Origin of the sequence: Capnocytophaga sp. CM59 (assembly GCF_000293175.1) — a bacterium.
Classification (GTDB): domain Bacteria; phylum Bacteroidota; class Bacteroidia; order Flavobacteriales; family Flavobacteriaceae; genus Capnocytophaga; species Capnocytophaga granulosa.
Window position 1 is genome coordinate 1 of record NZ_ALNN01000005.1, and the last position, 115,343, is coordinate 115,343.

Below are 115,343 nucleotides of genomic sequence, written 5' to 3' on the forward strand. Positions count from 1 at the left end.
GGATATTGCTGTCGCAAATTACGAGGTATATATTCTTGGGTATCAGAATTTAATATAGACCGATATTTAGCGGAATACAGTTTTAGAATCAATCGCTCACAAATAAAGATACTTTCTTTAACAAATTGATGAAAAGAATTGTAGAACGTTCTCCCGTTTCCCAAAGTCAATTAGTATGTAGCTAAATAGACATCTCAAAAATATAATTTTGCTTACGTCGAACTCATGTTGTATTATTAACAATTTACAATTGATAATTAACAACTAATATTTGGTTGGAAGTATCAAAAAAATGCGTATCTTTGCCCAATGAATCTAAAAGGAAAAGTACTGGCTGTTGTCTGTGCTATCTCATGGGGTTTTTCCTCCTGCGGGGAGTACCAAAAAGCCATGAAATCAGACAATTACGAATACAAATACCAAGTAGCTAAAGCCCTCTATGAGAAGGGTGACTACACTCGTGGGTTACGCCTATGGGAGAAGGTAGTAGGCTATTATATAGGCCGCCCACAGGGGGAAGAGGCCTTGTATATGTATGCTGATAGCTTCTATAAGCGGAAGAAATACGTGCTGGCGGCCTATCAGTATGAGCGATTTTTGCGCAATTACCCTCGTAGTGAGAAGGCCGAAGAGGCGCTCTTTCTCAAGGGGGAATGCCACTTTTGGGAGTCGCCTAAGTATAGCCTAGACCAGAGCGAGACGGCTAAGGCCTTGGATGAACTACAGGAGTATATAGATCGCTACCCCAATGGCACACACCTAAGGGAGGCTAACAATATGGTCTTGGAGCTACTGAACAAGCTCCAGCAGAAGAGTTTTGAAATAGCCAAGGGCTATGACAAGATTCGCGACTATCAGGCTGCTATCAAGTCCTTTGAGAACTTTTTGATAGACAACCCTGGCTCTACTTTCCGCGAAGAGGCGATGTACTACCGCCTACACTCGGCTTATGAGTTGGCAAAAAATAGTGTCAAAAGCAAAGAAAAACAACGCTTTGAAGAGGCCAAGGGCTATTACGAATCCTTTGTTCGCTCCTACCCAGAGACCTCTTTCAAGGGGAAGGCAGATAAGATGTACCAAGATATTCTAAAGAAAATAAGTGAATTATGATAAATTTGAAACGCATAGATGCGCCGCAAACTACCGTTACCTATGACAAGAACAAAATAGATGCCCAGACAGGCAACATCTATGAAGCAATTTCTATCATAGCCAAACGGGCTTCGCAGATCAATGCAGAAATTAAGCGCGAATTGGAAGAAAAACTAGAAGAGTTTGCTATCAATAATGATAGTTTGGAAGAAGTTTTTGAGAACAAAGAGCAAATAGAAGTTTCTAAATTCTACGAAAAACTTCCTAAACCACAAGCTATTGCTGTAAAGGAATGGCTAGATGGGGATATAGAATATCGTTATATTGATGAAAAACAAAACCATGAGTATTCCTTCGCTTAAGGGGAAACATATACTAATCGGAGTAACGGCTGGAATAGCCGCTTATAAGATACCACACCTTGTACGCTTGCTTGTCAAAGAACAAGCAAGCGTTAAGGTTATTATGACTGAAGATGCTGAGGCTTTCGTAACCCCGCTTACCCTTTCGGTACTCTCCAAGGAGAAGGTATATACCGCATTCGCATCTGAGGAACATGAGTGGCACAGCCATGTGGCACTTGCCCAGTGGGCAGATGTCTTTGTCATAGCTCCAGCTACGGCCAACACCTTGGCCAAGATGTCGCATGGAATATGCGATAACCTGCTATTGGCTACCTATCTTTCGGCTAAGTGCCCTGTGTTCTTTGCTCCTGCTATGGACTTGGATATGTATGCTCACCCGACAACTAAGAACAATATCGCTCTTTTACAATCTTTTGGCAACCATCTTATTCCCTGCGAGTTTGGCGAGTTGGCCAGTGGTTTGGTAGGTGAGGGACGTATGGCGGAGCCTGAGAGGATTGTAGCCCAATTAGCCCAGTTTTTCTTTTCTAAGAAAGCGCTACTTAAGGGCAAAAAGCTCCTCATCACCGCAGGGCCTACCTACGAGATGATAGACCCTGTACGGTTTGTAGGCAATTTCTCTTCTGGTAAGATGGGGGTTGCGCTATCTAATATGGCGGCTCGGATGGGGGGAGAGGTTACCCTTATCCTTGGCCCTACTGCCCCTCACGCTATAGAAAATAGTGTAAAGGTGTGCCCTGTGGTAAGTGCTCAACAGATGTATGAGGCCGCTCAAGAGGCCTTTGTCGATACCGATATAGCGATATTGGCCGCTGCCGTTGCCGATTATAAGCCTATGGTGCAAGCTCCCCAAAAGATTAAAAAGAAAACCGATCTGCTGACGCTGGAGCTGACCAAGACTCAAGATATTTTAGCGTCCTTGGGTGCTCAAAAGGACAAACAGCTACTTATTGGTTTTGCCTTAGAAACAGAAAACGAATTGGAGAATGCCAAGGGGAAACTCACCCGTAAGCACTTAGATGCCATAGTGCTCAACTCGCTCAATGACAAGGGTGCCGGCTTCTCGGTGGATACCAACCAAGTTACTTTTATCACCCGTGAGGATAAGGTCGTGCCTATACCGCTGAAAACTAAAACAGAAATTGCGGCTGATATCCTTACCCTTATTCACGACGAATTGTTATAAATCAAAAGGCAAATTGCCATTATAACTAGGGCAAATTGCCATTTGCCCCTACATACACAACGATAACATTATGAAAAAACAACTTCTTATTATTCTTTCGCTGCTGAGTTGGGGTATTTTCGCCCAAGAACTCTCTTGCAAGGTTACGATCAACACCCAACGGGTCAACCAGACCAACCAACGGGTATTTGCTACCCTACAGCGCTCCCTACAAGAGTTTATCAACCGCAAGGCTTGGACAGACCTCAAGACAAGGGAGAACGAACGTATAGACTGTTCTTTCGTCTTTACCGTCTCTTCCTATGAGAACAATATGCTCACTACCGATGTACAGATACAGGCTTTCCGCCCTGTGTATGGGAGTGGCTACCAAACACCGCTGATGAACTACCAAGAGAAAGGGGTTACTTTTTCCTACTTGGAGAACGAACCTATCTACTTCAACCCCAGCAACTTTACTTCTAACCTTTCCTCCTTTATCGCCTACTATGCACTGATTATCATAGGAGTAGACGCTGATACTTTCTCCCCTGATGGAGGCAAACCCTACTTTGAGAAAGCCCTGACTGTGGTACTCAATGCCCAAGGAAGTGGAGACAATGCTTGGCTACAGAATGGCTCTAACAACCGCTGGCAGATGATTACCGACCTGCTTTCCGATGACTTCGCTTCTCTACACAAGGTGCTCTATGCTTATCACCGCAAGGGCTTAGACCTGATGAGCCAAGACACCCAGAAAGCTAAAAATGGTATAGCCGAGGCGCTTATAGAACTTGACAAGATGGACAATAGCCGTATCAACCGCTTCCTCGCTCAGCTCTTCTTTGATGCCAAGGCAGATGAGCTCGTCCAGATCCTCTCGGAGGGCAAGCCCTTAGAGAAACGACAAGAGGTACAGAAAGTACTGATGAAATTGGCGCCTACTCATGCACAACAGTGGGGACAGATTAAGTGAAAAGTGAAAAGTAAAAAGTGAAGGGCTATGAGGATAGTTTTGTTTTATTTGGGGCTGTTGCTGACTGTAGGAGGGTTTGCTCAGGATAAGAAAGCCTATGTTTTCTTTGATAAAAACGGTAGGCGCACTTCCTACAAGAAACTTCTTAGAAAGAGTGAAAAAGCCGATATAGTACTCTTTGGCGAGTATCACAACAACCCTATTGCCCATTGGTTAGAACTTGAACTTCTTAAAGACCTACAACCCAAGCGTCCGCTTGTCTTAGGGGCGGAGATGCTGGAGCGGGATAACCAAGAAGCCCTTGATCGCTACTTGCAAGGGACTATTGACCAAAAGGGATTAGACACCTTAGCCCGCTTATGGAAGAACTACAAGACGGATTATAAGCCCTTGGTGGATTTTGCCAAGAAGCACCAACTACCTTTTGTAGCGACCAATATGCCTCGCCAATATGCCACCCTTGTATATAAGAAGGGAATCCAAGCCTTTGATACACTTACTTCCACTGAGAAGCAATGGATCGTACGCTTACCTTTCGCCTATGACGGCAGCCTCTCCCAATACGAAAAGATGAAAAAGATGTCGGGACACAACACGGAGAACCTCCCTATGGCACAGGCGATTAAGGACGCTACCATGGCCGAATCCATATTAGCACACTTAAAACCCAACAGCCTTTTTGTCCATTTCAATGGGAGCTACCACTCTGACTATTACCAAGGCATTGGGTGGTATCTCAGGCGAGAACGCCCCGATCTACGCATCTTGACCATCGCCACTACCTCGCAAGCAGCGCTTAAAAAACTGGAAAAAGAGAGCTATGAACAAGCCGATTTTATCTTGGTTGTTGATGAAGACCTATAGTCAATCATATTTAGAATGCGAAAAAAATACGAATAAATAAGGCAAGGGATTTATTCTTAATTTGCTCTCTTTCAAGGGCTAATTGCCATTAGCCCCTACACCTGCTCTTGCTAATTTTCCGCAAACCATTTCTGTTTGGCTATAAGCAATTAGTCAGTTTGATGATTTGTCAATTAAGTAAGATAGTTTGTCTTACAATGGTTTTTGATAGCTACTACGGAAATATTGTATCTCAATAATAGCTTCTTTTTCCTTTATTTCATAATAGATAAGAAACCGTCCTTTTAGAATTGTTCTTCTATATAGATTAAGTTTTTCATCATACTTCGCTAAAAAGTAAGGATTTTCCATAAGTTCCTGTGCTAAGGTGTCTATTGCCTTTATTATTTTATTTGAATAGACATCACTACCATTATGTTCGTCCCAATAATCAAGTGTCTCATAATAGCTTGTTTGCGCCTGAGTTGTCCAAACTATATTCATTTTCTATTGAGTTTTCTCTCCATTGCTCTTTTTTGTACCTCTGAGTGCTGAGTAACTAACCCTAGTTTTGATTGTTCTTTAGAGCAATAAATTCTTTCCAAGTCCTCTGAGGTTAGTTCAGAAAAAGTTGTCTGTTCAGGTTCTATGATCTCCACGCCTATATCATTCAAAAATTTCATTAATGACTGATACTTATGAAAAGGTAGCGCTTCTTTGAAAGTAATTGTATTGGTTTGCATATTGTTTTATTATTTATACTCTCCGCAAAAGTACGAAATAAAAGTAAGAAACAAAAAAAAGTTAGGCAAAAAGTTTTTTGCCTGATTTTTCTCTTCTATTAGAAAGAACCTCTATCTTTAAACAAAAGAGCTACAAGCTCTCTCTGTATAAGGCACGAGCTAAAGTCGCTGAATACTTGGAAGCGAGTATGTGACTCGCGCCAGCACATAACTACAATACAAGAACTATAAAATTTAACGGGACACTATTGTAAGTACAATATAAGTAAGCCCTGCTACAATATAAATTAAGCATACAAAAAACAAATAAAATATTGCATTTTATTCAACAAAAGCACTACTTTTTAAATTTTATTCAATCTTCATATTTTAGTTTCTTTATAGATAACCTCCAAAAGGTCTGTTTTTAAGCAACTTAATGAAAATAAGACTCTTATTCAAATTAAAAACTTTTCATTTCTCTATGTAATACATTACTGTTTATTGAAAAAATATTTAATTTATTTGTTTTATTTTCAAAAAAATGATGTATATTTGCAGCTTTCTATTAAAAAACTTTCTGATATGAAGCAAAACAAACATTGGAGGTTATTGTATTTCCTCTTTACCCTTTGCCCCTTATGGCTTGTAGCCCAACAACTCACTGTAAAAGGAGTGGTGAAAGACACTGATGGAATGGAAATGCTCGGTGTCTCTATTATTGTCAAAGGCACCCAAAAAGGGGTCGCTACTGATGGCAATGGTCGTTATCAAATCAAAGTACAACCTCATGACGTTCTTGTTTTCTCAAGCGTGGGATATCTCTCCCAAGAGAAAACGGTAGAAAAGAGTGGTGTTATTGACATCACCTTGGAGGCTGAAGTGGTCGCACTCACAGGTACCGAAGTGGTCGCTGTTGCCTATGGAGCTACCGACAAGAAATCATTTACAGGTTCGATGACAACAGTCAAAGAGGAAACCATCAAAGGAGCACAGACCAACAATGTTGTAAAAGCCTTGGAAGGTTCCGTTGCGGGGGTGCAGATCTCCTCTGGTTCAGGGCAACCAGGTTCGGGTGCCTCTGTGCGCATACGAGGTATAGGCTCTATCAATGCCTCCAGCAACCCCTTAGTCATCTTGGACGGTGTGCCTTACGAGGGGAGTCTCAATGCTATCAACAACAGTGATGTGGAGAGTATCAATATCCTCAAGGACGCATCGGCAGCAGCGCTCTATGGGGCACGAGGTGCCAATGGGGTGATTATCATCACTACCAAGAGTGGCGCACGAGGCCAGCTCTCCGTTCAGTACGACAGCCGTATAGGGTTCAACTATCGCGGGGTACCTGAGTATGACCTTATGAGTTCCCCTTCCGAATACTACGAAACCCTATGGCATTCCCTCTATAACCAAAGCCGATTTGGACAAAACCAACCCGAAGCTGTGGCACGCTCTTGGGCAAGCCAGCAGCTAATCCCCAATGTGGGAAGCGGGTACAATATATACAATGTACCTGACCAAGAGGTTGTTTTAGCCAACGGAAAGCTCAACCCCAATGCTCAGATAAAGTACTCCGATGCGGCCACTTTTAACCAATGGGAAAAGGCACTTTTCAAACCAGGTGTACGCAAGGAACACAACCTTAGCCTGACCAAAGGTTCTGAAATCAACAACTTCTATTTCTCTTTGGGTTACCTAAGCGATGAGGGGTATAACCTCAACTCTTATTTCAACCGATATTCATCTCGTTTTTCCTACAGAGGAGAAATCACTCCATGGCTAAAGATACATACCAACTCCATGCTTACCTATACCGAGAAGCAGGGAGCTACTTCCATTAGCTATTCCAATCCTTTTTCTTGGACGCGTAACATAGCCCCTATCTACCCTATCTACGAACATGATGATTCGGGTCAGGTGCTTAGCAGCTATGACTATGGTGCTACTCGTAAGTATAATGACAATGCCAATCCCCTTGGCACTCAGAAAGAAAACATAGACCTGACGAGGGATTATTACCTTAACCAATCCGTATCCCTTGACGCTACCCTCTTGAAAAACTTACAATTCTCCAGCACAGGGAATGTATATGGCAATTTCTACGAATCCAATAACTTCACCACTCCCTTGGCTGGTGAAGGGAAAGTATATGGGGGGAATGCCACTAAATCCCGCTCCGATGTTGTGGTGATGACCTTCAACCAGTTGCTCCGATACCAAAACACTTGGAAGGACTACCATCTTGAAGCCCTTTTGGGGCATGAGTCCCACAAGGCACGTTCGGGCGCTATGACAGGTGCCAAGCGCAATTTTGTAGATCCTCGCAACAGTGAGTTCTCCAACGCTGCGGTTTTGGCCGCTTTGGACTCCTATACGAGCCACTATTTCATAGAAGGATACTTTGGGCAGATAAATGCCAACTACAAACAAAAATACTTCTTCTCCAGCAGCCTACGTCGTGATGCTTCTTCGGTATTTGCGCCTGAACATCGTTGGGGTACGTTCTGGTCAGTGGGAGGCTCTTGGCTAATGAGTCAAGAAGATTTTATGAAAAAAGCCACTTTTGTCAATAGCCTAAAGCTAAAAGCCAGCTATGGAATCCAAGGGAATGATGAACTCTATCTGCCCGATGGAGGTCGCTCCTTGGTACCCTACATGACCCTATATGAGGTTACCTCCGATGGTAGCACTGCCGGACTACAAGCACGCTACAAAGGCAATCGCAACATCACTTGGGAAGAGAGTGGCAACTTCAACACTGGAATTGAGGCTACCCTATGGGATCACCTTCTTACCATAGAGGCGGATTACTTTGTCAAGAAAACCAAGAACTTGCTCTTCAATATGCCCCTCCCCTCCTCCACAGGCTTTAGCTCCGAACCGAGAAATGTAGCCGACATGGAAAACAAAGGGATTGACTTTGTCATCAACCTAAATCCAATAAAGCGCGAGCACTTCTCTTGGTCTGTGTCTTTCAACGGACTATACTATAAAAACACCATCACCAAACTGCCTGAGGAACTCAGAGAAAAAGGCGTCTCCAGAGGCGGTTCGCAAATCCTAAAAGAAGGCGGCAGCATCTATGACTTCTATATGGTACGCTGGGCGGGAGTCAACCCTGACAATGGAGATGCCCAATTCTATATCAAGAACCCAGCCACAGGTGCTTATGAGGTGAAAGGTAGTGCCGCCTACGAAATGGAAAACAGTCGCAGCTTCGTCGGTTCTTCCATTCCTGACCTACAAGGAGGCTTCGGTAGCAATTTTAGGCTGTACAACTTCGACCTCTCCCTACAGTTTGCCTACCAGCTTGGCGGCAAGTTCTACGACTATCAGTATGCAGGGCTTATGCACTCAGGACAGTTGGGTAGAGGATGGCATACCGACATGCGCGCACGCTGGAGCCCTGAAAACCCACATACCGATGTGCCCCGCTTGGAGTTTGCCAACCAAAAGTTACTGAGCTCCTCCGATCGTTTCCTGATAGATGCTTCCTATCTGTCGCTAAGAAACATCAGTGTAGGGTATAGTCTGCCTGAAGAGGTTTGCCAAAAGCTACACCTGAACAAGCTCCGCTATTATATCACCGCTGAGAACGTATATCTCTGGAGCAAACGCAAGGGGTTAGACCCTCGTTCGAGCCTCGCAGGGGTGAATAGCTCCGCTGTATATAGTCCTATACGTACTGTTTCTATGGGACTTACCCTTAACTTTTAATCCGATGTATCATGAAGAAAAATAATATATACCTCCCATTATTCCTTTTAGGGCTGCTTATCAGTGCCTGTTCTAAAAGCGAATTTGACCCTAAAGTAGATGGCTTCCTTACCGATGAGCGCAAAAAGGAGCTTATGGAAAATGTAGAGACCAAGGCCAACCTCCTGCAAGTAGAACTCAATGGTATCTATAACAACAATATACGCTCTCAATCCAATAGTGGAGAGACCTTTGGGCTGAAGGCCATTCACCTGGCTACAGACCTTTCGGGGCTGGATATGGTACAACAATCCTATAGCTGGTTTGGTTTTGACTACAACTTTGATATGTGGCGTGCCGAATATGCCCGTACGGCCTTTTTATGGAATTTTCTCTACAAGCAAATCAGCTCTATCAATGCTGTACTTACGGAATATTTCCCAGAAGCACCTTCCCAAGCGGTACTATATCAGAAATATGCGGAATTGAAATCCCTTAGAGGCATCTACTATTACTACCTGATCAATCTCTACCAACACTCCTACAAGGGACATGAGAATGACTTAGGCGTCCCCTTAGTACTACGCCCTACCGATGCCAAACTGCCTCGTGCTACGGTAGCGGCTGTATATGAGCAGCTTTTGGCTGATTTTTCGGTAGTAGATGATGCCCGCTATGTAGTTACTGAAACCAAAACCGATGTAGATAAGGCGGTAGCCGCGGCCTACTTGGCCAAAGTATATGCCCATCTTGAGCAATGGGACAAGGTGATTGCCTATACCCGTATGGTGCTCAATAGCCCTTATTTTACCTTTACCTCCATGGGAGAGGTACAAGCAGCTAAGTGGGATATCTCCTCCGCCTCTTGGCTTTGGGGGTATGACATTACCCAAGAGACTACCACTCACTGGAATTCCTTCTATTCCAATATAGACAATACCAACCCTATAAGCTATGCAGGAGGGGGTGCCTTCAAGAGCATCTATAGTCTGCTCTATGCCCATATAGCCCCTACCGATGTGCGTCGTAACCTCTATATAAACCGTACGGAAGCCCCTGCAATCGCCTATAGATACCCACAGCTACCCGATTATGCCAACCTAAAGTATGTTACAGATACCCGCTTCTTAGGAGATTATTGTTTCCTACGTTTGGAAGACCCACTACTACTCTATATAGAGGCCTTAGTGGAGAAAAACGAACTCACCCGTGCTCAAAACACCTTGACCTATTTCATGCAGAACTTCCGCGATCCTTACTATACTCCTACAGCTACAGACCAAGCCTCCATGCGTGAGGAGGTACGTTGGCAACGCCGTATAGAGCTTTGGGGAGAGGGCACCTCTTTCTTTGACTTCAAGCGATGGGGATTAGGCGCCAACAGAACTCAAGCAGGCAGCAACCATGTCTATGCCATAGATATTCCTGCAGGAGACAGGCGTTGGGTGTATCAGATTCCTATTAGCGAAATAGAAGCCAATCCGAATATGGTACAGAATTAATAATCTAATGAATTGATAAGCAATGGGTCAATGAGCTTTAAGGTTCATTGACCCATCGGTTTATTTTATAACCTACTACGTTCGCTCTCTATACCGCTACCTCTGACGTCCTCCTCTACCTCTTTGCCTTTGGCAAACTGGAAAATGAGGGAGAGACCAAAGAATCGTGTGTTGGCCTTGTTGTAGCTATAACTATACACTTGGTTGAAGTCATATTCACTCTTGGATCTGGAGGTATTGAATAGATCACTTACAAAAGCATTGAGCTTGAAGGCATCTGAAATCGGATAGAACAAATCCACACCAAAGGTATTGCTCTGGTAGTTCTTGAAATACATATTCTTGTGATCGGATGTATAAGTGTAGTTCACACCCAACTCCATATCCCAAGGGAGATAAAAACGCTGAGACAAAAACACTTCTGCATATAGGGAATGGTACTGCTCATTGGGGTGTCTGAAATGGAGACTTCCCCCTACAAATTTGGCATTCATCTCGCACCAATCGGTTAGTTTTTGGAAAGAAGATATATGCAAAAAGAAATCATTCTTATAGCCCGCATTCTCAGGACGGGTAACCCGTATACCTGCCACATCACTAGGCATATATACAATATTATTTTGGGTATAGCGATAAGTTAGACTCAGATTAAGCCTACCTGTATGTCCCCATTGAACTTGGTAAGTGTTGGCTGGTTTCAACTCCTTATTCCCCACGCCTGCCGTAGTAGGGCTATATCTTATATAAGTAGGATTAAAAGCATTAAAATACGGCCTACTGAGTCGCTCAGCCGCAGAGATATAAAAGCTATACCCCCATAACTGACCCTTGTATTGGGCATTGAATAACCATTGCCAATCATCGTTATAATAATACGCTGATCTATTGTTGAAATCATTATAATTATACTCAGAGCGAGCCCCCAAGGATACTGAAGCACTTTCCCCCATAGGGAAGTTATAAGAGGCATAAAGAGCAAGTATATATTCCTTTAGAAAAAAATCCTTTGAATAATCGGTATCTTTGATATACTGCTGATTGACAAGATAAAAACGATTCTGGTAAAGGCGGTTATCTACCAGAGAAAGACGAGTACCTAGGGAAAATGCCTGCTTATCTGCCCATTTCTTATTCCAAGCCGCCTTAAGAGCATAGACAAAGACCTTATCATCATTTGCTTCTTCAAAAACCTTAGTTGTTATAAGTGCTTTGTGCAGTGCTTCCTCTTCCCAAGAGGGATTCTCATATTTCCTATTCATGAAATCAAGATTCACTTGTAGGTTGGAGTTGAGTGTATCTAAGGTTTCCTTAAGTGCTAAAGAAAAAGTATGATCGGTAGAATGCTGGCTAAAAAGCTTATGATTGGCAATCCAATGGTCATAGGTATTATGATCATAGACCTCTGTACGTGTATTTCGGTCATGATCCTTATCCTCGTCATAATTGAGCATATAAAGGAAACTCAGACTTGTATTCTCATGTGGTGTATAGTCTGTTCCAAAGAGAACATTATTACCTATTCTCCTTAGCTTGGCTTCAGTGGTGCTATTATAGGAACGTTGCACATTCTTGAGTGTTAGCTCATTTGCCTCCTCTAAGACGGTTTTGGAGCGAAAGTGATAGAGATTGCCATAGATACGATATTTCTCGGTAGCATAAAAGAGATCTACACCACTATCATAGCCAAATTGAGGTTTGAAGTATATTCTCTGGCGCAACTCCCCTACCCAACCTTGTTTTTGGATTGTATTTATCTTGATTATTCCAAACTTAGAGGCTTCGGTAGAGGCGTCCATTCTATCGACTACCTCTATACTCTCAATGGTATTGGTAGGAATAGTACTTAGAAACTTCAGGATCTTATCCTTGGGCAAATGAAGCTCCTTACCGTCCAGAACAAGCTGAATATCATCACTACCGAGAATATTTAGTCCATTAACAGTGGAGATACTGGGAGCATAGTCAAGTATCTCAAGTATATTATCTCTGTTTTTCAGGCGAGAGTCAGCCACTGCTATCACCACTCCTGTATCGGTATAGGTGATAGGGCTTTTGGTACGAGCGATAGAGACACCTGAGAGTTCTTGCACTTTTTCAGCAAGGGAGATCTCCCCCAAGGAAGTATCTGATTGTAAGGAAAGTACTTTAGAAAACCCTTCGTAGAAGACAGAACTGACCGTAAGGGTATAAGTACCTGCCGCTGCTTGTAGGCTAAAACTACCGTCCTGCTTGGACAAAGTTGCCTCGACCACTTTTTCCTCCTGTAATAACTTCACAGTACAATAAGCGATAGGGGCATTGCTCTTATCCCTTAGCACTCCCTCGACCTTAAATTGTCCCCAACAGCAGAAAGGAACAAAACAACATAGAAGAAAGAACGATTTCATAGCGTAAGAAAAATTGTTTGACAAATATTAAATTATTTTACCTTGATAATCAATCAAGTAACTTTCGTAATTAAAATCTATTAGCTCTATTCCTTTGGGTGTAAGGGTAAAAGAGGGTATACACTCTGTGGGCGAGACAAAAATATCCTTACCACTGAACTGCCAAAGGATTTCGCCCTGCCTATTAAGGCGTGATATCTCTACCTCTCCATGGGTAATGTAATCATCTTGGTAAGGAACAATCTCAAAACAAGTAGCCATATCCACCTGCGTATGCCAGCACACCTCGATTGTAGGCAACAGCAAGCAATATACTTCATTACCACAAGTGATAAGGAGTCTATCACCGTCTAACAGTGCGCTTTTCTCCCACAGACTGCTCACGCTACCTCCTGCTGTGAGGACTATGCTTTTTATCTCCTCTTCTGCCTTATAGAGATAAACCGCTACTTGTGGCGGGTGTGCTCCCTTTTCTCTTATCTCTATCTGATAAGAATCTTTATAGAGCCAAAGGGTGTTTTTCATGGTGTTTTAAGGTCGTATAATTGTTTCTTCTACTTTGCCTTTGATCATATTCTCAATAGCAGTATAGAGGTCGCCCCCATAGAGATGGTAATAGGTCTTTCTTGGCGTCCAAGAGGTAAGGTCAAGCACGCCCCATACACTGCCTACACTATCTATACAGAGAACTTCATCGGCATTGACATCACCAAAGGGAATAAGCTCGGTAATACCTGCATCTGATTCGTAGTATAGCATTTCTTGGCGAGTGGGAAGATTTTGCGAATATATAAAAACCATATAGCCATCGCGGCGTTTGATATCCTTGTCGTCAAATATGGTAAGGAAAGTGACGAGTTCGTGAGGCAAATCGTCATAACCTGCCTCGCGATAGCGCGCTTTGATAGTTTCCGTACGAGCTCGTCGCTCTTCTTTAGAGAGGGTATTGAGTAAGGTGACACCTTGCTTTGCTAAAAGGTTTTCTAATGATTTTTTCATTTTTTAAACAAATTTGCCACCTCAAAAACGGGTACTAACAACAATAGTATAGGCGATAAAACGAGAAAGATCACCCCCGTCAACAAGCAGCCTAAGTACTGGTTATAAGCAAAGGCTCTATCCAACAGTTCTATGGTCTTATTAACTATCCATAGTTTTTCTATTTTCTTCTTGAGGTTCATGGGTTTCTCTTTTCATTCTTCACTTCCCACTCCCTCCAATTCCAACAAAAACTTCTTTCGCCACAATCCACCACCATAGCCTGTGAGGGTACCATTGGAGCCAATGACCCGATGACAGGGGATTAGGATAGAGATGCGGTTCATACCATTGGCATTGGCTACGGCACGTACGCTTTGGGGCGATCCCAAGGCAATGGCTTGCTCTTTGTAACTCCACGTCTGCCCATAGGGAATGGTGCGTAAGAGCTGCCAGACACGCTGTTGGAAATCTGTTCCCATGGGGTGGAGCGGTATGGAAAACACCTGACGTTTGCCCGCAAAATATTCGCTAAGTTCTTCTTCCAAAAGGGCAAAGTAGGGACTTTCACCTTGTACAACCGTGGTTTTCTCTCGTTGGGCAATATTTTTCAGTTCTGCTTCCAACATTTTGCTATCGGAAAACTCCAACACACAAATACCCTTATCGGTAGCACAAGCCACCATGGTACCTATGGGCGTTTCTATATGCTTGAGCAGGATTCCCCCGATCCCTCGAAGAGGGACAAAAGGAAGGCTTTCTTTAGTTCGTCTGCTTATATTTTCCATGCTTCACTTTTCATTTCTCACTTTCTTGCTTCCTCTATGGTAAGACCAAAAGGCTCTAATGCCCATTTGAGATTGGAAAGAATATAATCCTCGTCTTTAGAAAAACGCTTGGCTATCTCTTTGTAATAGGGCAGCAAGCGCTTGTCTTTTACCTTAGATAGTGCTTGTATAACTGTGTGTAACACCTTGTTATCACTCTCTTGTAGCCCTTTGATAAAAGTGTCAAGATATTGCTCTCTTTTCTTGCTTTTGCCCAGTGTATAATAGGCTGTTATACGGATTCGAGGATTTGCATCATCAGTAAAAGGAAGGATTACTTCCTCGAAATTGTCATCGCCTTCGGTGAGGAGGTAGGTAGCGAAATCAAACGTTTCCTCATCGGTAATAGAGGGCAAGAGTTCTTTTACGACAGGCACCCAGTCGGCACAGTGGTCTTGAGCATACCACCATATATACTGAAATACTTCCTTGGGCTTCTCGGTTACTAAGGTATCCAAATAAGGTTTGGCGCGCTTGTAGGAGGACAAGGTGAGTATTTCAATGAGAAAATCTCTATCCTCATTGTTTAAAGCAATGAGCTTTTCTACTTTGTCTAATACGGTATCAGACAAAGGCGGTCTTTTGTGATACACCCCATCGAGACAGTCGGTTTGGGTTTTGCGATCGTTGGTCTGCTCATATTCGGTGAGAAGCACCTCAGCAGCTTCGCCCCTGTGGTAGCCAAACCATGTAGGTCGGTCGTCCAAGAGTTGGCCAGAGATCACCTCATCAAGATAGCGTTCGTACCAATCCAAGAAATTGGTTTCAAAAGCAAATGTAGGTTGTATTAAATCCCAATTGACATTGACTACGCGTCCTGCATAAGGCCCTGTAAGCACCAAAGCGTGATAATAGGCACAGCCCTGACTTCCCAAGGGGAGCAGTCCGCCAAAGACTTTTCCACACTGTTGGGTATAGTCCTCCTCTGTTTGCGTTTCGTCCTCCTCTCGCTCATAATTTTCAAAACCTTCATCTTCTTCGTCATCTTCAAAATCCTCATCTTCTTCGTCATTCATTAATAGCGGACTGGAGAGGGCTTCCCATTCTTCTTTGGTCATATCGGGTGAGAGTGCACAAGGGGCTTTGAGGTAGGTTTCCGTTTGGTCATAAACAAGGTCATTCACTTGAGTACCGAAAGCATACAAGCCGTAATAAGGCCCTGCCATAGTGTCCAACTTCTGGGCTTTGGCATCGCCTATGGTTTGTACAAAGGCTCGGTAATCCTCAGGTAGGGATACGCCATATTTTTTTTCAAAGGCAAGGACTTCCGCCTCGCTTACGGGAGGGTTGAGGTGGTACTCATGTGTCTCGGCGCCAAATACTTCTAAGTCTTTATCGGCAGCTTTGGCTTGGGAGAGCTTTTGCTGAATGCGGTGGAGTTGTTCTTGATACATAAGGGTTAGGTTTTAGGGGATCATATAGGGGATTTTGATTCTGTTTTCTATTCGGAGGGTATAGCCTGTTTCTTGTTGAAATCGTTTCATCCTTGCTACATAACTACAATGTATTTTATTTTTATTCGCTATATAAGCTGCTTTAATATTATAATCTGCAATATTACAGTTCTTTTTAAAGTGATTTATTGTCGCTACAAGTTGCAAAGCCGCTTCTTTTATAAAATCACTTGCATTTTTTAGCTTTCTATCTTTTAATTCTACAAAAATAAGGTTATTCCCATCATACCCAAGCATACCATCACAACGTTTCTCCATTTTTGTAGGGTCATCGTCCCGCCAAATTTCAATACAGTTATCAATAGCTATGAAATAAACTTCTTTTTGGTCTTCATTCTCTATCTCTGCAATCCAATTATCCTGATTACTTATATCAATATAAGCAGGTTTCTGTGTTCCCTCTTCATCACATAACCCAAAAATCTTTTCAGAAGTAGCTTGCTGACATCGGTTATTAAAAAAATCTATTGCCATTATTGTTTTAAATCTAAAAGGTCTGCAAAAAGGTTATTGGTTTCATCTATTTGGAGATTTAACATATTCTCATCAGAAGGTATTCCATTATAATTGCCTAACAACTTCACAGTATTTCCTTCTTCATCAAATCCTTTTTCATCAAGTTCATAAATAGCTAAATCATCACTTTTTACAAGTGCTGAAATTGGTATAATCTTTCCTATCTGTTCTTTGTTTGCCTCGTTTTGTATGTTTCCTGCTTCCACAGCTACCGATATGTAATTGACCAAATAAGGGCTATGGGTGGTAATTATCAATTTGTTAGCAGGTATTTCATTATTGATTTTCAGCAAACTATAGAGCATATCGCGTTGCGAGGTTGGAAAGAGGTTTTGCTCAGGCTCTTCAACGATATTGACAAAAGAGGTTTTGTTAAATTTTTCAGATAAAGCGTTGGCTGCGCTACGTCGTTGCTCTTCTGTAAAATGAGGATTGGCATAGATTTCCTTGATTTGCTTTTCAAATCGTTTACGTTCCTCTATACTCATTGGTTCTGTCTTATCCTTTACACTATTTACTAAATAGTCAGACACTAAGAACAAAGGCACTAATGATTGGAACCCACTTGAGGCCTCTGAGAGTTGTACCCTATAGTCATCACCTTTTACATAGAGTGTATCTCTATTTTTATCGTATAACAAATAAGAGTCGTTGATGGGGAGCGGCATTTCGGTTACCTTTTCTTTAGCATAAGTATAGGCTGCCAAGAAATCATTCAAGGCAGCTGAAGCTACTTTTAGTTCCCTCATACTCTTCATATATGAAATAAAGTTCCGCTCAGAAGGCACATACATTAGCTGTGGAAGAGCATACGCCATCTCCTTCTTTTCAAAAGACAACTGTCCTTCCGTATAGGTAATTGAAAAAGCACTTCCTGTATATTGAATATAAGTATTTTCTTTCAAATAGTTCTCAAGGCGGTGATAACTTAGAAACAAGTCCCTAAAAGTATTATTTTTTTCAAACCATTGAGGATTATAACTTTCTTTAAACAAAGCCTTTTCTATCCACATAAAAGTAGCTATCAGTTTGGCAACGGTACTCTTCCCGCTGCCCTGATTACCTATGAAGAGGGTTACTTTTTTAATCTCTATAGGAGTTCTATGTTCTTTGATCGCTCCAAAGTTTCGTATGGTAATATTGCTCATTTTGTCAATGCCTTATTCTAAAGAACAAAAATACAACTTTTCAATCCAAAAGTCAAGAGATAATTGTTTTTTTACTTTCTCGCCTCTCCTATAGTCAGCCCAAAAGAAGCTAAACGGCGTTCTAAGTTACTAAGAATATAGTCTTTCTCTTTGGGGAAACGCTTGGCTATTTGTTTGTAATAGGGTAACAAACGTTCGTCGGTTATACCTGAAAGAGCTTGGATAGCTGCTCTGAGTACATTATTATCAGTATCTTGTAGTCCGCTAATAAAAACCTCCAAAAAGGCTTCCTTATTAGGACTTTTGGAGAGAGTATAATAAGCATACTCACGCATTTGGGCAATAGGATGATGCGTAAATGGAACGATAACAGGCTCAAAATTGCTGTTAGGACAGTCAGATATTATGGAACTTGCGCGCTTAAACACATCTAAATCCTCAATAGTAGGCATTTGTGCTTTTACTACTTCTACCCAGTCGGCATAATGTTTTTTTGCATAGAAACATATCATTTCCACTGCTTTTTTAAAATCCTCCTTTATCAAAGTGTTTAGATAGGGCTTGGCATGCTCATAAGAAGAGCGCAAAAGAAGATTGATAAAGAAGTGCTTATCTTCCTTATTCCAACTGATAATTCTTTCAATAGTGGGGAACGTTTCTGCTGGAAAAGGAAATTTCTTATGCCAAAGAGCATCCCTACAATTCCTTTGCTCTTGCAAATCGGTAGTTTGCTGATAGTCATTTAGAAGAATTTCAATAGTACCACGACGGTTATAACCAAAACGGGCTAAGGTGTTTCCTATCAAATCGCCAGAGATCACCTCATCCAAATAGCGTTCGTACCAATCCAAGAAGGTAGTTTCAAAAGCAAACTTAGGTTTTCTCAAATCAACATCTATATTCACCACACGCCCTGCATATTTGCCGTTGAGCACCAAAGCGTGGTACATAGAGCAGCCCTGAGAGCCTAGGGGTAAGAGACCACTATATACCTTTCCGTGAAGTGCTTCGTAAGTGGCATCGTCTAACAGAAATTCTGTATTGTTTACCTCGGCTTCTTGTTCGGCTATTTCAGCTTCCAAAAGTTCTCTGCTAAAAGCATCCCATTCTTCATCTGTCATATCAGGAGAGAGGGCACAAGGAGCTTTTAGGTAAGGAGTGCCTTCGCCAAGAAGAAATTGTTCTTGTGCTCTATCAAAATCAAAAAGTCCATAGTAAGGACCTGCTATCCTCTCTAACCTTTCAGCATTTTTGTCGCCTATAGTAAGTAGAAAATCGCGATAGCCCTCAGGCAAGGTAAGTTCGTACTTTTGCTCAAAGGCAAGGATTTCTGCCTCACTTACGGGAGGGTTGAGATGGTATTTGTGTGAGCTGGCACCGAATACTTCCAAGTCTTTATCAGCGGCTTTGGCTTGAACTAATTTTTGTTGGATACGGATAAGTTGTTCTTTCATTTGTTTTAAGTGTTAGAGGGCTGGCAAGTCAGACGAATTTTATTTTTTAATATTATTTCATTTTGGGGCGGAAAGAGCGTTTTTTGTCGAAGCCTTTGCTGTCTATTTTTAGCTCATTGGGCAGTTCGGGCGATTGCTCGGCTTGGGTTTTGAGGTCGGAAAGGTACTGCACGATGTGTTGCCATACAAAATCGGGATCAATATAGATACCGAGTTCCTGCAAACTAGGGTTTATATATACTTTTTGATTTTTCGTTCTATAATCACTCGTAATGAGTAGTAACGGTATTTTTGAGAGTTCTTCCCAAGACAAATGAGTTTCTTCCCTGATATGAAAACCATTATTCTCACGAATGAAATCAGCTGTATCTGAGAAATAACCTAAGCAGAGATTACTTTTATACTTATATTGTTTTCCATCTCGGAATTTTAGACAGTATCCGTCAAAAAAATAATACCTCCTTTTTTTTTCTTCTATATCTACTAAATCAAAATGGGTATAGATTTTATTTTGGGTAATAAAAAGATGTACCACTTCACTTCCTACATATAGTGTTGAATACAAGGCAAGGTTAGATTCTTCTGGAGAAATACGCTGTCTATCTACAATCGTTCCATTACGCCGGTCATAGACAAGGTTTTCGTCTATGCCGTACTCAGCGACTTTATAGTCGTAGTAATCTTTGAATTTAGAGATGATTTTCATTTTGTAATTTTATAGGAGCAGTATAAGAAATTCTCTTGTAAAGGTTACTTTATAACACTATCTATCTCCCAATGTTTTTCTTTCAAACAGCTAATAGCAAGGCAAGCCCCAATGGCATTCCATACCGAATAGTCAAAGGTAGCTTTTAGCCCTACGGAGGTGAGCATCGCCAAACCAAAACGATCGGCTACTGCTGAAAGCATAGCGGTACTTACTGCCAATCTCAAGAAAAGTTTGATGTATTTTGTCGCCATTAAAATATTTTTAGCACTTGTAATTCACTTTCCCCAAGGCGATAGGCTGAGGATTCTGCACGACCCAAGCGGTCGCTAATTCACATAAGCGTTGGGTGCCAGTACCATCGTCTTCCAAAATATGCTTTTGAATATCGGCTACTTCGGTAAGTTCATTTTCTGAAAGCGAATTGCCTTGTTGCAGATAACCACTAATGGCAGTGAGCATCTTGCGGTATTCCTTATCCCAGTTGCCCATAGCATTGCGCAAAAGTTCGTCATTCACCCTGCCTGCAATACGCACTACCTCTCCCTGCATGGTAGTTGCGCTACCACTACTGGGCACCAAAAGTGTCCATGCCTGCTCAAAACGTTCTTCCCATGTATCGCCAGTAAGTACAATAGGTGACTTGCCATCGTACTGGATACGGCGGGGTACGGGAGGCACATCAAAGAGTTTGTATAATCGTTGCAATCCTGCATCGGTTTCCTCCAAATACTCTGGGTTGAAATCGTTGCGGTGAAACTCAAAATCTTCTCCTATGCGGGTGATTTGTTCTTTGGCAAATTTGGTAGGCTTCGATCCTGCTTTGAGGTAAAGCTCAGCTGTTTTAGCAGCCTTCTCTATATAAGCATTTCTTAATCTGAAAAGCATACGCTCCAATGGCGTATTTCCTCTATCATCTTTTGCGTTAATATTGGCACCTTTTTCAATGAGTAATTGGGCTGCTTCGGCATTGTATTCAGCGAAGTGCAAAGGAGTATTCTTGTATTTATCCTGCGCCTCTATATCAGCACCTCTTTCCAAAAGAAGAGCTACTCTTTCTACATTATTCACCTGAACGTGATAGTGCAGCGGCGTACGGTCATACTCATCTTTTACATTAATGTCTGCTCCTTGGGCAATGAGCCAATCCATTAGCTCTAAAGGTATATCATAGAAAGAAAGGGCTGGTTTTTTGAATGAATAACGGTCGTACGCATTTAGCTCACATTCGTTGAACACCGCTTTAAGTGCATCTAAATCTTTGGCTTCTAACAATTCGTCGAAGTTTGCTGGTAGGGTTTTCTTTTTCTTGGCCATCTTCTTAAGTGAAAAATGAATAGTGAATAGTGAAAAATTATGGGACAAAGATAGTAAAAAATAGTGACAAGTGACGAGTGACAAATGACTAATTCTACTGTGCTATTAGTCACTTGTCACTTGTTGTTAGTCACTAACTATCTGTCCATACGTACAATTCTCGGTTGGAAAGTACCGATGATAGCTACCAAATCACTTTGAGAAGCCATGATGGTTTCTATGTTTTTATACGCCATAGGAGCTTCTTCGGCATTGCCTCCGATGAGGGTAATATCCTTGGCTTTGAGGGCTTTTTTGATATCAGAACTGGTAAAGCGGCTGCGGCTCTCATTGCGAGAGAAAGCACGCCCTGCACCGTGTGAAGCCGAATCAAAACTATCGGCATTGCCCTTACCGCGTACGATATAGCCTGCCTCGGTCATGGAAGCGGGGATAATACCCAATACGCCCTCCCCTGCTGGGGTCGCTCCTTTGCGGTGTACAATCACCTCCTTACCATCGTGAATTTCCTTCCATGCAAAATTGTGGTGGTTCTCAATACGTGCTCTCAAGCGACCGCCTACCGCACGAATAAGTCGGCGGTGAATGTCCTCATGACAAGCCGAAGCGTAATCACCCGCAAGGTTCATAGCTGTCCAATACTCTAACCCTAAGTGGGTAGAGAGGTCGAGCCATGCAAACTGTTGGGCTTCCTTCGGGAGCGGACATTGTTCGGCAGCTACGCGTACGTAATACTGAGCGATTTCCGCACCAAAACCACGTGACCCGCTATGCGAAAGTATACCGAGATATTTCCCTTTGGGCAAACCTATCTGCGGATCGTCGGCTAAAAGTTCTACCTCGCCAAACTCCACAAAGTGGTTACCACTACCCGAAGTACCCATCTGCTTGATGGCCTTATCCTTCAATCGTTTGAGGATAGGAATCAGTGAAAAAGTATCACGGTCGAAAATCTCGTGCTCTACATGCGACTTATGATGTTCGTACATACCAAACTTGGTATGTTCCATGAGGGCTTTCTCGTACTTATCTCGCGCCCCTGAGAGGTAGGACACAGGGATATCCAAGATACTAAGGCACATACGACAACCAATGTCCAAGCCTACTCCATAAGGAATCACAGCATTCTCCACGGCCAGTACGCCCCCTATGGGCAACCCATAGCCGCTATGGGCATCGGGCATGAGCGCACCCCCTACCGAAATAGGGAGTTTGAGAGCCGTGTAGAGTTGCGTTTTAGCCTCTTCGGTAATGTCGTCACCAAAGATATGATAAGGTGCTCGTGAGGCGTTGAGCTGTCTTTTTTCGGTTTTGGTAGATGAAAGCAGCGCTTCGGCTATCTGACCAAAAGTAAGATGCCCTTCGTACTGCACAGGATTTTTTAAAATGTCTTCAAGTACCGATTTTACATAAGCGGTATTCTTAGTAGCGAAATTGCGCTTCATCACTTCTAACGCTACATTAATAGATTGATTATTCGGGAAACCTAACTTGAGGAGGTCTTTCCCTTTGAGTTTTAAATTTGCCATAATAATTTGTTGATTTGTCAATGCCCCCGTTCCCCCGAAGGGGGACAATCTGGAGTCATTGGTTAATTAGATAGATAAGGAAGCACGATTTGCTGAATATCATTCAAAAAGGCTTCTCTATTCTCTTTAAATTTTTGTTTTCGTTTAAAAATATCGACGATAGTGCCAGAAAACTCATAACTTACTCCTTCCCGCGCTACGAGTTCGGGAGTAATGGTAGTAAGTTGGGTACAAAAAGGACTGATTTTGGAATGTGTAGGCTTTACCAAAATACCTCTGTTATCACTAATCTCACCTGTAAGGGTATCGAGCAGGCAAATGCCTATTTCTATAATTTCACTGACTTCTCCTTGGGGAGGTATTCCCTCCCAACAAGTCGCTTCTAAGTCTATAATAATGATTTTGTTTGTCATTGTTTTAATTTTTAATAAAATAGCTCTTATCTTTTGTGGGGCAATAGTAGAGCCTGAGCTTTTCTCCTTCTTCCAAAAGAATAGTAATCTCACTATTTCCAGCTACTTCTTCGGCAAAAATAGCGCTAATGTGTTTGCCTTTGAGTTGCCAAACCTCCGTAAGGTCATCAAAGCGATAGTCATCATCGTCCTCATCTACTTCATACTCATTCCAACACTCACAAAAAGCAATACCCACATCTAAAAAGAAATGAAAAATAGGTTGTCCTTCCGCTTTCAGATAGACGATTAAAACACCTCTATCATCAGGATTTACACATACCTTGAGTTGCTCTATGGGCAAACCATTGAGCACCGTAAGGTTGAAATGGGTATCTTGGTACATTCTTCCTGGTGCCCAAAAAATATGTTCATCTTCAGGGTTATATCCACTGAAAAAATGCTCAAAATAGCCCTTTGTTCTTCCCTCAGCATATAGTTGTATTAATGCTTTATCCCCCCTCTTCTACTGCCCACGCAGAGAGTAATTTAGCAGCAGATAGCTGTATAAAGGCATCTTCGTGAGTAAGTAACTTGCGTAAGCCGTCGATGCGCTCTTGTGAAATATCCTCTGGTTCGAGTTCTTCAGGAAAGGTAGTATAAGTAACCTCCTGAGGGATACTATATAAGAGTTCTTGTATGTATTTTTCCATAAGCTAACGACTAATGACTAACGACTAACGACTAATTTAATTTCCCTCTTTGCCTCTGCACGTTCTTTCTTATAGCTCTTTTCTACATAAGTACTTTTGAAATCGGTGCCTTTAAAAGTACGTACAGGGTTACCGCGTTGCACTTGGGTATGATTGCTCCAATGACTCTGCGATTGTTCAGCGAGTTGCTGAAGCTCCATTTCGGCAAGTTTTTCTTTAAGTCGGGCAAGGGCGAGTTTCTTATTGTCCAGTTGCGAACGCGAATCCTGTGCAAATACACTGATACCTGTGGGCAGATGGGTGGCGCGTACGGCCGAATTAACCTTGTTCACATTCTGTCCGCCATTGCCTTGTGAGCGAGTGGTTTGGAACTGTACATCGCGCTCTGAGAAAGTCTGACGTTGCAATTGGTCAAGTTCAAAAATGCCTATATACCAATTGCTGCGCTGGTGGAATTTGCGAAAGGTACTCTTGCCTACCCAACAGACCGTACCGAGCCAACTTTTCAAAAACGATGCTAACCCCTTGCCTTTGAGTTGCAGGGTAACCGATTTTACGGTGAGATTGGCATCGCCTTCCTCACGGCTAAGAATGGTATAGCTGATGCCTGCTTGAGTAGCTTCTTGTAAAAATATTTTCAGCACTTTGGCTACTACCCATTGGCATTCTAAAGGACCGCGTCCTGCGGTGATTTGTATGATTTTTTCTTCCATTTTTCTTTTTGTTTATAATTGCACATACGGCTTGCACTCTAAAAGCATCTCCCCTATTTCCATTGCTGAGGTGTGATACTTAAGAGCTGCGATTTCTTTCAGTGGGGTGTGCTTGTACTTTTCCTTAGGGTCATAACGCTTTTGGTATTGCCTCCATGAATAACTCCCTCCATAGATTTTGCTATGGATAATCCCCCAGTTCTTATGGTTACTTATGATCTTATCAAGCTCGGCAAGTTCTCGCTCTATGGCTACATCTACAGGGAGGTAGTGGGTGATCATATTAGGCTTTACACGCAGTTCAAAACGCCACGCTTCGGTAAACTCGTAATACGTTTCAAAACGGTCTTTTTGGCGATTGAAACACTCTATTCTTGCAAAATAGGCACGTTCCTTTTCAGTGAACTTCCCTCTTTCAAGGGCTCTTTGCCATTCCCATTGATTAAAAGCGTACAATTCCTGCTTACGAGCTATGTAAACACGTTTGCCTCGGCGCTTTTTCTTCTTCTGGAACTTGCGTGTATCGGCGTATTGATAGGTGTTGATTTTCTCTAAAAGTGTCGCGAAAAAGTCGGCTTGCTTGCCTTGTCGCACATCTTCTCTCAACACAAAAAAGCGTACATAGCCCTTTTGGTAAGGTTTTTCAAGTGGTACAAGTGGCAGGTTTCGCCTCTGCTTTTCTAGTACAGCATGTCGATTACAACATTCGCGCAGATATTTCTCATGGTCTTCTCGAGCAATGCGCTTGCGAGAACGCAAAGAACGTAGATGTGAGCCGTCAATATATGGATTTCCCATTGAATTAATAATTAATGATTAACGATTAATTTGCTTGGGATTTTTGAGAGAAGGACAAACAAAAAGCCCGAAGCAGTCGCTTCGGGCTTTTGTTATATGATAGAGTAATGCTACATCAAGTGAATACGCCACGAAGCGTTACCTTGCCAGCAAGGTAATTCTACGGTAATATGTAACTTGATATAGGTCATTTCTTTGTAAGTTTTATTTAAGGTTAAACAATAGCTGTTTGAAATCGGGGGCAAAAGTAATGATTAATGTTCAATGATTAATAGTTAATAACAAATAATTAACAAATTAAAAATAAACATCTTGTATCTTTACCATCTCTGACTTATGGGTTCCTCCTTTTTCCAATAGTCTTTATATAGACAGAAACTTCTCTTTACCCGTAGGCAAAGAGAAGTTTTTACTATTTGTTAATTAGCTATTTATCTTCGAACGGTTTCCGCATAGCCTTTTTTACTTTTAAAAACACGTACAGTGCCTTCAGGAGAGTTGTTATCTGCTACCTTAACAAGGCTCGTTAGTTGAAAATCTTTTATGGCATCTCCAGTAAACTCCCCAGAGAGTGCCACCAAGTCTCCTGCTTTGTCTATAAAAAAGATAGTGAACTTATCTCCTTCTCCCGATATAGCAGCATCTACCCCTTGAGCTGCATAAGTTGCTACAACATGGTTTTCATAGTCTATTTTTAGCTTAGATCCATTTTGTCCATAGAATCTATAGTAGAATCCGTCAAAGTTTTTCAAAGGGTCATTATTGCCAAGGCTGGTATGGATAAGTTCTAACTCTCCAGTGGTAAAAAGTAAACCAGGGAGTAGTGGCTGTACTATAGGAGGGTTCGTTCCTCCATAGATTGTAGCACCCCCATCTGCCATTTTCTGGATAAGGTCTTGAGAGACTACCTCAGTAACCGCTTGAGGGAAGTTGTTGTTTCTTATTCCTCCTTTTTTCTCATTGCTGTCATCTGATTTAGAGCAGGATACTACTGCAAATAAAGCACATATCGCTGTGCAAAGCGCATAAATGGTTCTTTTCATTTCCATCTATTTCTTTTAATTGTTTGATACTATATTCATTGGCCAATGAGCTAGTCTCCATTAGGGTATTCTTGCTTTTTTACAGCCAATTTACTTTGACTTACCCATATACGTATCGTTCCTTCTGGAACCATTCTCCCTGTTATATCTCCTGTTTTTTCTATTTTAAGGAATCCATACTGGAAATTCTTGATCCCTTCGGGGGTAATCTCACCTGAGAGTACAGACACATCGCGAGTTTTTATCTCCAAATCAGTAATATTCATGTCCAAATAAGCAGTAAACTTGTTACCATTACCCGAAATAATAGTTCCTCTTCCTCTGGCCTGATCATTAGCAGTAATAGCTTCATTTATATAATCTGTCTTTACTTTGGTGCCTTCTTGCTCATAAAATTTGAAGCGATAGCTCTCTATCTCTTGTCCTATAGGGTAACTATCATCCTTAAGGCTGGTATATATCATCTCTAAGATACCGGTGGAGAATATCCCCTCTATATTGGGTGGATTGGTTCCCTCATGAATAGTCATTCCATTAGCAGCCATTTTAGCTATATATTCCTCTGAAATAATAGCTCTTGCCTGGGCAGGGATATCAAATCGTTTGGGTTCGCTGTTATCTGACTTAGAACAAGAAACTAAAGCAAACAAGGCAAATACCCCCGTGCAGAGCGCATGCATCACTCTTTTCATATTTCTATTTTTTTAAGGTTATCAAGGGCAAAGATAATATTTAATATCTAATAATCAATAATTAATGACAAATAATTAACAACATAATTATTAGTCATTGATTACTTATTTTTAGCCATTAACTTCGCTCCTTCCACTAAGCGGACAAACTCCTTTCGGTAGCCTTCTTCATCTCGGCCGAAAGCATTCTTGGCCAGTTCTATTACTTGGTCATAGGAAGCTTGGGCTTTGTACTCGGAGTCTCTCAGCAGCAGACCAAACTCAGCCACTGCGGCAGCAAAGCGAAAATCATCGGAAGCCTGTGGGAGTTCTTTTAGGTTGTAGGTCAGCGGTTCTACCACTTCTCGGCTGGCAGCGTTGGCTTCTTTAGGGTCTTTGTAGCGGATTTTTAGGAAAGCTACCTCATTGCCCTTCCCTATTTCATTGAGTTGGCTGTCCTGATAGCGGAGGGAGGAGGTTACTTTTCCATCGGAAGGGACAATCTCATAGATAGCAGTAACGGTATGCCCTGCCCCTACTTCCCCTGCATCTTTCTTGTCGTTGGTGAAATCCTCATTGGCAAGCATACGATTTTCGTAGCCTAAGAGCTTATATTGCTTTACATACTTAGGGTTGAACTCTACCTGTAGCTTGACATCCTTGGCTACAGTAAAGAGAGTTCCACCAAACTCATTGACCAACACCTTCTTAGCTTCAGTAAGGTTATCTATATAAGCATAGTTACCATTGCCACTATCGGCTAAGGTCTCGGACATATCGTCTCGGTAATTGCCCATACCAAAGCCCAATACGGAGAGATACACACCTCCCTCGCGTTGCTTTTCAATAAAGGCTTTAAGGTCATTAGGATTGTTGATACCTACATTAAAATCACCATCGGTAGCTAGAATGATACGGTTGTTTCCTCCCTTGATAAAGGCCTTATGAGCTTGCTCATAAGCCAGCTGTATTCCTTGTTCTCCAGAGGTTGCTCCACCTGCCTCAAGTCCGTCCAATACCTTTTCTATCTTCTCTCGTTCCCTAACTGAAGTAGGTTCAAGTGCCACTTGTGTACCACTGGCATAGGTTACGATACTGACCTTGTCTTGTGGTTTGAGATTTTGAAGCAGGAGCTTCAAGGAGGACTTAAGTAAGGGTAGTTTGTTGTAATCCATCATAGAACCAGAAACATCTATCAAAAACACCAAATGAGAAGCAGGCGTATTGGAAAGATCTAAAGGCTTAGTCTTGAGACCAATACGCAAAAGATAATGTGTGGTGTTCCAAGGGGCTGGAGCCTGCTCGTAGCTCACTCGTAAGGGAGAGGGTGTTTGTGCATCGGGGGTAGGATAATCATAATCGAAGTAGTTAATCATCTCCTCTATACGCACTGCATCCTTAGGAGGAAGGGTACCCTGCTGTATCATACGGCGAATATTACTGTAAGCTGCCCTATCCACATCTACCGAAAAGGTAGAGACAGGCTGGGAAGAGACCTCCACAAAGGGGTTTTCCTTGATCTCCTTAAAGGTCTCTCCGCGCTCTCCCGTGGGCACTTGCATATCCTTTGTATAGGAAGGATACTGATATTCTGGGCTATACATCATATCATGGTTATTGCCACAGCTAAGCCATAGCAAACTGCCCAAAACTGTAAAAACAACTCTTTTTTTCATATTTGTCAATCATTATGGTTATATGGGACAAATATACAACTTTTTCTCTATTTGACAAAGGATTTAGCTAATATACTAATTGGCCGATTTACTAATTATTTGCTATCTTTGCCACTGTATTGTAATCCTTAATCTAAGATGAAAAAAGTTATTCTCTTTGGTTACTTATTTTGGGCTGTTTTGGTAGCCCTTTTTATCATCACTTTTCCTGACAGTATCAATAGCCTTGGTTGGGCGATCTATGGAGGTGGTTTTCTATTGGGATATTTCCTTTTGATTACCACCATTACCCTCATCTACTATAGTACAAAGTATAAAGCAGTCAAAATCATCAGCCTTATACTCGGCTTTGTCTTTTGTTCTGCTGTCTTTTGGTTCTCTACAGGAGAAGATACTATTGAGAATTACAAAAATGGTATTTATGCTACTAAAATGCCTGATAAATATATGTATTGGTACGATTATCTCTGGCATATCAATGATGACCATTTCTACTCTGATCTATCTCCTAAAAAAGAGTTGGAGTTTGATGAGCAAAAGGAGTATATGATTAATGGTTCCTCTAATATTTTCTTTTGTTCCAAGAACAAATTGTTTACTTATCATTATAATTCCTTAGATAACATCCTCTTTTTCGTAAAAATAAGCTCCAAAGGAACATCTGAAGAAAGGCTGATACACACCAAAACCGAGAAAACGGAGCAGAAAGGGGTCTTCTTAGGTAATTACTACATTGATTTTGATGAAAACTATTACCATACATGGTTAGTAGATAATGACACCTTAAAAAAACCTTTGGAGGAAGTACCTCATACCGAAAAATGGACGACTGAACAAAAGAGAACTTTCCTCTCTAAAGTACAAAAAGAAGCTACTTACTATTTTCTAAAGCATACTGACCGAAAGGATTATTACGACCTGAAAGAGTTCCCAGAGGAAGGCAACTATAAGGTCGTATTTCTATTAGAGGGCAAGTGGCAATTGGCACAGCTCTATTGCCAGAAGGAAGATTTCGCCACCCTTGAGCCAGCACGGGGTACACACCCTCCCTTTAGGCAAGCGCTTACGGATCGCTTTACTGCGCCTCCTATATATGCTCCAGCCAAAAATCTTCGCCCTGTGTATATACACAAAAGCAGCATCTATTCACCCGATGAGGACGATCGGAAGAATACGGATCCTCAGTTTGACAACAGTCATCTAGTAGAGGTCTATTTCGACATTAGTCAAGGGAATCGTATGGCCTACCTAAAGACCACTTATCTAATGCCTAAGGACTATCAAAAATTCCTCCGTGCCCCCAGCACCTTCCTGAAAAATGGAGATGAAGAAATGGAAATCTTCCATCGTGAAGCCCTCTACAGGCAAAAACAATGGGAGTATGCTATCTACTTCAATGGCAATGAGGTTTATCTTATAATTGAAAGATATGCTAATTATTTCACTCATTAGTTACACGGACCGTGAAACTTAGATCATTAATTGTTATGAATTCCATATTCTTCTTTCTTCACTTTTATAACTTCTCTAATATCTTTCCTCTTGGAGTAGGCCATAGGTTGGGCATAGCCAAGACGTAGGAGTATCTGGGGGTAAGCATGAGCTATAGGGAGATTTTCTCGCAGTGTAGCACTGATTTCAGGCACTTCACAAGGCTGGTTAAGGTAAGCATGAGCTATTCCCTCCTGAGTGAGCAAGAGTAAAAAGCGCTCAAGAGTGCGGCCTGTCTGTATCCAAGTGGCAATATCATTCTTCTCGGTGGTCAGCAGCACCATGTGTGAGGAGGATTGTATTTTCTTCAGGTCGGTCTTGTTCTGTGTCTTGGCCTTCAGGCTCGCCTTTACAATAGGTTCGGTGACCCAACGAGGCAAGTTGGGTGCTCCCAATACAGCATAGCTCAGCCCATCGTGGGTGCTCTCACTATGTTTCTTATTAAATCGAATCCATGAGAGGAGTTCGCTTTTGAAAGCAGGGTCTCCCATCTGCACGGTATTGCCTTGTAGTACCGCTTGGGTGAGGATCTCAAAAGGTGGAGTATCCTTGGCAAAAGTATGTATTTCAGCTTGTTCCTCAGCGGGTAGCTGTCCTTGATAAGCTTTTTCTATAAGTCCCTGCAACAAAACTGGGTCTATAGGCTTGTTTTCATACTCAGAGCGGTTTGTTTGTCTCTTTTCAATCACTGTCGCCAAGGGGTCAGGGATTACTGTATGAGATTTTTGTAAGTCTACCGTAATAACTCCTTCGTCACTGAAACTCACCTGGGGCTGGTAGTGCAATTCAGTAGCCTTCGTACAGAGGTTTTCCAGCGCACAACCCAAACTGATAAAGAGTTCGCGGTGCTGGCTATCCACCGCAGGAAGTGCCCTATCCAAATTGGGCGAGATCACAATGCTATGATCAGAAGTCTCAAACCACCAAGGCTGAGAGTTATGACCCGAAGGTGCTTGAGTAGCAGCCTTGATAAGAGTCAAGAAATCAGCGTTTTGGGCATAGCCTTTGGAAGTGGCAAGTGCCATCATAAAAGTAACGGGAAACATTTTGAAGTTCATTTTATTTGTCTTTGTTTTTCAATGCAAAGTAACGACGAAAAAATGTAGGAAAAATGAACTTGGGTTCATAAATGAGAATACTCAAAAAATCCGTTTCCGTATTCTGCTGAGGGCTTGGGGTGTAATGCCTATATAGGAAGCGATATATTTTAGCGGAATGTTCTGAATGAGTTTAGAATCTTTCTCCAATAGGGTGCGGTAGATCTCTTCGGGGGATTGTAGCAGAAATTGCGCTTCTCGTTGCATTTTCTCTATAAGCAAGTGTTCTAATATATCGGCTTTTATTTGGAGGTACTCTTGTTGCTGTATCAGGTGCTCAAGGTGTTCGCGTCCTATCTTATAAGCCGTAACATCCTTAAGGGCTTCAATAGAAAGCAGTGAGGGCGCTTGCTTAACAAAAGAAGTATAAGAAAGGCAGAACGATTCAGGAAACAGAATATCTACTGTAGTTTCCTTATCCGTAGTAGGATTATAATAGAAAAAGCGTACAATACCTTCGCTAAGGTAATACAAATAGTTCTCTACCTCACCTACGCGAGTGAGGATCTCTCCCTTGGCGAACCGTACTTCGGTAAAATATTGACTGAGAAAATCAAGATTCAAGGCTTAAAAGATTAAAACGTAAGACATTTATAAAGAAACAAAAGACTACCCCAAAGAGGTAGTCTTTTGTATATTGTTTTAATAAACCCACATATCTTGTTCGCGGTCGCGGATACGTTGTTTGATACGTTCGGCTTCTAGGAGCTGGTATAGGGCATTGTCAGGAAGGTATTTCTTGATTTCCCTATCCCCATACACGTTGTCTTCCTTATAAATCACCCCTACAAAACGACGGGCGTTCAGCAAGTGGTCAAAGGAGACACGATTAGCTGAGTTCAATTGGTTAAATACCCTAGCCTTGTGCAAGATATTTCTTGCAGCAGGATACCATACCCAGAAAAGCTCTACCAAGCTCGATTGTGCATCATCAGTTCCTAAAACACTCACATCGGGAGCTACTGGAGCCAGTCCAAGTAAGCGATACTTAAGTTCTCCTTGTCGTTTGTCAAAGTACCATAGACCTTTGATACGGTACTGTACAATATCCCTTGAGGTAAGGTCAGTACGTACGATATATTCTGGTGGCAATGGTTGCCCTTGGTTAAGGATTTCATATCCTGCATCAAGAGTATCGGCCTTGGACAAACTGTACTTAAGGTCATCGAATGTTCTCTTTTCAGTGAAATAGGAATCTGTATAAGTTTCAGTGAGTTTTTTCTCCTTCATCGCTCTTAGGAGAACATCGTACAAGGAGCGACGGTCTGCACCAATCTCCATAGTATCAATAGGGAATAGTAGCGGGAAGTTAGCTCTTTCTTCCAAGTCCACAAGTTCCCAAGTGGTAGTTGACCACATGATATCACGGTCATCTACATAACCATAAGGAAGTGGTACATCATTGTCAGATTCCTGTTGAGCTGTTGTCTTCTCACCTATCTCACTTGGTACTTTTGCATTCAAGATATTCACTTGAGCAAAAGCATTTGAGGATACTATCCACAAAAAAGATAGCGTCAGGATATTCTTTAGTGCTTGTTTCATAATCTTATAATTTGTTATAATACTTCGATAGATATAGGAGTAGCTGGCTTAGGAGTACCACTATATCCTGATACTGAGTAACGTATCTCTGATATTTGAATTATATCTCCCTTCTTAGCACGGTTTACTGCTGCTGCTGCTGCACCGCTAGCACTTACACGACTACCCTGTACTACCACACTAGGCTGTCCTGGCACCAAGATACGGAAGGAATTTACCTTGGTAGTAAGGTCAAAATCAAAATCGTTAAATGCTACAGAAAGTTCTCCTGCCAAGATATTAGCCTTAGCCAACTTCACAGCTCCAGTGGTACGTAAGATAGCTCCTTCTGGTTTTGGAATATCTTTTACACGGAACTTCTTAGAAGAAGAGAATTTCTGACCGTCAAAAGTACCTGTAACTACGATGGTAACTTCAGCAGAACCAGCGTTAGGCTTCATAATATAGTTAGGTCCACTCTTACGAGAAAGTCCTGGTGCAGAAGCATTTACTTGGTTATCAGGGACCCCTGGCATAGAGATAGTCATAGGGTTCACTACGCCACGATATACCACGTTCATCTTATCGGCAGAGATTACTGCTTCGTTTGGACGAGGGATAGTGGTGAATGATTGAGATACATCTACAGGAGTTTCTTCTCCATTTTGTTCATAGATAAGCTTACCTTCAATCTTGTGGTCACCTACATTACCTGTATTTACTTTAAGTTTTACCTTTCCTTCTACCACTTCTACTTGTGATTCAGGGATAGGACGGCCATCAAGGGTAAGTTGTACTTTTTTAGGTTTGGTAGAGTTATCTTTACGTCCGAGAACGATAGCTCCGTCAAACTCTTGGTTAGCATAGTAAGCCCCTCTGGATTGTTCAAGTAGGGTAGTATAGTGCTTCATAGAAAGTTCTTCTTTCATCTTCTCACCGAGCATAGCCTTGTAGAAGTCTTGTTCTGTTTGGCGAATGTCGGATTGTAATTGGGAGAACTTAGTAACAGCTGCTATATAAGGGAATCCTTCGTAGTTATACTGAACCCAACCCACGCTATTTCCTTCACGATCTTTTACTTTGTCGTTTACACCAGTACTGAAACGTTCTTCGATAACTGTCTTAAGCGCTTCGTCCTTAGCATCAAGAAGACTTACTAATTGGTTGCGATAGTTTTTGATTTTGTCCAAGAATTCCTGACCTGCTGGTTTAAGTCCGTCAGTTTTGAAGAATTTTTCATCCAACATATCGGATTTGTCCATTATTTGGTAATCCTTTCTTTCTGCTTCGGTACTACCAGCCTGTTTCATTACCTCTTCTTTGAGAGTCCCTAAGTAAGAGTAATATTCGTTAGACAAATCTCTTACTTGACGAGCCTTTTTCAAAGCCTCTGCATATTCTTCAGGTTTTTCTTGTTCTTTTTTCTCTAATTCTGCAAAGACGGCCTCATTGGTAGAAACGTAACGTTCGTTAGCGGCTTGTAATTTTTCGTTCATAAGCCCGAACGCACTTAGTACTTCTTTACCCATATTGAGCGCCATCATCGCGATGAAAACCAGATACATCAGGTTAATCATCCTCTGTCGTGGTGAATTTGCTGCTCCTGCCATTTCTAATTGGTTAAATGATTAAATAATTATACTTCTTTAGATTAACGAGCTCCGCCCATTGCAGAGAGCATGCCACCATATACAGTGTTAAGAGATTTCAAGTGTTCTTTGAATGAATTAACTTGTGCGTTCAATGAGTTAAGGTTATCTACCATACCTTCTTGAGCATTTACTTGAAGTTCTGTTCTTTCAAGTTGGATACGGTAAAGAGAGTTCAAGGCTTCGAGGTGTACGGCAGCTGTGGTGAGTTCTTCTCCGTATTTTTGAGTAGAAGCTACAGCATCAGCAGCTGGGCCTATGTTACGAGCAGCCCCTTCGAAGTTACGGATACTCTTAGCCAATGAGTTCATTAGCTCTGCATCTATGTGAGCTTCTCTTAGGATATTATCCAACTTTTCAGACAAAGACTCTCTAAGAAGTTGTGTTTCTTGTTCGTTTTGGTATCCAAGTTGTTGTGGAGCAGCACCGCCAGCGAAGTTAAGTTGTCTTGGCTCACCGCCTGCAAGCTCTGGAAATACACGTTCCCAGTGAAGGCCTTCTTCTACAGGTTCGAAGGCTGCGATAGCGAAGATGATTGCTTCGGTGATAAGACCTGTTGCGAGGAGCACTCCACCACCTAGCTTAATGGAACCTAAAGAGATTTCCCAGTGAAGGAGTTTGAAAAGGGCTCCGAGAATTACCACAGAGGCTCCTAATCCATAAATCATATTCATGATTTTCTTTGATGATTTTGACTGTGCCATTTTTTTCTTTTTTTGATTATACTTCTTTTATTTATTAATTTTTAATCTTCACTATAGTTTATCTTAGGTTAGAGAGGTTACCTTTCTTAGAGTTAACTCTCTGTACCCCCATGAAGCTCTGTACTGTACGGAAACCTATATAGCTACGTGCAGAGTCTTGGTATTCGTAATCACGGGTAGCCACTTGGGTATAGAAAGCTACATCTTTCCAAGAACCACCGCGGATTACTTTACGTTTGTTTTGTTGGTCATTTACGTTAGGGTTCATAGAAGACATGTATTCGTATGAGTTAGAATCATAAGAAGTATTTGTCCATTCTGATACGTTCCCTGCCATATTGTAGAGGTTGTACCCATTAGGGTGATATGATTTTGCTTCTACTGTATAAAGAGCATTATCGGCAGCATAGTCCCCACGTGAAGGCTTGAAGTTGGCCATGAAACAAGCTTTGCTATCCACGGTATAAGGGCCACCCCAAGGATAGGTAGCTGCTTCGAGACCTCCGCGAGCGGCAAACTCCCATTCAGCTTCGGTAGGAAGGCGGAATGCATTCACGTCTTTTCTCTTCTTTGCTTTTTGGAAAGAGTTCTTATAGAGGGTACGCCACTCACAGAAAGCCTTTGCTTGTCTCCAAGTAACACCTACCACAGGATACTCACTATAGGCATAGTGCCAAAAGTAGTCATTGTGCATAGGCTCATTGTAAGAGTAGTTAAAGTCCTTAATCCACACAGTGGTATCAGGATATATCTTTACGATTTCCTCTTTGATAAAGTCCTTACGTCCTTTTTTGTGAGAACGAGCTGCAGCTTCTATATCCATCCATTGGTACTTGAAGACAAGTTTCTCCACCGCCAAAGGACGACGTCCGTTATAAGTCTCTTCAATAGGTACATACATGGAGTCCATCACCTCAACATAGTGCTCATCAGGCCATTTTTGTTTGTCCCATATGAGTTTCACTTTTCTGTTGATTTTACGCTTTTCAGGATTATCCTTGTCTCCATAGTTCTCATACATATACTTATCGTAGGCGCTTAGCTTCTCCTGATCGGTATCCAAGAAAGCGTACTTTCCAATACCTTCACCGCCAGCAGATTGCCCACTTTCTTCGGCCATGATAGCCAACTTGCGACGTACGATAGAGTCACGCACCCAATTGACGAACTGGCGATACTCACCATTGGTAATCTCGGTATCATCCATATAAAAAGGGCTTACGGTTACCGTTTTGGTAGTAGCGTCCTCGGTATGAGCTTTATCATAGTCGGAGCTACCCATAACGAAAGCACCACCTGGAACAAGCGTCATTCCATAAGGCTTGGGCTGTTTCCATAGTCCACCCTTTACACCTATAAGTTCCCCCTGGTCATTACCAGCGCCACAGGAAACCATCAGATAACCTATTACAACAAGTGCTACTTTTTTTAGTTTCAATATCATAATCTACAATATTATTTCAGGGAGGCAAATGTAGTCATTTTTTATTTGTCTTACACTACTTTTTCTCTCAAGACCTCGCTATTTTTAAAGATTCTTCGTTCAACTTCTCAAAAAGAAAAATGTTATTTACTGATTAACAATAGATTACACCTACTAAAGACCTTATTACCTTACAAAAAAAGTTATTAACAATTCCTATGTAAATCATAAAATATCTTTAGCCTCTCTCTTGAAGATGAACAAATCTTTTTAATAACAAGGGTTTCTTTTGAAAAATCATTACATTAGAACTCCCCTTTGTTGTTTAATTCTTCACGATTGGTTTTACAGTGTATTTTTATTTAAATTCCAAAATCACATCCTCAATATAAGTAAGGTAATCCTTACCTTGGTCTTTGAGGAATTGTTGGAAGTATTGCTCTCCTGCTTCGATACCGCCAGCTTGTTCTACTTGCAATATTTTTTGGTACAAGGGAGCGATGTGCTTTTCTATAGTCTGCTCAGGAACGGAGGTTCTTCTACCCATGTAGTTGATGATCTGTCCACTTGGGTCACGGATAATATCAAAATCGGTAATTACCCAATAATATTCGCCTGACTTAGCTAAATTTTTAACAATTGCATGGAAGTTAATCCCTTTTTGGATATTATCCCAAAGGATTTTGAATATAGTCTTAGGCATATCAGGGTGACGAATCACGTTGTGAGGCTTACCTATTAGTTCAGCTTCATTATATCCGCAAACGTCCATAAATACCTGATTTACATACTCTATCACTCCCTTTGCATCGGTTTTACTCATAATGGTCTTGGTCTTATCCCAAGCTACTTCCTTATTTACTGGTGTACTCATAAGTCTAACTGTTTATTCGGCGCAAAGATATAAAAATATTTTTAGAAACAAATAAAAAATGTTCTTTTTTTATCTTTTTTTCATAAAAACTTATCAACCGATTTTTTATTTATACCTTAAATCATATATCTTTCGCTAAAGTAGATTTTATTTAATTGATAATCAGATAATTGCAAATTCTGCTTGTTATTTATTTTTTTCTTTGAAATTTATTAACAACGCCTCCACTTCTTGGGCTTGGGTCTGTTTTCCGTTGCGCTGTAACCACTTTATGGTATTCTTCAGATAAGGTTCTGAAGGGGTAAAAGTATAATGTAGTCTTTGGGAAAGTGCTTTATATCGCTCGGTTATTACTTGTGGATTTTCCTCTATATCATTGCGATCAATGAACATCTCGGCAAAGAGCGCACGGAACATGTCTATATTACCGATAAGCTGTATGGTACCATGGTTCTCCTTGGAGTACTCAGAAATCTTCCATTGTAGATTGGGGAAAGCATTAGCTGTAAGCATTGCTTTGAGCTTGTCAAAGGTAGCCACATGCCCACTACGACCATTATGGCGTATCTTATAGCCCGTATGGGTGATATAGAGCAAGCGGTTTTGGAAATCCTTGCCTTTGCTTTGCTCAAAGAGCTTGATCCCATAACCCTCTCCCCACCATAGGCTGGGATCATGAGCGATATAGGCATTGAACAAGTCAGTATGCTTTATCAGAGCATCCACCACCGAGAGGCCTCCGAGGGAGTGCCCTACTGCTATACGAAAGTCCTTACAGCGATATTTGCCCTCCACCAAGGGCTTAAGCTCTTCGCGGACAAACTTCCAAAAGTGATCATTCTCTGTAGTAAAATCATTATCTCGCTCAGTGCTTTCTATTCCTACGACTATCATCTCAGGTATATTGGGAATCCCTTGGGTGAGCTTCTCTATAAGGGTAGTGAAATAATTGAAGTTGGTTTGCGCATCAAGCAGATAGACCACAGGGTAATCCGTGGGGGTAAGGGAGCTATCATTATAGGAAGGAGGCAGGTAGAGGTCTATGGTGCGCTCCCCGCCCATAATGGTAGAAGGGAGCGTAAAACGCTCCCCTATACAAATAGCTGTCTGTGCCCAAGTGCTACACACGGATAGGAAAAATAGACAGATGATATGTTTCATATTATTCAAAACGTCCTATAGCATTGATTACAGTGGCACCTTTTACTACTAAGCCCTTAGTAGCGGCATTGGTTGCAGGGTCTATGACATAAATAGCAGGGTCGGTACCTTGTTCGTTCACTGGCAGATATACCTTACCTCCGTAGATTGCAGGGGTAATAGGATTGGTCACGATATTGGTACATTTGGCAGGGTCAGGAAGTCCAGCTACCCAGTTGAGTGTTTTAGCTTCTACATCCACAATTGCATAGTGATATACATCCAAAGAGCGGAGGTTGGCCTTAGCAGCATCATTGAAGAACTCTACAAGGAATTTATTCTCTGTGATATGCCATACGCGACGGAAAAGACCGTTGTTAGATACGGCAGAGATATCAAAGAAATAGCTATCATCAAAGGTAGTAGCCCCAGCCTTGATACGCAAAGCTCCCGCAGGCTTAGTGGTAGCCTTATCTGCTTTAGCTGGTGCTTTGGCAGGTGCTGGATTCTTAGCAATAGCTCCTGAGAAGACATATACATCTCCGTTGGCTACCTTGCCCATTTCCAAGAGGTATTGGCTCTTAAAGCGTCCTGCTGAGTAGCTTAGCTTATCGCTCTTGTAGTAACGCTTAAGGTTCAATTCCTTGTCAAGTACTCCTACATATACCACATCGGTATTTTCCATATAGCCTGTACTGGATCCCTGTCCTGGTTGTACATCTTTGTATTCAGAAACAAGCATACCTGTGAGGAACTCTCCATTGCCATTGTCCAAAATACCTGCAAAAGATACGATCTCGGTATCATTCATATTGTCCCCTAAGAACTTATTGGTATGAATGGTTTTACGAGAAGCCTCTCCGAAGTCAGAAGTATTACGGAAGATAAAAGTAGCTCCATCATTTTTCCCTTCAAAAGCCTGTCCACTTACCGCTGTTACATAGTAATTATTAAAGAAGCCGAAGGTAGTAGCACGCTCATTTACCTCAAACTCACTGATAGGATTTACTTCTCCCTTTGCATCGCGCGCATAGGAAACACCTATACCAGCTCCCTTAAACTCATAAGAGAGACCTGCTGCGATGTTTTTATTAAACAACCAAAAATAGCCATTAGCAGGTTTTAACTGTAATTTGTTAGACCCTAAAGGTACTTCTCCTTTGGTTACATCTTCAGCAAGGAGTACATAGCGGGCTTTGTTTTCGGCTCCTCCTGCATCAATAAAGAAGCTATTTACTTCTGTTGCATCAGGGGTTGGAGTTGGTTTTCCTCCATTATTATCATCACTCTTAGAGCATGACACCAAAGTAGTTGCTCCTACAAGTCCAAGGAACAACATTTTTCTAATAGTTTGAAAATTAATATACATAAATATAAATAGTTTTGAATTTTCAGTTTTGAGTGGTTAGTGGTTAGTACTAAAACCTATACCCTAATTTTACATAAAAGGCTCTGCCTGCTTTTTGCAGACTATAGTTGTCATATAACAACGCATCGGTAAAGTTCTTGACCTCGGCCGAGAGGGTGTACTTATTCCTTGGCGCTGTATAGGTAAGGCTTAGATCGTGGGAGAGCTGCGTGGGTACGGTGATTTTCGCCCCCTCGCTCTGCCAAGAGAGGAAAAACTCATGCGTATAAGCCAAGTTATAGCCCAAGGTAAGCCCATCGTCCTGAGTGATAAGGTCAGCAAAAGTATAAGAGGCATCGGCATTACCAAAGAGATAAGGCATGTTAGGCACTCGATCCTTGTAGGTGAGCGAATTGGCTCCGTTGGTATTTTTGCACTCGTGGTTGCGCATATCCATATAAGAGAGATTCCCGCCTACAGAAAAGGTTTTCTGATAGAAATAGCGCAGGGTGAAATCACCGCCCAAGGTGAGTACCTTGCCATGGTTCTTGCTGGTAGCTGCTCCTGTGCTGGCTACATTGCGAATGATATAGTCCTGAATATAGCGCAAGGCAAAGCCTCCTTCCGCTAAGAGAGCATGGCCATTGGTTTCGGGCTGCCAAGAGAGATTCAAGTTGAGATTATTGCTCTGCTCAGGGCGCAATTGGTTGGCTCCTATCTCTAAGTCACCATCTCCGAAAAGCTCTCGGTCGTTGGGCAAGCGGTAACTCTTTTCATAAGAGAGCTTGGCCAGTAGTTCCTTAGAGAACTCATAAGAAGAACCTATCCCCGCCCCCAAAGCATCGGTACGCTCGGTATGATCTTCATAAACGGACAAATAGCCATGGCCACTCACCACTGCAGGGCCTGTTACTTTAGCTGCATAATATTTGCCAAAGGCTAAGACCGTCCACTGGTCATTCGGCACATATTTGTACGAGAGGCCTGTGATATTCTTCTGGTTGATGCGATCCATAAAATCAGCATCAGAAGAAAAAGGCGTAAAAAGCTGGCTCTTGGTCAGTCTATAATAGTGGCTAAAGGTATGCGTAAGCTGCAAGAAGTGCTTTTCGCTTAGCCAATAATCCAAGTGTGCCGCCACGTAGGCTGTCTTGCCTTCAAAGACTGTATTCTGATACATAGCCTCTCCCATCGTAGGCTTGGTTCTGTAGGAGCCGTCCCAACTATACATACGATTCTCCTCATCTACAACATTGGTAGTTGTTAGGTCGTAACGTCCTGTAACGGAGAGGCTCAGCCCCTCCAACAAGTTTTTCTTTTCGTACTCCATCCCTGTACTATAGGTATAGGAGGTTTGGTACTTACCCCCAAAGACAATCTGCATGAGATTGGCATTCTGTATCTGTTTGTACTCTTGGTTATAGTTCAGGGAGAAAGAGAGCTTATCTGCCCAAGGCTCCTTGAAGATATTCACTTTCCCAATGATCACCTCATTGTGATAACGATCATGGAAACGCTTGAACCACTGCCTATCCTTGGAATAAATCCCTTTGGCCAAATCTAAGTAATGGGTAAGCACCTTATAGCTATTATCAGAATAGTTCTGATAGGCGTTGAACTCTATCCCTATATTATCGGTCAGTGGTGCCCCTATATTGAGCGTGCTCTTATGGGTATTGAAAGAACCAAAGGTATAACTTAGGTTGGCATACTGGGCATTGCTGCGCTTGGTAACGATATTCACCGCCCCTCCCAAGGCATCAGAGCCAAAGGTAACAGGCACTACCCCCTTATAGATTTCAATACGGTCAATCAGTTCAGTGGGGATATTACCTATTTGGAAAGAAGAAGCCCTACTGATAGGCACCCCATCCACAAAAGTACGTACATGCTGACCTGTAAAGCCATTGAGATTGATTTGGCTCTCAGCACCCACACCACCCGTTTCGCGTACCTTTACCCCAGAGGCTTTGGCGAGCATATCAGCGGCATTGCTATTGAGGTGTGTGAGCTTGGAGGCATCTATAGCAGCTACATTATAGGCACTCTTCTCCACCTGCTTGATGGGTGTTATGGCCGCTACCGTAATACCCGTAAGAGCGGTGATTTCCTCCTCCATAGCCACATTGAGCACCACCACAGGCTGTGCCACCGTGAGGGTTTGCTCTTGTGTCTTATACCCCATGGACTCTATAGAGAATGTATAAGGCGCTTTTCTATAAGGTACTGACAGAGAAAAATTCCCTTGGCCATCGGCCACTGCATACTTTTTAAGTTCCTTAAGCTGCACCACTGCCCCCACTACAGGCTCTTTGCCTGCGGTGATACGCCCTTTTACAGTGGAAACTTGCTGGGCATAAAGCACCCCTACACAGAGGTAAAACACACAAAACCAAAAACTTCTGAAAGAGAAATACATCATATAGCTTATATCCTATTTCTAAACGGGGGCAAAGATACTGATTTATTTGGAATAATTCTAAAATAATTCGTTAATTAGCAGATTTGTCTAAGCCAATTAAAAATCCCCATGAGTTGTCATCTCTTATGGGGATTTTTAGTTATTGTCTATTGTGCTACGTCCTAAACTGTTAATTGGCATATCATCTCTTCGATATTATCAGTTTGTAGTTTGCACCAGTCGGCTTTGGAAGTAGGGCTCCCCATATTTTTGACCATATACCAGTAGCAAAAATATCGTCGCGGTTGAAATCGTCTTCCCAAACTAATTCCCATTCCTCTTTTTCTTTGGAAGGGGTGTCCTCTTCTTTTTGTTCTTGAGAGCAGCCTACAATGATGCTCCAAATGCATAAAATAATAAAAGTTTTTCTCATAATATTGTATTGTTTTTAAGTTATTCTAAATGCAAAGGTAGTGATAATTTGATAATTAGCGAATTTGCATATTAGGCAATTATGTATTACCTTTGCGGCATTAAAATATTAATAATATAATTATGAGAAAAGTACTTTTAATGGGAGTGTTAGCTTCCTTTATGCTAGCGAGCTGTGGTACAGCTAAATCACCAGAGATGAAACGCTTAGAAAATCAGCAGCAAGCCTTGAAACTCAATACTGAGCTCAACGAATTACAAATGAAACTCACTCAAGAGCAAACCAATAATCAGTCGTTGCAAACTGAGGCTACGCAAGCTAATGAAGAAGCTACCAATCGTACGGATGCTTTTAGTGATGCGAGTTCGGCTTCAGCAAGTGCTAAAAAAGCGAACAAAGCTGAAAAGGCTTTGCGCAAAGCTAGTAAAGCTAATAAGCAATTAGCCAAAAGTAATCGCCGTATTGAGAAGTTGCAAAAAGACATCACTAAATTGCAAGAAAAGATAACTAAACTAAATGCTGAAGTAGAATTTAGCAAATAGATACAAGTTAGATGTCTTATTAAAAATTCCCGTGTGGTAGTACCACACGGGAATTTTACTAATTAGCATATTTGCTAATTTGCTATTTACCATATTGTAGTATCATCTCTACAAAAGCAGGATCTCGGCGAGAAGAGAAGAGCGGTTGCTTGGTATCAAGAGCTTGAATTTTTGCCATATCCTCTTGGGATAGTTGGAAGTCAAATACATTAAAATTTTGCTCCATACGCTCTTTGCGTACCGATTTAGGAATACAAATAATATCGCGTTGTAATAGGTAGCGCAAGGCTACTTGGGCAGCACTTTTGTGATACTTTTCACCAATGGCATTGAGCGTAGGATTGGCAAAGAAATCGTTTCTACCTTCAGCAAAAGGTCCCCACGACATTAGCTTGGTATCGTATTTTTGCATTAGCTCTTGGAGGTCTTGCTGTTGGTAGAATACGTGTGTTTCCATTTGGTTTACAGCAGGTTTTATCTCGCAGTGGTATGCCAAATCGAGGTATCTATCGGCATAGAAGTTGCTCACCCCAATAGCGCGCACTTTGCCTTCTTTGTAGGCTTCTTCCATAGCGCGATAAGAGCCGTAATAATCGCCAAAAGGTTGGTGAACGAGTAGCAAATCGATATAATCGGTTTGGAGTTTGTGCAAAGAGGTTTCGATAGAGGCTTTTGCCTTTTCATAACCAGCATTGCTTATCCACACTTTGGTAACGATAAAGAACTCTTTGCGGGGGATACCACTTTTCTTAATAGCGTTACCTACGCCCTCTTCATTTTTGTAGATTTGAGCCGTGTCAATCATTCGGTAACCTACCGAAATAGCATCACTTACGCAACGCTCACATTCTTTGGGGTCTACTTGGTATACACCATACCCCAATAGGGGCATTTGTACCCCGTTGTTTAATCGAATATTTTGCATAACTTGAGTTTTAAATTTTAATCCTGCAAAGGTATGACGTTTTTTCAAAAGGATTATTATACAAAAGTCAGTAGTTTTTACAGATTTGTCTATACCTTTTTGGTTTTTCGTCTACAGCTTACTTCTCTCACTTTGTACAGCAACATTTGGGAGTGAGTCCAAGTGAATTTTATCAGTAATTAGCCGATTACTTCATTGCTTCAATGATATTATCTACTTGTAGTTTTTCGAGGATATTTTGGCGATGGCGGTTTACAGTATGTACGCTGATGTTCAGTTTTTCAGAGATTTCTTTACTGAACATTCCTTCTTTGGCAAGGGCGAGTACTTCTCTTTCGCGTGGAGTAAGCAGAACATCAGTAGCGGTTTCTATAGCAAAAGGTACCACTTCATCGGTAAGGCAATTTTTTATCTGAAAACGCACTGAAGTGTTCGCCGATTGCTCGGGAGCGAGGTCTATCATACCCATTGCCAAAAAATTATCCTCTTTGAAGACCAATATACGCGTTTGGTAAATCATTCGTACATACTTCCCTCTATCGAGCACTCTCAACTCATAGATGTATTTGTAAGCCAATTTTTCCTCCTCGGAGAGTGTATCCAAAAGCTCCCATACTTTTTTATCAATCCTTCTTACGACCTCCCAATCATCGGGATGTACCAATTTCTCAATGTTGATTTCTTGAGATGCTTCTATATATTCGGTTACATAATAGTACTGCCCGAATCTATCCGATAGAAAAACAGCAAAACTACCCGCTTCTTCTAAGATTTTGATATAGGGAAGATATTGCTGCGCTATTTCATCTATACTTTTGTCCATCGTCAGCTTCAAAATGGTTATTATTCAGTATTGCAGAGGTACCCCCTGCACTGTAATTTTGCCCCAAAGATAATCAAAAATTTTCAAACATGAAAAATCAAGCAAGAACAATTAGGAATTTATGTATTTTCATTTTCGTAGCCCTCAGCTGCGGGTGGGTAGGCGTATGGGTAGATGCTCTTACGGGGGAAACGACAGGTGATTTCAGCGATACCAACAATGGTACCAGCGGAATGGGTATTTTTATCGTTGCCCCTCTACTGGCTTGGCTCGTATTGCGCTCCTTTATGGGCGATGGTTGGCGTGATGCAGGATTGCGTCCGCTTATTAAGAAAAACCTGCGTTGGTATGGGGTGGCAACCCTTATTTACCCTGTGGTGATTGCCATTACCCTGCTTATAGGGGAACTCTTTGGGTGGCTAAAAGTAGAAATCCGTTGGACGGACTACCTCGGTGGGTTTGGTATCTTTGTATTAGCCGAATTTGTAAAGAATTTCTTTGAAGAATCGTCTTGGAGAGGGTATCTTACCGCTCGCTTGCTCCACTTGAAGATTAAGGATATATGGCTCTACCTTATCGTGGGGGTAGTGTGGTGTTCGTGGCATTGGCCTTACTTCTTTTATTTTCTAAAACCAGAACAGCTATTTGCTGTATTCCCTTACGAGAGAGTTACTTTTTGCATCATGGCATTGGTGTGCTGTACCTCATGGACGGTAATGTATACCGAACTTTTTCGCCTTACGCGCTCTATCTGGCCTGGGGTGTGGATGCACGCTATTGAGGATAGCACCATCAACAGCCTGATATATGACAAGCATATTCTTATCGAAACAGGTAAAGAAATTCTCATTTCTCCCGTTTCGGGGATGATCCCTTGTCTGTTGTACCTTGTCGTAGGTCTATGGCTGAGAAAAATCAGAATCACCCGAGAGGTACAATTATAGTAGAAACTCCCCATAGCAACCGCCTATGCGGCTCGCATCACGGGGAGTTTTTACAATTAGCAGATTTGCCAATAGGCTTACCAACTCGTTATTTCTTGCTATCGTAATAGTTATTCATTATTTTTGCAGAAAACTTGCTGTCAGGAGTTTTAACCACAATCCCCTCTATCACATGCTGGGCAAAATAAGCCTCACAGGTAGCGAGCAATTCCCCTCTGTTGCTAAATTCTTTTTCAAAGATAATAGGAACCGTCTGGATACCAAGCGCTTGTGCTTTGGCTACAAACTCGGCATGAGGGAGCTTATAGGTGATTCCTCCTCTGAGGCGATCTATACCAAAGAAACGAATATTGGCAGCTTCTTTTAGTGCAGGATTGAGTTTGTTGCCCGAACTGCCCACTCCTTGTCCGTTAAGCTCTCCTCGCAATACAATCTCTGTCTCTTGGGCAGCTCTCAAGATATCTTGGTACTGGCTACCATATTTGATATAGGTTTCGGTACTCTCTACTTCTGTATCACCTTTCTTTACAAAGCGCTCCATCACATTCTTGCGTGTAGCAATATACTCAGTGGAAATACTAATGGAAGTGCCATCTATCTTCTGGGTGCCGATTAGGTAGATAGGAAACGCTACCTCATTCCACACATTGTTGATATTCTCTTCATCAGTCTGATACCAACCAGAAGGGAAAGGACTTAGCTGGGTGTCACCCATGAGCTTGATAGGGGCTTCATACTTGGTAATTCCTAAGCTCTCGGCACTGATAGGTTGTTCCCCTATATGAGAAGTTACTACGGAAAGAGGCAAAAGAATCCCATTGGAATAGACTTTGTCGCCATTAGGCTCTTTAGAGAGGGGGAACTTAATGGCTCGTATACGCCGTGGTTGGTCTTCTATCTTACCCAGATAGGACTTCTTAGGATCACCTGCTGGGGCAATAAAATCCTGAAAGAGAGGCGTATCGGGCAAGCAATAATCAGGCTGGATATAGATAGCGGTGTCGCCTACTGCATAGAGATCTTTTTGAGCAACCAACTCAAATCCTGTTTCTTCTAAGGTGATAAGCTCTACACGCTCGGCTAATTCCTCTTTTTTATAGAGAGGAAATTTAGCTTTGATAGTTACTTTCTGTACAGGTGTTGCCATGATTGTTATTTTGATGATACTTATAAGCTAAAGAAGGGCTAAAGAAAATAGCGCAAAGCCAAAATCGTTCCTATGTGCATTCCCTCATGGGTATTGTTAAAGAGAATGGCCTCCTCTACATTGTGGAGCGTATAGCCAAAAGAGGTTTCATAGACAGGATAGTCTTTCCCTGCAAACACTCCTTTTTGATAGTCCTCAATAATTTGGTCGTGAGTGGAGGTCAGTAGCTGGCGGAGGGTAGCGATTTCCTCTTGGCTTGGGATATGCCCATCGGGGTAGGTACCCTTTTTGTAAGTGTTGATCAGCTCTTCTGAGACATGGGGTTGCACTCCTGCGAGCTTATAGCACAGCAGCTGTTGGGTAACCACGCAGTGGGCTATATTCCATAGGATATTGTTATGAAAGCCCTCTGGTATGAGTGCTAATTGTTCTGGGGTAGCTTCGTCCAAGAAGCGTAACAGACGGGCACGTATGGCCTTGTGTAAGTCGAATACTTTTGTCATGATAATATGTTAATATAATAATTTGCTATTGGTTTAGACCTAATCGCCAGGTCGCCTAACTCTGAGTTTCCACATTGCTTCTTCATCAAAAGTTTTAGGGTTGTAGTTTTCCTTAATCATCTCTTGAGACTTTTCATAGTAAGAATACACACTGTTTTTATCTTTGAAATAACTTTTGTAACCATATTCTCTCTGTCGTGTATCATAAGTGTAAATAGCTCCTACAAAAGTAAGCGTATCAAAATCAGCTATATTATCTATAATGATATCGTCAATAATGAGTTTATCTCTTGTGGCATAACACATTTTTAGGTCTTTGACTTCTGATGTAAGGGGTATTTCTTTAACAATCTCAATGGGGAGCGTATGGTGTGTTTCTAAATAGTTTTTACTAAATAGGGAGGTAATTTTATATATTACCAATTGGTTGCCTACTACAGCTATTTCTGTGGTGCTTGAGTCATCTTCTAATGTTTTTTCATAGTGATAATACTTTTGTTTAGAGGTGAAGGCTTCCCAAACGCGTTTTTCTACCTGTAGAGGGTATAATATTCTATGCTGAGAAATATTATACAGACAAATATATTGTTGCTCTCCATCAGTATACAAATCATCGTCCTGATCCAAGTAATAAAAACTATACTTTACTCTGTGTAATTTATTGAGATTTCGCACAGCACTCATATCAATAGGTTGATCATCATCTCGCAATGAAATATAATATCCTTCACTTGTTTTTACCATTTCAAGAGCTTTTACATAAGTAGCATTCTTAATGGGTAGTACAAATCTATCGTTACCATACTTATCACAACTCCACAAATTACCATCTTTAAAATCCAACAAATACTGTTCATAAGGTTCCCCCTCACTTCGGTACCTGATAAAAGTAGCCTCAGTAAATTTTCTGTTACAGCCTCTTGCTCTCAGATCTTTAGTGATTTCCATAAGATCAATCCCATCGTAATCCATTACATAAAAAGTATTATCGTCATATAACAGATTTTTGTCATAACTATTGGTTTTTTGAAATTGTACGGTTTTAGCATTAAGTCCCTCTATCTTTTTTAAAGTATATGTTCGGTTATCATACTCATACACAAAGTTTTTATCTTTTAACAAAGTAGTATGTTCCAATTCAGCGATAACAGTAGGGTGCTTGGGAAAATCAGGCATTGGAGTAAGCTCACCATCTTCCATAGCTACCCTCACCCACTTACCATTTACATAAAAGCAATTATTCCTGAAAGTTTGAGTAACACTATTAGTAGGAAACATTTTGACAGCTCTTACACACTGTTTCATATTTTTTGTATAATCTCTAAAATACTCCACAAAATAGTAATCATTGGCATTAGCAATGATTAATTCATTTTCATCCTCCTCACCTGTCATAACAATATGAGCCTCTTTACTATCAAAAGGCAATAAGTATTTTTCATAAGAAGTAATCGCAATTTTATTGCCATTACTATAGTATTTTTTTACTAAATACACTTTTTTACCTTCTGTTTTCAAGCTGAAGTCTTCATAGAAAGTTACTATAGGACCTGCATAGCTTTTAGCAAGAGTCCCTAACAAGACTAATAAAAAAAAGATTCTTTTCATTCTTAGACAGATATTTTAATAATAGACAATACTCCTTGTGTAATGCCGTACGCAATGGGAATTGGTAGTATCCTTTTTGTGAATCCAATTGCCGTGGTCATCGTACTCGTAGGCAGTTGCAGGTTGAGAGCGCAAGATATCGTTTTTGTAAAAACCTGTAAATGTACAGATTTGCTCTTTATAGGGAGCCTCAGTACGTTCTATTTCTTTCTCTATACGATCCTCTTCGCCTCTTTTGTAGTGATAGGTTTTAGTTTTTGTTATTTTATTTTGTTTGTAAAGATGAACTCTGAGGGTTACTTTCTCTCCTTGATAGGAGTAAAGGTGCTCTTGTGAGAGCTGTCCATCAAGCCTAGTATACCAAGTGTTCTTCACTACATTCCCTTGAGTGTCAAACTCAGTGATACATATCCATTGGGTATATTTTAGGGTGCGTTCACACCCTCCTGAATAGGAAGCTGTAGTGGCTTTTACTTGTTTTACTTTTCCTTTGAGGTCATACTTTCCCCAATCAGTTTGCTGAGCTTGCAAGCTAAAGACAAATGTTAGGACTATAAAGGGTAGGAATATATTTTTCATAGTATTCTTGTTTGATGCAGAGCAGGAGCACCTTCAATACGGCACATAAAGAAATCCCAATTTTGGGGGAGATTTTTATTATTCATATAAGTTTGATTTATTTTTGGAGGTGATTTAAAAAGTATGATGAAGTAAAAAGTTGACAATTAGAGCAAAAAGTTATATTTTTGTTGTGTGAAAATAAAAATAGAACTATATTGCCCCAATTGCCAGAGTGCAAAGGTAGTGAAAAATGGCAAAAAACCAAATGGAAAACAAAATTATCTTTGCAAGAATGAAGGATGTGGTCGTCAATTTATTGGAGATCATAATCTTACCTATAAAGGTTGTCATTCAAACATTAATCGTAAAATAACCCTTATGCTTGTTAGAGGTGTAGGAATTAGAGATATTTCCAAAATAGAGGAAGTTAGCATAGGAAAAGTGCTTACTGTTTTAGCTAAATCTAGTTATTCTATAACACCTAAAAAGAAGCATTATGGCCATATTGAAGTTGATGAATTTTGGACTTATGTTCAGAAAAAAGAGAACAAACAGTGGCTTATATATGCTTATGACAGAGAAACACGGGAAATTATAACTTATGTTTGGGGTAAAAGAGATTTAAGAACAGCTAAAAAGCTAAGGAAGCAACTTAAAGAACTGAATATTACCTATGATTCTATAGCAACTGATGATTGGAAAAGTTTTAAAACAACTTTTAAAGAGGATAATCATCTAATAGGAAAAGGGTATACTGTTGGGATAGAGGGGAATAACTGTAAATTGAGACATAGAATAAAACGAGCTTTTCGCAAGACTTGTTGTTTTTCTAAGAAACAAATAAATCATCTAAAGGCCTTTGCTTTAGCTTTCTTTTATATCAATTATGGGTATATCTAAAGTTGTATCATACTTTTTGAAGCACCACCAAATAATTTATCAATTAGCACATTGACTAATTGACTAATTAGTTTGGTTCTCCCATTTCTCTTCTTCTAAGTCTATCTGCCTTTCGAAGGAGCGCAGGAGCTGTTCGTTTAGGCGTGGGTTGCGATTGAGCTGCTGTAGGTACTCCCGCTGGCAGTGTAGGATAGCGATGTATTTCTCCCGCACTTCAGGGGTGATACTACACTGGGGAGTGTCGAGCTGAAACTGCCAGATGTCTTTTTGGTTTTGCAGCAGGAAGCTGTTGGTCTCACCCTTATAATGGGTGTCCATATATGCTAAGGCCACCCGTGCCAGTTCCTTGCGAACATAGGTCTCTGCTTCGGCCTCTGGGATATGGTCGTCATAGTTGGGAAAGGTAACCCGCTTGATAAGGAAAGGAAGGGTAAGTCCTTGTACAACCAAGGTGACCAAGATGACGATGAAAGTCATATATAGGATCAGATGGCGATGAGGGAAAGGGCTGCCGTCGTCCAAAGTTAGTGGTATGGACAGCGCCACGGCCAAGGAGAGCACCCCACGCATACCTGCCCAGCCGAGAATCAGCGGGATACGTACATTGTTATACCTCCGTCCGTCGGCTACAGGGATAAAGCGCTTCATAATCTGGGTGGTCAGTACAGCCCCATAAGCACAGAGAATACGTACCCCTATGATGACTCCTGCCATAAGTAACCCATAATAGGTAGCGGTGGTCAGTTCCATTCCTTCCTGCTCGATACTTGAGAGAATTTCAGGCAGACTCAGACCAATGAGAGAGAAAGCCAAGCCGTTGAGAATGAAGACGATATTATCCCATACAGCGGCACCCTTATTGCGGGTAGCAGCAGGGAAAATCTCATTGCGAAAATAAGTCAGGTAGGCGCCCCCTACTACTACAGCCAAAACCCCTGAAGCCTCTAAAGCATTAGCTATCATATACATTATGTAAGGAGAGATGAACGTCAGAATAATATCCATATTGGCGTCGGTGGGAAGGAGCTTATGAATGAAACGCAGCAGATAAGCCACGGCCAAGCCTACTGCAACCCCGCCTATGACTACCCATAAGAAGCCACCCGCCATTTGGTACCAAACAAACTGTCCTGTGGTAACTACCAAAGCAGCAAAGCGGAAGACAATAAGCGAAGAGGCATCGTTGAGCAGACTCTCGTTCTCCAAAATCGTAGAAAGGCGGTGGGGTACCTTGACAAATTTCAGAATAGCCGAGACACTCACCACGTCGGTAGAACCTACGACCCCACCGAAGAGGAATCCCAAGGCCAAGGAAAACCCAGGCAGTACCATATTGGCCACCCATGCCACTGTTGCAGAGGTGATAAAGACTACGATAAAGGCAAAGCTAAAGATAATGCGTCTCCATTTCCACAATTCCTTGAGCGAAAGCGCCGATGAGTCGGCATAGAGCAGTGGTGGCAAGAAGATCAACAGTACCCAGTTGGGGTCTATCACTATATGAGGCAGTTTAGGCATAAGACTCAAAGCCAAGCCTCCAAAAACCAATAAGATGGGGTAGGCTATTCTAAGCCGATTGGCCAACATAGTAAGCCCCACAATGGTAATGAGTAGTAGTAAAAGATATGGAAAATAAGCAACCATAAAAAGGACTTGTTTGTATGCTAAATTAGGGCAAAGATACAAAAAAATATATAGAAAAAAACATGGTTATATAAGAAAAAAAACGTACCTTAGCACCACTTTTTTAGATAGTATAAATACATTATATAATGAAAGAGTTTAGAACAGAATCAGACCTCATTGGGGAATTACAAGTCCCTAAAGAGGCTTACTATGGGGTACAAACACAACGTGCCTTAGAGAACTTCCACATTTCTAACAGCAAAATGAGCGATTATCCTGAGTTTATTCGTGCTTTTGCCTATGTAAAATTAGCCGCTGCTCAAGCCAATGCTGCCCTTGGGGTAATCCCTAAAGAAATCGGTGCTGCTATAGAAAAGGCTGCCCATGAGGTGATTGACGGAAAGTTTCATGACCAATTCCCTGTGGATATGTTCCAAGGAGGAGCGGGTACTTCAGTGAATATGAATACCAATGAGGTAATCGCCAACCGTGCTTTGGAAATCTTGGGTTATGAAAAAGGGGATTATGTACACTGCTACCCCAATGACCATGTCAATGGCTCCCAATCTACCAATGACTCTTATCCTACAGCCATTAAGCTTGCGGTATTCAATATGAATAAAAAGCTGGTAAAGCATGTACAAGCCTTAGCTGATGCTTTCCGTAAGAAAGGAAAAGAGTTCGCTGATGTAATTAAAATGGGACGTACCCAGCTCCAAGATGCGGTGCCTATGACCCTAGGTCAAGAGTTCGAAGCCTATGCAGTGAGCCTTGAGGCAGAAATCGCTACCTTGAACAAAACCGCCAATTCACTACTTGAAATCAATATGGGTGGTACCGCCATCGGTACAGGACTCAATGCCCCTCATGGTTACGCTAAGCTATGTACAGAGAACTTAGCCAAAGCCACTGGAGAGGCATTTGTACTTTCTCACGACTTGGTAGAGGCAACACCTGATACTAGTGCTTATGTCTTCTACTCCTCAGGCTTGAAGAAATTCGCTGTGAAGCTCTCTAAGATCTGTAATGACTTACGCCTTTTGGCCTCTGGCCCTCGTGCAGGCTTGAGCGAAATCAATCTTCCTGCTATGCAGCCAGGTTCTTCTATCATGCCAGGAAAGGTGAATCCTGTAATCCCTGAAGTGGTTAATCAGGTTTGTTTCAAGGTAATTGGTAACGACCTTACTGTAACTTTTGCTGCTGAAGCTGGTCAGTTGGAACTCAACGTGATGGAACCTGTAATCTGCCAGGCTATCATGGAATCCATCACCCTCTTCCAAAATGCGGCTGATACGCTCAAAGATAAGTGCGTGGTGGGTATTACTGCTAACCGCGAAGTTTGCCTCAATATGGTAAAGAATAGCATCGGTATCGTAACAGCACTTAACCCACATATCGGTTACAAGAATAGTACTAAGATAGCCAAAGAAGCGCTACAAACGGGCAAGGCCGTATACGACTTAGTACTTGATCATGGCTTGCTTTCTAAGGAAAAATTGGACGAAATCCTAGATCCTAAGAATATGATCGTGGCCAAATAACGCTGGATATATATGTACTTTGTTTAATAATGACGAAAAGACTGCCCAAAGAGCAGTCTTTTTTTATTTTATTAAATACATATAAACATTTTCAAAGTTAAATAGAAATAAGCGAATGTTAAATGTATAATGCTGCCAAAAAAATATCAATTTAAAAAAATATTGCAATATCTTTATTTTAAAAGAAACTAATTGCCTGACTATCAGTACTGATAAAAAATTAAATTGAAATATAATTAATAAAATACACTGTATAATGATTTTTATTTAAAAATATATCTTTGTTTAATGAAATAAAAACAACTTTTAACCTGCAAAAATAAATTTTTCATTTTGCAGGTTGTATTTTTTTACTACTTTTGCCCTTGTATTTCTTAAAACAATATCTGATGAGATTAAACAGACTTTTGTATGCATTGTTGTTGGTGATAACAATGCAGAGCTTTTCGCTCGCACAGGAGCGGGAGGTATCGGGCAGCGTCAAGGACGCTAGTGGAGAGCCACTCTTTGGAGCGGCCGTAATGGTAGAAGGGGGCGGTAAGAGTACCGGAACCGATATGGATGGTAAATTTACCATTAAGGTAGCCCCAGGGAAGAACTTAGAGATTAGTTTCTTAGGGATGAAAACTAAGGTAGTCAAAGTAGGCTCTTCCAAGCGTATTGATGTAGTCTTGGAAATAGAGTCTCAGGACTTGGATGAGTTCGAGATGGTGGGCTATGCGACCGTGAAGAAAGACCAGTATGTAGGTTCTGCCTCCTCTGTGGATAAGGAGTCCCTCAAGCGTAAGAGTGTCTCCGATGTATCCCAGGCATTGGCTGGGGAAGCCGCTGGGGTGCGTGTGATCAACACCTCTGGCCAACCTGGTTCTTCGGCTACAGTGCGTGTACGTGGCTTTGGTTCGGTCAATGGAAACCGCAGTCCACTCTATGTGCTTGACGGAGTGCCTTTTGATGGCAACCTCTCTTCCATTAATCCAGATGATATTGAATCGATGACAGTGCTCAAGGATGCGACTTCTACCTCAGTATATGGTTCACGTGGTGCCAATGGGGTGGTACTCATCACTACCAAGAAAGGTCGTGCCAATCAGTCCAACATACAAGTAGAATCCAAGATAGGTTTTAACTCTCGCTTGTTACCTCGCTATCAGGTAATCAGCAGCCCAGAGGAATACGCCGAAATAGGCTGGAGTGCTATGCGCCAGCGCGGGGTCTTGGAACAACAAAGAAATCCTTCAGGTTTCAATGCTACTTATTCCAGCGTGGAGGACTATGCCAATAAGAATCTTTTTGGCCGTCTTGGCTTTGCTACCAAATACAATATGTGGAATGGCGATGCTACACAGCTGATAGACCCTTCCACAGGCAAGATGCGCCCTGGGGTTACTCGTAAGTACAGCCCTGAAAACTGGGCAGACTATGCTTATCAGGCATCTGTACGTACCGAATACAACCTTAATATAAGCGGTGGAAACGATAAGACTACTTACTACACCAGCTTGGGTTACTTGGACGATGTGGGGTATGCTATCAATACCAACTTCAAGCGTTATTCAGGCCGTGTAAATGTCTCTCACCAAGCCAAACCTTGGCTTAAAGGCGAATTTAACTTGGGTTACGCTCACTCCAAGAGTAGAGAAAACGGACAAACCGAAGACGTGGATAACCTCTTCTGGGTAACGGACAACATGCCGCCTATCTACCCCTTGTTCTTGCGCGATGCCAAAGGAAACAAGGTGGCTGATAAGTACTTCCCTGGTAATTACCAATATGATTTTGGGAACGGACGTGGTTTCTCTGGAACAACCAACGCCATCGCTCAAGGAATGCTTGATAGAAAGGATAGAACACGTAATGAGCTTAATGCCAATGTGTTCTTCAAGGTAGATTTTCTCAAAGAACTTTCCTTCGAGACCCGCTTGGGAGGACAGTACTATAATAAGAGTATAGACAATGTAATCAATCCTTACTATGGTGCAGAACAAGGCGAGAAAGGACGTATCACCAAGCACAAACAAGAACTCTTGAACTATACCTTCCTACAACTCTTGCGCTATAACCAATCCTTTGGCAATCACAATGTACAGGCTTTCGTAGCTCATGAAAGCACTACCTATGACAAGACCTTTATGTATGGTAACAAGAGCGGATTGGTAGATCCTAAGAGCAATGAGCTTAATAGCGCTATCAAGCTCGCAGGTCTTAACTCCTATACCAATAGCTACCGCTTGGAGAGTTATTTCGGTCAGGTGATGTATGACTATGACAGCCGCTACTTGCTTTCTGCCTCTTTGCGTCGTGATGGTTCTTCTCGTTTCCTTAATGAGAAATGGGGTAACTTCGCCTCCGCAGGTATAGGCTGGGTAGTGAGCCGTGAGAAATTCTTGGAGAACAAGAAATACTTGCCTTACCTTAAGCTCAAGGCTAGTTATGGTACTGTGGGCGACCAAAATATAGGTTATTATTCAGGCTATGATGTGTATGATATAGACAACTTCATGTATCAGCCTGCTGCTACCTTCTATCGTATAGGTTACCCTGACCTTACTTGGGAAAAGTCCAAAATATTCCAAGTAGGTACCGAATTTACCTTGCTTGAAAGCAGAGCGATAGATGTACAATTGGATTACTATCACAAGACTACCGACAACCTGATCTTTGCCAGCACCTTGGCGCCTTCCTCAGGAAACAACGTCTATACAGTCAATGATGGACTCTTGACCAACAGCGGATTGGAGTTCAGCGTAACAGGTCATGTGGTAAATCAGGAAGATTTCAAGTTGGATCTATCTCTTAACGGAGAGGTACTCTCCAACAAGCTTACCCGTATGCCTATAGACAATACCACTCAAAAACCCAAGGTATTGGATAATATAGGAGGGTATGCACGTGCCAAAGACCACTCTATCTATGATTTCTATATGCGTGAGTATAGAGGGGTAAATCCAAATACAGGAGCTGCCCAATATACTATGTACTATCAGGATCGCAATAATAACCAGCGGTATGACAACGGAGAAGAAATCACTTCTTTGTATGAGTTCGAGGCAGCGAACCCTGGTGCAGCGGTACAACAGACCCTCACCGAAACCTATACCAAGGCTACCCAGATGTTTGTAGGCAAATCAGCTATACCCGATGTACGTGGAGCCATCACCCTAAAAGCAGCTTACAAAGGCTTCTCTTTTACTACCCAATGGCTCTATGGATTAGGAGGTTACTCTTATGACAATATCTATGCCAATATGATGACCAACCGAAAGATAGGGGGTAATATGTGGCATGCCGATGTGCGTAATCGTTGGCAACGTCCTGGCGACCAGACCGATGTACCTCGCCTCTCCTCTGGCTTTAATGCCAATGAGCAGAATGTCAATTCTACCTCTACTCGTTTCTTGACCAAATCCGACTATTTGGCCTTGAACAACATCACCTTAGGCTACGACTTGCCCAAGGAAGTGTGTGAGAATGTAGGTTTCTCCTCATTGACTTTCACCCTTTCAGGAGATAATCTTTGGATACTTACGCACCGCAAAGGGTTTAACCCAACCGCTTCAGAAGTAGGAAGTTCCAATCGTTACCAATATGCGCCACTTTCTACCTTTACCCTAGGAGTAAGAGCTAATTTCTAAAAACAACAACCATGAAAAAGAAGATATATATAGGACTATTGGCAGTGAGTATGGCACTTACTGCCTGTCAAAAGGATTTTTTGGAGACCAAACCTTCCGAAACACTCTCAGGAGCTGAGCCACAGGAGAAGCTCAATGGTCTCTATGTGATGCTGGCCAAACCACGTTCGGCCAATACACGTCCAGGACAAGATTATCCCCGTGCGGAGGATTTCGGACAGAAGAGTTATGACATCTATATGGATATGCTCTCTGGCGATATGGCGTTCTCTCAATCCTATTACGGCTGGTTTTCCAATGTAGCCAACCTGCAAGCCACTCAGGACTTTAGTGCCGCAGAGAACTATACCCCTTGGCGCTATTACTATAAGGTAGTATATACCGTCAATGACCTTTTGGCACAGGTAGGTACCCCCAAGAATGATGATGAGAAATATATCGTAGCCCAAGCACATGCCCTCAGGGGATACGCTTATTTCTATCTGCTACAGCTCTTTACCACCGAATATGACCCCAATGCGCTTTCTATCCCGCTCTATACCGAGGCCAACAAGGTAGGAAAAGGCAAGGCACGCCAGTCTGAGGTGTATGCCCTAATCGTGAGTGACCTTACCAAGGCGGTAGCTGACCTCAACGGCTTTACCCGTAGCAATAAGGGTATGATAGACAAGTATGTAGCCGAGGGCCTCTTAGCCTATGTATATGGAGCTATGGGCAATAATAACGAGATGACCCGCTTGGCACTGGATATAGTAGAGCATAGCGGTTACCCCCTTACTACTCGCAAGGAGACCTACTATGATGCAGCTACCAAGCAAGGGGGCGGCTTCAATGATCTGAATACACCCAGCTGGATGTGGGGACTTGACATCTTGGCCGAGAACAACATCACCGAGGTATCTTGGTGGTCACAAGTGGATATCTTCACCTATGGCTATGCCGATGCCGATGAGATCAAGGCGATAGATGACCGACTTTATGGACAGATAAGAGCAAATGACCTACGCAAAAAGCAGTTTGATGACGACAATGTGGATCCCGACCCATCGCTCAACAATCGTCATCGCCCAGTCAATAAATTCTTTGCCCCTGGACGTACCCGCAAAGGACAGATGGTCGTTACCACTGACTACCTCTATATGCGTGTAGATGAGTTCTACCTCTTGGCTGCCGAAGGTTTGGCCAAACAAGGCAATGAAGACAGAGCGAAGGAACTCTATAAGCAACTCCTTACCTTGCGCTATCCAGAGGTTACCGCTGCTGCTGATGTCGCCTATGTAGATAGTCTTACTGATACCGCACTGCTAGATGATATCTACCTTAACACCCGTATAGAGCTATGGGGAGAGGGAAAGAGTTATCTCTCGCTTAAGCGCAACAAAAGGAGTGTAACCCGTGGTAATAACCATATACAATACAATGGGGAGACCTTCCAGTACAATGATCCTAAGATTACCCTACTGATCCCCGAAGACGAAGTTAATAACAACCCTAATATTAGATAACCCAAGAAGATGATGAGGCTGCCAAAAGGCAGCCTTGTTTTTTGTGCTTTTTTCTGTTAAAAAATTTGCTTTTTATTTTCTCAAAACGTAATTTTGTGGTGCTCTTTAGAGATGAGGAAATTTCCAATTTTTTATAATAGAAATTACAATTATCTTGTTATGAAAAAAATATATTTACTTTTGGTTGCTGTGGCAACTGTTATGACTTTTATGGCTTGCCATAAAGAAAAAGAGGTAGAAGAAAAAGATGATGGTTATCGTTGTCTTATTCCTCCACTTGAGTATTTTTATTTCTATATAGATAAAGAAGATGTTTCTTTAGCAAACTTCAAAAAAGAACTATCTATATACAAGCTTACTGATCAAGGGAAAAAAAGGGTTGATAATATTCCAGAAGAAGAAGGCACTCTTGAATCTGTTGAAGGAGATAAAAATAGTGATTATATAAGCTTCGTTGCTGTAAGGACTGGGCTTAATAATTTTGGAAAAAGAGAAATAAATTATTCTTTGGAAGGTGCTGGTATAGCTATAAAGCTAACTATCAGGGCAGAACTTACCGATATGGGGCGTTGTGGTACAGCCATTCATATATATGAAGTTCTTCTCAATGATAAGAAATGGAAACCTACTATAGGTAAAAATAAAGCTCCTATTTATACCCTCAAAAGCAGTATGATTACTGTAAAATAACGTGTGTTCGAGGTAAGCAAAATTATATTTTTCTCCCACAATCTCATAAAAATCTATGGAATCTGTGTTTCACATACCCAGCTGTGAGCACTCGCTGGCTTTGTGGGAGTTTTCGTTATATTGAACTCATGTCTATTTAAAATGCCATTGATATTAAATAAATCTTGTTATGAAAAAAATATATTTACTTTTGGTTGCTGTGGCAACTGTTATGACTTTTATGGCTTGCCATAAAGAAAAAGAGGAAAAAGATTCTTCTAATCCTAATTATCCTAATTATCCTAACTGCTCTATTCCTCCTTATAGAGATTTTGGCTTTCATATAGATAAAGAGGATAGTGCCCTAGTGAACTTTAAAAACGAACTTTCCATATATAAGATCTCTGATCAAGGGAAAGAAAGAGTTGATATGCTTCGAAATGAGGGGCATCTCTATAAAGAAAGAGGAGTTGGTGATTACGTATGCTTTCTAGCTGTAATTGATGATTCTGAAAAAAATGGTTTTAGAAAAAGGGAAAATATCTTTTCCCTAGAAGGCGCTGGTATAGCTGTAAAATTAACCATTAGAGTAGAACTTACTAAAGTAGAGTGTGGTACAAATATTCATATATATGAGGTTCTTCTCAATGATAAGAAATGGGAACCTACTATAGATGAAAATAAAACTCTTATTTATACTCTCAAAAGCAGTATGTTTACTGTAAAATAGCAGTGTAAAGTAAGCGGTGAATAGTAAAAAAACACTATTCACCGCTTTTTTAATTTCTCCGCTTAGCTGTTGAAATATTTTGCAACTACAACAAAGACTCTTTGCAAAAATTATTCACTTTTAATTGTTCACTATTCATTTATTTTGTATTTTTGCCATCAAGAAAAGATTCTATGGAAGTAGCTATTATAGCAGCAGGATGCTTCTGGTGTACGGAGGCTATTTTTAAACGACTCATTGGCGTAGAGCAAGTGGAGGTAGGTTTTGCTGGAGGCCATCAGCCTAATCCCTCTTACCGAGAGGTGTGCAAGGGCACCACAGGCCATGCCGAGGCTATACGTATCACCTATGACTCCAAGCAGCTTTCTTATATGGATATATTGGAAGTCTTCTGGCAAGCACACGACCCTACCTCTCTGAACAAGCAGGGGGATGATGAGGGCGAGCAGTACCGCTCGGCAATCTTTTACCTCAATGAAAGCCAACGCCAAGCGGCCTTGCTTAGCCGAGAGCTGATAGCACAGGCTTTTGATACTCCTATAGTAACCGAAATCGTCCCCGCGGGCACCTTCTATCCCGCCCAAGAGGAATACCTGATGAACTATTACGAGAATAATACCGACAGGGGTTATTGTATCTTCACCATCGCGCCAAAAATCAACAAGATACATGACCTCTTTCAAAAGAGAATAAAACCAACCTATCAAGCATTAGAACATGAAAACAGAACTCAAAAAACTCTTTGAAGGGGATATGCCTACGGTAACCCTTCTCAAGGCTGCGCTACAGGAAGTGGATATTACCCCTATTATCAAAGACCCAATGGCCTCAGCAACTATTGCGGGCTATGGAGCCTTGGGGGGCAACCAGCAAGTCTATGTATTCCAAGACCAATGGGAAAAAGCCACTGAAGTACTCAAAGAACTTAACCTTAGTCAAGGATGATCAAACTCATTATTTCCGATATGGATGGGACACTCCTGAACAGTCGTCACGAGTTGCCCAAGGATTTTATGTGCGTATTCGAGCAGCTTCGCCAGCGCGGCATCTACTTCTGTGCGGCCAGTGGACGGCAGTATCTGAGCCTGTTACAATTCTTTGACCCTATCAAAGATGATATGGCTTTTATCTCTGAAAATGGCGCCTTTGTCAATGTAAATGGCAAGGAGGTCTATCAGAATGCCATCGCACCCTACCATATCCAGCAGGTGCTGGAGCGCTATAGGCAATTTACAGGTATGGCCGTTGGACTCTGCGGCAAGAAGGCTACCTACTTATTTCCCACTACCCCCTATGCCGAGGAGCAGGTACGTATATATCACCATACCGTAGTGAAGGTCACAGACTTGTCTGAAATTGAGGATGATATCTTCCAAATCACGCTGCTTGACCCTAGGGGCGCTCGCGAACATTCCTTTCCTGCTTTCTCTTCTTTCTCACAAGAAGGACTAAAGGTAACCATCTCTGGTGCCTATTGGATAGATATCACCAATGCAGGGGTCAACAAAGGGGTAGCCGTGACAGCCCTACAAGAATCCTTAGACATCACCCCCAATGAGACTATGGCCTTCGGAGACTATCTCAATGATTTAGAACTACTTGCAAGAGCTACCTATAGCTATGCCATGAAGAATGCCCAAGAAGAAGTAAAGCAGGTAGCTACCTATCAAACAGAGGAAGACAACGACCATGACGGAGTGTTAAAAACTATTGTAAGAGAGTTAAAAATAAACCTTAATTCTTAATAACACAAAAGGTTTTCCTTTTTGGAAATTCTTGTTTTTATTAATAAATTCCTTTTTCCAAACAAAATTAAGGAATTAACTAAACTTTAATCAGGTATATTGCTTTGTTGCTGAAAAAACGTACTTTTGCCCTGTGAAATTTTAAGCACCCTTTCCTAACAGTTTTTAGCAAAGGGGTCAGTCTTAAAGAAATAACAGAAAATGCTTAAGAACAAGAAAAAGTACCTTTCTATGACCAAGGATTTTCTCTTTCCTATGGGAATTTCTGCTGTAGTGGCTACTGTTTTGACGCCTTCTTTAGGCACTCAAAAAGACCTTCATGCCAGTCTAAGAGTACAAGCCCCACGTGAGGTGAGTGTAAGCCAAGTGACCGAGAACACTCCGCGCCTCTCTCCTATGAATCACCAAAATGATTTCATAGGGTTCAAAGAAAAAATGGGTTACCGTGAGTCCCGCAACAACTACTTTATTACCAATCCGTATGGACATGTAGGCAAATACCAGTTTGGCAAATCGGCCTTGAAGTTCTACGGTGTCTCCCAATCAGAATTTCTTAGTAGCCCCGCCCTACAAGAAAGCGTATTTTACGCTAGCTTAGCACACAATAAGTGGAAGCTCCAGCATGAGATTACCACTTTTGCAGGCAAGAACTTTGCGGGAGTACCTATTACCGAATCAGGCATCTTAGCTGCTGCTCACCTGCTGGGCGCTAGCAGTGTGAAGACCTTCTTTAAGTCCGAAGGAAAAGCCTCCCTTGCCGATGCCAATGGTACCTCTATCATCAATTATATGAAGAGCTTCCAGCACTTTGACCTCTCCAATATCAAAGCTAGCAAATACGACGGACGCAAACTCATATAGATAATGACTAGTGACTAGTGACGAATGACTAGTGACTAACGACTAATAACAAACGCCAGTAATGATGTATCATTACTGGCGTTTTTCTTTTATTACGATGTAAACAATTAATAATCAATTTGTTGTAAAAAAATATCAATTAACAATAAAAATAATTTAAAAAATATTTGGTTTATAAAATAAACTTATTTATCTTTGCATCGTATTTAAAACCCTAAATTTATATCATCATGGAACTACAACCTGCCGATAGCTTGAAACTCATTCAAGATATCATTCGTCAAAGAAAGCAAAAGTATGAAGAAAATGGTTTCTTCTTGATCTTTTGGAGTGTATTGATTTGCCTCTCTGGAATCATACAATTTGTGATGCTTGCCACGAATTACTATCCCCGTTACTCATGGATAGGCTGGGGCGTACTGATGCCCTTGGGATTCTTTATCTCCTTCTTCTCAAAAATGAAAGAGGGCGCGAGAAACCGAAAAGAGAAAAAGCGTACCGACCCGCTTGACTGGCTTTGGCTCGTGGCAGGACTGGGGGCTATCTCTTGCTTTTGCTTGCCTTTTAGCAATTGGAAAAATTACGAGATTGCTATGCTGGTAATCTATCTGCCTTTCTCATTTGTATCCTTGGCGATCGCCCTACACCTAAGGGTTTCCTTGTGGGTAGTGACCTCTATCATGGGAATTGTACTCACCTATAGTGTGTTGTTCTTCCACTATGGAATCGCCTTGCCGCTACTCTGTGCCGTATTGGCCTGCTTATTATTCCTTATTCCAGGAATACAGTTCTATACTAACTACAAAAAGCAAAGAGATGTTCAGTGATTTAGACCCCATCTTGCACTCCCAACTCAGATTGGCCATAGTTTCTTTACTTATAGCAGAGGAAAAGGCTGATTTTGCTCGGATAAAGCAGGCTACCAAGGCCACTTCGGGGAATATTTCGGTACAGATACAAAAACTAGAAACCGCAGGCTATATCTCGGTTACCAAGTCCTTCAAGGATAACTATCCCAATACCGAAATCACCCTCACCCATAAGGGACTATTGGCTTTTGAGAGCTATGTAGAGGCGCTAAAGAGTTATTTGGTTATTGATACAAATCATAGTTAAAAGGCTATTTGCATTTGCCAATGAGTTTCATCTTGCTAAGGAACTCATTGGCAAATGGACGTTTTGAGAAATACAACCTCTTACATAGATAAAGGTTTTAATAGCAAAAATTCTCTTTTATAGCAGCTAATTTACATAAATATCCTTACTTCTTCACCCTAAAAAAACCTGACTTTTATACAAAACCTACTATCTTTCAACAACTTACAAAAAACAAAGAAACCTTTAGGATATTTGCTAATTTTTTCTTAACTTTGTAGTACAAATACACTAAATAGTTATGATTATGAAGAGGGTTCTCTTTTTTATCAGTGCCCTAATAGGGCTTTGGATAGTTATCAGTTGTCAAAAGGAAACGGTTGTTGAACGTGTTGAAGTACAGAAAGGTAATATCATTCATTCGGGAATGGGAGCGCCTGATGCAGCTTTGGGGAATATTGGCGACTATTATATAGACCTTGCAAATGCCCAGCTCTATGGTAGCAAAACCGCTGATGGCTGGGGTAATCCCCTTAGCCTAAAAGGTATCCCTGGCGACAAAGGGGATAAGGGCGAGAAAGGAGACAAGGGAGACAAAGGGGATAAGGGAGACAAAGGCGAGAGGGGCGACCAAGGTCTGAAGGGAGATAAAGGGGATAAAGGTCTCAAAGGAGAGCAGGGTGACAAGGGAGACCAAGGCGAACGAGGAGAGCAAGGTATCCCTGGTAGCAAGGGAGATAAAGGCGACAAGGGCGAACGAGGGCTTAAAGGTGAGCGGGGGCTCAAAGGCCTCAAAGGCGAACGGGGAGAGAAAGGAGAAGACGGCAGGGACGGGTTGCCTGGCCCTAAAGGTGCTGATGGGAAAAATGGCAAAGACGGCGCGCAAGGCCCTAAAGGAGCCGACGGCAAGGACGGCGCACAAGGGCCGAAGGGAGCCGATGGTAAAGATGGTGCACCAGGGCCCAAGGGGGCTGATGGCAAAGACGGACAACCAGGGCCGCAAGGGCCACAAGGGCCTAAAGGGGCTGATGGTAAGGAGGGTGCGCAAGGCCCCAAAGGAGCCGACGGAGAGAAAGGCAAAGATGGACATTCCGCCCCTTCTGATACAAAGAAAAATAGCCTTTTCTCTGGCTCTGGCGCCCCTAACAATAGCTTAGGGAGTGAAGGTGATTTCTATATAGACCTATCCAACAAGAGGCTTTATGGGCCTAAAACTAATACAGGCTGGTCTGATCAGTTTATTAGCTTAGGAGCTTCTCCTTCACAGAATTATGATTATGAGTTGGTATACGAAAAAAACGAAGGAGATCGGTTTGAGGGAGAGGTACTTAAACAATGGCTCTCCATTCGCATCAGACATATCAATATGAATGAAGATGAAGACCTGAGAAAAGTAAAGAAAATCGCAACTGATGTCTTCAAGAATTGTAGCCGATTGGAATCCATTGTCATAGGAGAGAATGTAGAAATCATAGAAGCACGTGCTTTCCAGAATCTAAAAAGTTTAAAAAGGGTTGTCCTAAGCCAAAAGATAAAAGGAATACACCCACACACCTTCAGCAATACAGGATTAGTAAGTATCACCCTACCTGAGAGCATCACGCAGATAGATCAAGGAGTCTTTGCCGATTGTGAGAACTTAGAGACTGTCATCATAGAGGCAAAAACCCCTCCTACAATAACTTCTGTAAAGGGAGTTGATCGCGCTATCTTTGAAAATGATAGGAAGCTCAAGCATATCTATGTTCCTGCCAGTAGTATATGGGAATACAAAGGCACCAAAGGATGGGACGCATACGAACACCTTATAGAAGGGAAATAATCTTTTGAGTTTATCTCCCATATACGCAGTCTCAAGTATTTTGGCTTTACTTTTCAGCTAGAAAATTGGTAAGACCTGTAAAGGCACGTTGCAGAGCAACTGAGCCATGGTCTACAAAGACATCGGCTATGGCTACGATTCTGATCGGGAGGCTGTAGCCTTTTTCTTTGGCAAAGACCACAATGCTCTCTCCAAAACCGCCCGCTTTGCACCCCTCCTCTACAGTAATCACTACCTCATACTTTTTTAGGACATGATGCAAAAGCTCCTCATCTAAGGGCTTAATCCATCGCATATCGTAATGAGCAAAAGCTTCAGCCTCAGGGTGCTGGTTTATCTCTTGGGCGACCTCATCGGCTATGGTACCGACCGAAAGCACCGCATAGCGTGTGCCTTCGCGGAGTTGTACCCCTTTCTTCTCTATTTTCTCAAAAGGTAACTGCCACACCGTTAGCTGCCCATAACCACGAGGGTAGCGTATGGCCAGCGCCTTATCTTGCTCAGGGAGTTGGGCGGTATAGAGGATATTACGTAATTCTACCTCATTGCGAGGGGCAAAAATTTCTATATTAGGAATACAACGCAAGTAAGCAATGTCAAACACTCCCTGATGGGTAGCACCGTCCTCCCCCACTAGGCCTGCCCTATCTATACAGAAAATCACTTTGAGCTGTTGCAAAGCTACATCGTGAATGAGTTGGTCATAGCCTCTTTGCAGAAAAGTAGAATAAATGACCAAGAAAGGCAGCAGCCCTTGAGTGGCCAATCCTGCGGAAAAGGTAACTGCATGTTCTTCGGCTATGCCTACATCAAAGGTGCGAGCAGGGAATTGTTGCTGCATATAGTGGAGCGAACTACCTGTTACCATGGCAGGAGTAATGCCCACAATTGCCTTGTTCTCGGCGGCTAACTCACAGAGAGTATGACCAAAAACGTCCTGAAACTTCGTTTGTTGCCTCTGCTGAGGTAGAAGCATACCCGTAGCGGGGTCAAACTTGCCTGGGGCATGAAAAAGCGTCTGTCGCTCTTCTGCCCTTTGGTAGCCCTTGCCTTTGGTAGTACGGATATGCACTAGCTGTACCCCAAAGAAATCTCTTGCCTGGCTTAGTATAGGAATTAGCTCTTCGAAGGAATGCCCATCATAGCTGCCTAGATACTCTATTTGCAAGTCAGCAAAGAAGCTGCCCTTATCGGCTCCCTTGGCCAAGCGTTCCAAGTAATAGCGAAAAGCACCTGTGGAGGGGTCTATGCCTATTTGGTTGTCATTGAGTACCACCAGCATATTGACCTTGCTATCCCCCATTTGGTTGAGTGCTTCCAAGGCCATGCCATTGACAAAAGAAGCGTCCCCGATGACAGCCACATGCTTGCGTGAGAAATTCTCCTCGAGCACTGCCGCGGTAGCCATGCCCAATACGGCCGAGAGGGAAGTACCTGCATGGCCTGTACCAAAGGGGTCGTATTCGCTCTCCTTGCGCCTTGGAAAACCTGAAAGGCCACCCCATTGGCGATTGGTAGCAAAGCGTTCACGCCTGCCTGTAAGAAGCTTATGGGGATAGGCCTGGTGACCAACATCAAAGACCAATATATCCTCAGGGGTATTGAACACATAGTGCAGGGCAATAGTCAGTTCTACCACGCCCAAGCCTGCCCCTAAATGGCCTTCCTTAGTAGCTACTTCATTAATGATAAAATGGCGCAACTCCCCCGCTAGCTGCCTAAGCTCAGCGGGAGAGAAATGGCGGATATCCGCAGGGGTATATACTTGTTCGAGTAAAGTCATTTTTTATTACAAAGAACTCAAATAATCCTGTAAAATAAGTGTGGCGCTGATGCGATCCAAGAGGGCTTTGTCCTGTCGTTTTTTCTTCTTAGTGCCGCTTTCCACCAATATATGGGAGGCTATTTTGGAAGTAAAGCGTTCATCATAACGGGAGACGGGTATCTCAGGGAGTTTTTCTTGGAGCTTTTCAATAAAAGTAGCTATGGCCATTTCACTCTCTGAGAGTTCGCCAGAGACCTGCTTGGGTAGGCCTACAATGATTCGCTCCACTGGTTCCGCTAAGCAGTATTGCTGTAAGAAATCCAGTAGCTCAGTTGTTTCTACCGTCGCCAGTGCCGAGGCAATGAGCTTGAGTTCGTCGGTTACCGCGATACCACAACGCTTGGTACCATAGTCTATTGCAAGAATACGCATTTTTGAGTTTTGAGTTGTTAATTTTGAGTTTTGAGTTAGTTCCTTTAAATAGCTATCCAACCCCATTTTTCTTTCTTTTTATCATAAGAAAGGAGTGCAGTGACTTTTACAAGTTGGCCATTTGTCCAATGATTTTTCTCTATAAGCTGTTGGTTTACAAAGATATCAGTGACAAAACCAACACCTGAAGCTTTTATACTAAGTACTCCCTCTTGCTCTTTTAGTGCCTCACAAGTAGCGGTTTTATCCTCCTGAGCGGTGAGTAAGGTATAGGCATTTTTCTCTTCGTCGAAGACCTCCATACGTACTTTTAGCACCTGCCCTACCTGAGGATTCCTCAGGAGTTTATCATACTTGAAATAGCCCTGTTTTTGTTTGTTCTTGACAAAATTAGCTATTTTCTTTTCCTGATTCACATAAGAAAGCACTATGACCTCTTGAGGAATATCCTCATATAGAATAGCCTCTGCCTGCCCTTTATACTTATTATATAGAACTTTGTTATCATTAAGTGGTTGCGCCTGAGCATACCAAGATTCTTGTTGCCATTGTTGTAGCTGATTAGGCACTTTGTGTCCGCTTTCTTGCTTCTCCTTTAGCACCGCTTCTATCTCAGTACGTGCCTCATTATAGAGTTGCTTTTCTATCAGTTGCTTAGCGAGACTTGTACGCACTCTCCCCAAGAAAGATTCGGGCGTCTTTAAGGTTAAGGCCTTACATAGACAAGCAAACTCTTTTTCTTTGTCTGTTACAATTTCACTAAGGAGCTGCCATACCCAGAAATCATTCTTTTTCTTCTTAGCAAAAGGCAAGAAAGTAGTGAGTGTATCGGTATCTCCCAAAAGGAGTTCCATTTTTGCTTTGTAATAAGGCAAGAAAGTATATTCGGGATGTGCTTCTATCCAGCTATCCAAAGTAGGAAGGAAATCCCTAACCCTTTCCTTATTCACATTATAGGTTATTTCTCCAAAACCATTGGAGGTAGGTTCTCCTTTTAGGATGTTTTTCCCATAAGCATAATAAATACGCTCGGCCAAAGGCATCTGCTTTCTGTCATTATATACCTCTGGCAAGAAATCCTCAGGGCGAAGGTACTTGAGACACTTACCCATGACCTCTGTATATTGATAACTCTCCTTAAACACCTTGTGTAGTGCGGTTACAAGTACAGAAAACTCCTTAGAAGGCAATGTAAAATACATTCCCTTAAGACTCTGATATAAGCTATTGGCCTTTTGGAAATCTACCTTCTCCCCTACTTTGGTACTCGCCAGCAGTTTTCGGTATTCCCATATGAGGGTATCAAAGACCATCTTCTCTTCGGGAGGCATCTGCAAGTCTTTGATTTTCTGTACATTTTCCAAAAAATTATTGATATTACTCTCTGCTGCGGCCTTCTTAGCAAACTCATAATACACCCAGCTTAGAGATCTTTTATTCCATATATTATCAGGCTCTTTATTATAATCTTCCTGAGCATAGGTAAGTGCTTCCTCTAATTTTCCTTCCTTGCGTAGCTGGGTTATTTCTTTAAATGACATATTCTTTTAGTTTTTGGATTAGTAATTGTAGTTTTTGGTCGTCTGCCCCTTTCATGGATTTAGGCATAGCCCTTGTGAGTTGCTGCTTGCTATTGAAATAAAACTGTATATAAGCCCCCTTACCCTCGTCTGTTCTTAAGCAATAGAGCACTATATAGTTGGCGGGTTTTTCTTCTACATTAGTAATGACTACCTCTGTATCCTCACAAGCAGACTGCATCAGTCCGTATAGCTTTTCAAAAAGCGGTGTAGATGGGGTATAATCAATTTCAAAAAGCATCTCATCATTAGGCCTGTTCAGCAAGATCAATACTTCCGATTGCCACGGAGTAGCCCCATGATGTAGTGGGGTAAAATCCTTGAAAACACCCGCCCCAGAATGAAAAGCATCAAACACATCCACTTGCTCCCCATTACTAATAGTATAACGCTCTTGATAGTCTCCTTTGCTCTCTACCTGTTCCACCCTATAAGGTGTATTTTCCAAATTGGCCACTACCTCCCAGTATTTCAAACTCTTAGCGCGATGTTGTCCTTCCTTATGGAAAGGAGATAATGGAATATTTCTTAGACTAAAAGTCTCATTCGGCATTTTGGAAACCGCTCCTATTTCTGATATTTGGAAAGAAGAAAAGCAAGTAGTATAAGGCGCATTAGCCGCATAACACCTCTTTACCGCACGAGTGGTAGCGGTATAGCTCCAGCGCAAGGCATCATTGTTAAGTCCAGTTCGCCCAGAATAATCCACAAAAGTCGTATCCCATTCGCCCCCTTGTGATTTATGGCAAGTAATGGCATAGCCATACTTTACCCGTAGTGCGTTGAAATAAGGGTCATTCTTCAGCATATCCTTAAATTCTTGAGAATGTCTGTCGTATTGACCTTTACTTTTTGTATCAAAACGGATCATAAAATCAACGAAAAGAGCCTTCTTCTCGTCTATAGAGAGATCTCTGTTTATAGAATTAAGCAGTGTATCAATAATATAATAGTCCAATATCATATCACTTCCTTCTGGGCATATCTTTACTTTTCTCCAAGAGATGGTAATATGCTTTCTTCTGCCTGTTTTTTCATCTTTTTCTAAAGGAATTTCACGTGTTTCTACTTCATTAGCGGCTTCTATAACCTTTACCATATCCCCATTAAACAGTTCTATTTCTCCATTATAGTTGTTCTGATTGATAAGTAGGATATCTCCTGCTACCACATTAGGCGAATTAGGAAATATCTTTGAACGGATATTCTGATTATAATGCAGGCAGCTGCCATTAGAATAAGCAATCACGACTCCCTGTCCCAGCTCAGGCATAGGGTATCTATCGGTGTATTGGGAGGTAATCTCTTCAGTGCTTATCTTTACAAAGTCTCCATCATAATCAAGGGTCAGTTCAGACTTGATAGGATTTGCTATGAGCTGACGGATAGTCGTTGCATTTTTAAGAATAAGATTGTCCCCTTGTCGCACCACTTGTTTTAGTTCTGCTTGTGCTACTTTTAGCGATTTAGATAGGAAGAAATCCTCTTCCAAAGCATGAGATACTGAATCGCTTACAGGAGGGAGCTGTGCAGGATCACCAACGAAGATCATTTTGTTATGTCCTCCCCTTACACGACTATAGGTTAGCAAATCGGCCAAGAGAATATCTGTGCCAAATTGGAAAAACTCTTGTTTATTTTCAACATTAGAAACCATAGAAGCCTCATCTACAATGAGCACCTGCCCCTCTGCTTCATTTATCCTCACTGGGTATCTGTACTTATATGTTTCATCATCTGTTTCTACATCATCAAAAGCATAGATTGTTCTGTGTATAGTAGCTCCTTGTCCTACCTTCTTACGCAAAATCTTAGCGGCGCGCCCTGTAGGTGCCATGACTTGGCACTGTGTTTTTTCCTCTTGTAGGTAGCTGACCAATCCCTTAAGCAAGGTTGTCTTCCCACTTCCTGCATATCCCTTAAGGATAAATATTTGGGCATCGGAAGAGAGAAATTTTTCTATCTTTTCCAAGGCATTGTGTTGGTCATCGGTAAGGGTAAGGTCTTGAAAATGGTTAAAAATGGCGGACATAATGGTTAGTTTTGAGTGGTTAATGTTGAGTTTTGAGTTGTTTTACTATAGTATAAATTGTATTTAGTAATACGATATTTTCTTGAGCTGTTGTTTTTTTAGACTCTTTGATAGTCTTAGGGTGTATAATATTATTTCTATTCTTACAAATTGCCCCTATATTAGCAACAATTTTTTTAGGATCTCCATTTAAAGATTTTTCATAGATAAATAATATTTTATCTTTTGTGGAAGGATATTTGTTTTCTTCAATTGTTTTAAATATTTGAGTCTTTTGATCATAAGATTCTATGGGTTTTAGTTCCTTTGCTATTTTTATAAACTTTCCTGATTCATCTGTATAAAAGTCATTGATATGTTCAATAATTTTAAACAGAGATATATAAGAAAGATTAAAATAAGCATTATCTTCGCTCGTCTTTTTAAGACATTCAAAAGCTATATCAAGTTGAAGTATTATCTCAGATCTCAAATTCTGCTTTTTATTTTCAAGTTTTATATCTAAGCTCTCTTTTATAATATTGGTTATGGTATATGCTTCTTTAAGAAAAATCATACGGATACTTCTTTCCATTATTCTCTTAAAGTTAGCTATCGTTTCTTCTGTAAAGTTGGGATTGACACTATTCTCTGGAGCTTCCTTAATTATGAAGCCATCTGCTCCCAAACGCTCTAAGGCTTGCAAGTTCCATATTTTATTCGTGGCAGAGAAAATGAGCACCTGTATTCCTTTGTTGTATTCTTTTATCTGCTTTAGTATTTCCATACTTGTAACTTCCTCTATAGGTATTTCTTTACTAAAGTCAGCATTATGAAGTCGGAAATCAAGAATAACAATATCTATATCTTTCTCTTTTATTCCCTTTATGGAAGTAGTTATTATCTCTTCCTTTGATAGTTTTTTAATATCATCCTCCAGACATTCATAGTCCAAATTACTTCCATCACAAAGAAGGGTAGCGAATATCTCATCCCAACCTTTTTCTGCTTCATCATCTATATACAATATTTTAGGAGATTTTTCATCGTCCTTTTCTATTCTGACTGCACTTAGCTCGTTTCTGACGACAGGATAAATAGTTTGTAAGTACTTGAAATACAAGTTTTGCTGAATATTTCTATTGATAATATCTATTCCCTCATCCCTAACTCCTGTTCCTATGGTAGTTACCCATCTATAGATAGCCCATTCATTAGCAATTGTATGATTATCTTTGGGAGCGGCGAGTACTAATTTTTGTATCTCTTTAGTCAATTCATCCTCCTTAAGAGAAGATATGGTATTCTTATCTGCTTCTTGTATGGCTTTTTTACTATAATCAATCAGAAAGACATTTTTAGTCTTCAGTATATTAAAACAAGGGTGTTCTAATAAATCTTTATAGCCTACAAAACCATAGATATAGATATTACTAAGTTGGTTTATAGTCTTCGTACAACGTATATGAACTGCTAATCGCAGTCCATTATAGTCAGACAAAGAATTTCCAAAACATAAAGGAATGAATATATTATCATATTTATCTCCATCTAATTCCTCACTTACAATAGTGTGCAAACGACTATCAGAGAAGTCTCGCTTCTCTTCATCTTCATATAGAGTTACCTCAGGAGCATTTTCAAAAGGATTATCTATATAATCTTCACTTGTAAGAAATAGAAGATTTTTGTAAATAGAAGCTATAGGAGCAAGATTATCTTCTTCATTATTCCTCTTTTCTAATTCGGATAAGAGTTGTTGCTCCCTCTCTGGAGAAGCACCATATAGGAGATAGCCAATATTAAAATCTCCTTCTTTTACTCTATCTAAAAAAACAGTCAAGTTTTTATAGAATACATCCGCAGGTAAGTCTATTCTATTCTCACTCTTTCTTCGTTCATTTTTACTTCCACTAAATACTCCAATAGATATAGCTTTTTCTTTATTTCGCTGATATATTTTCTCTTTTGTATTCTTATCAGGAAATGATTCGTGTAAAAAAACAATATTCTCCTTATTTTTTAGGATATCCTCAAAAAATTCTTCCTCCCTATGAATAGTTTCTACTATAGTCTTATATTGGGCAAAATGTTCTTCTGTCCAACCATACTCTATTTGTCTATTTATTTGTTCATCAATAATATATATCTTCATTTTAGCCTTAATTTATATTTTACACCTCCTACTTGAGATATTTCTTCTTTTGATACTACTTTCCGAAAATGTCTCCCTTTACCCTCATCCCATTCACCTTCCCATAGATTAATACAATAGCTCTTCCCTTCTTCTTTAAAATCAGCTTCTATATACAAGTTGGTTATTCCATTTATCTTATTTATAAGACTTGTTTGAAAATCTCCTATTCTTTCAAGCGCATTATCAGATGTCTTTAAATAGAAAGGGCAATGAGGATGAATATGAAGGATCTCAAAATAGACCTCTTTCTCTTTTTCATAGAAAGATAATACTATTTTATGCTTTTCTCCTTCTTTTAATCTGTATTTTTTATTTTTTTCAGGGATTGTATCTGTAATATCTTTCAATATTTCATCATATATTTGTAATAATTTATCTACATCAGTAAAAAGTTCTATATTTTCATAGAATTTTTCATCAAAATGAAAATCAATTTTTGTCTTCCACTTCTCATTTCTATACTCTAATAAATTTTTTAGGGAATTATCGGAGCGTATATGAAATAGATATTTAAAGTGTATTACCAATTCAGAGAAATCTCGTATTTTTCTACCATTTAATCTTGAAGTAAAAGGTTTTTTGAATTTAAAAAATACTTTTTGTTTATTTTTTAAAGTTCCATTAGGGTGAGGTACACAATCAGGATGGGCATCTGACCAAGCTAAGAGTTCCTCATTTGCCCAGTTCATTTCTATATTATCCGAACTCCATCCTTTTTTTTCTCCATCATAATCCTTTCCTGTAAGATAAACTAATATAAGATTCTTTATATTCTTACTGAAAAAATATTTATTCTTTTTTTTCCCTTTCTCATTAAGTAGTTCTTTACCATTTCTATCAAGATCACATAATTCATAAATCCTTTCCTGTAATATTCGTTGGTGTTCTCTTACTGTATAGGTATCTATATTAGCTATCTTTTTTATATAATCCATTATGTTGTCTCCCTGTATTTCTCCTTCATCAATAGTATGACAGGTATATTTAAGCAATGGATCTTGATTGTAGGCCAATAAGAATGTTGCTAATCCATTTCCTGAAAAAGGGTATATATACTTGGGTAAAGAATCTTCAATTTTTACCTCTTTCTCTATTTCATCTGGCTCTTCTTCCTCAGATATAGGTGTAGGAGTTATAGGTGTATTCTTCTCCAAAGAAGCTACTTTTTCCTCCAATCGCACTATATCCTCATTACGTTCACGAGCAACCAGTGCCAAGACTCGCTCCTTCTGCTCAGGAGTTAGCTTGTAACTCCTAAGAAGTTCTTGAGCAAAGGTATATTTGTTCTTATCCATAGTCAAAAATTATTTTATAATTCTACCTTTCATACTCTCCATAATTTCTTTAGGGTCTTCCTTATCAAAAATTTCTATCATTTCAGAAGGAGAGAGCAATTTTCCTATACGATTACGAGATATACGAATGTTAAGCAAGCTATTTTTCATTCCATTCTCTTCTAAGAGAGTAATAAAACTCGCAGCTTCCTTTTCTGTAGCTCCTGAGCATATTTTAAAGTTCTCTATTCCCATTTCCCTATACACTTGTTCCGCTTTTTCTATCCCATAAGTCTCCCATACCTGTAATAATTTTTCGATATCCAAACCAAAAGCTTTATTAAAGCGGTCTTGTAGCTTTAGGTAGGTCGAATCTTGTTCTCCTTTTACCATTTTGAGGTAAAGAAGTTTACCTTCAAGCACCAATTTCATAGAAGAAGCCTCTTTTATATGCCCTTTGTCCTTGACATAGTCCTTTTTGAAAAGGATCTCTGCCTTCTTATATCCATAGGTTTCTATATAATGCAACCACATACGAAGTTGCTTTACATAACGTCGATAGGTATTGACCTTTTCATTTACGATAAGGCCGGTTACTTCTTGGCGATATTCTTTCTGCTGTAAGCGCGTTTTCTTTTCATTGATAGTCAGCCCTTGGGAGGTGATGATACGTTGCAACTCACTTAGGAAAGCTTCTTTTTTGAAGATACTTTTGTTAGAAGAAAAAGTAATATCGTCCGCATAGCGGGAATAGGTGGCTCCAAAACGCTTGGCCAAGCCACTAAGCTTCTTGTCCAAGCCGTAGCAAAGGATATTGGTCAAGGTAGGTGAGGTAGGTGCTCCCTGTGGGAGTATAATACGAGTCTGCCCCTCTATCTCTATAGGGTGGGTACAAAGGGAGGCTAAAAAGAAAGCCAAAGGCTCTCGCTCTCCTGATAAGTTAAAGGGCGCTTGGGTAAACATCCATTTGACTCTCTTTCGCTCAAAAGAATGAAAGAAGTCTTTCAAATCTATGTTATATACATAGTTCTTCCCTATATGCATTTGGGCCCCTGTGGCAATAGACTTGCCTGGTACAAAACCCATAGCATTAGTATGAGGAGTAAAGAGGGTTTGTAATACAACATTAAAATATCGTAAAAGCTCTCCAAATGTATCATAAGGCGCCATAATAGTACGTTCTCCTCCTGATTTCTTCTTGATCTTAAAGATATAATACCTATCATACTCACAGAACTTAGGATTGGCATATTGGGTAAAGAAAGATAAAGAAAAAGGCGTTGCATTCTCCCCTTCCATAAACTTCTTCACTTCATTGAGTAAATCCAAGAAACTCTCCTTACGCTTTAAGGAAGCAAAGGTAGTTTGTATATAGCTAATTTGTTCTGTGGTAAGGGTTTTCATTATATATAGTTTTAAAATGGTTCTAAAAAACACCTGTATTTCTATTCTACTTGTATGAATATAATATACCAGAGAAGGTTCTTATGAAATCAAGAAAAATGATATTTTCAATATCAATATAAATCAATATCAATATAATATAGCTATATTTATCTTGATCCATTGGTAACCTTATACTTAGGAAAATCCTAAGCCAATTGCCGACCTGAAACTTAAATCATCCAAAAAGGGATAACTCAAACTTCCAGCAATCAAAGAAATCAATATACTCACAGGTGTTTTAAAGAACGTTTTCTTGAACGGTGCAAAGGTATAACCCTTGTGTGCAAAGTATTTGCACACGAACAATTATTTTTTATTTTTTCATATCATACTGATTTAGTGCATTTTGTAATCTTTTTTGGATACGCTCTCTAAGCTCTATAGGGGATAAAACAGTTATTTTCTCTCCAAAGGAGAGGATAAGGGTCTCCAATTCGTAGTTGAGCTTGACCTTAAGGCTTACTTTGTTGTCCCTGAGTCGCTGGGAACTATGCAGAGGCTTAGTGGCTATATAGGGGATAATCTCAGGGCTTAGCGCCAGCTCCACAGTCTGTACTTCTCGGTCTGCAAAGTTAGTAATTCCGATGATATCTTCAAAATATTCTTCGAAATCTATAGTATTTTCTTGATAAGGATGTTTGTCTGCCTGTAGTTTTTGGATTCTGTCCAAGGCAAAGGTTTCCAACCTATCCGTAGTGCCATTGTAGCCCAAGAGGAACCAACGATTATTATACTGCTTGAGGTAATAGGGAGAAAGGGGCATCTCTTTAACCTCCTCGGTAAAAGGCTTATAGGAGAGTTTGATAGTTTGCTTGTTGAGTATATAGTGGTATAGCTCGTTGAGATATTCAGTGCCTTTGAGATATTCGTTGTCTTGGAAATCAATGATTTGTTCTTGGTAGTCTATATCCAATACCGCTTGTATCTTGGTGGCCACTTCTTCTATGCCTTCGAAGCCTTGGAGCTTTTTAATTCGTGCAAGGATAGAGAGCGCATTGGTAATCACTTCCTTTTCAGGGGCACTCAACTCTTTTTTAAGGATAGAAAAATGAGGATCTTCGTAGCGGAAATATACATTTTTTCCTTCCTTGATACGGGCAATGGGGGCATCAAAACCATCGGCACTTTCCATAAAGCGGATATCATCATAGATAGTGCGGCGGGAAATCCTAATTTCTTCCCCATAATATTCAGAAAGGCGATCCGAACAAACCTCTATAAGCTCTTGTATGCCAAAAGTCTTATATCTGTTTGCAAAACACTCATCTAATATCTTATAGCGCAGTTGGGCGTTTTTATTCGTGGCCATTTCTTAATAGTTTTGAGTTTTGAGTTTTTAATTTTGAGTTGTTTTCTTTTCATTCTTCACCTACCATTGACCAAATGTATCCCTCCCAAAAAAAGCTCTGTACCTCGTAGGCCTTATCGCCTTCGGGGCAGGTGATGAGGGCTTGTTGGCAAGGGGCGAGGGCTTGGAAATGAGGTATTTGCAAATCCTCATAGAAGCGAACCGAGGGTTGGTCGGCAATCTTATAGAGCGCTTCCTTGATCGTCCATAGCTGGGTATAGGCTTGTATTTGGGTAAGCTCGTCCATATCGGGGGGGGCTTGCCAAGGGGTAAAGCGGGGGGCAAGGCGAAGGATACGGGGGGTACAGCGCTCTATGTCTATCCCTATGGGGCGCGGGCTTAGGGCAATCATCACAAAGTCTTGGCTGTGAGTGATAGAGATATATGGCCCTTCAAGCAGTGGCTTGCCCTCAGGGGTATAGTAAAGAGCTGTGGTAGGTAGTTGTGCCTCTCGCAACAAATGGCGAATAGCCAAGAACTCCCGCTGCTTCTTCTGGCTATGGAGCGTCATCAGCCGCTCTTCCTCCCCTTGGGAGAGGGTGAGACCAGCTCTAAGCTGCGCCACCGTCTCGGTGAGTTGCCATGTATAAACATGGGTATCGGCTATATGGAGTTGCTGGAAAAAAGGCATCTATTTCGTAATTAGGGCAGTAATAAACTGGTAATCGTCTTGGTTATTTACAAAATCCATATAGGAGACATCTATAAAAAGAGTATGCAGCGAGGGATTACGCTGCAAAAAAGACAGATAACTCTGCTCGATACGTTCTAAATAGGTTTTAGAGATAGGCGATTCGAAACTTCTCCCTCTTTTTTGTATATTCTTTAGTAACGTATCGGTATGTTGGTGGAGGTAAATATACAAATCGGGCTTTATCATTCGCTCAAAAAGTAAATAGAACAGCTCTTCATAGAGGGCATATTCCTTCTTAGGAAGCGTCTCTTGAGCAAAGATAAGCGATTTGGAAAAGGCATAGTCAGCCACCAAGAGGGGATGTTCGTTCAGGGAGAGGGTATGCTGGAGTTGCTTATAGCGGTCTTTGAGAAAGCTCAGTTCGGTGGCCAAGGCATAGCGCTGTGGCTGCTTGTAGAAGTCCTCCAAAAAAGGGTTAGTGGCAAATTCCTCCAAGAGTAATTGTCCTGAAAAGTCTTCCGCCAAGCGGGTGGCCAAGGAGGTTTTCCCTGCGCCTATATTCCCCTCTATGGTGATATAGTGATAGGGAATGGTAGCCTTGTTCATAGGCAAGGCGAAGTCCTGTTTTACTAAGGTAAGAGAGGCCGTATCAGGGCAGACTTCAAGGAGTTGGCTTATCTTTTGCCCTTTGGCAGGGTCTACAAAATCGGGAGCTATATCGGCTAAGGGTTGTAAGACAAAGCGCCTTAAAGCCAACTGTGGGTGAGGTATGCAGAGTGTATCGGTTTGTACGACCTTATCATCATAGTAGAGGATGTCAATATCCAAGGTACGTGCCTTATAACCCTCCGAGGGCTGAGAGGTACGCACACGCCCCAAGCGGGCTTCTATAGCATGGAGTCTCGGCAGGAGCGCCTCCAAAGGTAGGTCGGTATGTAGCTCTGCGCAGATATTATAGAAAGGCTCCGAGCTAAACCCCCAAGCTGGGGATTCGTATAAGGGCGATACCTTCACAACTTTGCTGACCTCACGATGCAGGAGGAAGAGTGCATGCTGGAGGTACTGTGCCCTATTACCGAGATTACTACCTAATGAGAGAAAAAACATAGTTAGTTTTGAGTTTTGAGTTGCCAAGGATTGTTAGGATTGTTATTTGTCAATTGCTATAACAAACTCTTGTATTTCTTTAAAAAAAGGAAGAAACTCGGCTTCAAAGAGAGGTTCTTCGGTTTGCAGAGAGGTAATCGCATACTGCATTTGGGAGCGAAACTCGGTTCGTCTATCCATCTGATAGAGGATTCGTGCCAATCCTGTATAAGTCTGATAGGCTTTAAGCCAATTATCTCGCATCATATAGCCAGCAATAGACTGCATTTGGGGATTTAGCACCTCCTTTTTTTCCTGCAAAAGTGCATAAAAGCGCTCAATATAGCCATCGAAATCCTCCGAAGAGAACACTCGCCAGTGCTTGGTCAAGAAATAATCATAGAAAATATCTGTAATCACTCCCGCATAATGGCCATAGAGAGGCACCAACCGCCTTTTGCTTTCTCGAAAAAGAGGATGGGCATCGGTAAAAGTATCTATTTGCCTATGTAGGAGAATACCACGCTGTACTTCTTCTGGATAGTCCAGATACTGCTTACCTCGTATGGTATCTCCCATAAAATTCCCCAACTTTAGCAGGTCATTCTCTTCTCCTGATAAAAAAATATGTGCTAAAAAATTCATTTTTAACGATTAATGATTAATGATTAACGAATTAAGAATAATCATTATCAGCGTTAATCATTAATCATTACTATTTGTCTTTTACGATTACAAACCGAGCTTTGTAGCCAGTGAGCAACGCCCAAGTTTGGTTGATAAGCGTTTGGTTTTGGTCATCTATCACGAGGAACTCAGCCGTGTTGGGGCCATAGAGTCCTTGGTTGAGTGCCTTAATTTCTATCTTGTTAAAACCTACTTTTAGGGGAATATGTAAGCGCTGGAAGTCACCACGTAAGTATACATTGCTTATCACCAACTCATCATTGAGGTATATATCTACTATATCCCCATCTACATCGGCATAGTCGCGGCAAAAGATACCCACCCCCTCGGCAGTGCTGTTGAACTCGCCATAGGACTTATCACCCCTAAGGGCAGAGAGGTCTTGCTCCTTTTCCAGTTTCAGATCAGTTTGGTACTTAGGCAGGGTAATCTCCTTTTGGGCATATTGCTTGCGGTACTGACCAGTGAAATCCACGCCCTTGTCTTCTGAGGAAAAGGAGGGCGTAGGGTTTTGCTTTTGGTAATTCTTGAGCCAAGAGGACACCTCGGAGCTCTTCTGCTCTGCCCCCTTGGGTTGTAGGGGAGCCTCTTTCTTTGGAGTGAGTAGGAGTGACCCTGAAGAGAATTTCTCTGGTTGAGCATAGAGACAAGCCGTAGCTAATAGAAATAGGGTAAGAAATAACGTTTTCATACCCTAAGAAAAGCAAAAATCATACCAAAATAGTGACTAATGACTAACCACTAGTGACTAATCATTTGTTACTTGTCACTAGTTTTTCTGACAAGTTTTACTTTAGAGACTATTTTTTGTCCTTGGATCTCAGCGGCATCGGTAATGATGAGTGTATCTCCTTTGATTTGGTAGAGGCTACGCTCTATACGCTTGAGTTCGTTGGTTACCTTGATACTGTCAGGTGTTGCCGTATAAGGAAGGCGGGAGATATTTTCCTTACAATTATCAAATGGGACAAAGGCGTGATAAGTAATCGAATCCTTACCAAAGGAAAGATAGGTCTTCTTGGTACAATCGTCCAAGGGTTGTGTCTTATCATTTACAGCGATACTTGCGATTTGCCAATCTCCCTGAAGAGACGGCTTTTTAGAACAGGCACTAAGGAGTGCCAAAAGGGCGGCAAAGCCTACGAGTTTTCTCATGAATGTAATTTTAAGTGCAAAAGTACGGTTTTTCTCTGAGCTGACCTAAAAAAATAAGAAAAATCTTTTGAGGTGTCATAAAAATATAGTACTTTTGGCATTTGTTTGCTATCTATGAAGAAAGTAGTCCTTTTGGGCGGGGGCAATGTGGCCTATCACTTAGCCCAACGACTTACAGAAAACCCTCAATACCAGCTCGTACAGCTATACAATCGCAGTCCACTAAGTACTGCCTTTGACGCAATTGTGGTAGAGAAAACCACCCAGTTGGAGGCTTTGTTCCCTGCTGATATTTATATCCTTTCAGTCAAAGACGATGCCATAGCCGCGCTCTCTGAGCAGCTCCCTTTCGAAGGGCGCTTGGTAGTACATACCTCAGGCAGTGTGCCTATGCAGGCGCTTAGTGCCCGCCAAAGGCGTGGGGTATTCTACCCCTTGCAGTCTTTTTCCATAGCGCAAGCGGTGGATTTCTCAAAGGTTCCTTTCTGTTTGGAGACGGAAGAAGTCGCTGATTATGCACTTTTGGAGGGCTTGGCCAAGATGTTTTCCCCCAAGTGCTATGCCATAGATAGTTTGCAGCGACAATACCTACATGTGGCGGCTGTTTTTCTAAACAATTTCACCAACCACCTATGGTATCTCAGCCAGCAACTCTGTACACGTGAGGGGATTCCTTTTGAGCTGTTGCAACCGCTACTGAAGGAAACCTACCTCAAGGGGCAACAATTGTCTTTCTTTGAAGGGCAAACAGGCCCTGCCAAAAGGGGGGATCGTACTGTGATAGAGAAACATTTAGCCCTGCTACAAGGCATAGAAAGAGACATTTACCGAGATATATCAACTTCTATATTGACAACTTATGGAAAATAAAAATTACAAGGAATTATTAGGTGACATCACCACTTTTATCTTTGACATAGATGGGGTACTTACCCAGTGCCAAGTTTTGGTGCAAAACGATGGCGATCTCTTACGTTCGTTCAATGTAAAAGATGGTTATGCCATTAAGCAGGCAATCAATCAGGGCTACCGCATTGCCATTATCACTGGAGGAAACAACATAGGCACTCGCCGAAGATTTGAGCAATTGGGTGTTACCGACATCTATATGGCTAATCACCTGAAGATAGAGCCCTTAAAAGAGTATATGGATAAGTATGCCCTGCGCCCTGAGGAAATTCTCTATATGGGGGACGACATTCCCGATGTAGCACCGATGAAGCGTGTCGGCCTGCCTACCTGTCCACAGGATGCGGTACCAGAAGTGAAGGCCGTAGCCCGATATATCTCCCACCTGGGCGGCGGACAGGGTTGTGTGAGAGAGGTCATAGAACAGGTGATGAAGGTACAAGGCAAGTGGCTGACCGAGCTTACACAAAGACTATAGGAGAACCCGAAAATAATCCGTAACTTTGCCCCCCTTAATGTAACTGTAACGAATGATCAACTATAACGGAGAAATACAACAGACCTCCCCTGCCCTTTCAGCTAAGAATCGCGGTTTCCTCTACGGAGATGGCGTCTTTGACATTGTAAAATATGTAGAGGGTAGTCTCTTTTTTTGGGAAGAACACTACCTACGCCTGATGGCTACCATGCGTATTGCACGTATGGAAATCCCAGCCAACTTTACCATGGAGTTCTTAGAGGCTGAAATCAAAAAAACAATACAGGCCAATGCCCTTTCGGCCAAGCCCGTGCTGGTGCGTACTATCATTACCCGCCGAGAAGGAGGGGGCTATACACCCCAAAGTGCTGAGGTGAATTATTGCATGGATATAGAGGGAATCACCACACCCTTCTACCAAAACCTGCGCATTGGTTATGAAGTGGAGCTATTCAAGGATTATTACACCCAGGCCGACTTGCTTGCTACGCTGCTAACGACCAACCAATTGCTTAAGATCATCGGAAGCGTATTTGCCCAAGAGAATGATTACCAAAACTGTATCCTGATGAATACGCAGAAGAATGTGGTGAGCTTCTTGGACGGAAACCTGTTTTTAGTCTTTGGCAATCAGGTAGTTACCCCTCCTTTATCGGAAGGAGCGCCCAATGGGATTACCCGTAAAAAACTCATAGAAGCCATAGGAAAGGCCGATGGCTTCACCATAGAGGAACGCCCTGTCTCACCTTTCGAATTACAAAAGGCTGATGAGCTATTTCTGACCAACACCCGACAAGGCATACAGTCGGTGAGCAAATACCGCAAAAAGGAATATGCCAATGTGGTAGCTACCCAGCTATTGGGCAAACTCAATACCGCTGTACACTTGGGATAAATAGGACAAACTATTATGAAAAAAACATACCTTTATCTGCTCGGTGGTGTGCTGCTGCTGTGGGTAGCTTGTGCTCGCGTAGGCTCTCCTACGGGGGGCGCACAGGACAAGACCCCTCCGAAGGTAGTGAAAACCATCCCCCCTAACGAATCGGTGAACTTTACAGGCAACCGCATTCGCATCTATTTCGATGAGTTTGTTACCCTTAAGGACATACGCAAACAGCTCATCGTCTCCCCTCCTTTGGCCTATTTCCCTGAGATTACCCCTTCGGGAAATGCTTCCAAGTATATCAATATCAAGATATTGGACACTCTAAGAGCCAATACCACCTATACCCTTAACTTTGGTAAGAGCATACAGGACAACAACGAAGGTAACCCCTTGAGCTTCTATACTTATACCTTTTCCACTGGCAACACCATTGATTCACTGACCCTTAAGGGGCGTATCAAGGACGCACTGCTCCCCAAAGCGGACAATTTTGTCAATGTGATGCTCTATGAAATGGGAGAGAAGTATTCCGACTCGGTAGTGTATAAGGAGCGACCTCTCTATGTAGTCAATACCTTAGATAGCCTCACCTCCTTTGAGCTTACGCACCTGAAAGCCGGCAAGTATAGGTTGGTGGCGATGAAGGACAAGGACAACAACTATCTTTTTGATCCTAAGAGTGATAAGATAGCTTTCTACCCAACCCCTATTACGATACCTACCGATAGTACTTACACCCTTTCCTTATTCAAGGAGGTGCCCCAGACACAAACCTCTCGCCCCTTCCAGTCGGGTGAGCAACGTATCAGCATAGGTTATCAGGGAGAAAAGGACAGTATCCAAGTAAAGCCCCTCTCTCCCCTGCCTGCCGATTGGAAATGGGTTATGGAAAAAGAGCCTGCCAAGGACACCCTATGGCTGTGGTATCACCCCAAGGTGGAGGATTCGCTCAAGCTCTTGGTAAAGAGCAACCGAACTGATACCATCAAGGTCAATCTGCGTAAGATGAAACCCGAAAAATGGAAAATCACTCCTGAGTTTAAGGGTATCTCTCCCACTGAAGAAGAGATTGTGCTCTCTTCCAATACGCCTATCCACACCTTCAATAAGGAAGCCATAAAGATAATGGTTGCTAAGGATAGTACCGAAATAGGATTTGAACCTATTTTCACCCCCAACACCTCCCAAATCACCCTCAAGGTAAAGGTAAAAGAAGGGGAAAAATACCGGTTCAAGGCTTTTAGTGCCTTTGAAAACTTCTTTGGTCAGAAGAGTGATACCTTACAGGACTCCTTCACTGCCAAGAAAGTAGAGGATTTTGGCTCCCTTAAGCTCACCTTTAAGGATGATGTACCTTTGCCTTTTATCATTGAACTTACTGATAAGGAGGCCAAGAAGGTACTCTATGAGCAATATGTGGAACAGACCAGCCCTTCCTATAGCTTTCCTTTTCTCAAAGCGGGCAACTACCGCCTGCGAGTGATAGAGGATCGCAACCGAAACAAAAAATGGGATACAGGTAGCTACCTTAAGCACCTGCAAGCCGAACCTGTGCACTACTTTGCCAAAGAGATAGAGCTACGTGCCAACTGGGAGATAGAACAAGAAATCTCCCTTGCGGAACAAGCTGAAGAAAAACCCAAACCAACTAAAGAAAAAACCACTACTACTGAAGAAAAACCTACTAAGACAGAAGAAAAACGAGTGAAAAAATGAAACAATACATCAACGAATTTGGCTATAACCTCCGCTTAGCGCTTCCTATCATACTCTCCATGCTGGGGCATACCTTGGTTGGAGTGATTGATACAGCCATGGTAGGAAAGGTAGGTACTCTGGAGCTTGCAGCGGTCTCCTTGGGCAATAGTTATGTCTTCCTACTGATGTCCTTTGGCATCGGTTTCTCCACTGTAATTACTACCCTTACCGCCGAATCGGTCAAGAAGAATGATACAGCCCAGACCAAGTCCATACTCACCCATGGCCTGCTGACCCATACGATCTTGGGAGTCCTTATCTTTGCAGGGCTTTTCCTTTCCGAACCCCTGATGCGCTACACCCAACAGAAGGAAGAGGTGATTGCCTTGGCGGTACCTTATGTACATCTGGTAGCTGTCTCTATCATTCCTATGATGTTCTTTCAAGCACTCAAGCAATTCGCCGATGGCTTTTCTATTACTCAATATTCACTCTATGTAACTATAGCGGCCAACCTGCTGAATATCTTTCTAAACTACCTCTTTATCTATGGTAGTTGGGGTTGTCCACGTATGGGCGTACTGGGGGCTGCTGTAGGTACTTTGGCCTCCCGTGTGGTGATGCCCATCCTGCTTTGGCTGATCCTCTACAAGGATACCCGCTTGACCCAATATATGACAAGGCTTATGCCCAAGATAGATGGTGCCATGATTCGCAAGTTCCTCCATATAGGCGTTCCCTCTGGTCTTCAAGTGGTCTTTGAAGCAGGTGTTTTTATTGCTGCCACTTGGCTCAGCGGCGTACTGGGAGAGATCTATCAGGCTGCCAACCAAATTGCCTTGAGTATAGCCACCCTGACCTTTATGATTGCCAATGGCATGAGCGTAGTGGCCATGATACGTGTGGGCAACTACAAGGGTTTGGAGGATTATGTCTCTTTGCGCCGTGTGGCTATTTCTATTTTCCTTTTCATTCTCCTAACCCAAGGAGTATTAGGAGGACTCATGGGGCTATTGCGCTACCAGTTGCCTGAACTATTCTTGGACACCGATAAGCTCAGCTCATCCACTAACATAGGCTTAGTGATAGAGGAATCGGCACATCTGCTGCTCATCGCTGCCCTCTTCCAAATCGTAGACGGAATCCAAACAGTTGCTCTAGGGGCACTACGTGGCTTGCAAGATGCCAAAGTGCCTATGATACTCTCTTTTATATCCTATTGGATCATAGCTTTCCCTATTTGTTATTACTTAGGACTACACACCCCACTGAAGACCACAGGTATCTGGATAGGGCTCCTTATAGGCCTGGCTTTGTCAGCACTGCTACAAACTGCCCGCTTTCTGCTACTCTCTGGCAGACTTATAAAGAATCATCCAACTAAGAACTAAAAACTAATTATGGCATCATTTCCTAAATTTTTGCTCGGTGATAATACTGATTATCCCGACGCTATTTTCATCATTCATACGGAATTTCCTCGCTTTATCCTCAACCTTGCCGACGATGAGGTCGAATGGTTGGAGGAGTTTGACCAGGAGGACGAAGAAGAACTTGCCGCCTCCGCCGAGGGGCTTATCCAAGAGGCTACCGCTTTCTATGACCGAGAAATAAGCCGTTATGAATAGTTTTATAGAAACCCTCAATAGCCTTGACCAAGAGATGATTCTCTTTCTCAACGGCTTAGGTACGCCCCTATGGGACGGATTTTGGCTGGTGATAACTAACAAATGGACAGCTATTCCCCTCTATGCATGGTTGTGTTGGTCTTGTTATAGGCAGTATTCGCTCAAGCAATTTCTCTGTATACTGCTGTGTGTAGGGGTAATGATTGCTTTGACTGACCAGCTCTCCAACCTCTTCAAGGTACAGTTTCACCGATTACGCCCTTGTCATAACCCATTGATCAACGGTCAGTTGCGATTCACCCATTGTGGAGGACAATTCGGTTATTTCTCTGCTCATGCGGCCAATACCTTTGCCTTAGCTATGTTCTTAGGCCAAGTTCTGAAGCCTCGCTATCCCAAACTGCTGTTATGGCTATTGTTATGGGCGGCAGTAGTCTCTTATAGCCGCATCTACTTAGGAGTACATTATCCCTTTGATGTGCTTACTGGCCTATGTATAGGACTCCTCTTTGGCTATGGCATGTATCTTTTATTTAAGAAACTGATTGTCAAACGAGTGAAATAAAAACTTCCTGCTTGTAACAAGCATGAAGTCTTCTTGTTAATTGCTAATTATTTATTACTTTTGCAGTCCATCAATAGCAAACAACGTGTTATCACTTCGTCCCTATTATCACCCTATGCAATCGGTTATTCCTGCGGAAGAAAAAGAGGTTACCTATACCGAGTTTCTTCCGTGTAAGGCTTTACGTCCGTTTATCTATTGCTATTGGGAACTGAAATCACCTTCGCGTAACACACCTTTTTGCTACCGAGTAGTAGCCGATGGTTGTATAGATCTATTTTTTGACTGCAACGTCCCGCAGATGAGTTCCGTTATGGGCTATTGCAATACGTATGTTGAGTTTCCCATAATGGGTGCTTTTCACTATATAGGGGTGCGCTTTTTGCCCAGTGTATTTCCGCTACTTTTTGGTCAAGATGCTTTTGAAATCAGCGCACAAGAAATTCCTTTGCGCGAGGTAGTTCCTCTTTTGGCTACTTTTATCGCTCAGCAGTTGGAAACTCCTCTTTCGTTAGCTACCATAGCACAACGCTTGGACAACTATTTTCTTCGTCACCTATCTCAACGTCCTTTGCTGATAGACAACCGCTTTTTCTCGGCACTCTTACAGATATTGCAAAGCAAAGGCAGCATACACATCAGTGAGTTGGATACTGGCATCAGCACCCGACAGTTGCGCCGCCTTTTCGACTACTACATAGGCGATAGTCCTAAGACTTTTAGCAATATTGTGCGCTTCCAACATATACTAAGAGTGAAAGCCTACCATAACCATTCCTTTTTAGATACTTATTACGACCAAGCTCATTTTATCAAATCGTTTAAAACATTCTATGGCGATACCCCTAGTAAGGTGTTGGGCTGAATAATGTCCGTTTTTTACAATCATATTCCTTATGCTTGCGGTACTTTTGCCTCCGAATAACAAATACATTATCAGAATGAAATTAAACGCAGGTATTATCACCGAGAAATTAGCTGAGAGCAAGGCTTTCTACACCGAAGTACTGGAATTTGGCGTTACTTTTGAAAACGACTTTTATTTGCTGTTGCACACCCCCAATCACGAAGCAGAAGTCAGTTTTTTGTTACCTAATCACCCTTCGCAACAGACTCTGTTCCAGAAACCTTTTACCCAACAAGGCGTATATCTCACCATTGAAGTAGAGAATGTAGACGACTATTACCACAAGCTAAAAGAACAGGGAGTACCCATTGCCATAGCGCTTCGCGAAGAGCCTTGGGGCGATCGCCATTTTGCCATTATAGACCCCAACGGCATCGGTATTGATATCGTAACCTATTCAACACCAGAGTAAGATATTGAAAATAAAATATACCCCCCTCCCCACTAGTAGGAAATACTACGAGCGGGGATTTTTTATATCCCTAACTCATAGTAATACCTACACCTTAAAAAAATATTTATAAAATAATATATAGTAAGTTTGCTTATTATATAAAAACATATTACCTTTGCGCCCGAATAAAGAAGTAAATTTAAATTATATATGAAAGTTTTAATTATCAACGGGCATCCTACTATGGAGACGTCTAACGCCAATAAGGCTATTTTAGAAGAAGTAAAACGCTTACTCCCTGAGGCTGAAGTAAGTAACTTGCAAGCTCTCTATCCTAACTATCAAATTGATGTAGCTGCCGAACAAGCTAAACTTGTAAAAGCAGATGTAATTGTATGGCAATTCCCCGTGAATTGGTATTCGCTTCCTGCCTTGTTGAAAAAATGGTTAGACAACGTATTTTCACACGGCTTTGCTTATGGCGACAACAAGCTGATGGGCAAGAAACTCATCCTTTCTTTCACTACCGGAGCACCTGAAGAGGCTTACCAACATGGTAGCACACAGAACTATCCATTTACCGATTTTCTCAATATTCACCGCCAAACTGCCAATCACTGCAAACTGCTATTCCAAGAGCCTGTAATCTCTTACGGAATGAAGTACATCCCAGGAGTAATGCCCGAAGAAGTGCTTACAACCCTACAACAAAGAGCCAAAGATCACGCCGCTCGATTGGTTGCGCAAATCAAAGAATTAAACTAATTTTGCAATTGATAAAAATCGCCGTGTGGCAGTGTGTCACACGGTTTTTATTCGATTTATAAATGAAAAAAAGACCTATCAAATATTGGATTATCGTGGCGAGCAAAGACCACGTACAAATGGGCGTTGCGGGAGGATTTGCCCAAGCCTGCCACGGCAAGGCACAGCCTTTGAAGCGTATGCAGGAGGGTGACGGTATTCTCTATTACTCTTCCAAACGCTATTTTGGAAAAGAAGACAAATGCCAAGCCTTCACGGCTATTGGCAGCGTGAAAGACGAGGAAGTCTATGCCTTTCAGATGAGTGAAAATTTCTGTCCGTTTAGGAGAAATATTACTTTTGTAGACTGCGAAGAAACGCCCATAGCCGACCTTATCGAGCTATTGGAGTTTATCCCCAATAAAAAAGCGTGGGGATATCCTTTTCGCTTTGGTATTTTGGAAATATCCGAGAACGATTTTAAACTTATAGCCTCTAAAATGTTACACAATGACCTCTCAGCCCTCAATTTTTAATTTGAAAGCCGAAGAAAGCTCAGGGCTTTTACTTTGGCAGGTAGGTATGTTGTGGCAACGCGGAATCAAAAAAGTGTTGCAACCTTTCGACCTCACACACCCCCAGTTTGTACTCTTGGCGAGTGCCCAGTGGTTCGCCCAACAAGGAAAGGAAATCACGCAGGTATCTTTGGCGAATTTCACCAAGATAGACCCAATGACTACCTCGCAAGTAGTGCGCACTTTGCAGAGCAAAGACCTCATCACAAGGGAAGAACACAAGACCGACACCCGCGCCAAAGTAGTTGCTATCACCGATAAAGGTGCCGAACTCATCGCGCAAGCTGTCGCTAAGGTCGAGGCTTTCGACGATGAATTTTTCAGTATTTTAGCAACCGAACAGCCCTCGTTCAACACTCAACTGCACAAACTTTTGACGAATTAGCAGAATCGTTTTGCTCCTTGCTATCCTTGATATATGGTTTTCTTTTGGGTATTAATAGAGTGAATGCTTTGAAGAAGGGAGCGGAGAATAATTGAGCAATTAGAAAATTAGAAAATTTGGAAATTAATAATTGTGTTTTATTCTGTTAGGAAAGTTCCTTTTTCAAGCACAATTTTATTTCCCCATTGGGTAAGGGCATCGAGTATAGGCAAAAAAGATTTCCCTAAGTCGGTGAGTGAATAGATAGCCACCAAAGGAGGTTTTTCGCCATAGACAACTTTAGAAATAAGCCCGTCGTTTTCCAATTGTTTTAGCTGGATACTCAGCGTAGTTTCGGTTACCGAATAGAGGTCTTTTCTCAGTTCGCTAAATCGCTTTTCACCTTCTTTAAGGTGGTATAAAATCACGGCTTTCCATTTTCCTCCTATCAAATCCATCGCTACGGCAATGGTGCAAGGATAGTTTTTTTCTCCTAAGCGAACGCTGGAGGCAGTACACTCTAATTTTGTTTCCATAATAGTTGAAATTATAAAGTATCTATTTAGATAGTTATTGCCAGATTGAAAGTTGTACTATAATTTTGCAGGAAAATTAAAAAATAATTTCAATATGGCATTAGTAATTTTAGCACACCCCCATTTTGACCAATCAATAGCCAATAAGGCTATCATAGAGGAGCTTTCTCGTAGCGATATAGATTTTGAAATCAGAAATTTATCAGCGCTATACCCTACCTTTCAAATAGATGTAAAAGCAGAGCAAGAAGCCTTACTCAAGCATCAAGAGGTTATCTTTCAATATCCTTTTTATTGGTATAATATGCCAGCTATACTCAAGCATTGGTTTGATGAGGTTTTCACGTATCAGTTTGCTTATGGTTCACAAGGAGATAAGCTCAAAGGGAAATATTTTATCCCAAGTTTTACCGTTGGGGCACCCGAAAGTGAATATCATACTTTGGGAGAACACCATTTCAAAGTATACGAGTTTTGTAAGAACTTAGCACAAACGGCTTATTATGCACAGATGAAGTATGTAGAGCCTCTATATTTTCACGGGACATCAGTAAATGCAGGTTATACCAAAGAGAATATAGAAGCAAAAGCCAAAGCGCAAGCCCAACGATTGTTAGCATTTCTTTCTTCGCTGAAATAACACACAAATTAGAATAAGAAAACACCCTTCCCACTGGTAGGAAATACTACGAGCGAGGAGGGTTTTTATTAGTTATTCTTGATTTTTTCTATAGTTTTCGTATAGAACGTGGTTATATTAAGTCCGTATTGGGTATATTCACCTTTTTCTATAAACTTTTCGCCTGAGAAATAGATTTCTTGGGTATAAGTGGCGTTGTTTTTGGGAGTTTGTTCCTCTATTTCAAAAATGAGTTTATCAGCGTCTATATATTTTCTTGTCTTATCAAGTGAAAAAGGCACATTAGTATTTACTCTTCCTAACATCTGAAGACCTTTATCATCGTAGGCAGCATTTAAAGTACTATAAACGGTAGTATCGGCTTCGTTGATGATAGTGCCTCCATTCATTTTTAGGTTCTTTTTGTATTTGTCCTTAGTGCTTATCATAAATACTTCCGTATCTATAAAATAATCCCCTAATTGATCATCTAAAAAATCTAAAATAGTAGCAATATCCCTCTTTTTGAATATCTTTTTATTTAGGAAAAGAGCATATTTATCACTTAGTAAATACTTATCTTTATTTACATATATAATATTAGGTTTTTCAACGTAAAATAAAAGTGTATGGGTGTAATTTCTATCGCCTATAAGTAGTTGTAGCTTATCGGTATCTATTTTTTTCGTAGTAATAAAGTAAGAAAAGGCATCTTTTTGCGCTATATCCTTTAGGGTATCTCTTTGATGGACAAATAAAGTATCCTTTCTGCGATTGAAACGCAAAAAGGTATAGTATTCACGGCTATCCTTTCTGTCGGGGAGCAGTGAATCGGTTTGGTTGTCTACGGCATAGCTTTCGTATTGTGTTCTAACTAATACTGCTTTTTGCGCCCATAGTATATTTTGCCCCCAAAGGAGGACTAATAATAAAGGGAGTAGTCTTTTCATTTGCTAATTCTCTAATTGGCTCATTTTCTCAATACGTTTGTTGAGTTTTTTCAATTTCTTTTTGATTTGTTTTTCTTGGCGTTTGGCACCTCGTAGGAGCTTCTTGGCAAACTTTTTTTGTTTCTTGCTGATATGCTTATTAAAAGCAAACATTACATCTTTGTATTTGCCCGCTAAAGAATTTTTTGCATTTTCTTTGTCTTCGATGGCTTTGGCAAGCTTGGCTTCCAATTTTTCTTTTTCGGCTTGTAGCTCGGTAAGTGTTGAGGGTTGCTCTTGAGATTGCGCCACGGCAATACCGCCTAAAAATAGCGTGAATAACGCTACTATCAAAAATCTTTTCTTCATCTTTTTCAGTGCTTTTTTAAAGGGTGCAAAGATAGTGATAATTTGTTTATTTGCTAATTAGCGATAATTTAAATATAATACTGATTTGCCCTACTCTTCTATTTCCTCAAAATACCTATCCAAATGGCATCCTATTTCCATATCTTCATCGGAAGTATTTCGTAATACCATAAAGTGACAATTTTTCTCGGCATTAACGAATACAAAATTGTGTTCGCCGAAGTACGCTTGGTATCCCTCATCTACTAACGACCAAACTTCACCCGCTTTAAAGCTGAAAATATCATTTTTTATGCGATAGTTTTTACCTACTTGCAATTCCATAATAATATGTTTTTTTAAGGCACAAAGATAATAATAATTAGTCAATTTGCTAATGAGCTAATTAGCAAATTATTTACTACCTTTGCCGAATAAACAGTTTGCAAAAAAGAAAAGGATATGAGCGATTTTAAACTAACACTTTTGAGAAAATGGGAATTTGACAATGAATTCTTCTCTGTCTATGCTTCGATTTTGCTACCCGACGGCACTGCCGTAATCCTAACTTCCGATCATACCGATTGGCATAAATATTACGCCCTTGTCCTTTCTGCTGAAGGCGTCAAAAAGATTCCTATTGAATATACCCCAACATCCAACAGAGATTATCCTGTGCTTTTCAGATATAAAGAAGGGTTTGGCATCATCATCTCGGCAAAAGAAGTACGGTATTACTCAGATATGCATTCGTCGCCAGCACTCATTCCGATAAAAAATAAATCATTACTCAGATATAACATTGTACCAGAGAAGGCAGAACAGCGGTATTTTCAAAATATATCCGATAGCCAAACGATTCCCGTTTGTTTTGAAAATGAAGTTTATTACGGCAATGCAAGATGTTTTGCCCTTTTAGAATTTGATGATACTGCCAAAGCGGCCAAATGGAAATCCTTTTCTTACATAAATAAAAAAGCATTTACACATCGTGACCATAGAACCACTGATACACCAAAAATAGACAGTCTTAAAATATGGGACAAAAGAATTTACGCTTTCATCCCTGGGGAGAGTGTTTCATCGGTTAATAAATGGGGAATGGATTATTATGCACTTGCACAAATCTCTGCCGACGGGAAGGTCATCGAGAAGATGATCGAATCGGACAATTTGCATACCGGTCAGAAAAAACGTGGGGTCAATGGGTGCTTTACAGAATCTGAATATGTGATACTAACACCTGTCTTTAAAACAGATGATTGGAAGGGTAACCAAAAAGTATTTTCGCTCACCACTCGCGAATATGGCAATATCATCTTACCTAAAGGAATGACAAAACACAAACTCCAAAATATCACAGGTGACCTCTGCTTGACCTCTCTTTTCGACAAAGGTTTAAAAGAAATATCCTTGTGTAATTACAATAACTCATAAAACACCTTAGGTATTAGCTTTTATGTCTTAAAAAATTGGTTTTATAACTTAAGAATCCAGTATGACTAATTTGCTTATTGACTAATTATTCTTACCTTTGTACTCGAAAAACACCTCTTTCAGTAGTAGAGGCTTGATTAACACAATACACCATGACTTCTTTCGTAGCTATAGACTTTGAAACCGCTAACCAGCACCGCAGTAGTGTATGCAGTATAGGACTTGTCTTTGTTGAAAATTCTAAAATTACCGAAACCTTTTACGAATTGATAAAGCCTTGCCCTAACTATTATTCTCCCTTCTGTACCCAAATACATGGACTTTCGCAAAGTGACACCGAAAATGCACGTCTTTTCCCTGAAATATGGGCAGAGCTATTGCCTAAGATAAAAGACCTGCCTCTTGTAGCTCATAACAGCGCGTTTGATGAGAGCTGTTTGCAGGCAGTATTGGCTCATTATGAATTGCCCCCACATACCAATCCCTTCTTTTGTACCTATCGGTTAGCTCGCAGACTGCTGCCTAAACTTGTCAATCACAAGCTGGACACTGTTTCGGCTTATCTAGGCTTTGATCTAAAACAACATCATCATGCCTTAGCCGATGCCGAGGCATGCGCACACATCGCTCTAGAGCTAACTAATGAGTGAATACAGTACAGGCTGTCAATTGGAGAGAGGTAAGGCTGAAGTGATACGCTCACACTAGCGAGGAGGGTATGGAAAATAATGTGTCAATTAGCAAATCGGCTCATTGGCACATGGGTTAAAAGTGAAAATTAATCTGGAGGTTGCCTATTTTTGCAAATCGGCTTTCCCACCAATGCGCTTGTGCTTCAGGGTCAAAACTCTTATAATCCTTACGGAAATTGTATTTTATAAAGAATCCTGGTTCCGTGGAAATAGAAAAATTGGGGCTTAACTGGTATTGTATTCCCAAAAAAGGATTTAGTGCAATACTGGTAAAATGTTGTTTCCTGTTTTCATAATATAGGTAACGCCCCCATAGGTCTACTCCATAATAGAATTTCCACCTCTTGTAATCCCTGAATAATTTATCACCCCCTACTTTCAGAGCAAACTCATAAGTACTATCCTTATTACTTTCTGCACGGTAATCTCCCCCTATACGATAGGCTAAGACAGCTTCTTTTAGGTAGCGATATTCCAGCAAAAAGGTATTCGTATCGGAGGGAAAAGCAGAATTGACAAATCGAGAAATCCCTATACCTATCTGATGACGATAAGCAGGAGGAGCGCTAAGGCTATCTGTATGATTAAAAGACACATTGCTCTCTTGAGCGAGAGCAATGTGTGTAAGAAGTAATAGAAAAATATATTTTCTCATCGGTTATTTCCTATCAAAGCGTTTGAAAATCTGAGTTACTCTATCTTCAAAATCACTCACATACTTTTCTGCTTTCTCTCTTGAACCATCGGAAAAGATAAAATAGATCACCCCTTTATCATTTTCTTCTTCATATTTTACATCAGCAATTTTGGAATTTCCTTTCATAAGAACCGCCTTTGCATAAGTATTAATCTCCTCTACCCTAAGTTTCCTGCCGTTTCCTTTTTCTTCAAGACTCTTCACATCTATATTACCTACAATACGTAACTCTCCTTGAGTAGCGGTAAAGGCAATTTTATCAATAGCTTTTTCAAGACTGGATATATTTCCATAGTCAGAGGTTGTCAATTTGATATCAGCATGTAAGCCAGTGGTACAACCTTGTGGAGACGAAAAGGCAAAATCAAAGACAAAGTTTTCTGGATTTTGTCTGTTCCAGTGGATAGTTGTTGTAAAAGGATTCGTATATATACTTATTATGTGAGCCGATAGTGGCATAGTAAAGTTTGTTTTCTTCTCAAAAGTAACATTTTTAACCGTTACTTCAAACACCTTTGTATTATCTATGGTAGCATAAAGGTGCGCTGCTGTAGGAAGATACACTTTATCATTCCCATAAGTGGTTTCAGTATCCTCATATTGGTCTATCACGAGTTTACCATTGTTAGTGGCTCCCTTAGTAGCAGGGAAGATAAAAGTAACATTCTCATTGTTAGCTGTTTTCTCCCAGAGCTCTGTATTCTTGTTCCAAGTATAGGTTCCTTTCATTCGGTGATAGTTAAAACGATCTCCCTCTGTAAGTCCTTCTGCAAAATTCTGTTTGTCAAACTTTTCTCCTAAGAATTCTCCCCAAGATTGAGTTTCTCCCTGATGGTCTCTCACGGTTTCTTTAAATAGAAGATCATGAAAGAAGTTAGCAAAACCGCCGTCATTGAGGTTTTGCAGACAATTATAAAAATTGTCCATAGTACTGCGAACCACGGCTTTGGATTCTTCCGCTGTGTATTCTTTCTCGTCATCCTTTTTGGAACATGTGGCAAAAAGGAGTGCCCCTAAAAAGGCAATGGCAATGTTCTTTAGTTTCATTTAATATGGTTTTTTAGTTGGGTGCAAAGATACATATTTTTTTAATCAACCAATGAATTACTGTACTAATTAGCTAATTGGCTAAGGTGCTCATTGACTAACGAGTTTATTTCTCTGGCTACGCGTAGTGCTTCAGTTCCTTGTAGGAAGGTCACCACTGGAGTAGTGTTATGTTCTATAGCATCGGCAAAAGTCTCTAATTCGTCCAAAATAGCATTGGATGGCTGTACTTCTGGGTACTCAAAGTAGATTTGCTTGTGTTCGCCCTCTGCGTTTTGGAGAATCATATCATATTCATTGGGGTGCTCTGGAGCATCTTTCATGCGTACCACTTCTACCTTTTTCTCCAAGAAATCTACTGAGATATAAGCATCTCTCTGGAAGAAACGGCTTTTGCGCATATTCTTCATGGAGATACGGCTAGCGGTAAGATTGGCCACACAACCATTCTCAAACTCTATACGAGCATTGGTAATATCGGGCGACTTGCTAATGACAGCTACGCCACTGGCTTCTATATGCTTTACAGGCGAATGCACCACACTGAGTAGGACATCTATATCGTGGATCATCAGGTCAAGCACTACGGAGACATCCGTACCACGTGGATTGAACTCGGCCAAGCGGTGTACTTCAATAAACATAGGATTCTCTATGGAGGTCTTTGCCGCCAAGAAAGCAGGATTAAAGCGCTCCACATGCCCTACTTGCCCCTTGAGGTGGTTGGCCTCCAAGAGCCGATAGATCTCCTCGGCTTCTTCTACAGTACTGGTGATTGGCTTTTCTATAAAGATATGTCGCTTAGCTGCAATAGCCTTCTTGGCACACTCATAGTGAGAGAGGGTTGGGGTTACGATATCCACCACCTCTACTGCCTCAATAAGCTTATCCATATTATCAAAATAGGTATAGCCAAATTCGGCCACTACCTTCTGTGCTTGTTCTTGGTTAGGATCATAAAAACCAACTAATTCGTATCTTTCGGACTGATTCAAAAGTCTTAGATGTATTTTCCCTAAGTGTCCTGCGCCTAATACGCCTACTTTTAGTTTATTTTTCATTTTGTACAGCTTATTTTTTAGTAATATTCATTTTTTCAGCGAAATATTCACAGAAATCACGCATGGTATCGGTCATTTTCTGATCTTGAGTAGCCTTATAGAACGTATCGGCCATGGTCTGGAATGTCTGATAGTAGAAAACATTCATCTCCTCCAGGGGCATATCCTTAGTCCATAGGTCTATACGAAGTGCCTCTTTGGTCTTGTGATCCCATACAGAGAGAAACATGGCCTTAGCCTCCTGGTGAGCGATACCTCCATCGGGAGCCTCCCATGTGATGCGTTCAGGAATACGATTTTCATCCAATTCTACTTGCAATTTTATTTCAGAAGTATGATTCATTTGTTATTTTTTAGGTTTATAATTTGCTTTTTTAAAGAGTTCATCGTTGGAGACAGTGAGCAAGTCCCGCAAAGGGGTATTTTCAGGGAGCTTTTCCATATACTGTTCTACAATATTAAGACCTATATAGCGCCCTATCCCCCCTGGGGATTCGCTATCCAGCTCCAAATAGAACTTAGAGAAAGGGGCTATGTCTATAAATCGGTTAAGTACTTTCTTATCTGTACTATAGAGCAGTTGATTTTCTACAAAGTAGCGCCATATCTGCGCCTCATTGGCTTCTGCCCATTGGTATTTCTCTTGGGTATACTTGAGCAAATCCCTCTGAGGAGTAGTGGGGAGAAAGCGCTGGGCTAGGTAGAGCACCTTTCCCTCATAGAGCATGGTATCCAAGAAAGTAGCATTGCGCGGTGGAGGGATAATAGCCTGTGCAAAAGCAAGAGCTACATCCGTGGGGAGATACTTTAGGTCTAACTCCTGAGCAATATAGCCATCCAAATCCACATAGAAACGGTGCTTGGCTCCCAAATAGTTATCTACTCCTATAAGCAATAAGCTATCGGCATAGATCACTCGAGAGGGATAATCCACATCGGAGATCAGGGTAACGACCTTAGGAGGGGTAAACTGGGGAAAATAGTACTTGACATGATCACAAATACGCTCAATTTGTTCTTTCTGTTGGGAGAAATTGCCTATGGTTTTGGTCGTCTCGATAAAGAGTTCTCGCTCTAGTGTATCATGCTGCTTTTCTATCCATTGCTTATCGGAGGTAGTCTCTGGAAAGAAAAGCGGATATTTAGCCTTCAAACTAGGAAAATTCTCTGATGGCGTATTGAAAAAAATAGAATCCATTCGCAATACTTCCACTTTTACTGAAGGAGGTACAACGGGGTACTTAGTTCTATTACAGCCAAGTACCAGTAATATAAGTACTAAAGGTAAGTATTTCAATCTCATGTTATTGGATAGTGAACAATGATTAGTGAATAGTGTTTTTCACTTTTCACTATTCACTTTTCACTAATATAAGTGCAAAGGTAATAAAAAAATATCTTATCCTAGATAGATTATACAGACAAATTTGTATGGTAGAAAATATTCCTCTGAGCAAAGCCCTGTTTTTGATAGAAAATCACTACTTTTGTAGCTGATTATACAGCTATCATGAAAGCAACTTTTCAGAAATACACCTTACAGTTCAAGCGCCCTGCGGGTACCTCACGCGGGGTGCTGACTGAGAAACCTACTTGGCTCCTTACCATAGAGCACAACGGACAATATGGCATGGGCGAATGTAGTCCGCTGCCTGGCCTAAGCATAGATGACTTGTCCGATTACGAGCGTAGCAAACTCCTATGGACTTGCACTCATATCTCCTTAGGCAAAGAAGCCCTTTGGGAGCAGCTCAAGAGCTACCCCTCTATCCAGTTCGGAGTGGAACAGGCTTTCCTTTCCTTAGAGGCCGCACAAGAAGGAGTACTTTTCCCCTCTGCCTTTACCCAAGGGAAAGAGGCAATCCCTATCAATGGCCTTATATGGATGGGCGATAAGGAGTATATGCAACAGCAAATACGAGAAAAACTCACCCAAGGGTTCCACTGTATCAAGATGAAAATTGGCGCCATAGACTTTGACACAGAATATCAGTTACTTAAAAACATTCGCCAAGAATACGCTCTGTCGGATATAGAACTCAGGGTGGATGCCAATGGTGCTTTCTCTCCTCTTGAGGCCTTGGAAAAGCTCAAGCGATTGGCTGACTTACAGATACATTCCATAGAACAACCCATTCGCGCAGGGCAATACGAGCAGATGGCACGCCTCTGTGAGGCCTCTCCCCTACCCATCGCCTTGGACGAGGAACTCATAGGTATCACCTGCGAAAAACGAAAAGAGGAGATGCTCAAGATTATAAAACCTGCCTATATCATTCTAAAACCCTCACTTATAGGAGGCTACAAGGGCAGTGAAGAATGGATTACCTTAGCTCAGGAGCAAGGTGTGGGCTGGTGGATTACCTCTGCCCTTGAGGGGAATGTAGGACTTTCAGCCATAGCCCAATGGACTTATACGCTGGGAAATCCTATGCCACAAGGTCTAGGCACAGGCAGTCTCTATACAAATAATTTTCCTAGCTCCTTGGAGGTAAAAAATGGAGGTTTATGGTGGATAAAATAAAAAAAATGTAATATATTTGCACCAAAATACAAAAGATGGAACAGGTTTATATTTTTACCCTCTCAGCGCTCTTTCTCTTAGCCACTTTTGACCTTGTGGTAGGAGTTAGTAACGATGCGGTAAACTTCCTCAACTCAGCCTTTAGCTCTAGAGCTGCACGCCTTCGTACCATTATGATCGTAGCGAGTATAGGTGTAGGAATAGGGGCTATCTTCTCCAATGGGATGATGGAAATTGCCAAAAAGGGGATCTTCAACCCTGAGATGTTTTACTTTGAGGAGCTGATGGTGATTTTCGCCGCTGTCATGCTGGCCGATATTGTCCTTCTGGACTTCTTCAACACGATGGGGCTACCCACTTCCACGACTATATCTATCGTCTTTGAGCTTTTGGGAGCCTCGGTAGGGGTGGCTTTTGTCAAGGAACTCAAGAATAAAGACCGCCTGCTACATGTGATAGATGGAATTAGGGAATATATCAATACAGACAAGGTCGGACAGGTAATCTTTGCTATCTTTGCCTCGGTATTCATTGCCTTTGTAGTAGGGTCTTTTGTACAATTTATCACCCGTATCATCTTTACTTTTAATTTTGAGCGCCGTATGCGCTACTTTAGCGGTATCGTAGGGGGAATTGCCCTTACCGCTCTGAGTTACTTTTTGGTTATCAAGGGCTTGAGTGGCCTTTCCTTTATGCACAAGGAGCAGTTGGACTGGATAGACCAACATACAGGTGTGCTCTTAGGGATTTTCTTTGTCATCTTTTTCCTCTTAGGACAGCTTCTTTATTGGTGTAAGGTGAGTATATGGCGGGTGGTGATTCTATCAGGTACCTTTGCCTTGGCCATGGCCTTTGCAGGTAACGACTTGGTCAACTTTATTGGAGTACCGGTAGCCGCTTGGGATTCCTTCCAGCTATGGGAAGCGGCAGGAACTCCTGTACAGTCCATGACCATGGAAGGGCTTAGAGAGAATGTACAAACTCCACAGATCTTCCTTATTATTGCAGGGACACTGATGATATTGACCATTTGGTTCTCCAAGAAAGCGCTCAATGTGATGCAAACCGAAATGAAGCTCTCCCAGCAAGGGGGCGGCAAGGAACGGTTCGAGGCTACAGGACTCTCTAGAGGTATTGTGCGCTTTAGCGTATGGGTTACCTCAATGGTGGAAGCTCTTATCCCTAAGCGTACCTTGGCATATATTGATAGTCGTTTCAAGAAACCTGAAGAAGATCCTAACGCCATAGATAAGCCTGCTTACGATGTGGTTCGTGCCGCAATCAATCTGGTGGTCTCCAGTAGCCTTATTGCAGTGGGTACTTCCTTGAAACTACCACTCTCCACTACCTATGTGACTTTCATGGTAGCCATGGGTACCTCTCTGGCCGATAGAGCTTGGGGAAGGGAATCGGCCGTATTCCGCGTAGCTGGGGTGTTCAATGTCATTGGCGGCTGGTTCATGACCGCTGCGGCAGCCTTTGTTATGGGACTTATCACGGCAGTAATCCTCTTCTATGGGGAAATCTATGGGCTAATCACTATGATCTTCTTAGTGGGTTACTTAGTGGTGCGCAATGCTATGGCCTATCGCAAAAAACAACGCAAGGAGAAAGAAGCCCAAAAGAAACGCTTCAATAAGGAAGACCTTATCACCATCAGTGGTATTATGAAGCTCAGCTCTCAGAATATCGCAAAAGCGGTACAGACGATAGATGAGCTCTATCGTGAGGTTATAGACAACCTTGCCGTAGAGAACCACAAAGGACTCAAAGCCTGCAAGAAACGCGCCAAAGCTCTTACCTCCGACATAGAAGACCTTAAGAGTGATATTTACTACTTTATCCGCTCCATTGACGATAGTTCGGTAACCTCCAGTAAGTTCTATATCCTTATACTGGACTACCTACACAGCATGTCCAACTCTATCAGCTTTATTGCTGATACAAGTTATACTCATGTGGATAACAATCACAAGAAACTCAAATACAACCACATACGCAATCTCAAGACTATTTCCGAGAAGATGCAACAACAGTTCCAAAAGATTCTTGAGATCCTCAATGTATCGATGTATTCGAACTCTACCACTCAGCTGATCAAGGATGTGAGTGCTATCAAAGATGAGATTTCCGAGCTAATAGAGAAACAAATACGCGACATACGTACCTCCGAATCCAGTCCTAAGAACACCAAACTCTATTTTAGTTTGCTCTTGGAAACCCGCGTACTAATCCGCTCTATCATCAACCTAATGACCCTCTTTAAGAACTTTAAAGACCAGTACAAGGAAATCTGAGATAATGACTAGTGACTAGTGATTAATGATTAATTTAAGTTTCGTAAGTTCTGTAACTTATTGATATTCAAAAACCTCCCCCTACCCCCTCCAAAGGGGGAATGAGATAGTTTATGATTCTCAATAAGTTATAGAGAGGACATTTTCCAGATTGATAGACAATTTTTATCTTTTTCAACGAATTTATTCCCCCTCTCGGAGGGGGCAAGGGGGAGGTTTATTTTGCAATATGCTGATTATTAACTAATTATAAATCCAATTATAACCTAAAAATGACCTGCGAAACTTAAATGATCAATGATTAAAATATAGTCTAATTGTTAAGGCATAATTTATCATCTCTTAGAACGTTTGCAGATAGTATTTCAAGGGTACATGCTCTATAGCTTCTGGAGAATAGAACACTCTCTTTATAAAAAGAAAGACTCACAGCCTAGATGCTGTGAGTCTTTCTCTTCTTAATTATTATCAACGTTACCAATTTACCAATTAACCATTGACAATTATTAGAATCCTAATTCTTTCTTTACATCATTGAAAAGGTCCTTACCATCGGCTACGATAACACCTGCACCAGTGGCTGAATCCAATACATATTGGAAACCTTGTGCTTTGGCTACTTTTTCTACAGCCTTTTTAGCTTTCTCCATAATAGGCTCTATGAGGGCTTGGCTTTTCTTTTGGTACTCCTCAGCAGCTGTCTGTTGTGCTTGGCGGATGTTATTTTGCATGGTTTCCAAAGCACGTTGCTCTTTTTCAAGTTCTGCTTGTTTTTCTTTAAGTTGTGCTTCGGTAAGGGCATTTACCTTTTGCTGGAAAACTTCCAATTTCTTCTGGTATTCCTTAATAGAAGCCTGAATGTCATTGGTGTAGGATTGTTCTACTTTTTGCAACTCTGCTTGTGCCTTTTTCATCTCAGGCATTTCTTTGAGGAGCTTTTGAGAATCAATATGCGCTATCTTTGCTTGCGCCATAGCTACAGTAGTACCACCCAAGATAAAGGCTGCTGTAATTACCCAATTTCTAATTTTTCTTATCATTTTTATATATTTAAAATAGTTCTTAGTTCTTAGTTGTCAGTGATTAGTGATTAGTTGTCAGTGATTAGTGATTAGTTGTCAGTGGTTAGTGGTTAGTTGTCAGTGGTTAGTGATTAGTAGTTAGTAAACATAGTAGTACTTTTCATTTTTCACTATTCACTCTTCACTTTTCACTCTTCACTTTTCACTCTTCACTTAATCATCTTGTTCTTTCATTTCTTACTTTTCGTGCTTCAGTCTTCTTCTCCGTCTTTGCTTTTTCTTCCTTTATTTTTTCCTGTTTTCGTTGTTTTTCGGTTTTGTAGTCTACACCAAGATTTTCCTTCAGTAGGGTGCTGATCTCCTTATTTCGGTCTTCGGCATTATCCTTACGCTTAAGTAGTCGGAGAACTACCTTAGTAATATCATTTTTCTCATCGGCATAGATAGCAGCAGCATCTTCGGAAGTGAGTATATAATCGAACTTACGAGTCTTGGCAATCTCCTGAGTGATATTGAAGACCTGATCCTGTATAGGCTGCACCAAGCGCCAACGCTGGGTGATATAGTCGCCCGTTTCGGCACCGAAACGTTTTTGCTTATAGTCTTCAAGGTTTTGGGTGAGTACCTGTATTTCCTCTTCCTTATCCTTGATTGTTTCAGGAGTGAGCAGCGGTTTTTCTGCTTCGAGTTTCTCCCGACGGGTATTGATTTCAGCTTGCTTCTGTGCGATCTCTTGTTCCCATTGGGCTACTTTCTGTGCCAATTGCTCACTGGCCACCTTGTATTCGTCCATATTCGCCAAGATATAATTCATATCCACATAGGCAATTCGGGTCGCTTTCTGCGCCAAGAGCGGCTGCAAGAAAGAGAGGAAGAACAGAGAGATAGAGAAAACTTTTATATTCATGATTTGGATATATAAAATATCGTGCCAAAATTAGGAATTTTTTCCCGAATAAAGACGATTTAAGTATTATTTATGCTTTTTGTGATGTTTTTAAATCTTTTCACTACTCATTATTAAGGACATTCCCAAGGAAGATCCTCTACAGGAGCGGCCATCTCAGGTCGGTATTCGTAGTGCCACCACTCGGAATAAATGGATTTGAAATTGTATTTGTCCATCACCTCCTTCAGTAACTTACGATTGTCCAAGACTTCCTTAGGTAGCTGGGTATATGTATGGTGCGCGCGGGGTGAAAAAGTATCAAAAGGGGTACCCATGTCCAGTTCCTTGCCAGTGGCCAGATCCACCAATGTCAGATCCACCGCCGCTCCCCTATTGTGTTTGGAGCCTTTGGCAGGGTTGGCCACATAGTGGGTACCTGGGAGGATCTTCCACATCTTTTTCTGTACCGAAAGCGGACGATAGCAGTCAAATAGCTTAAGAGAGTAGCCACGCTTTACAAACTCTTTTTGGGCGGCTACCAAGGCCTCGGCGGTCGCCTTTCTTAGGTAACATTGTGGGCAGTCATATACAGCTTGTTTTAAGAAATTGTCCGCCGTGGCATACTTTATATCCAAGATTATATCGCTTGAGAGGGTTTGTATATTGACAAATTCTTTCCTAAAGGCACGGCGCTGGTTCCATGTATGTAGTTCCTTTTGGGTCATGTGAGCGGGAGGTTCTCCCTCGGTCATCTGTGCATTTACAGCTAAGCTTCCCCAGAGAAATATAAGCCCATAATATATCCGAAACATTCTTTTTCTTACTTTTCCCATAATTAGTTAGGCATTCTCAGCCATTTGATTAGTTCCTTGTACGAAGGTTTTTTCCCATAGGAGAGGATTCCTATGCGATAGATACGAGCAGAGACCCATATAGCCAAGAAGAAAAAGCCATAGAGCAGTGCCAAAGAAAGGATAATCTCTGCCCATGACACCCCGAAGGGAATACGCATGAGCATCACCACTGAGGAGGTTAACGGAATATAAGAGAAAATCACCGATACAACACCGTGAGGATCTTCAATTACAGTAAAAAAACCTATGTAAATAGCCAAGATCAGCGGAAGCAGTACAGGAAAGAGAAACTGTTGGGTATCGGTTTCACTATCCACAGCTGCTCCTATGGTTGCATAGAAAGCACTATAGGAGAGGTATCCACCTATGAAAAATAGGAAAAAGGATATCAATAGTTTAGCCAAAGGAAGGCTGTTAATTTCGCTTATGATATGAGTCAAAAGATGAGGATCGGCTGTAGGGGCAACCTGAGTGGCCGTAGGCGAAGAGAGAAAGGAAAGGAGAAAGCCTGCAATCACCACCCAGATAACAAACTGGGTTAGTCCCACCAGTGAGGTGCCTATGATCTTACCCAAGAGTAGGATACTTGGCCTTACCGAAGAGACAATCACCTCTACAATACGATTGACTTTTTCCTCTATGACACTACGCATGACCATATTACCATAGACTACGATAAACATCATCAACAGATAACCCGCTGTACCTCCAAAGGCGAGCTTGAGCCAACCCAAGGTCTGGGAACTTTCGTCTCCAGAGAAGTTAGCCAGCGCGATAGAGACCCGCTGCTGTGCCTCATCGATCTGAGAAGGGGTGATAGAGGCTGCCTCTAAGTTATGACGGAAGAGCCCTTTTTCGAGCTTTCCTTGTAGGCTCTCTACAAAGGTAACACTGGGTGTTTCTTCACTAAAAAACTGGAACTGAGCGGCCTGCTTATCTATATAGAGCAGTCCATAGGAGTTTTCAGCACGCGCAGTCTGCTTGAGCTGCTCCAAATCGCCCTGCTTGTGATAGCTTACCGAGAGGTTGGGACTCTTTTGGAAAATCTCTTGGAAATATCCACTTTCGTCTAAGACCTCTATATGTCGCTGAGTGCTATTGTTCAGCTGGGTAAGGTAGCCTATCAGTAGGGACAAGGCTACCACTGCCAATGGACTGAGGAAGGTCATTAGCAGAAAAGACTTATTGCGTATCCTTGTGAGGTATTCGCGAATGATGATAAGGCGTAATTGTTTCATAACTCGTGCAAAGTTACAACTTTATCGGCAATTATACAAACGGTTTGCGACAAATAATCATGAGTTTATTTCCTATCCCTCCGAGGGTGAAGAACAAATAACGATTCCCCCCTTCAGCTATGGAAAAGCGCTCGCGTATCTCAGCTACTTTCATCGGAAAATTGCGCACAGTGATATTGGCCTGATCTATCTTGCCGCTTTTGAGGAGTTTTCGGTCATAGGGGAGCATTTCGTCTATGAGAAAGACCCGCCCTGGGAAGTCTGGAATATAGTCCTCTCCCAAAAGCAATTGGGAGTCCTTGTTCAGATAAGCCAGCCCATAGGCTCGCCCTACTGGAAAAAGTCCCTTCCCCTTGAGCAAAGCAGCATTAGGTTCGTAAAGGTAGCGACAGAGATGGCCGCGAGTCATAGGGACACCCTCACTACCTATTTCAGAGGGAAAGAAACTGAAAATATCGGTACGGGTAGGCAACATATTGACTGTCTTGATCTGTACCTCTTTAGCAAGTGGCTTCTTTTTTAATAGGAAAAGCAGTTCCTTGACTTCTGCTTCCACCGCTACGATATGTACCTCATGCGTTTGCGGTAGCTGGGTGAGCGCACGGCTAATATCCAGCATAGGAGATGCCTTGAGCAAAATCATATCCGTATATTGCCAAAGAAAGTCAAGGCTATGAGGCACATCGGGGGTGCAGTCCTCCAAGAAATAGACCTTTTGCTTGTAGCTGTCGCGACGGGCTGGGTCTAGGTAAATCGTATCATAGTGCTTTCCCTCGCGAGCTAAGTAGGCATAAGAGTCCTCTGCCACACAATGTATATCAGCTTCTAATACAGCAAAGTTATGTGCTACTATCTCCGAGAGTGCCTCCTGTAATTCACAATGAGTTACCTCTTGGCAACGCTGGGCAAAAAAATAATCATCAACCCCAAAACCACCAGTAGCATCCAATAGGGTACCCTCCCCTACTAGTGATGCCTTATAGCGTGCCGTGGCCTCGGAAGAGGCTTGCTCCAAAGAAAGCTTTTCAGGAAAATAAATCCCCTCAGTCGCTTGCCATAAGGGCAATTTGTCCTTGGCTTTCTGCCTACCCAATAGCTGTTGGGCGAGTTCGCTGGAGGTTACTCCCTCAAAGGGCGATTTCTTCAGGGCAAATTGAGCGGGGTCATCTTCCTTATGTGCGTGCAAATAAGCCTGTATTTCAGGGTCTAACAATCGGTGATTTAGCATGTTATTTCTTTTCTAAAATTTCTCCCTCGGATTTCACGGATTTCACAGATTTTCTATGTTTGTGTAATTGTATTGCTGCGATTCTCACGGATTATTATAAGGCCTTCGGCCTTATTTATCCGTGAAAATTACAGAGTTACGCTTAGTCCTTGTATCATTCTCTCCGTGAAAATCCGTGGAATCCGTGGGAGCTAATAGAATTTCTTATATCTTAGCGGTGAGTAACTGAATGAGTTTGTTCTTAGGGAAAACAGCTTTAAGGATTACCTTAAGCACCGTATAGGCAGGAATAGCTATAACCATACCTACTATCCCGAAGAGGGTTCCGCTAATAAGAGTAACAATAAATATCTCCAACGGACTGGATTTCATAGAGTTAGAGAATATAATAGGCTGACTAAAGACATTATCTATGAATTGAGTAATGAAAAAGCCCAATAATACATAAATAGTCTTAGGCAGGATCACACTTTGCAGATCGGCATCCATAAAATTGGATATGGTCAACACTGAAATTACTACCGCCCCTATCATAGGCCCTACATAGGGAATTACATTGAGCAAGGCACAGAGAAAGGCTATGATCAAGGCATCCTTCACTCCAAAAATAAGCAATACAATAGTGAGCAGGATAAAGACAACGCTCAGTTGTAGGAACAACCCTAAGAAATAACGAGAAAGCAGGCGCTTGATATCCTCTATGGTCTTTCTCACTTGTGGCAAGCGCTCACGCTTTACCAAACTCAGAAAGCTATTAATGATAGCTGTACCATCTTTCATAAAGAAAAATGTAATAAAGAGCACTGAGAAAAGCCCTACCCCTATATTGCTAATAACGTCTATAAAACCATTGAGCATCGTCGAGACATCCTGCATATTGAGCAGTTCAGGGATATTGCCCACTTGAGACTCCATCCTACCCATACCCAAGGAATGGAGTAGGTCGTCCAAGAAACGATGAATGTTGTCGTTCAGTGCCTGAAAATCAATAGACGCCAAGTTCTTTCCTTGAGAGATGAGCATAGGTACAAAAAGGCTGATAAGGCCTGCAAATGCCCCTAAGATAACCACGATAACCGTAATAGTCGCCCAAGTATTCCTGAACTTAAGGCGTTTCTTTAGAAATTTTATCATAGGCCTACCTATAAGGGCTAATATGGCAGCTAGAACAATATATATGATAATGTTCTGTAGCTTATATAGGCCTAAAACCAGTAGGACAATACCTACTATAATCCCCACTGCCTTGAGGATTCCTTGTGCTATAGTGTTTGAATTCATTTTTCAAAAAATAAAAAGTAAAAAGTAATGACGAATCGGTTCATCTATCAGCCAGTTGACTCATTGTCATTCTGTCATTTCCGTTAAGATCCTTTCTTAGTTCGGTGTAAAATCCTTTTTGCTGGAGCATTTGGCACATCGGATCACCTAAATATTGGTTGATTTCAAAGAACAACCTCCCCTGTGGAGCAAGGTTGTGGGTAGCTATAGTTGCTATTTTGTCATAAAATAACAAGGGATTGTCATCGGGGACAAAAAGCGCTAAAGCGGGTTCATGTTCCAGCACATTGGGGTGTATCTCTCGCTTCTCTTGCTCTCGCACATAAGGAGGGTTGGAGACGATGATATCAAAGTAAGCTGCTAAGTCCCCCACCTGTAGTATGTCCTGCTGTATAAGCTCTATGACGGCTTTGTTACGCTTGGCATTGGTACGGGCTACCTGTAGGGCTTCCCCGCTTATGTCCATAGCTGTTACCTTGGCACGGGGCAGATGCTTCTTCAGCGCAATAGCGATAGCCCCACTACCTGTACCTATATCCAAGATACGCAGATTTTCTTGTCTGGCATAAGTGGTAAGAATCCAATCCACCAGCTCCTCGGTCTCTTGGCGAGGAATCAGCACGCGCTCATCTACATAGAGATCTAAACCGAAGAAAAAGGCTTTCTGATAGATATATTGTATAGGAATATTACGCGCAAGCTGCTCACATACGGCCTTGAGTTCAAGGGTTTTCTCATGAGGAATCTCTTGATCATTGTGCATCATGGCCGTGATGGCACTCACCCCTAAGGTCTCTTCTAGGATGATACGCAATAACCCTTCCCGTTCGGGCAAATCATAGTTGGAAATCTCCCTGATGAAGGACGCCCTAAAGTTGCCTATAGTCATTTCTTGTTTTTTGCTTTAGCGAAAATATCACGGATAAGCTCCCTGAAGGTATCAAAATCCACCTTATAGGTCAGTCCAACACCTTGGGAATAGTCTATTTTGTCCATAAGGTACTGCTGGAGTTCGTTCTCGCGGTTAAAGATCTTAGCACTCAATCGGCCGTCCTTGGTCAAGAGGAATTGGAGTTCAAAGTCCCCTGCCACAGCCGTTTGGGTAACCCCTCCGACGGGAATCCCCAATTTACCATTGAAGAAGATCCTATCGGTTACTTGAGTGGATACGGTAATTCCCAAGCGGTCGGAGCTATTGTATGCCCTATTAGGGGTAGCTGTACCACTCTCATAGCTTACCCCTAAGTTGAGTTTGTCATCATCACTGGAGAGCAATTGGTTAAAGATTCCTGCGGCTGTCTCCAGTACGTTATAAGAAAGCATCTTTTCCCCAGCAGTAGCGTCGCTCAAAAAGCTACCCTGTGCCAGTAGGGAGAAGGCCTGGAGCTGTTTCTTATCATTATCCTCCAAGTGGTAGTTCAATTCGGAAACCAAGCTCGGACTACTATCGGGGAACTTGATATCAAAGACCGTCTGAGGGTGCGCCAAGTCTCCCTGTAGGTTGATAAGCACTTGGGTCTGTATCTTTCGGTTAAGGTTGGTCTGCAAGAGCGTAGAGGGATTGACATAGAGGTTATAAGCCGCCCTGAGGTTCTGCAAGGTAGCCCCCATAGGATCTCCGTTCCAAGAGATAGAGCCGTTAGGCAACACCTTGAATTTCTTATCTATCAGTCCTTCATACTTAAAGTTATATTCGCCAGAGGTAGTGATAAAGTCCCCCCACATATTGAATTTTCCTGTAGTGTTAATCTCCAACAATAAGGTACCTGCCCCACGCCCTATAAGGCTAGAGTTGTTCTTAGGATCCACAATGATCTCCACCTCGGCCGAAGGAAGCACATCCACCTCAAAGTTCATTTCAAGCCCCTGATAGGTCTTGGTTATCAACTGTTTTTTGCGTTGTTTTTCCTTGGAAATGAAGGTGATAAAGGAATCATCGCCCACGGTCTGGGTATCACTCAGCGGGATTTTAAACTTCGTTCCCTCTCCTGTTACAGCATTGACCCCTATGGTAAGGTCATCTAATGAACCTTTGATACTGGCCTTTCCTATAATAAATCCCGTACCGTAGAAGAGGTCATTGTCCTTAGGCCCTGTATTGAGTGCTAAGAAGCGCTTGCCTTTGGTGTCAAAATGAAGATCTATGTACCAGTCCGACAGACTACGATAACCCGCTCCTCCACTGAGATAGACCTTTGTCTTATAAGCCGTATCGGTAAGAGGAGTTTCCTTGATAGTAAATCGGTTATCCTTCAGTCCTATATGCAACACATCATCGGCTTCCAGATCTATATTTAGGTAAGGTACGCCCACACCTGCTTTGGACACGGCAAAATCACCTTCTATCTGGGGTTTGGTCAAAAGTCCCGTTACCTTGGCTTGTCCTGTCAGTGCTCCATGTAGGTTAGAGAGTATATCCTGAGTAAAAGGTGCAAAAGGCGCCAAGTTGAGTTCAGTGATATAGCTCTGTAAGTCTAAATATGTCTTGTTATCCTTGAGGAAGATTTTTCCATAGAGCTGAAGCCCCTCCCCTAAGAGGTTGAAGAACTCCAAACTGGCCTTGAAGGAAGAAAGACTCTCATCACCTACGATACTGGCCTGTAAATCCCCTAAGTCGTATTTGTTCAATACCAATTGCTTAAGGCTCAAGTCGGCTGTAGGATAGTACTTTTCCTTCTGCTGCACTAAGGACAGATGGCCGTTGAGCTGTCCACCTACACTGAGGTTGTCCATAGTGGGGATAATCTTATCAATATCCACCTTGTCAAAAACCAAATGTAGGTCTTTGTAGTTGTTTTCCTTAGCCATTCTTCCATTGACAGAGATGGATTCCTCTCCATGACGGAGAGAAATAGGACGTATCTGCAACGAATCCATCTTGCGGTTAATCACCACTTTGTTCTCCCTATCCTTATCTATCTTCCACTCATTGCCCTTGAAGAGGATATACGAAGAAGGCTTAATGCCCACTTCCGACTCACGTCTTGGGTTAATGGTATGGTAGAACCTAAGGTTATAATCGTCCTCGGAGTTATGCCCTCCCTTGAACTCTGTCTGGAAAAAGAGCGTATCATTCACAGAAGTATTGACCATATTGAACTCCTCTATCTTGTAATAAGGGTTCTGGACGCTGGATATTTGCACCAGCGACCTATAGGTTGGGTTCTTCTTGTCATACTCCAGATTGACCCCACGCAGCGAATAGTCTGAGATATTGATATAGGGCGAACGGAAATTGAGCTTAAAATCATGTTCGTCCCCTACCAATTTTCCTCGAATAAAGGTATTTGGAGCAAAAGAGAGTTCTGGTAAGAATAGTTCGATAATCTTGTTGTAGATCTTAAAATCAAAAGTCAAGTACTGTCCTTGCATCACCTTGAAAGGCTTATAGTTTTCAAATCCATAAGCAAGGGTATTGACCAAGACCTGACCTATTTGGGCAAACTTGAACTCTCCTTGTATCTTACCCGAAATAATATCGGTAGACTCTAGAGTAATGGTACGCAGGCTAGTAGTGTCCTTCTGTATATTGATCGCAAAATCGGCAAAGTTGTAGGTCTGGTCATTCTTTTGGTAAGATGCATTCTTGAGCAGTACTCGCCCCACCATATTGTCTAAGCTATTGCCTGTGATATCTAGGTCTATATTCCCCTTCACCTTGGCAATAGAGTCTTTTTGTATAAATCCCAAAGCCTTGAGGTCTATATACTTCATCTCTCCTGAGAGCGTATAATTGGAGCGCTGAGAAGAAGTAATATCGGCCATACCTTTGAAATCCATCTGAAGGTTATCGTCGCCTATGGAAGCGGTTGCCCTAATTTTCTTTTGGAAATATTCTGCATCGAGCTTTATATCCTTGTATAGATAGTTGTTATAGAGTGCCGAATGTACCTGTCCATGCAAGGAGAGCTTATCCAACTTATTAAAATCCAACCCCTTACCCACAAATTGCAGACTTGCCGAAATATCCCCTAGGTCTGTAATTTTAAAGAGTTCTCCCACCTTCAGCTGGTAGGTATCCAGCTTGCCCTTGTAAGTTGCCTCCGCTAGGTCTTTCAGGTTATAGAATGAGCCACTGAGGATAAAGTCGCCCCGCTGGGTAAAGACATCGGCATCTATAAGCAAGTCGCGGGTAGTGTAGGTCAGTTCCGCCTGCCCCTCAAAGAGTCCAAAGTAGCGCAAATCCTCTGGGAGGCTCTCCCCTAATACCTTGGGCATGAGTGCAGCAATATCCCCATAGGAAGAAGAAAAGTGCGGGAAATTCCCCCAAAAGACAAAGTCTTTTTCAGGAGAAAAAGCATTCTTAAGTAATATTCCTTCTCCCTCTATAGCCGTACTCTCATGGTACAGATGTATATCCTTGATAGAAAGATTATTAAGTGTTCCCGAAAGCTCACCTTCGGCCTCTAGGGTCTTTTCCATGGCAAAACCATTATAGAATCCATTGAGGTCATTGGTACTAATAAGCGAGTTTCTCAGGGTCGCCTTGAGCGTTACTTTGTTCAAGAAATCTTCATAACTTCCCTCATAGGGAGCAAAACTTAGGTCGGCATCTATGGTAGAAAAAGGTGTCTTAAGCAGTGTTTTATCTATAGAGATCAGTGTATCGGCATAGTGGAAATTAGTAGAAAGATCATCTACTTTGAGATGCTTGCCATAGAGCAGTGAGCCGTGCTTCATCTGTAGCTTGACATCGGAATCCACAATCTCGAAATCGGAAATCTGCCCAGCAATCCCCTCTACCTCCACTAGTATAGGACTTTCGCCTGCGATAGTATTGAAATCACACACACGGAAGTAACCATTCTTAAGCCTTATAGTATTGGCTCTCATGATAAAAGGCTCTTTACTGGGCGGCTCTCCACTATCAAAACGAGAGACAAACACGTCCAAGTTGGACAAGGTATCCCCCTTATAGGTCTTCATATCCATCATAAGTCCATCGGCCTCTATATTGGAGAAGATAAGATTGCCGTTCATCACCGCCTTGAGATCCAGCAAAGGGGTACGTATCTCATGCGCTGCAATAAGGGTGTCCTGATGGTGATCACGGATAAGCACTCCGTCCAATCCCACCATACCCGTAAGGCTTATAGATACACGTTCCACCTGAATATCTACCTTGTAATCCTCATTGATACGCTGCATTACCCAAGCGGCCAACTTAGTCTGTACCGCAGGTAACATCAGTAGTAAAAGTGTGAATATCAGTATATAAATAAAAGTCTTGAGAACTATCTTGACTATACGAAAGATTTTGTATGCCACCTTTTGCTCTTTTTTTGTCTTCTTCCTCTCTGGCAAGAAGATAGTACGAAATTTGGCACAAAAGTACAACAAAAAATGATTCATTTGTCTTTCAAAAAGAAAAAAATAACAATTATTTTTCTTATCTTTGCCCCCATCAAAAACATAAACAATTATTTTATGAAGAAAATTTTGTTCTCCACTTTGGCGTTATGCTTAGGCCATATTGGCTTTGCCCAAAGGGGCATCTACCATGAGGATCAGTTGTCTTTTGGGAGTAACTTTCTAAAAAATGAATGGGCTATGCGACAAATCAACTTAGACTTGGGCATAGGCTATCGCTTTTCTGAGAAATTCCGCTTAGGCTTTATTGTAGAATTTGGTCATATTGCTTTCCATGATGAGCGCAACAAGAAAGCACGCTCCTTTAGCACAGGCTTTGGGCTTAATGGTAATTTCAGGTTTTATACCAGCGAGAAAATAGCCTTACATTCCCAAACCCACCTACTTATAGGCGGCCCCGATAAGGACGCCCTTGCCGATTGGGGCTTCTTCAGAGCAGGCACAGAGGTACAGACTTATTTCCTTTCCTTAGCCAGCGAACGAACCAAGCCTTATATCTCCTTAGGAGTCAATGCCATCTATGGACTTTATGAGAAGAATAGTATAGAGATAGAGCGCTCTT

111 protein-coding genes and 1 pseudogene (1 of these 112 running past the window's edge) are annotated in these 115,343 nt (G+C 41.6%); 42 read left to right on the forward strand and 70 right to left on the reverse strand.

What is annotated here, in order from left to right:
- The 6 genes and pseudogenes from HMPREF1154_RS13065 to HMPREF1154_RS01400 all read left to right on the forward strand — a co-directional run.
- A pseudogene (locus HMPREF1154_RS13065) lies at positions 1 to 185 on the forward strand (IS1595 family transposase); the annotation flags it as partial.
- Between the two features lie 124 nt (positions 186 to 309).
- A complete protein-coding gene (locus HMPREF1154_RS01380) occupies positions 310 to 1,110 on the forward strand; it encodes an outer membrane protein assembly factor BamD (RefSeq protein WP_009640767.1) in 801 nt (266 codons plus the stop codon).
- On the forward strand, positions 1,110 to 1,454 hold the full coding sequence (locus tag HMPREF1154_RS01385; RefSeq protein WP_369730988.1) for a DNA-directed RNA polymerase subunit omega: 345 nt from the start codon (positions 1,110 to 1,112) through the stop codon (positions 1,452 to 1,454). Before HMPREF1154_RS01380 ends, HMPREF1154_RS01385 begins: the two co-directional genes overlap by 1 nt.
- Complete coding sequence (coaBC, locus tag HMPREF1154_RS01390; protein WP_009640836.1) at positions 1,435 to 2,643, forward strand: bifunctional phosphopantothenoylcysteine decarboxylase/phosphopantothenate--cysteine ligase CoaBC; 1,209 nt, start codon at positions 1,435 to 1,437, stop codon at positions 2,641 to 2,643. Before HMPREF1154_RS01385 ends, coaBC begins: the two co-directional genes overlap by 20 nt.
- A 70-nt stretch (positions 2,644 to 2,713) precedes the next feature.
- Positions 2,714 to 3,598, forward strand: a complete 885-nt coding sequence (locus HMPREF1154_RS01395; RefSeq protein ID WP_009640744.1) for a type IX secretion system protein PorD — start codon at positions 2,714 to 2,716, stop codon at positions 3,596 to 3,598.
- A gap of 27 nt (positions 3,599 to 3,625) precedes the next feature.
- Positions 3,626 to 4,462 carry a ChaN family lipoprotein gene (locus tag HMPREF1154_RS01400; RefSeq protein ID WP_009640877.1) on the forward strand — a complete coding sequence of 279 codons (837 nt, stop codon included), beginning with the start codon at positions 3,626 to 3,628 and terminating at the stop codon, positions 4,460 to 4,462.
- A 192-nt stretch (positions 4,463 to 4,654) separates the two neighbouring features.
- On the opposite strand, the gene HMPREF1154_RS01405 is transcribed toward HMPREF1154_RS01400, so the two are convergent.
- Both HMPREF1154_RS01405 and HMPREF1154_RS01410 read right to left on the reverse strand, forming a co-directional pair.
- Positions 4,655 to 4,945 (reverse strand): type II toxin-antitoxin system RelE/ParE family toxin, encoded by a 291-nt coding sequence (locus tag HMPREF1154_RS01405; RefSeq protein WP_009640820.1) that lies wholly within the window; start codon positions 4,943 to 4,945, stop codon positions 4,655 to 4,657.
- Positions 4,942 to 5,184, reverse strand: coding sequence for a hypothetical protein (locus tag HMPREF1154_RS01410; RefSeq protein WP_009640884.1), 243 nt, complete (start codon positions 5,182 to 5,184; stop codon positions 4,942 to 4,944). The genes HMPREF1154_RS01405 and HMPREF1154_RS01410 overlap by 4 nt, the downstream gene beginning before the upstream one ends.
- A 564-nt stretch (positions 5,185 to 5,748) precedes the next feature.
- Here HMPREF1154_RS01410 and HMPREF1154_RS01415 point away from each other — a divergent pair.
- Together HMPREF1154_RS01415 and HMPREF1154_RS01420 are read left to right on the forward strand one after the other, a co-directional pair.
- Positions 5,749 to 8,880 carry a SusC/RagA family TonB-linked outer membrane protein gene (locus HMPREF1154_RS01415; protein WP_034566666.1) on the forward strand — a complete coding sequence of 1,044 codons (3,132 nt, stop codon included), beginning with the start codon at positions 5,749 to 5,751 and terminating at the stop codon, positions 8,878 to 8,880.
- 11 nt (positions 8,881 to 8,891) lie between these two features.
- Entirely contained in the window at positions 8,892 to 10,361 is a 1,470-nt protein-coding gene (locus HMPREF1154_RS01420) for a RagB/SusD family nutrient uptake outer membrane protein (protein ID WP_009640817.1), read from the forward strand.
- Between the two features lie 65 nt (positions 10,362 to 10,426).
- On the opposite strand, the gene HMPREF1154_RS01425 is transcribed toward HMPREF1154_RS01420, so the two are convergent.
- The 20 genes from HMPREF1154_RS01425 to HMPREF1154_RS01525 form a co-directional block, all read right to left on the reverse strand.
- A complete protein-coding gene (locus tag HMPREF1154_RS01425) occupies positions 10,427 to 12,748 on the reverse strand; it encodes an outer membrane beta-barrel family protein (RefSeq protein ID WP_009640742.1) in 2,322 nt (773 codons plus the stop codon).
- Between the two features lie 27 nt (positions 12,749 to 12,775).
- The gene (locus HMPREF1154_RS01430) at positions 12,776 to 13,273 is read right to left on the reverse strand and encodes a hypothetical protein (RefSeq protein WP_009640859.1); all 498 of its coding nucleotides are present in this window, start codon (positions 13,271 to 13,273) and stop codon (positions 12,776 to 12,778) included.
- A 6-nt stretch (positions 13,274 to 13,279) separates the two neighbouring features.
- The gene (locus HMPREF1154_RS01435) at positions 13,280 to 13,747 is read right to left on the reverse strand and encodes an SUKH-3 immunity protein (RefSeq protein ID WP_009640830.1); all 468 of its coding nucleotides are present in this window, start codon (positions 13,745 to 13,747) and stop codon (positions 13,280 to 13,282) included.
- 194 nt (positions 13,748 to 13,941) lie between these two features.
- On the reverse strand, positions 13,942 to 14,514 hold the full coding sequence (locus HMPREF1154_RS01445) for a methylated-DNA--[protein]-cysteine S-methyltransferase (RefSeq protein WP_009640882.1): 573 nt from the start codon (positions 14,512 to 14,514) through the stop codon (positions 13,942 to 13,944).
- 17 nt (positions 14,515 to 14,531) lie between these two features.
- Positions 14,532 to 15,947, reverse strand: a complete 1,416-nt coding sequence (locus tag HMPREF1154_RS01450) for a HEAT repeat domain-containing protein (RefSeq protein ID WP_009640759.1) — start codon at positions 15,945 to 15,947, stop codon at positions 14,532 to 14,534.
- Between the two features lie 12 nt (positions 15,948 to 15,959).
- A complete protein-coding gene (locus HMPREF1154_RS01455; RefSeq protein ID WP_009640805.1) occupies positions 15,960 to 16,481 on the reverse strand; it encodes a hypothetical protein in 522 nt (173 codons plus the stop codon).
- Positions 16,481 to 17,671 (reverse strand): AAA family ATPase, encoded by a 1,191-nt coding sequence (locus tag HMPREF1154_RS01460; protein WP_009640819.1) that lies wholly within the window; start codon positions 17,669 to 17,671, stop codon positions 16,481 to 16,483. Before HMPREF1154_RS01460 ends, HMPREF1154_RS01455 begins: the two co-directional genes overlap by 1 nt.
- Positions 17,672 to 17,742: 71 nt before the next feature.
- Positions 17,743 to 19,125 (reverse strand): SMI1/KNR4 family protein, encoded by a 1,383-nt coding sequence (locus HMPREF1154_RS01465; RefSeq protein WP_009640878.1) that lies wholly within the window; start codon positions 19,123 to 19,125, stop codon positions 17,743 to 17,745.
- 52 nt (positions 19,126 to 19,177) lie between these two features.
- On the reverse strand, positions 19,178 to 19,831 hold the full coding sequence (locus tag HMPREF1154_RS01470; protein ID WP_009640822.1) for a hypothetical protein: 654 nt from the start codon (positions 19,829 to 19,831) through the stop codon (positions 19,178 to 19,180).
- A gap of 44 nt (positions 19,832 to 19,875) precedes the next feature.
- Complete coding sequence (locus tag HMPREF1154_RS01475) at positions 19,876 to 20,085, reverse strand: hypothetical protein (protein WP_009640801.1); 210 nt, start codon at positions 20,083 to 20,085, stop codon at positions 19,876 to 19,878.
- A 10-nt stretch (positions 20,086 to 20,095) separates the two neighbouring features.
- Positions 20,096 to 21,148, reverse strand: coding sequence for an ankyrin repeat domain-containing protein (locus tag HMPREF1154_RS01480; protein ID WP_009640862.1), 1,053 nt, complete (start codon positions 21,146 to 21,148; stop codon positions 20,096 to 20,098).
- Positions 21,149 to 21,285: 137 nt separating this feature from the next.
- Positions 21,286 to 22,677 (reverse strand): RtcB family protein, encoded by a 1,392-nt coding sequence (locus HMPREF1154_RS01485; RefSeq protein ID WP_009640777.1) that lies wholly within the window; start codon positions 22,675 to 22,677, stop codon positions 21,286 to 21,288.
- A gap of 62 nt (positions 22,678 to 22,739) precedes the next feature.
- Entirely contained in the window at positions 22,740 to 23,090 is a 351-nt protein-coding gene (locus HMPREF1154_RS01490; protein ID WP_009640799.1) for a 3'-5' exonuclease, read from the reverse strand.
- Between the two features lie 4 nt (positions 23,091 to 23,094).
- Entirely contained in the window at positions 23,095 to 23,475 is a 381-nt protein-coding gene (locus HMPREF1154_RS01495) for a hypothetical protein (protein WP_009640858.1), read from the reverse strand.
- Between the two features lie 106 nt (positions 23,476 to 23,581).
- The gene (locus tag HMPREF1154_RS01500; protein WP_009640772.1) at positions 23,582 to 23,782 is read right to left on the reverse strand and encodes a hypothetical protein; all 201 of its coding nucleotides are present in this window, start codon (positions 23,780 to 23,782) and stop codon (positions 23,582 to 23,584) included.
- 17 nt (positions 23,783 to 23,799) lie between these two features.
- Positions 23,800 to 24,495: a peptide chain release factor H gene (prfH, locus tag HMPREF1154_RS01505; protein ID WP_009640832.1), complete on the reverse strand. Its 696-nt coding sequence runs from the start codon at positions 24,493 to 24,495 to the stop codon at positions 23,800 to 23,802.
- Positions 24,496 to 24,507: 12 nt separating this feature from the next.
- Positions 24,508 to 25,293, reverse strand: coding sequence for a hypothetical protein (locus HMPREF1154_RS01510; RefSeq protein WP_009640784.1), 786 nt, complete (start codon positions 25,291 to 25,293; stop codon positions 24,508 to 24,510).
- Between the two features lie 431 nt (positions 25,294 to 25,724).
- Positions 25,725 to 26,336, reverse strand: coding sequence for a hypothetical protein (locus HMPREF1154_RS01515; protein WP_009640757.1), 612 nt, complete (start codon positions 26,334 to 26,336; stop codon positions 25,725 to 25,727).
- A 50-nt stretch (positions 26,337 to 26,386) separates the two neighbouring features.
- Positions 26,387 to 27,028 carry a hypothetical protein gene (locus tag HMPREF1154_RS01520; protein WP_009640791.1) on the reverse strand — a complete coding sequence of 214 codons (642 nt, stop codon included), beginning with the start codon at positions 27,026 to 27,028 and terminating at the stop codon, positions 26,387 to 26,389.
- Positions 27,029 to 27,129: 101 nt separating this feature from the next.
- Complete coding sequence (locus HMPREF1154_RS01525) at positions 27,130 to 28,611, reverse strand: vWA domain-containing protein (protein WP_009640780.1); 1,482 nt, start codon at positions 28,609 to 28,611, stop codon at positions 27,130 to 27,132.
- A 210-nt stretch (positions 28,612 to 28,821) separates the two neighbouring features.
- On the opposite strand from HMPREF1154_RS01525, the gene HMPREF1154_RS01530 reads away from it, so the two are divergent.
- On the forward strand, positions 28,822 to 30,135 hold the full coding sequence (locus HMPREF1154_RS01530) for a hypothetical protein (protein ID WP_009640811.1): 1,314 nt from the start codon (positions 28,822 to 28,824) through the stop codon (positions 30,133 to 30,135).
- Between the two features lie 26 nt (positions 30,136 to 30,161).
- Here HMPREF1154_RS01530 and HMPREF1154_RS01535 read toward each other — a convergent pair whose 3' ends face one another.
- From HMPREF1154_RS01535 to HMPREF1154_RS01585, 11 genes are all read right to left on the reverse strand, one after another.
- Positions 30,162 to 31,220, reverse strand: coding sequence for an Acg family FMN-binding oxidoreductase (locus HMPREF1154_RS01535; protein ID WP_009640781.1), 1,059 nt, complete (start codon positions 31,218 to 31,220; stop codon positions 30,162 to 30,164).
- A gap of 93 nt (positions 31,221 to 31,313) precedes the next feature.
- The gene (locus HMPREF1154_RS01540; RefSeq protein ID WP_009640874.1) at positions 31,314 to 31,835 is read right to left on the reverse strand and encodes a Crp/Fnr family transcriptional regulator; all 522 of its coding nucleotides are present in this window, start codon (positions 31,833 to 31,835) and stop codon (positions 31,314 to 31,316) included.
- A gap of 78 nt (positions 31,836 to 31,913) precedes the next feature.
- A complete protein-coding gene (gldN, locus tag HMPREF1154_RS01545; protein ID WP_009640856.1) occupies positions 31,914 to 32,816 on the reverse strand; it encodes a type IX secretion system ring protein PorN/GldN in 903 nt (300 codons plus the stop codon).
- A 14-nt stretch (positions 32,817 to 32,830) separates the two neighbouring features.
- Positions 32,831 to 34,405, reverse strand: coding sequence for a type IX secretion system motor protein PorM/GldM (gldM, locus tag HMPREF1154_RS01550; RefSeq protein ID WP_034566675.1), 1,575 nt, complete (start codon positions 34,403 to 34,405; stop codon positions 32,831 to 32,833).
- Positions 34,406 to 34,446: 41 nt separating this feature from the next.
- Positions 34,447 to 35,148, reverse strand: a complete 702-nt coding sequence (gene gldL, locus HMPREF1154_RS01555) for a type IX secretion system motor protein PorL/GldL (RefSeq protein ID WP_034566677.1) — start codon at positions 35,146 to 35,148, stop codon at positions 34,447 to 34,449.
- 58 nt (positions 35,149 to 35,206) lie between these two features.
- A complete protein-coding gene (gldK, locus tag HMPREF1154_RS01560; protein WP_009640750.1) occupies positions 35,207 to 36,592 on the reverse strand; it encodes a type IX secretion system lipoprotein PorK/GldK in 1,386 nt (461 codons plus the stop codon).
- 337 nt (positions 36,593 to 36,929) lie between these two features.
- A complete protein-coding gene (locus tag HMPREF1154_RS01565; protein ID WP_009640837.1) occupies positions 36,930 to 37,445 on the reverse strand; it encodes a PAS domain-containing protein in 516 nt (171 codons plus the stop codon).
- A 186-nt stretch (positions 37,446 to 37,631) separates the two neighbouring features.
- Positions 37,632 to 38,606, reverse strand: a complete 975-nt coding sequence (locus HMPREF1154_RS01570; protein WP_034566679.1) for an alpha/beta hydrolase — start codon at positions 38,604 to 38,606, stop codon at positions 37,632 to 37,634.
- A gap of 1 nt (position 38,607) precedes the next feature.
- On the reverse strand, positions 38,608 to 39,924 hold the full coding sequence (locus HMPREF1154_RS01575) for a DUF4374 domain-containing protein (protein WP_232211958.1): 1,317 nt from the start codon (positions 39,922 to 39,924) through the stop codon (positions 38,608 to 38,610).
- 79 nt (positions 39,925 to 40,003) lie between these two features.
- Entirely contained in the window at positions 40,004 to 42,355 is a 2,352-nt protein-coding gene (locus tag HMPREF1154_RS01580; protein ID WP_034566680.1) for a TonB-dependent receptor, read from the reverse strand.
- A 181-nt stretch (positions 42,356 to 42,536) separates the two neighbouring features.
- The gene (locus tag HMPREF1154_RS01585; protein WP_009640770.1) at positions 42,537 to 42,767 is read right to left on the reverse strand and encodes a hypothetical protein; all 231 of its coding nucleotides are present in this window, start codon (positions 42,765 to 42,767) and stop codon (positions 42,537 to 42,539) included.
- Positions 42,768 to 42,889: 122 nt separating this feature from the next.
- Between HMPREF1154_RS01585 and HMPREF1154_RS01590 the strand changes: the two genes are divergently transcribed.
- Positions 42,890 to 43,309 carry a hypothetical protein gene (locus HMPREF1154_RS01590; protein WP_034566682.1) on the forward strand — a complete coding sequence of 140 codons (420 nt, stop codon included), beginning with the start codon at positions 42,890 to 42,892 and terminating at the stop codon, positions 43,307 to 43,309.
- Positions 43,310 to 43,391: 82 nt separating this feature from the next.
- Here HMPREF1154_RS01590 and HMPREF1154_RS01595 read toward each other — a convergent pair whose 3' ends face one another.
- Positions 43,392 to 44,234, reverse strand: coding sequence for an aldo/keto reductase (locus tag HMPREF1154_RS01595; protein WP_009640797.1), 843 nt, complete (start codon positions 44,232 to 44,234; stop codon positions 43,392 to 43,394).
- Between the two features lie 187 nt (positions 44,235 to 44,421).
- Entirely contained in the window at positions 44,422 to 45,063 is a 642-nt protein-coding gene (locus HMPREF1154_RS01600; protein ID WP_034566700.1) for a helix-turn-helix transcriptional regulator, read from the reverse strand.
- Positions 45,064 to 45,146: 83 nt separating this feature from the next.
- On the opposite strand from HMPREF1154_RS01600, the gene HMPREF1154_RS01605 reads away from it, so the two are divergent.
- Entirely contained in the window at positions 45,147 to 46,001 is an 855-nt protein-coding gene (locus HMPREF1154_RS01605) for a CPBP family intramembrane glutamic endopeptidase (protein WP_009640766.1), read from the forward strand.
- 88 nt (positions 46,002 to 46,089) lie between these two features.
- Here HMPREF1154_RS01605 and HMPREF1154_RS01610 read toward each other — a convergent pair whose 3' ends face one another.
- Genes HMPREF1154_RS01610 through HMPREF1154_RS01625 form a run of 4 tightly spaced genes read right to left on the reverse strand, consistent with a single transcriptional unit; the run spans position 46,090 to position 49,838 of the window.
- Positions 46,090 to 47,148, reverse strand: a complete 1,059-nt coding sequence (locus HMPREF1154_RS01610) for an RNA ligase family protein (protein WP_009640842.1) — start codon at positions 47,146 to 47,148, stop codon at positions 46,090 to 46,092.
- Between the two features lie 38 nt (positions 47,149 to 47,186).
- Positions 47,187 to 47,651 carry a DinB family protein gene (locus HMPREF1154_RS01615; protein ID WP_009640847.1) on the reverse strand — a complete coding sequence of 155 codons (465 nt, stop codon included), beginning with the start codon at positions 47,649 to 47,651 and terminating at the stop codon, positions 47,187 to 47,189.
- Between the two features lie 39 nt (positions 47,652 to 47,690).
- Entirely contained in the window at positions 47,691 to 49,259 is a 1,569-nt protein-coding gene (locus HMPREF1154_RS01620) for a hypothetical protein (RefSeq protein ID WP_009640779.1), read from the reverse strand.
- 15 nt (positions 49,260 to 49,274) lie between these two features.
- Positions 49,275 to 49,838 carry a hypothetical protein gene (locus tag HMPREF1154_RS01625; RefSeq protein ID WP_009640823.1) on the reverse strand — a complete coding sequence of 188 codons (564 nt, stop codon included), beginning with the start codon at positions 49,836 to 49,838 and terminating at the stop codon, positions 49,275 to 49,277.
- A gap of 174 nt (positions 49,839 to 50,012) precedes the next feature.
- Here HMPREF1154_RS01625 and HMPREF1154_RS01630 point away from each other — a divergent pair, with 174 nt between their 5' ends.
- Positions 50,013 to 50,720: an IS1 family transposase gene (locus HMPREF1154_RS01630; protein WP_034566684.1), complete on the forward strand. Its 708-nt coding sequence runs from the start codon at positions 50,013 to 50,015 to the stop codon at positions 50,718 to 50,720.
- Between the two features lie 63 nt (positions 50,721 to 50,783).
- On the opposite strand, the gene HMPREF1154_RS01635 is transcribed toward HMPREF1154_RS01630, so the two are convergent.
- Complete coding sequence (locus HMPREF1154_RS01635; protein ID WP_009640845.1) at positions 50,784 to 52,364, reverse strand: Na+/H+ antiporter; 1,581 nt, start codon at positions 52,362 to 52,364, stop codon at positions 50,784 to 50,786.
- A gap of 128 nt (positions 52,365 to 52,492) precedes the next feature.
- Here HMPREF1154_RS01635 and aspA point away from each other — a divergent pair, with 128 nt between their 5' ends.
- The 12 genes from aspA (at position 52,493) to HMPREF1154_RS01695 (ending at position 65,946) form a co-directional block, all read left to right on the forward strand.
- Positions 52,493 to 53,887, forward strand: a complete 1,395-nt coding sequence (gene aspA / locus HMPREF1154_RS01640; RefSeq protein ID WP_009640765.1) for an aspartate ammonia-lyase — start codon at positions 52,493 to 52,495, stop codon at positions 53,885 to 53,887.
- A 389-nt stretch (positions 53,888 to 54,276) separates the two neighbouring features.
- The gene (locus HMPREF1154_RS01645; protein WP_034566687.1) at positions 54,277 to 57,519 is read left to right on the forward strand and encodes a SusC/RagA family TonB-linked outer membrane protein; all 3,243 of its coding nucleotides are present in this window, start codon (positions 54,277 to 54,279) and stop codon (positions 57,517 to 57,519) included.
- An 11-nt stretch (positions 57,520 to 57,530) separates the two neighbouring features.
- Positions 57,531 to 59,024 (forward strand): RagB/SusD family nutrient uptake outer membrane protein, encoded by a 1,494-nt coding sequence (locus tag HMPREF1154_RS01650; RefSeq protein ID WP_009640788.1) that lies wholly within the window; start codon positions 57,531 to 57,533, stop codon positions 59,022 to 59,024.
- 159 nt (positions 59,025 to 59,183) lie between these two features.
- Entirely contained in the window at positions 59,184 to 59,714 is a 531-nt protein-coding gene (locus HMPREF1154_RS01655; RefSeq protein ID WP_009640879.1) for a hypothetical protein, read from the forward strand.
- Between the two features lie 169 nt (positions 59,715 to 59,883).
- A complete protein-coding gene (locus tag HMPREF1154_RS01660; protein ID WP_009640749.1) occupies positions 59,884 to 60,423 on the forward strand; it encodes a hypothetical protein in 540 nt (179 codons plus the stop codon).
- A 173-nt stretch (positions 60,424 to 60,596) separates the two neighbouring features.
- Entirely contained in the window at positions 60,597 to 61,169 is a 573-nt protein-coding gene (gene msrA, locus HMPREF1154_RS01665) for a peptide-methionine (S)-S-oxide reductase MsrA (protein ID WP_009640792.1), read from the forward strand.
- Complete coding sequence (locus HMPREF1154_RS01670; RefSeq protein WP_009640841.1) at positions 61,141 to 61,368, forward strand: putative signal transducing protein; 228 nt, start codon at positions 61,141 to 61,143, stop codon at positions 61,366 to 61,368. Before msrA ends, HMPREF1154_RS01670 begins: the two co-directional genes overlap by 29 nt.
- The gene (locus tag HMPREF1154_RS01675; protein ID WP_009640846.1) at positions 61,365 to 62,168 is read left to right on the forward strand and encodes an HAD family hydrolase; all 804 of its coding nucleotides are present in this window, start codon (positions 61,365 to 61,367) and stop codon (positions 62,166 to 62,168) included. The genes HMPREF1154_RS01670 and HMPREF1154_RS01675 overlap by 4 nt, the downstream gene beginning before the upstream one ends.
- A 201-nt stretch (positions 62,169 to 62,369) precedes the next feature.
- Positions 62,370 to 63,029: a hypothetical protein gene (locus HMPREF1154_RS01680; RefSeq protein WP_009640758.1), complete on the forward strand. Its 660-nt coding sequence runs from the start codon at positions 62,370 to 62,372 to the stop codon at positions 63,027 to 63,029.
- Between the two features lie 230 nt (positions 63,030 to 63,259).
- The gene (locus HMPREF1154_RS01685; RefSeq protein WP_009640824.1) at positions 63,260 to 63,856 is read left to right on the forward strand and encodes a hypothetical protein; all 597 of its coding nucleotides are present in this window, start codon (positions 63,260 to 63,262) and stop codon (positions 63,854 to 63,856) included.
- Positions 63,846 to 64,145 (forward strand): winged helix-turn-helix domain-containing protein, encoded by a 300-nt coding sequence (locus tag HMPREF1154_RS01690; protein WP_009640773.1) that lies wholly within the window; start codon positions 63,846 to 63,848, stop codon positions 64,143 to 64,145. The genes HMPREF1154_RS01685 and HMPREF1154_RS01690 overlap by 11 nt, the downstream gene beginning before the upstream one ends.
- A gap of 286 nt (positions 64,146 to 64,431) precedes the next feature.
- Entirely contained in the window at positions 64,432 to 65,946 is a 1,515-nt protein-coding gene (locus HMPREF1154_RS01695; RefSeq protein WP_009640821.1) for a collagen-like protein, read from the forward strand.
- 46 nt (positions 65,947 to 65,992) lie between these two features.
- Here the strand turns inward: HMPREF1154_RS01695 and HMPREF1154_RS01700 are convergent, their stop codons facing one another.
- The 13 genes from HMPREF1154_RS01700 to HMPREF1154_RS01760 all read right to left on the reverse strand — a co-directional run bounded on the left by HMPREF1154_RS01700 (position 65,993) and on the right by HMPREF1154_RS01760 (position 81,561).
- On the reverse strand, positions 65,993 to 67,729 hold the full coding sequence (locus tag HMPREF1154_RS01700) for a 1-deoxy-D-xylulose-5-phosphate synthase (RefSeq protein WP_009640755.1): 1,737 nt from the start codon (positions 67,727 to 67,729) through the stop codon (positions 65,993 to 65,995).
- Between the two features lie 6 nt (positions 67,730 to 67,735).
- The gene (ruvX, locus tag HMPREF1154_RS01705; protein WP_009640815.1) at positions 67,736 to 68,143 is read right to left on the reverse strand and encodes a Holliday junction resolvase RuvX; all 408 of its coding nucleotides are present in this window, start codon (positions 68,141 to 68,143) and stop codon (positions 67,736 to 67,738) included.
- A gap of 44 nt (positions 68,144 to 68,187) precedes the next feature.
- A complete protein-coding gene (locus tag HMPREF1154_RS12965; protein ID WP_009640885.1) occupies positions 68,188 to 69,684 on the reverse strand; it encodes a DUF7017 domain-containing protein in 1,497 nt (498 codons plus the stop codon).
- The gene (locus tag HMPREF1154_RS01715) at positions 69,674 to 71,755 is read right to left on the reverse strand and encodes an ATP-dependent DNA helicase (protein ID WP_009640814.1); all 2,082 of its coding nucleotides are present in this window, start codon (positions 71,753 to 71,755) and stop codon (positions 69,674 to 69,676) included. The genes HMPREF1154_RS12965 and HMPREF1154_RS01715 overlap by 11 nt, the downstream gene beginning before the upstream one ends.
- Before the next feature lie 19 nt (positions 71,756 to 71,774).
- Positions 71,775 to 73,889, reverse strand: coding sequence for a response regulator transcription factor (locus HMPREF1154_RS01720; RefSeq protein WP_009640871.1), 2,115 nt, complete (start codon positions 73,887 to 73,889; stop codon positions 71,775 to 71,777).
- Positions 73,886 to 75,226, reverse strand: a complete 1,341-nt coding sequence (locus tag HMPREF1154_RS01725) for a hypothetical protein (RefSeq protein WP_009640783.1) — start codon at positions 75,224 to 75,226, stop codon at positions 73,886 to 73,888. Before HMPREF1154_RS01725 ends, HMPREF1154_RS01720 begins: the two co-directional genes overlap by 4 nt.
- Positions 75,227 to 75,235: 9 nt before the next feature.
- Complete coding sequence (locus tag HMPREF1154_RS01730; RefSeq protein WP_009640769.1) at positions 75,236 to 76,609, reverse strand: reverse transcriptase family protein; 1,374 nt, start codon at positions 76,607 to 76,609, stop codon at positions 75,236 to 75,238.
- 355 nt (positions 76,610 to 76,964) lie between these two features.
- On the reverse strand, positions 76,965 to 77,960 hold the full coding sequence (locus HMPREF1154_RS01735) for a helix-turn-helix transcriptional regulator (protein ID WP_009640853.1): 996 nt from the start codon (positions 77,958 to 77,960) through the stop codon (positions 76,965 to 76,967).
- A 49-nt stretch (positions 77,961 to 78,009) separates the two neighbouring features.
- Positions 78,010 to 78,630, reverse strand: coding sequence for a 4'-phosphopantetheinyl transferase superfamily protein (locus HMPREF1154_RS01740; RefSeq protein WP_009640787.1), 621 nt, complete (start codon positions 78,628 to 78,630; stop codon positions 78,010 to 78,012).
- On the reverse strand, positions 78,631 to 79,740 hold the full coding sequence (gene folK / locus HMPREF1154_RS01745) for a 2-amino-4-hydroxy-6-hydroxymethyldihydropteridine diphosphokinase (protein WP_009640834.1): 1,110 nt from the start codon (positions 79,738 to 79,740) through the stop codon (positions 78,631 to 78,633).
- A gap of 42 nt (positions 79,741 to 79,782) precedes the next feature.
- Entirely contained in the window at positions 79,783 to 80,364 is a 582-nt protein-coding gene (locus HMPREF1154_RS01750) for an acyl carrier protein phosphodiesterase (RefSeq protein WP_009640782.1), read from the reverse strand.
- A 70-nt stretch (positions 80,365 to 80,434) separates the two neighbouring features.
- Complete coding sequence (locus HMPREF1154_RS01755) at positions 80,435 to 81,097, reverse strand: hypothetical protein (protein WP_009640851.1); 663 nt, start codon at positions 81,095 to 81,097, stop codon at positions 80,435 to 80,437.
- Between the two features lie 68 nt (positions 81,098 to 81,165).
- On the reverse strand, positions 81,166 to 81,561 hold the full coding sequence (locus tag HMPREF1154_RS01760) for a lipocalin family protein (RefSeq protein WP_009640883.1): 396 nt from the start codon (positions 81,559 to 81,561) through the stop codon (positions 81,166 to 81,168).
- Between the two features lie 114 nt (positions 81,562 to 81,675).
- On the opposite strand from HMPREF1154_RS01760, the gene HMPREF1154_RS01765 reads away from it, so the two are divergent.
- From HMPREF1154_RS01765 to HMPREF1154_RS01820, 12 genes are all read left to right on the forward strand, one after another.
- Positions 81,676 to 82,431, forward strand: a complete 756-nt coding sequence (locus HMPREF1154_RS01765; protein WP_009640796.1) for a Rossmann-like and DUF2520 domain-containing protein — start codon at positions 81,676 to 81,678, stop codon at positions 82,429 to 82,431.
- Positions 82,421 to 82,948 (forward strand): KdsC family phosphatase, encoded by a 528-nt coding sequence (locus HMPREF1154_RS01770; RefSeq protein ID WP_009640875.1) that lies wholly within the window; start codon positions 82,421 to 82,423, stop codon positions 82,946 to 82,948. Before HMPREF1154_RS01765 ends, HMPREF1154_RS01770 begins: the two co-directional genes overlap by 11 nt.
- 52 nt (positions 82,949 to 83,000) lie before the next feature.
- Positions 83,001 to 83,843 carry an aminotransferase class IV gene (locus HMPREF1154_RS01775; RefSeq protein WP_009640751.1) on the forward strand — a complete coding sequence of 281 codons (843 nt, stop codon included), beginning with the start codon at positions 83,001 to 83,003 and terminating at the stop codon, positions 83,841 to 83,843.
- Between the two features lie 15 nt (positions 83,844 to 83,858).
- Positions 83,859 to 85,553: an Ig-like domain-containing protein gene (locus HMPREF1154_RS01780; RefSeq protein WP_009640741.1), complete on the forward strand. Its 1,695-nt coding sequence runs from the start codon at positions 83,859 to 83,861 to the stop codon at positions 85,551 to 85,553.
- Positions 85,550 to 86,926, forward strand: a complete 1,377-nt coding sequence (locus HMPREF1154_RS01785) for an MATE family efflux transporter (RefSeq protein ID WP_009640826.1) — start codon at positions 85,550 to 85,552, stop codon at positions 86,924 to 86,926. Before HMPREF1154_RS01780 ends, HMPREF1154_RS01785 begins: the two co-directional genes overlap by 4 nt.
- Positions 86,927 to 86,935: 9 nt before the next feature.
- Positions 86,936 to 87,163, forward strand: a complete 228-nt coding sequence (locus tag HMPREF1154_RS01790; protein WP_009640748.1) for a hypothetical protein — start codon at positions 86,936 to 86,938, stop codon at positions 87,161 to 87,163.
- Positions 87,156 to 87,728: a phosphatase PAP2 family protein gene (locus HMPREF1154_RS01795; RefSeq protein WP_009640802.1), complete on the forward strand. Its 573-nt coding sequence runs from the start codon at positions 87,156 to 87,158 to the stop codon at positions 87,726 to 87,728. Before HMPREF1154_RS01790 ends, HMPREF1154_RS01795 begins: the two co-directional genes overlap by 8 nt.
- A gap of 115 nt (positions 87,729 to 87,843) precedes the next feature.
- On the forward strand, positions 87,844 to 88,593 hold the full coding sequence (locus HMPREF1154_RS01800) for a helix-turn-helix domain-containing protein (protein ID WP_198004467.1): 750 nt from the start codon (positions 87,844 to 87,846) through the stop codon (positions 88,591 to 88,593).
- 76 nt (positions 88,594 to 88,669) lie between these two features.
- Entirely contained in the window at positions 88,670 to 89,047 is a 378-nt protein-coding gene (locus tag HMPREF1154_RS01805) for a VOC family protein (protein ID WP_009640813.1), read from the forward strand.
- 192 nt (positions 89,048 to 89,239) lie between these two features.
- The gene (locus HMPREF1154_RS01810) at positions 89,240 to 89,794 is read left to right on the forward strand and encodes an NAD(P)H-dependent oxidoreductase (RefSeq protein WP_009640764.1); all 555 of its coding nucleotides are present in this window, start codon (positions 89,240 to 89,242) and stop codon (positions 89,792 to 89,794) included.
- A gap of 62 nt (positions 89,795 to 89,856) precedes the next feature.
- On the forward strand, positions 89,857 to 90,309 hold the full coding sequence (locus HMPREF1154_RS01815; protein ID WP_034566690.1) for an EVE domain-containing protein: 453 nt from the start codon (positions 89,857 to 89,859) through the stop codon (positions 90,307 to 90,309).
- Positions 90,284 to 90,733: a MarR family winged helix-turn-helix transcriptional regulator gene (locus HMPREF1154_RS01820; RefSeq protein ID WP_009640747.1), complete on the forward strand. Its 450-nt coding sequence runs from the start codon at positions 90,284 to 90,286 to the stop codon at positions 90,731 to 90,733. The genes HMPREF1154_RS01815 and HMPREF1154_RS01820 overlap by 26 nt, the downstream gene beginning before the upstream one ends.
- 137 nt (positions 90,734 to 90,870) lie before the next feature.
- On the opposite strand, the gene HMPREF1154_RS01825 is transcribed toward HMPREF1154_RS01820, so the two are convergent.
- Positions 90,871 to 91,248, reverse strand: a complete 378-nt coding sequence (locus tag HMPREF1154_RS01825) for a winged helix-turn-helix transcriptional regulator (protein ID WP_009640833.1) — start codon at positions 91,246 to 91,248, stop codon at positions 90,871 to 90,873.
- Positions 91,249 to 91,342: 94 nt separating this feature from the next.
- Between HMPREF1154_RS01825 and HMPREF1154_RS01830 the strand changes: the two genes are divergently transcribed.
- Positions 91,343 to 91,888 (forward strand): NAD(P)H-dependent oxidoreductase, encoded by a 546-nt coding sequence (locus HMPREF1154_RS01830; protein WP_009640754.1) that lies wholly within the window; start codon positions 91,343 to 91,345, stop codon positions 91,886 to 91,888.
- 68 nt (positions 91,889 to 91,956) lie between these two features.
- Here the strand turns inward: HMPREF1154_RS01830 and HMPREF1154_RS01835 are convergent, their stop codons facing one another.
- From HMPREF1154_RS01835 to HMPREF1154_RS01845, 3 genes are all read right to left on the reverse strand, one after another.
- On the reverse strand, positions 91,957 to 92,817 hold the full coding sequence (locus HMPREF1154_RS01835) for a hypothetical protein (RefSeq protein WP_009640831.1): 861 nt from the start codon (positions 92,815 to 92,817) through the stop codon (positions 91,957 to 91,959).
- A gap of 3 nt (positions 92,818 to 92,820) precedes the next feature.
- Positions 92,821 to 93,165, reverse strand: coding sequence for a hypothetical protein (locus HMPREF1154_RS01840; protein ID WP_009640804.1), 345 nt, complete (start codon positions 93,163 to 93,165; stop codon positions 92,821 to 92,823).
- A 90-nt stretch (positions 93,166 to 93,255) separates the two neighbouring features.
- Positions 93,256 to 93,489, reverse strand: coding sequence for a hypothetical protein (locus HMPREF1154_RS01845; RefSeq protein ID WP_009640876.1), 234 nt, complete (start codon positions 93,487 to 93,489; stop codon positions 93,256 to 93,258).
- 117 nt (positions 93,490 to 93,606) lie between these two features.
- Between HMPREF1154_RS01845 and HMPREF1154_RS01850 the strand changes: the two genes are divergently transcribed.
- A complete protein-coding gene (locus HMPREF1154_RS01850) occupies positions 93,607 to 94,581 on the forward strand; it encodes a hypothetical protein (protein ID WP_009640887.1) in 975 nt (324 codons plus the stop codon).
- 152 nt (positions 94,582 to 94,733) lie between these two features.
- Entirely contained in the window at positions 94,734 to 95,231 is a 498-nt protein-coding gene (locus HMPREF1154_RS01855) for a 3'-5' exonuclease (RefSeq protein WP_009640795.1), read from the forward strand.
- A gap of 115 nt (positions 95,232 to 95,346) precedes the next feature.
- Here the strand turns inward: HMPREF1154_RS01855 and HMPREF1154_RS01860 are convergent, their stop codons facing one another.
- The 5 genes from HMPREF1154_RS01860 to HMPREF1154_RS01880 form a co-directional block, all read right to left on the reverse strand.
- On the reverse strand, positions 95,347 to 95,928 hold the full coding sequence (locus HMPREF1154_RS01860) for a hypothetical protein (protein WP_009640880.1): 582 nt from the start codon (positions 95,926 to 95,928) through the stop codon (positions 95,347 to 95,349).
- A gap of 3 nt (positions 95,929 to 95,931) precedes the next feature.
- On the reverse strand, positions 95,932 to 97,017 hold the full coding sequence (locus HMPREF1154_RS01865; protein WP_009640790.1) for a hypothetical protein: 1,086 nt from the start codon (positions 97,015 to 97,017) through the stop codon (positions 95,932 to 95,934).
- A 65-nt stretch (positions 97,018 to 97,082) separates the two neighbouring features.
- Positions 97,083 to 98,078, reverse strand: coding sequence for a Gfo/Idh/MocA family oxidoreductase (locus tag HMPREF1154_RS01870; protein WP_009640785.1), 996 nt, complete (start codon positions 98,076 to 98,078; stop codon positions 97,083 to 97,085).
- Positions 98,079 to 98,088: 10 nt separating this feature from the next.
- The gene (gene gldC, locus HMPREF1154_RS01875; protein WP_009640835.1) at positions 98,089 to 98,421 is read right to left on the reverse strand and encodes a gliding motility protein GldC; all 333 of its coding nucleotides are present in this window, start codon (positions 98,419 to 98,421) and stop codon (positions 98,089 to 98,091) included.
- 3 nt (positions 98,422 to 98,424) lie between these two features.
- Complete coding sequence (locus tag HMPREF1154_RS01880) at positions 98,425 to 99,381, reverse strand: gliding motility lipoprotein GldB (RefSeq protein WP_034566693.1); 957 nt, start codon at positions 99,379 to 99,381, stop codon at positions 98,425 to 98,427.
- Positions 99,382 to 99,588: 207 nt separating this feature from the next.
- Between HMPREF1154_RS01880 and HMPREF1154_RS01885 the strand changes: the two genes are divergently transcribed.
- Positions 99,589 to 100,602: an o-succinylbenzoate synthase gene (locus HMPREF1154_RS01885; protein WP_009640849.1), complete on the forward strand. Its 1,014-nt coding sequence runs from the start codon at positions 99,589 to 99,591 to the stop codon at positions 100,600 to 100,602.
- A 35-nt stretch (positions 100,603 to 100,637) separates the two neighbouring features.
- A complete protein-coding gene (locus HMPREF1154_RS01890; RefSeq protein WP_009640810.1) occupies positions 100,638 to 102,899 on the forward strand; it encodes an inorganic phosphate transporter in 2,262 nt (753 codons plus the stop codon).
- Between the two features lie 506 nt (positions 102,900 to 103,405).
- Here HMPREF1154_RS01890 and HMPREF1154_RS01895 read toward each other — a convergent pair.
- The 8 genes from HMPREF1154_RS01895 to HMPREF1154_RS01930 all read right to left on the reverse strand — a co-directional run bounded on the left by HMPREF1154_RS01895 (position 103,406) and on the right by HMPREF1154_RS01930 (position 114,679).
- On the reverse strand, positions 103,406 to 103,939 hold the full coding sequence (locus tag HMPREF1154_RS01895) for an OmpH family outer membrane protein (protein WP_009640850.1): 534 nt from the start codon (positions 103,937 to 103,939) through the stop codon (positions 103,406 to 103,408).
- Positions 103,940 to 104,138: 199 nt separating this feature from the next.
- Positions 104,139 to 104,828 (reverse strand): OmpH family outer membrane protein, encoded by a 690-nt coding sequence (locus HMPREF1154_RS01900; protein WP_009640888.1) that lies wholly within the window; start codon positions 104,826 to 104,828, stop codon positions 104,139 to 104,141.
- 113 nt (positions 104,829 to 104,941) lie between these two features.
- Positions 104,942 to 105,535, reverse strand: a complete 594-nt coding sequence (locus tag HMPREF1154_RS01905) for a M15 family metallopeptidase (protein ID WP_157231231.1) — start codon at positions 105,533 to 105,535, stop codon at positions 104,942 to 104,944.
- Positions 105,536 to 105,645: 110 nt separating this feature from the next.
- Positions 105,646 to 106,902: an ABC transporter permease gene (locus HMPREF1154_RS01910; RefSeq protein ID WP_009640860.1), complete on the reverse strand. Its 1,257-nt coding sequence runs from the start codon at positions 106,900 to 106,902 to the stop codon at positions 105,646 to 105,648.
- 31 nt (positions 106,903 to 106,933) lie between these two features.
- On the reverse strand, positions 106,934 to 108,130 hold the full coding sequence (locus tag HMPREF1154_RS01915; RefSeq protein ID WP_009640890.1) for a THUMP-like domain-containing protein: 1,197 nt from the start codon (positions 108,128 to 108,130) through the stop codon (positions 106,934 to 106,936).
- A 204-nt stretch (positions 108,131 to 108,334) separates the two neighbouring features.
- On the reverse strand, positions 108,335 to 109,411 hold the full coding sequence (locus HMPREF1154_RS01920; protein ID WP_009640798.1) for an AI-2E family transporter: 1,077 nt from the start codon (positions 109,409 to 109,411) through the stop codon (positions 108,335 to 108,337).
- Positions 109,412 to 109,451: 40 nt separating this feature from the next.
- Positions 109,452 to 110,300, reverse strand: a complete 849-nt coding sequence (gene prmC / locus HMPREF1154_RS01925; protein WP_009640872.1) for a peptide chain release factor N(5)-glutamine methyltransferase — start codon at positions 110,298 to 110,300, stop codon at positions 109,452 to 109,454.
- The gene (locus HMPREF1154_RS01930; protein WP_198004466.1) at positions 110,297 to 114,679 is read right to left on the reverse strand and encodes a translocation/assembly module TamB domain-containing protein; all 4,383 of its coding nucleotides are present in this window, start codon (positions 114,677 to 114,679) and stop codon (positions 110,297 to 110,299) included. Before HMPREF1154_RS01930 ends, prmC begins: the two co-directional genes overlap by 4 nt.
- Before the next feature lie 159 nt (positions 114,680 to 114,838).
- On the opposite strand from HMPREF1154_RS01930, the gene HMPREF1154_RS01935 reads away from it, so the two are divergent.
- Positions 114,839 to 115,343, forward strand: partial view of a hypothetical protein gene (locus HMPREF1154_RS01935; RefSeq protein ID WP_034566708.1) — the 5' portion only. Its footprint extends 44 nt past the window's final position; 505 of the gene's 549 nt are visible here — the first part of the coding sequence; its start codon is at positions 114,839 to 114,841; its stop codon lies off the right edge, out of view.

Excerpts from the sequence above, each read along its gene's own strand:
- HMPREF1154_RS01730 (WP_009640769.1), bottom strand. The coding sequence starts at position 76,609 with ATGAAAACCCTTACCACAGAACAAATTAGCTATATACAAACTACCTTT.
- HMPREF1154_RS01525 (WP_009640780.1), bottom strand. The coding sequence starts at position 28,611 with ATGTATAGCCCAGAATATCAGTATCCTTCCTATACAAAGGATATGCAA.
- HMPREF1154_RS01725 (WP_009640783.1), bottom strand. The coding sequence starts at position 75,226 with ATGGATAAGAACAAATATACCTTTGCTCAAGAACTTCTTAGGAGTTAC.
- HMPREF1154_RS01910 (WP_009640860.1), bottom strand. The coding sequence starts at position 106,902 with ATGAAACAATTACGCCTTATCATCATTCGCGAATACCTCACAAGGATA.
- HMPREF1154_RS01795 (WP_009640802.1), top strand. The coding sequence starts at position 87,156 with ATGAATAGTTTTATAGAAACCCTCAATAGCCTTGACCAAGAGATGATT.
- HMPREF1154_RS01495 (WP_009640858.1), bottom strand. The coding sequence starts at position 23,475 with ATGTACCAAGATACCCATTTCAACCTTACGGTGCTCAATGGTTTGCCC.
- HMPREF1154_RS01500 (WP_009640772.1), bottom strand. The coding sequence starts at position 23,782 with ATGGAAAAATACATACAAGAACTCTTATATAGTATCCCTCAGGAGGTT.
- HMPREF1154_RS01620 (WP_009640779.1), bottom strand. The coding sequence starts at position 49,259 with ATGAAAAGAATCTTTTTTTTATTAGTCTTGTTAGGGACTCTTGCTAAA.
- gldM (WP_034566675.1), bottom strand. The coding sequence starts at position 34,405 with ATGGCAGGAGCAGCAAATTCACCACGACAGAGGATGATTAACCTGATG.
- HMPREF1154_RS01460 (WP_009640819.1), bottom strand. The coding sequence starts at position 17,671 with ATGAGCAATATTACCATACGAAACTTTGGAGCGATCAAAGAACATAGA.
- HMPREF1154_RS01530 (WP_009640811.1), top strand. The coding sequence starts at position 28,822 with ATGAAAAAAGTTATTCTCTTTGGTTACTTATTTTGGGCTGTTTTGGTA.
- HMPREF1154_RS01465 (WP_009640878.1), bottom strand. The coding sequence starts at position 19,125 with ATGAAAGAACAACTTATCCGTATCCAACAAAAATTAGTTCAAGCCAAA.
- HMPREF1154_RS01770 (WP_009640875.1), top strand. The coding sequence starts at position 82,421 with ATGGAAAATAAAAATTACAAGGAATTATTAGGTGACATCACCACTTTT.
- HMPREF1154_RS01635 (WP_009640845.1), bottom strand. The coding sequence starts at position 52,364 with ATGGTTGCTTATTTTCCATATCTTTTACTACTACTCATTACCATTGTG.
- HMPREF1154_RS01890 (WP_009640810.1), top strand. The coding sequence starts at position 100,638 with ATGGAACAGGTTTATATTTTTACCCTCTCAGCGCTCTTTCTCTTAGCC.
- HMPREF1154_RS01785 (WP_009640826.1), top strand. The coding sequence starts at position 85,550 with ATGAAACAATACATCAACGAATTTGGCTATAACCTCCGCTTAGCGCTT.
- HMPREF1154_RS01895 (WP_009640850.1), bottom strand. The coding sequence starts at position 103,939 with ATGATAAGAAAAATTAGAAATTGGGTAATTACAGCAGCCTTTATCTTG.
- HMPREF1154_RS01775 (WP_009640751.1), top strand. The coding sequence starts at position 83,001 with ATGATCAACTATAACGGAGAAATACAACAGACCTCCCCTGCCCTTTCA.
- HMPREF1154_RS01825 (WP_009640833.1), bottom strand. The coding sequence starts at position 91,248 with ATGGAAACAAAATTAGAGTGTACTGCCTCCAGCGTTCGCTTAGGAGAA.
- HMPREF1154_RS01905 (WP_157231231.1), bottom strand. The coding sequence starts at position 105,535 with ATGACCCAAAAGGAACTACATACATGGAACCAGCGCCGTGCCTTTAGG.
- HMPREF1154_RS01835 (WP_009640831.1), bottom strand. The coding sequence starts at position 92,817 with ATGAAAAGACTACTCCCTTTATTATTAGTCCTCCTTTGGGGGCAAAAT.
- HMPREF1154_RS01585 (WP_009640770.1), bottom strand. The coding sequence starts at position 42,767 with ATGAGAAAAACTTTTATTATTTTATGCATTTGGAGCATCATTGTAGGC.
- HMPREF1154_RS01805 (WP_009640813.1), top strand. The coding sequence starts at position 88,670 with ATGAAATTAAACGCAGGTATTATCACCGAGAAATTAGCTGAGAGCAAG.
- prfH (WP_009640832.1), bottom strand. The coding sequence starts at position 24,495 with ATGGAAGAAAAAATCATACAAATCACCGCAGGACGCGGTCCTTTAGAA.
- HMPREF1154_RS01450 (WP_009640759.1), bottom strand. The coding sequence starts at position 15,947 with ATGTATCAAGAACAACTCCACCGCATTCAGCAAAAGCTCTCCCAAGCC.
- gldC (WP_009640835.1), bottom strand. The coding sequence starts at position 98,421 with ATGAATCATACTTCTGAAATAAAATTGCAAGTAGAATTGGATGAAAAT.
- HMPREF1154_RS01720 (WP_009640871.1), bottom strand. The coding sequence starts at position 73,889 with ATGAAGATATATATTATTGATGAACAAATAAATAGACAAATAGAGTAT.
- HMPREF1154_RS01425 (WP_009640742.1), bottom strand. The coding sequence starts at position 12,748 with ATGAAATCGTTCTTTCTTCTATGTTGTTTTGTTCCTTTCTGCTGTTGG.
- folK (WP_009640834.1), bottom strand. The coding sequence starts at position 79,740 with ATGTTTTTTCTCTCATTAGGTAGTAATCTCGGTAATAGGGCACAGTAC.
- HMPREF1154_RS01645 (WP_034566687.1), top strand. The coding sequence starts at position 54,277 with ATGAGATTAAACAGACTTTTGTATGCATTGTTGTTGGTGATAACAATG.
- HMPREF1154_RS01840 (WP_009640804.1), bottom strand. The coding sequence starts at position 93,165 with ATGAAGAAAAGATTTTTGATAGTAGCGTTATTCACGCTATTTTTAGGC.
- HMPREF1154_RS01435 (WP_009640830.1), bottom strand. The coding sequence starts at position 13,747 with ATGAAAAAATCATTAGAAAACCTTTTAGCAAAGCAAGGTGTCACCTTA.
- coaBC (WP_009640836.1), top strand. The coding sequence starts at position 1,435 with ATGAGTATTCCTTCGCTTAAGGGGAAACATATACTAATCGGAGTAACG.
- HMPREF1154_RS01595 (WP_009640797.1), bottom strand. The coding sequence starts at position 44,234 with ATGCAAAATATTCGATTAAACAACGGGGTACAAATGCCCCTATTGGGG.
- HMPREF1154_RS01870 (WP_009640785.1), bottom strand. The coding sequence starts at position 98,078 with ATGAAAAATAAACTAAAAGTAGGCGTATTAGGCGCAGGACACTTAGGG.
- HMPREF1154_RS01690 (WP_009640773.1), top strand. The coding sequence starts at position 63,846 with ATGTTCAGTGATTTAGACCCCATCTTGCACTCCCAACTCAGATTGGCC.
- HMPREF1154_RS01660 (WP_009640749.1), top strand. The coding sequence starts at position 59,884 with ATGAAAAAAATATATTTACTTTTGGTTGCTGTGGCAACTGTTATGACT.
- HMPREF1154_RS01480 (WP_009640862.1), bottom strand. The coding sequence starts at position 21,148 with ATGGCCAAGAAAAAGAAAACCCTACCAGCAAACTTCGACGAATTGTTA.
- HMPREF1154_RS01695 (WP_009640821.1), top strand. The coding sequence starts at position 64,432 with ATGAAGAGGGTTCTCTTTTTTATCAGTGCCCTAATAGGGCTTTGGATA.
- HMPREF1154_RS01700 (WP_009640755.1), bottom strand. The coding sequence starts at position 67,729 with ATGACTTTACTCGAACAAGTATATACCCCTGCGGATATCCGCCATTTC.
- HMPREF1154_RS01590 (WP_034566682.1), top strand. The coding sequence starts at position 42,890 with ATGAGAAAAGTACTTTTAATGGGAGTGTTAGCTTCCTTTATGCTAGCG.
- HMPREF1154_RS01855 (WP_009640795.1), top strand. The coding sequence starts at position 94,734 with ATGACTTCTTTCGTAGCTATAGACTTTGAAACCGCTAACCAGCACCGC.
- HMPREF1154_RS01535 (WP_009640781.1), bottom strand. The coding sequence starts at position 31,220 with ATGTTTCCCGTTACTTTTATGATGGCACTTGCCACTTCCAAAGGCTAT.
- HMPREF1154_RS01760 (WP_009640883.1), bottom strand. The coding sequence starts at position 81,561 with ATGAGAAAACTCGTAGGCTTTGCCGCCCTTTTGGCACTCCTTAGTGCC.
- HMPREF1154_RS01865 (WP_009640790.1), bottom strand. The coding sequence starts at position 97,017 with ATGAAACTAAAGAACATTGCCATTGCCTTTTTAGGGGCACTCCTTTTT.
- HMPREF1154_RS01515 (WP_009640757.1), bottom strand. The coding sequence starts at position 26,336 with ATGAAAAGAACCATTTATGCGCTTTGCACAGCGATATGTGCTTTATTT.
- HMPREF1154_RS01605 (WP_009640766.1), top strand. The coding sequence starts at position 45,147 with ATGAAAAATCAAGCAAGAACAATTAGGAATTTATGTATTTTCATTTTC.
- HMPREF1154_RS01380 (WP_009640767.1), top strand. The coding sequence starts at position 310 with ATGAATCTAAAAGGAAAAGTACTGGCTGTTGTCTGTGCTATCTCATGG.
- HMPREF1154_RS01920 (WP_009640798.1), bottom strand. The coding sequence starts at position 109,411 with ATGAATTCAAACACTATAGCACAAGGAATCCTCAAGGCAGTGGGGATT.
- HMPREF1154_RS01685 (WP_009640824.1), top strand. The coding sequence starts at position 63,260 with ATGGAACTACAACCTGCCGATAGCTTGAAACTCATTCAAGATATCATT.
- gldL (WP_034566677.1), bottom strand. The coding sequence starts at position 35,148 with ATGGCACAGTCAAAATCATCAAAGAAAATCATGAATATGATTTATGGA.
- HMPREF1154_RS01580 (WP_034566680.1), bottom strand. The coding sequence starts at position 42,355 with ATGATGTATTTCTCTTTCAGAAGTTTTTGGTTTTGTGTGTTTTACCTC.
- HMPREF1154_RS01575 (WP_232211958.1), bottom strand. The coding sequence starts at position 39,924 with ATGTTGTTCCTTGGACTTGTAGGAGCAACTACTTTGGTGTCATGCTCT.
- gldK (WP_009640750.1), bottom strand. The coding sequence starts at position 36,592 with ATGATATTGAAACTAAAAAAAGTAGCACTTGTTGTAATAGGTTATCTG.
- HMPREF1154_RS01430 (WP_009640859.1), bottom strand. The coding sequence starts at position 13,273 with ATGAAAAACACCCTTTGGCTCTATAAAGATTCTTATCAGATAGAGATA.
- msrA (WP_009640792.1), top strand. The coding sequence starts at position 60,597 with ATGGAAGTAGCTATTATAGCAGCAGGATGCTTCTGGTGTACGGAGGCT.
- HMPREF1154_RS01610 (WP_009640842.1), bottom strand. The coding sequence starts at position 47,148 with ATGGCAACACCTGTACAGAAAGTAACTATCAAAGCTAAATTTCCTCTC.
- aspA (WP_009640765.1), top strand. The coding sequence starts at position 52,493 with ATGAAAGAGTTTAGAACAGAATCAGACCTCATTGGGGAATTACAAGTC.
- HMPREF1154_RS01615 (WP_009640847.1), bottom strand. The coding sequence starts at position 47,651 with ATGACAAAAGTATTCGACTTACACAAGGCCATACGTGCCCGTCTGTTA.
- HMPREF1154_RS01445 (WP_009640882.1), bottom strand. The coding sequence starts at position 14,514 with ATGGAAAATATAAGCAGACGAACTAAAGAAAGCCTTCCTTTTGTCCCT.
- HMPREF1154_RS01885 (WP_009640849.1), top strand. The coding sequence starts at position 99,589 with ATGAAAGCAACTTTTCAGAAATACACCTTACAGTTCAAGCGCCCTGCG.
- ruvX (WP_009640815.1), bottom strand. The coding sequence starts at position 68,143 with ATGCGTATTCTTGCAATAGACTATGGTACCAAGCGTTGTGGTATCGCG.
- HMPREF1154_RS01475 (WP_009640801.1), bottom strand. The coding sequence starts at position 20,085 with ATGGCGACAAAATACATCAAACTTTTCTTGAGATTGGCAGTAAGTACC.
- HMPREF1154_RS01490 (WP_009640799.1), bottom strand. The coding sequence starts at position 23,090 with ATGACAAACAAAATCATTATTATAGACTTAGAAGCGACTTGTTGGGAG.
- HMPREF1154_RS12965 (WP_009640885.1), bottom strand. The coding sequence starts at position 69,684 with ATGTCATTTAAAGAAATAACCCAGCTACGCAAGGAAGGAAAATTAGAG.
- HMPREF1154_RS01790 (WP_009640748.1), top strand. The coding sequence starts at position 86,936 with ATGGCATCATTTCCTAAATTTTTGCTCGGTGATAATACTGATTATCCC.
- HMPREF1154_RS01915 (WP_009640890.1), bottom strand. The coding sequence starts at position 108,130 with ATGCTAAATCACCGATTGTTAGACCCTGAAATACAGGCTTATTTGCAC.
- HMPREF1154_RS01675 (WP_009640846.1), top strand. The coding sequence starts at position 61,365 with ATGATCAAACTCATTATTTCCGATATGGATGGGACACTCCTGAACAGT.
- HMPREF1154_RS01410 (WP_009640884.1), bottom strand. The coding sequence starts at position 5,184 with ATGCAAACCAATACAATTACTTTCAAAGAAGCGCTACCTTTTCATAAG.
- HMPREF1154_RS01680 (WP_009640758.1), top strand. The coding sequence starts at position 62,370 with ATGCTTAAGAACAAGAAAAAGTACCTTTCTATGACCAAGGATTTTCTC.
- HMPREF1154_RS01780 (WP_009640741.1), top strand. The coding sequence starts at position 83,859 with ATGAAAAAAACATACCTTTATCTGCTCGGTGGTGTGCTGCTGCTGTGG.
- HMPREF1154_RS01415 (WP_034566666.1), top strand. The coding sequence starts at position 5,749 with ATGAAGCAAAACAAACATTGGAGGTTATTGTATTTCCTCTTTACCCTT.
- HMPREF1154_RS01655 (WP_009640879.1), top strand. The coding sequence starts at position 59,184 with ATGAAAAAAATATATTTACTTTTGGTTGCTGTGGCAACTGTTATGACT.
- HMPREF1154_RS01830 (WP_009640754.1), top strand. The coding sequence starts at position 91,343 with ATGGCATTAGTAATTTTAGCACACCCCCATTTTGACCAATCAATAGCC.
- HMPREF1154_RS01470 (WP_009640822.1), bottom strand. The coding sequence starts at position 19,831 with ATGAAAATCATCTCTAAATTCAAAGATTACTACGACTATAAAGTCGCT.
- HMPREF1154_RS01715 (WP_009640814.1), bottom strand. The coding sequence starts at position 71,755 with ATGTCCGCCATTTTTAACCATTTTCAAGACCTTACCCTTACCGATGAC.
- HMPREF1154_RS01850 (WP_009640887.1), top strand. The coding sequence starts at position 93,607 with ATGAGCGATTTTAAACTAACACTTTTGAGAAAATGGGAATTTGACAAT.
- HMPREF1154_RS01880 (WP_034566693.1), bottom strand. The coding sequence starts at position 99,381 with ATGAGATTGAAATACTTACCTTTAGTACTTATATTACTGGTACTTGGC.
- HMPREF1154_RS01625 (WP_009640823.1), bottom strand. The coding sequence starts at position 49,838 with ATGAAAAATATATTCCTACCCTTTATAGTCCTAACATTTGTCTTTAGC.
- HMPREF1154_RS01810 (WP_009640764.1), top strand. The coding sequence starts at position 89,240 with ATGAAAGTTTTAATTATCAACGGGCATCCTACTATGGAGACGTCTAAC.
- HMPREF1154_RS01520 (WP_009640791.1), bottom strand. The coding sequence starts at position 27,028 with ATGAAAAGAGTGATGCATGCGCTCTGCACGGGGGTATTTGCCTTGTTT.
- HMPREF1154_RS01755 (WP_009640851.1), bottom strand. The coding sequence starts at position 81,097 with ATGAAAACGTTATTTCTTACCCTATTTCTATTAGCTACGGCTTGTCTC.
- HMPREF1154_RS01570 (WP_034566679.1), bottom strand. The coding sequence starts at position 38,606 with ATGAAACATATCATCTGTCTATTTTTCCTATCCGTGTGTAGCACTTGG.
- HMPREF1154_RS01405 (WP_009640820.1), bottom strand. The coding sequence starts at position 4,945 with ATGAATATAGTTTGGACAACTCAGGCGCAAACAAGCTATTATGAGACA.
- HMPREF1154_RS01740 (WP_009640787.1), bottom strand. The coding sequence starts at position 78,630 with ATGCCTTTTTTCCAGCAACTCCATATAGCCGATACCCATGTTTATACA.
- HMPREF1154_RS01900 (WP_009640888.1), bottom strand. The coding sequence starts at position 104,828 with ATGAATATAAAAGTTTTCTCTATCTCTCTGTTCTTCCTCTCTTTCTTG.
- HMPREF1154_RS01750 (WP_009640782.1), bottom strand. The coding sequence starts at position 80,364 with ATGAATTTTTTAGCACATATTTTTTTATCAGGAGAAGAGAATGACCTG.
- HMPREF1154_RS01420 (WP_009640817.1), top strand. The coding sequence starts at position 8,892 with ATGAAGAAAAATAATATATACCTCCCATTATTCCTTTTAGGGCTGCTT.
- gldN (WP_009640856.1), bottom strand. The coding sequence starts at position 32,816 with ATGAAACAAGCACTAAAGAATATCCTGACGCTATCTTTTTTGTGGATA.
- HMPREF1154_RS01820 (WP_009640747.1), top strand. The coding sequence starts at position 90,284 with ATGACCTCTCAGCCCTCAATTTTTAATTTGAAAGCCGAAGAAAGCTCA.
- HMPREF1154_RS01565 (WP_009640837.1), bottom strand. The coding sequence starts at position 37,445 with ATGAGTACACCAGTAAATAAGGAAGTAGCTTGGGATAAGACCAAGACC.
- HMPREF1154_RS01845 (WP_009640876.1), bottom strand. The coding sequence starts at position 93,489 with ATGGAATTGCAAGTAGGTAAAAACTATCGCATAAAAAATGATATTTTC.
- HMPREF1154_RS01400 (WP_009640877.1), top strand. The coding sequence starts at position 3,626 with ATGAGGATAGTTTTGTTTTATTTGGGGCTGTTGCTGACTGTAGGAGGG.
- HMPREF1154_RS01670 (WP_009640841.1), top strand. The coding sequence starts at position 61,141 with ATGAAAACAGAACTCAAAAAACTCTTTGAAGGGGATATGCCTACGGTA.
- HMPREF1154_RS01735 (WP_009640853.1), bottom strand. The coding sequence starts at position 77,960 with ATGGCCACGAATAAAAACGCCCAACTGCGCTATAAGATATTAGATGAG.
- HMPREF1154_RS01455 (WP_009640805.1), bottom strand. The coding sequence starts at position 16,481 with ATGGCAATAGATTTTTTTAATAACCGATGTCAGCAAGCTACTTCTGAA.
- HMPREF1154_RS01815 (WP_034566690.1), top strand. The coding sequence starts at position 89,857 with ATGAAAAAAAGACCTATCAAATATTGGATTATCGTGGCGAGCAAAGAC.
- prmC (WP_009640872.1), bottom strand. The coding sequence starts at position 110,300 with ATGACTATAGGCAACTTTAGGGCGTCCTTCATCAGGGAGATTTCCAAC.
- HMPREF1154_RS01395 (WP_009640744.1), top strand. The coding sequence starts at position 2,714 with ATGAAAAAACAACTTCTTATTATTCTTTCGCTGCTGAGTTGGGGTATT.
- HMPREF1154_RS01510 (WP_009640784.1), bottom strand. The coding sequence starts at position 25,293 with ATGGGAAATCCATATATTGACGGCTCACATCTACGTTCTTTGCGTTCT.
- HMPREF1154_RS01650 (WP_009640788.1), top strand. The coding sequence starts at position 57,531 with ATGAAAAAGAAGATATATATAGGACTATTGGCAGTGAGTATGGCACTT.
- HMPREF1154_RS01765 (WP_009640796.1), top strand. The coding sequence starts at position 81,676 with ATGAAGAAAGTAGTCCTTTTGGGCGGGGGCAATGTGGCCTATCACTTA.
- HMPREF1154_RS01860 (WP_009640880.1), bottom strand. The coding sequence starts at position 95,928 with ATGAGAAAATATATTTTTCTATTACTTCTTACACACATTGCTCTCGCT.
- HMPREF1154_RS01800 (WP_198004467.1), top strand. The coding sequence starts at position 87,844 with ATGCAATCGGTTATTCCTGCGGAAGAAAAAGAGGTTACCTATACCGAG.
- HMPREF1154_RS01485 (WP_009640777.1), bottom strand. The coding sequence starts at position 22,677 with ATGGCAAATTTAAAACTCAAAGGGAAAGACCTCCTCAAGTTAGGTTTC.